Origin of the sequence: Rhizobium sp. YAF28 (assembly GCF_052113285.1) — a bacterium.
Taxonomy (GTDB): Bacteria; Pseudomonadota; Alphaproteobacteria; order Rhizobiales; family Rhizobiaceae; genus Rhizobium.
Window position 1 is genome coordinate 1 of record NZ_JBFRCX010000020.1, and the last position, 104,656, is coordinate 104,656.

General features: G+C 60.2%; 98 protein-coding genes, 2 tRNA genes and 2 pseudogenes. 41 read left to right on the forward strand and 61 right to left on the reverse strand.

What is annotated here, in order from left to right; genetic code table 11:
* The 3 genes from groEL to AB4Z13_RS30710 form a co-directional block, all read left to right on the forward strand.
* A partial coding sequence (gene groEL / locus AB4Z13_RS30700) for a chaperonin GroEL (RefSeq protein ID WP_442207629.1) occupies positions 1 to 819 on the forward strand: 819 nt, incomplete at its 5' end.
* Between the two features lie 752 nt (positions 820 to 1,571).
* Positions 1,572 to 2,018 (forward strand): hypothetical protein, encoded by a 447-nt coding sequence (locus AB4Z13_RS30705; RefSeq protein ID WP_439014180.1) that lies wholly within the window; start codon positions 1,572 to 1,574, stop codon positions 2,016 to 2,018.
* Between the two features lie 60 nt (positions 2,019 to 2,078).
* The gene (locus tag AB4Z13_RS30710; protein WP_439014179.1) at positions 2,079 to 3,086 is read left to right on the forward strand and encodes a serine hydrolase domain-containing protein; all 1,008 of its coding nucleotides are present in this window, start codon (positions 2,079 to 2,081) and stop codon (positions 3,084 to 3,086) included.
* A gap of 47 nt (positions 3,087 to 3,133) precedes the next feature.
* Here the strand turns inward: AB4Z13_RS30710 and AB4Z13_RS30715 are convergent, their stop codons facing one another.
* A complete protein-coding gene (locus tag AB4Z13_RS30715) occupies positions 3,134 to 3,844 on the reverse strand; it encodes a glutathione binding-like protein (protein ID WP_439014178.1) in 711 nt (236 codons plus the stop codon).
* Between the two features lie 204 nt (positions 3,845 to 4,048).
* Between AB4Z13_RS30715 and AB4Z13_RS30720 the strand changes: the two genes are divergently transcribed.
* Positions 4,049 to 4,477: a DoxX family protein gene (locus AB4Z13_RS30720; protein WP_439014177.1), complete on the forward strand. Its 429-nt coding sequence runs from the start codon at positions 4,049 to 4,051 to the stop codon at positions 4,475 to 4,477.
* A gap of 71 nt (positions 4,478 to 4,548) precedes the next feature.
* Here AB4Z13_RS30720 and hisG read toward each other — a convergent pair whose 3' ends face one another.
* The 3 genes from hisG to hisS are packed head-to-tail and all read right to left on the reverse strand — an operon-like array spanning position 4,549 to position 7,878.
* Entirely contained in the window at positions 4,549 to 5,244 is a 696-nt protein-coding gene (hisG, locus tag AB4Z13_RS30725) for an ATP phosphoribosyltransferase (RefSeq protein WP_007814195.1), read from the reverse strand.
* Entirely contained in the window at positions 5,241 to 6,362 is a 1,122-nt protein-coding gene (locus tag AB4Z13_RS30730; protein ID WP_439014176.1) for an ATP phosphoribosyltransferase regulatory subunit, read from the reverse strand. Before AB4Z13_RS30730 ends, hisG begins: the two co-directional genes overlap by 4 nt.
* A 1-nt stretch (position 6,363) precedes the next feature.
* Positions 6,364 to 7,878, reverse strand: a complete 1,515-nt coding sequence (gene hisS / locus AB4Z13_RS30735; protein ID WP_439014175.1) for a histidine--tRNA ligase — start codon at positions 7,876 to 7,878, stop codon at positions 6,364 to 6,366.
* A 135-nt stretch (positions 7,879 to 8,013) separates the two neighbouring features.
* On the opposite strand from hisS, the gene AB4Z13_RS30740 reads away from it, so the two are divergent.
* From AB4Z13_RS30740 to copM, 3 genes are all read left to right on the forward strand, one after another.
* Complete coding sequence (locus AB4Z13_RS30740; protein WP_439014174.1) at positions 8,014 to 8,772, forward strand: hypothetical protein; 759 nt, start codon at positions 8,014 to 8,016, stop codon at positions 8,770 to 8,772.
* A gap of 40 nt (positions 8,773 to 8,812) precedes the next feature.
* Positions 8,813 to 9,178, forward strand: coding sequence for a hypothetical protein (locus AB4Z13_RS30745; RefSeq protein ID WP_439017172.1), 366 nt, complete (start codon positions 8,813 to 8,815; stop codon positions 9,176 to 9,178).
* A gap of 72 nt (positions 9,179 to 9,250) precedes the next feature.
* Positions 9,251 to 9,610: a CopM family metallochaperone gene (gene copM, locus AB4Z13_RS30750; RefSeq protein WP_113323879.1), complete on the forward strand. Its 360-nt coding sequence runs from the start codon at positions 9,251 to 9,253 to the stop codon at positions 9,608 to 9,610.
* 65 nt (positions 9,611 to 9,675) lie between these two features.
* On the opposite strand, the gene AB4Z13_RS30755 is transcribed toward copM, so the two are convergent.
* A complete protein-coding gene (locus tag AB4Z13_RS30755; RefSeq protein WP_439014173.1) occupies positions 9,676 to 10,725 on the reverse strand; it encodes an aldo/keto reductase in 1,050 nt (349 codons plus the stop codon).
* Between the two features lie 246 nt (positions 10,726 to 10,971).
* Between AB4Z13_RS30755 and AB4Z13_RS30760 the strand changes: the two genes are divergently transcribed.
* The gene (locus tag AB4Z13_RS30760; RefSeq protein WP_113323880.1) at positions 10,972 to 11,676 is read left to right on the forward strand and encodes an HAD family hydrolase; all 705 of its coding nucleotides are present in this window, start codon (positions 10,972 to 10,974) and stop codon (positions 11,674 to 11,676) included.
* A gap of 64 nt (positions 11,677 to 11,740) precedes the next feature.
* Here AB4Z13_RS30760 and AB4Z13_RS30765 read toward each other — a convergent pair whose 3' ends face one another.
* Entirely contained in the window at positions 11,741 to 12,223 is a 483-nt protein-coding gene (locus AB4Z13_RS30765) for a hypothetical protein (RefSeq protein WP_439014172.1), read from the reverse strand.
* Complete coding sequence (locus AB4Z13_RS30770; protein WP_310378613.1) at positions 12,220 to 12,849, reverse strand: DNA-3-methyladenine glycosylase I; 630 nt, start codon at positions 12,847 to 12,849, stop codon at positions 12,220 to 12,222. Before AB4Z13_RS30770 ends, AB4Z13_RS30765 begins: the two co-directional genes overlap by 4 nt.
* A 210-nt stretch (positions 12,850 to 13,059) precedes the next feature.
* Here AB4Z13_RS30770 and AB4Z13_RS30775 point away from each other — a divergent pair, with 210 nt between their 5' ends.
* The 3 genes from AB4Z13_RS30775 (at position 13,060) to AB4Z13_RS30785 (ending at position 15,421) form a co-directional block, all read left to right on the forward strand.
* The gene (locus AB4Z13_RS30775; RefSeq protein ID WP_439014171.1) at positions 13,060 to 13,812 is read left to right on the forward strand and encodes a L,D-transpeptidase; all 753 of its coding nucleotides are present in this window, start codon (positions 13,060 to 13,062) and stop codon (positions 13,810 to 13,812) included.
* Positions 13,813 to 13,947: 135 nt separating this feature from the next.
* Positions 13,948 to 14,619: a L,D-transpeptidase gene (locus tag AB4Z13_RS30780; RefSeq protein ID WP_439014170.1), complete on the forward strand. Its 672-nt coding sequence runs from the start codon at positions 13,948 to 13,950 to the stop codon at positions 14,617 to 14,619.
* Between the two features lie 121 nt (positions 14,620 to 14,740).
* A complete protein-coding gene (locus AB4Z13_RS30785) occupies positions 14,741 to 15,421 on the forward strand; it encodes an outer membrane protein (RefSeq protein WP_439014169.1) in 681 nt (226 codons plus the stop codon).
* Between the two features lie 78 nt (positions 15,422 to 15,499).
* Here the strand turns inward: AB4Z13_RS30785 and AB4Z13_RS30790 are convergent, their stop codons facing one another.
* Genes AB4Z13_RS30790 through AB4Z13_RS30805 form a run of 4 tightly spaced genes read right to left on the reverse strand, consistent with a single transcriptional unit; the run spans position 15,500 to position 19,945 of the window.
* Positions 15,500 to 15,940, reverse strand: coding sequence for a hypothetical protein (locus tag AB4Z13_RS30790; RefSeq protein ID WP_439014168.1), 441 nt, complete (start codon positions 15,938 to 15,940; stop codon positions 15,500 to 15,502).
* Positions 15,941 to 15,991: 51 nt separating this feature from the next.
* Positions 15,992 to 17,302 carry a glycolate oxidase subunit GlcF gene (gene glcF, locus AB4Z13_RS30795; protein ID WP_439014167.1) on the reverse strand — a complete coding sequence of 437 codons (1,311 nt, stop codon included), beginning with the start codon at positions 17,300 to 17,302 and terminating at the stop codon, positions 15,992 to 15,994.
* A 1-nt stretch (position 17,303) separates the two neighbouring features.
* Entirely contained in the window at positions 17,304 to 18,509 is a 1,206-nt protein-coding gene (locus AB4Z13_RS30800) for an FAD-binding protein (protein WP_439014165.1), read from the reverse strand.
* Entirely contained in the window at positions 18,506 to 19,945 is a 1,440-nt protein-coding gene (locus AB4Z13_RS30805; RefSeq protein ID WP_442207630.1) for an FAD-linked oxidase C-terminal domain-containing protein, read from the reverse strand. The genes AB4Z13_RS30800 and AB4Z13_RS30805 overlap by 4 nt, the downstream gene beginning before the upstream one ends.
* Positions 19,946 to 20,081: 136 nt before the next feature.
* On the opposite strand from AB4Z13_RS30805, the gene AB4Z13_RS30810 reads away from it, so the two are divergent.
* The gene (locus AB4Z13_RS30810) at positions 20,082 to 20,978 is read left to right on the forward strand and encodes a LysR family transcriptional regulator (protein ID WP_439014163.1); all 897 of its coding nucleotides are present in this window, start codon (positions 20,082 to 20,084) and stop codon (positions 20,976 to 20,978) included.
* Positions 20,979 to 20,996: 18 nt separating this feature from the next.
* On the opposite strand, the gene AB4Z13_RS30815 is transcribed toward AB4Z13_RS30810, so the two are convergent.
* Entirely contained in the window at positions 20,997 to 21,848 is an 852-nt protein-coding gene (locus AB4Z13_RS30815; protein WP_439014162.1) for a LysR family transcriptional regulator, read from the reverse strand.
* 104 nt (positions 21,849 to 21,952) lie between these two features.
* On the opposite strand from AB4Z13_RS30815, the gene AB4Z13_RS30820 reads away from it, so the two are divergent.
* Positions 21,953 to 22,939: a zinc-dependent alcohol dehydrogenase family protein gene (locus AB4Z13_RS30820; RefSeq protein WP_439014161.1), complete on the forward strand. Its 987-nt coding sequence runs from the start codon at positions 21,953 to 21,955 to the stop codon at positions 22,937 to 22,939.
* A gap of 121 nt (positions 22,940 to 23,060) precedes the next feature.
* Here the strand turns inward: AB4Z13_RS30820 and AB4Z13_RS30825 are convergent, their stop codons facing one another.
* Together AB4Z13_RS30825 and AB4Z13_RS30830 are read right to left on the reverse strand one after the other, a co-directional pair.
* Positions 23,061 to 24,218, reverse strand: coding sequence for an adenosylhomocysteinase (locus AB4Z13_RS30825; RefSeq protein WP_439014160.1), 1,158 nt, complete (start codon positions 24,216 to 24,218; stop codon positions 23,061 to 23,063).
* Positions 24,219 to 24,309: 91 nt separating this feature from the next.
* Entirely contained in the window at positions 24,310 to 25,188 is an 879-nt protein-coding gene (locus AB4Z13_RS30830) for a LysR substrate-binding domain-containing protein (protein WP_439014159.1), read from the reverse strand.
* Between the two features lie 269 nt (positions 25,189 to 25,457).
* Between AB4Z13_RS30830 and AB4Z13_RS30835 the strand changes: the two genes are divergently transcribed.
* The 5 genes from AB4Z13_RS30835 (at position 25,458) to AB4Z13_RS30855 (ending at position 30,767) form a co-directional block, all read left to right on the forward strand.
* Positions 25,458 to 25,970 carry an NUDIX hydrolase gene (locus AB4Z13_RS30835; RefSeq protein ID WP_439014158.1) on the forward strand — a complete coding sequence of 171 codons (513 nt, stop codon included), beginning with the start codon at positions 25,458 to 25,460 and terminating at the stop codon, positions 25,968 to 25,970.
* A gap of 62 nt (positions 25,971 to 26,032) precedes the next feature.
* The gene (locus AB4Z13_RS30840; protein WP_439014157.1) at positions 26,033 to 27,529 is read left to right on the forward strand and encodes an inorganic phosphate transporter; all 1,497 of its coding nucleotides are present in this window, start codon (positions 26,033 to 26,035) and stop codon (positions 27,527 to 27,529) included.
* A 14-nt stretch (positions 27,530 to 27,543) separates the two neighbouring features.
* Entirely contained in the window at positions 27,544 to 28,281 is a 738-nt protein-coding gene (locus AB4Z13_RS30845) for a 16S rRNA (uracil(1498)-N(3))-methyltransferase (protein WP_439014156.1), read from the forward strand.
* Between the two features lie 144 nt (positions 28,282 to 28,425).
* A complete protein-coding gene (locus AB4Z13_RS30850; RefSeq protein WP_439014155.1) occupies positions 28,426 to 29,799 on the forward strand; it encodes a glutamate--cysteine ligase in 1,374 nt (457 codons plus the stop codon).
* A gap of 95 nt (positions 29,800 to 29,894) precedes the next feature.
* On the forward strand, positions 29,895 to 30,767 hold the full coding sequence (locus AB4Z13_RS30855) for a DUF937 domain-containing protein (protein WP_439014154.1): 873 nt from the start codon (positions 29,895 to 29,897) through the stop codon (positions 30,765 to 30,767).
* An 86-nt stretch (positions 30,768 to 30,853) separates the two neighbouring features.
* Here AB4Z13_RS30855 and AB4Z13_RS30860 read toward each other — a convergent pair whose 3' ends face one another.
* Complete coding sequence (locus AB4Z13_RS30860; protein WP_439014153.1) at positions 30,854 to 31,153, reverse strand: DUF1127 domain-containing protein; 300 nt, start codon at positions 31,151 to 31,153, stop codon at positions 30,854 to 30,856.
* 207 nt (positions 31,154 to 31,360) lie between these two features.
* On the opposite strand from AB4Z13_RS30860, the gene AB4Z13_RS30865 reads away from it, so the two are divergent.
* Positions 31,361 to 32,320: a LysR substrate-binding domain-containing protein gene (locus AB4Z13_RS30865; RefSeq protein WP_113325684.1), complete on the forward strand. Its 960-nt coding sequence runs from the start codon at positions 31,361 to 31,363 to the stop codon at positions 32,318 to 32,320.
* A gap of 6 nt (positions 32,321 to 32,326) precedes the next feature.
* On the opposite strand, the gene AB4Z13_RS30870 is transcribed toward AB4Z13_RS30865, so the two are convergent.
* From AB4Z13_RS30870 to AB4Z13_RS30885, 4 genes are all read right to left on the reverse strand, one after another.
* Positions 32,327 to 32,968 carry a TetR/AcrR family transcriptional regulator gene (locus AB4Z13_RS30870; RefSeq protein WP_310378648.1) on the reverse strand — a complete coding sequence of 214 codons (642 nt, stop codon included), beginning with the start codon at positions 32,966 to 32,968 and terminating at the stop codon, positions 32,327 to 32,329.
* A gap of 259 nt (positions 32,969 to 33,227) precedes the next feature.
* A complete protein-coding gene (locus AB4Z13_RS30875; protein WP_439014151.1) occupies positions 33,228 to 34,103 on the reverse strand; it encodes a dienelactone hydrolase family protein in 876 nt (291 codons plus the stop codon).
* A gap of 115 nt (positions 34,104 to 34,218) precedes the next feature.
* Positions 34,219 to 34,635 carry an MAPEG family protein gene (locus AB4Z13_RS30880; protein ID WP_439014150.1) on the reverse strand — a complete coding sequence of 139 codons (417 nt, stop codon included), beginning with the start codon at positions 34,633 to 34,635 and terminating at the stop codon, positions 34,219 to 34,221.
* A 100-nt stretch (positions 34,636 to 34,735) separates the two neighbouring features.
* Complete coding sequence (locus tag AB4Z13_RS30885) at positions 34,736 to 35,509, reverse strand: SDR family NAD(P)-dependent oxidoreductase (protein ID WP_439014149.1); 774 nt, start codon at positions 35,507 to 35,509, stop codon at positions 34,736 to 34,738.
* A gap of 97 nt (positions 35,510 to 35,606) precedes the next feature.
* On the opposite strand from AB4Z13_RS30885, the gene AB4Z13_RS30890 reads away from it, so the two are divergent.
* Complete coding sequence (locus tag AB4Z13_RS30890; protein WP_439014148.1) at positions 35,607 to 36,524, forward strand: LysR family transcriptional regulator; 918 nt, start codon at positions 35,607 to 35,609, stop codon at positions 36,522 to 36,524.
* Positions 36,525 to 36,590: 66 nt separating this feature from the next.
* Here AB4Z13_RS30890 and AB4Z13_RS30895 read toward each other — a convergent pair whose 3' ends face one another.
* From AB4Z13_RS30895 to AB4Z13_RS30905, 3 genes are all read right to left on the reverse strand, one after another.
* Positions 36,591 to 37,139 carry a hypothetical protein gene (locus AB4Z13_RS30895; RefSeq protein ID WP_439014147.1) on the reverse strand — a complete coding sequence of 183 codons (549 nt, stop codon included), beginning with the start codon at positions 37,137 to 37,139 and terminating at the stop codon, positions 36,591 to 36,593.
* Positions 37,140 to 37,141: 2 nt separating this feature from the next.
* On the reverse strand, positions 37,142 to 38,626 hold the full coding sequence (gene guaB / locus AB4Z13_RS30900; RefSeq protein ID WP_310378657.1) for an IMP dehydrogenase: 1,485 nt from the start codon (positions 38,624 to 38,626) through the stop codon (positions 37,142 to 37,144).
* A 175-nt stretch (positions 38,627 to 38,801) separates the two neighbouring features.
* On the reverse strand, positions 38,802 to 39,794 hold the full coding sequence (locus AB4Z13_RS30905) for an MBL fold metallo-hydrolase (protein WP_310378659.1): 993 nt from the start codon (positions 39,792 to 39,794) through the stop codon (positions 38,802 to 38,804).
* A gap of 254 nt (positions 39,795 to 40,048) precedes the next feature.
* Between AB4Z13_RS30905 and AB4Z13_RS30910 the strand changes: the two genes are divergently transcribed.
* Positions 40,049 to 41,473: a DHA2 family efflux MFS transporter permease subunit gene (locus tag AB4Z13_RS30910; RefSeq protein WP_439014146.1), complete on the forward strand. Its 1,425-nt coding sequence runs from the start codon at positions 40,049 to 40,051 to the stop codon at positions 41,471 to 41,473.
* 64 nt (positions 41,474 to 41,537) lie between these two features.
* Here the strand turns inward: AB4Z13_RS30910 and AB4Z13_RS30915 are convergent, their stop codons facing one another.
* The 5 genes from AB4Z13_RS30915 to AB4Z13_RS30935 form a co-directional block, all read right to left on the reverse strand.
* Entirely contained in the window at positions 41,538 to 41,870 is a 333-nt protein-coding gene (locus AB4Z13_RS30915) for a hypothetical protein (RefSeq protein ID WP_439014145.1), read from the reverse strand.
* Entirely contained in the window at positions 41,846 to 42,250 is a 405-nt protein-coding gene (locus AB4Z13_RS30920) for a hypothetical protein (RefSeq protein ID WP_439014144.1), read from the reverse strand. Before AB4Z13_RS30920 ends, AB4Z13_RS30915 begins: the two co-directional genes overlap by 25 nt.
* A gap of 550 nt (positions 42,251 to 42,800) precedes the next feature.
* On the reverse strand, positions 42,801 to 43,199 hold the full coding sequence (locus tag AB4Z13_RS30925) for a VOC family protein (protein WP_439014143.1): 399 nt from the start codon (positions 43,197 to 43,199) through the stop codon (positions 42,801 to 42,803).
* Between the two features lie 56 nt (positions 43,200 to 43,255).
* On the reverse strand, positions 43,256 to 43,975 hold the full coding sequence (locus AB4Z13_RS30930; RefSeq protein ID WP_113324850.1) for an RlmE family RNA methyltransferase: 720 nt from the start codon (positions 43,973 to 43,975) through the stop codon (positions 43,256 to 43,258).
* Between the two features lie 2 nt (positions 43,976 to 43,977).
* Positions 43,978 to 45,531 carry a Ppx/GppA phosphatase family protein gene (locus tag AB4Z13_RS30935; RefSeq protein ID WP_439014142.1) on the reverse strand — a complete coding sequence of 518 codons (1,554 nt, stop codon included), beginning with the start codon at positions 45,529 to 45,531 and terminating at the stop codon, positions 43,978 to 43,980.
* 246 nt (positions 45,532 to 45,777) lie between these two features.
* On the opposite strand from AB4Z13_RS30935, the gene AB4Z13_RS30940 reads away from it, so the two are divergent.
* The 3 genes from AB4Z13_RS30940 (at position 45,778) to AB4Z13_RS30950 (ending at position 47,416) form a co-directional block, all read left to right on the forward strand.
* A tRNA-Gln gene (locus tag AB4Z13_RS30940) sits at positions 45,778 to 45,851 on the forward strand.
* A 129-nt stretch (positions 45,852 to 45,980) separates the two neighbouring features.
* A complete protein-coding gene (locus AB4Z13_RS30945) occupies positions 45,981 to 46,523 on the forward strand; it encodes a hypothetical protein (protein ID WP_439014141.1) in 543 nt (180 codons plus the stop codon).
* 242 nt (positions 46,524 to 46,765) lie between these two features.
* Complete coding sequence (locus AB4Z13_RS30950) at positions 46,766 to 47,416, forward strand: hypothetical protein (protein WP_439014140.1); 651 nt, start codon at positions 46,766 to 46,768, stop codon at positions 47,414 to 47,416.
* A 30-nt stretch (positions 47,417 to 47,446) separates the two neighbouring features.
* On the opposite strand, the gene AB4Z13_RS30955 is transcribed toward AB4Z13_RS30950, so the two are convergent.
* The 3 genes from AB4Z13_RS30955 to AB4Z13_RS30965 form a co-directional block, all read right to left on the reverse strand.
* Positions 47,447 to 48,241, reverse strand: a complete 795-nt coding sequence (locus AB4Z13_RS30955; RefSeq protein ID WP_439014139.1) for an anti-sigma factor family protein — start codon at positions 48,239 to 48,241, stop codon at positions 47,447 to 47,449.
* A complete protein-coding gene (locus tag AB4Z13_RS30960) occupies positions 48,238 to 48,843 on the reverse strand; it encodes an RNA polymerase sigma factor (RefSeq protein ID WP_439014138.1) in 606 nt (201 codons plus the stop codon). Before AB4Z13_RS30960 ends, AB4Z13_RS30955 begins: the two co-directional genes overlap by 4 nt.
* A gap of 111 nt (positions 48,844 to 48,954) precedes the next feature.
* Positions 48,955 to 49,491 carry a tetratricopeptide repeat protein gene (locus AB4Z13_RS30965; RefSeq protein ID WP_439014137.1) on the reverse strand — a complete coding sequence of 179 codons (537 nt, stop codon included), beginning with the start codon at positions 49,489 to 49,491 and terminating at the stop codon, positions 48,955 to 48,957.
* Positions 49,492 to 49,664: 173 nt separating this feature from the next.
* On the opposite strand from AB4Z13_RS30965, the gene AB4Z13_RS30970 reads away from it, so the two are divergent.
* The 3 genes from AB4Z13_RS30970 to AB4Z13_RS30980 all read left to right on the forward strand — a co-directional run bounded on the left by AB4Z13_RS30970 (position 49,665) and on the right by AB4Z13_RS30980 (position 52,541).
* Positions 49,665 to 50,717, forward strand: a complete 1,053-nt coding sequence (locus AB4Z13_RS30970; protein ID WP_439014136.1) for a type III polyketide synthase — start codon at positions 49,665 to 49,667, stop codon at positions 50,715 to 50,717.
* Complete coding sequence (locus tag AB4Z13_RS30975; RefSeq protein WP_439014135.1) at positions 50,714 to 51,217, forward strand: isoprenylcysteine carboxyl methyltransferase family protein; 504 nt, start codon at positions 50,714 to 50,716, stop codon at positions 51,215 to 51,217. Before AB4Z13_RS30970 ends, AB4Z13_RS30975 begins: the two co-directional genes overlap by 4 nt.
* Before the next feature lie 76 nt (positions 51,218 to 51,293).
* Positions 51,294 to 52,541 (forward strand): NAD(P)/FAD-dependent oxidoreductase, encoded by a 1,248-nt coding sequence (locus AB4Z13_RS30980; protein ID WP_439014134.1) that lies wholly within the window; start codon positions 51,294 to 51,296, stop codon positions 52,539 to 52,541.
* 251 nt (positions 52,542 to 52,792) lie between these two features.
* Here the strand turns inward: AB4Z13_RS30980 and AB4Z13_RS30985 are convergent, their stop codons facing one another.
* From AB4Z13_RS30985 to AB4Z13_RS31020, 8 genes are all read right to left on the reverse strand, one after another.
* Positions 52,793 to 53,338: a gluconokinase gene (locus AB4Z13_RS30985; RefSeq protein ID WP_439014133.1), complete on the reverse strand. Its 546-nt coding sequence runs from the start codon at positions 53,336 to 53,338 to the stop codon at positions 52,793 to 52,795.
* A 45-nt stretch (positions 53,339 to 53,383) separates the two neighbouring features.
* Entirely contained in the window at positions 53,384 to 54,223 is an 840-nt protein-coding gene (locus AB4Z13_RS30990) for a dipeptide ABC transporter ATP-binding protein (RefSeq protein WP_439014132.1), read from the reverse strand.
* Positions 54,223 to 55,074 carry an ABC transporter ATP-binding protein gene (locus AB4Z13_RS30995; protein ID WP_113324862.1) on the reverse strand — a complete coding sequence of 284 codons (852 nt, stop codon included), beginning with the start codon at positions 55,072 to 55,074 and terminating at the stop codon, positions 54,223 to 54,225. The genes AB4Z13_RS30990 and AB4Z13_RS30995 overlap by 1 nt, the downstream gene beginning before the upstream one ends.
* 1 nt (position 55,075) lies before the next feature.
* The gene (locus AB4Z13_RS31000; protein WP_113324863.1) at positions 55,076 to 55,966 is read right to left on the reverse strand and encodes an ABC transporter permease subunit; all 891 of its coding nucleotides are present in this window, start codon (positions 55,964 to 55,966) and stop codon (positions 55,076 to 55,078) included.
* 9 nt (positions 55,967 to 55,975) lie between these two features.
* Positions 55,976 to 56,980 carry an ABC transporter permease subunit gene (locus AB4Z13_RS31005; protein ID WP_113324864.1) on the reverse strand — a complete coding sequence of 335 codons (1,005 nt, stop codon included), beginning with the start codon at positions 56,978 to 56,980 and terminating at the stop codon, positions 55,976 to 55,978.
* An 88-nt stretch (positions 56,981 to 57,068) separates the two neighbouring features.
* Positions 57,069 to 58,664: an ABC transporter substrate-binding protein gene (locus AB4Z13_RS31010; RefSeq protein ID WP_113324865.1), complete on the reverse strand. Its 1,596-nt coding sequence runs from the start codon at positions 58,662 to 58,664 to the stop codon at positions 57,069 to 57,071.
* A gap of 347 nt (positions 58,665 to 59,011) precedes the next feature.
* Positions 59,012 to 59,491 carry an iron-responsive transcriptional regulator RirA gene (rirA, locus tag AB4Z13_RS31015; protein WP_439014131.1) on the reverse strand — a complete coding sequence of 160 codons (480 nt, stop codon included), beginning with the start codon at positions 59,489 to 59,491 and terminating at the stop codon, positions 59,012 to 59,014.
* Between the two features lie 165 nt (positions 59,492 to 59,656).
* Entirely contained in the window at positions 59,657 to 61,153 is a 1,497-nt protein-coding gene (locus AB4Z13_RS31020) for a CoA-acylating methylmalonate-semialdehyde dehydrogenase (protein WP_439014130.1), read from the reverse strand.
* 170 nt (positions 61,154 to 61,323) lie between these two features.
* Between AB4Z13_RS31020 and AB4Z13_RS31025 the strand changes: the two genes are divergently transcribed.
* Positions 61,324 to 61,638 (forward strand): putative quinol monooxygenase, encoded by a 315-nt coding sequence (locus AB4Z13_RS31025; protein WP_439014129.1) that lies wholly within the window; start codon positions 61,324 to 61,326, stop codon positions 61,636 to 61,638.
* Entirely contained in the window at positions 61,635 to 62,516 is an 882-nt protein-coding gene (locus tag AB4Z13_RS31030; RefSeq protein ID WP_439014128.1) for a LysR family transcriptional regulator, read from the forward strand. The genes AB4Z13_RS31025 and AB4Z13_RS31030 overlap by 4 nt, the downstream gene beginning before the upstream one ends.
* A gap of 59 nt (positions 62,517 to 62,575) precedes the next feature.
* On the opposite strand, the gene AB4Z13_RS31035 is transcribed toward AB4Z13_RS31030, so the two are convergent.
* From AB4Z13_RS31035 to AB4Z13_RS31055, 5 genes are all read right to left on the reverse strand, one after another.
* Positions 62,576 to 62,734, reverse strand: coding sequence for a hypothetical protein (locus AB4Z13_RS31035; protein ID WP_192728093.1), 159 nt, complete (start codon positions 62,732 to 62,734; stop codon positions 62,576 to 62,578).
* A gap of 30 nt (positions 62,735 to 62,764) precedes the next feature.
* Positions 62,765 to 63,202 (reverse strand): DUF4174 domain-containing protein, encoded by a 438-nt coding sequence (locus AB4Z13_RS31040; RefSeq protein ID WP_439014127.1) that lies wholly within the window; start codon positions 63,200 to 63,202, stop codon positions 62,765 to 62,767.
* A 111-nt stretch (positions 63,203 to 63,313) separates the two neighbouring features.
* On the reverse strand, positions 63,314 to 63,553 hold the full coding sequence (locus AB4Z13_RS31045; protein ID WP_113324871.1) for a helix-turn-helix domain-containing protein: 240 nt from the start codon (positions 63,551 to 63,553) through the stop codon (positions 63,314 to 63,316).
* 224 nt (positions 63,554 to 63,777) lie between these two features.
* Positions 63,778 to 63,854 (reverse strand) — tRNA-His (locus AB4Z13_RS31050).
* A 131-nt stretch (positions 63,855 to 63,985) separates the two neighbouring features.
* Positions 63,986 to 64,435 (reverse strand): phasin, encoded by a 450-nt coding sequence (locus AB4Z13_RS31055; protein WP_113324872.1) that lies wholly within the window; start codon positions 64,433 to 64,435, stop codon positions 63,986 to 63,988.
* Positions 64,436 to 64,650: 215 nt separating this feature from the next.
* On the opposite strand from AB4Z13_RS31055, the gene AB4Z13_RS31060 reads away from it, so the two are divergent.
* Positions 64,651 to 68,385, forward strand: coding sequence for an ATP-binding protein (locus AB4Z13_RS31060; RefSeq protein ID WP_442207631.1), 3,735 nt, complete (start codon positions 64,651 to 64,653; stop codon positions 68,383 to 68,385).
* 276 nt (positions 68,386 to 68,661) lie between these two features.
* On the opposite strand, the gene AB4Z13_RS31065 is transcribed toward AB4Z13_RS31060, so the two are convergent.
* Positions 68,662 to 70,614 (reverse strand): acetoacetate--CoA ligase, encoded by a 1,953-nt coding sequence (locus AB4Z13_RS31065; RefSeq protein WP_439014125.1) that lies wholly within the window; start codon positions 70,612 to 70,614, stop codon positions 68,662 to 68,664.
* Positions 70,615 to 70,776: 162 nt separating this feature from the next.
* On the opposite strand from AB4Z13_RS31065, the gene AB4Z13_RS31070 reads away from it, so the two are divergent.
* Complete coding sequence (locus AB4Z13_RS31070; RefSeq protein WP_439014124.1) at positions 70,777 to 72,675, forward strand: AsmA family protein; 1,899 nt, start codon at positions 70,777 to 70,779, stop codon at positions 72,673 to 72,675.
* 60 nt (positions 72,676 to 72,735) lie between these two features.
* On the opposite strand, the gene AB4Z13_RS31075 is transcribed toward AB4Z13_RS31070, so the two are convergent.
* The 5 genes from AB4Z13_RS31075 to AB4Z13_RS31095 all read right to left on the reverse strand — a co-directional run bounded on the left by AB4Z13_RS31075 (position 72,736) and on the right by AB4Z13_RS31095 (position 78,329).
* Positions 72,736 to 73,554, reverse strand: coding sequence for an ABC transporter permease (locus AB4Z13_RS31075; RefSeq protein WP_310378750.1), 819 nt, complete (start codon positions 73,552 to 73,554; stop codon positions 72,736 to 72,738).
* A 3-nt stretch (positions 73,555 to 73,557) separates the two neighbouring features.
* Entirely contained in the window at positions 73,558 to 74,469 is a 912-nt protein-coding gene (locus AB4Z13_RS31080; RefSeq protein WP_007819316.1) for an ABC transporter permease subunit, read from the reverse strand.
* Positions 74,470 to 74,473: 4 nt separating this feature from the next.
* Positions 74,474 to 75,616: an ABC transporter ATP-binding protein gene (locus AB4Z13_RS31085; RefSeq protein WP_439014123.1), complete on the reverse strand. Its 1,143-nt coding sequence runs from the start codon at positions 75,614 to 75,616 to the stop codon at positions 74,474 to 74,476.
* Positions 75,617 to 75,707: 91 nt separating this feature from the next.
* Positions 75,708 to 76,805, reverse strand: a complete 1,098-nt coding sequence (locus AB4Z13_RS31090; protein ID WP_439014122.1) for a polyamine ABC transporter substrate-binding protein — start codon at positions 76,803 to 76,805, stop codon at positions 75,708 to 75,710.
* A 129-nt stretch (positions 76,806 to 76,934) separates the two neighbouring features.
* Positions 76,935 to 78,329, reverse strand: a complete 1,395-nt coding sequence (locus AB4Z13_RS31095) for a helix-turn-helix domain-containing protein (RefSeq protein ID WP_439014121.1) — start codon at positions 78,327 to 78,329, stop codon at positions 76,935 to 76,937.
* Positions 78,330 to 78,509: 180 nt separating this feature from the next.
* Between AB4Z13_RS31095 and aceA the strand changes: the two genes are divergently transcribed.
* The 3 genes from aceA (at position 78,510) to AB4Z13_RS31110 (ending at position 81,255) form a co-directional block, all read left to right on the forward strand.
* Entirely contained in the window at positions 78,510 to 79,799 is a 1,290-nt protein-coding gene (gene aceA / locus AB4Z13_RS31100; RefSeq protein WP_439014120.1) for an isocitrate lyase, read from the forward strand.
* 13 nt (positions 79,800 to 79,812) lie between these two features.
* The gene (locus AB4Z13_RS31105; RefSeq protein WP_113323861.1) at positions 79,813 to 80,049 is read left to right on the forward strand and encodes an SMc00767 family acetate metabolism repressor; all 237 of its coding nucleotides are present in this window, start codon (positions 79,813 to 79,815) and stop codon (positions 80,047 to 80,049) included.
* Positions 80,050 to 80,154: 105 nt separating this feature from the next.
* Positions 80,155 to 81,255: a helix-turn-helix transcriptional regulator gene (locus AB4Z13_RS31110; RefSeq protein WP_442207632.1), complete on the forward strand. Its 1,101-nt coding sequence runs from the start codon at positions 80,155 to 80,157 to the stop codon at positions 81,253 to 81,255.
* A 7-nt stretch (positions 81,256 to 81,262) separates the two neighbouring features.
* Here the strand turns inward: AB4Z13_RS31110 and AB4Z13_RS31115 are convergent, their stop codons facing one another.
* Positions 81,263 to 82,132: a LysR family transcriptional regulator gene (locus AB4Z13_RS31115; RefSeq protein ID WP_113323863.1), complete on the reverse strand. Its 870-nt coding sequence runs from the start codon at positions 82,130 to 82,132 to the stop codon at positions 81,263 to 81,265.
* Positions 82,133 to 82,146: 14 nt separating this feature from the next.
* Between AB4Z13_RS31115 and AB4Z13_RS31120 the strand changes: the two genes are divergently transcribed.
* A complete protein-coding gene (locus AB4Z13_RS31120; protein ID WP_442207633.1) occupies positions 82,147 to 82,464 on the forward strand; it encodes a hypothetical protein in 318 nt (105 codons plus the stop codon).
* On the opposite strand, the gene AB4Z13_RS31125 is transcribed toward AB4Z13_RS31120, so the two are convergent.
* The 4 genes and pseudogenes from AB4Z13_RS31125 to AB4Z13_RS31140 all read right to left on the reverse strand — a co-directional run bounded on the left by AB4Z13_RS31125 (position 82,437) and on the right by AB4Z13_RS31140 (position 88,906).
* Positions 82,437 to 84,281, reverse strand: a complete 1,845-nt coding sequence (locus AB4Z13_RS31125) for a methyl-accepting chemotaxis protein (protein ID WP_439014117.1) — start codon at positions 84,279 to 84,281, stop codon at positions 82,437 to 82,439. The two genes, AB4Z13_RS31120 and AB4Z13_RS31125, sit on opposite strands and share 28 nt — an antisense overlap.
* Positions 84,282 to 84,536: 255 nt before the next feature.
* Positions 84,537 to 87,065 (reverse strand): methyl-accepting chemotaxis protein, encoded by a 2,529-nt coding sequence (locus tag AB4Z13_RS31130; RefSeq protein ID WP_439014116.1) that lies wholly within the window; start codon positions 87,063 to 87,065, stop codon positions 84,537 to 84,539.
* 309 nt (positions 87,066 to 87,374) lie between these two features.
* The gene (locus AB4Z13_RS31135; RefSeq protein ID WP_439014115.1) at positions 87,375 to 87,518 is read right to left on the reverse strand and encodes a hypothetical protein; all 144 of its coding nucleotides are present in this window, start codon (positions 87,516 to 87,518) and stop codon (positions 87,375 to 87,377) included.
* A 166-nt stretch (positions 87,519 to 87,684) separates the two neighbouring features.
* Positions 87,685 to 88,906, reverse strand: a pseudogene (locus tag AB4Z13_RS31140) (NAD(P)/FAD-dependent oxidoreductase).
* A gap of 89 nt (positions 88,907 to 88,995) precedes the next feature.
* On the opposite strand from AB4Z13_RS31140, the gene AB4Z13_RS31145 reads away from it, so the two are divergent.
* From AB4Z13_RS31145 to edd, 5 genes are all read left to right on the forward strand, one after another.
* Positions 88,996 to 90,432, forward strand: a complete 1,437-nt coding sequence (locus tag AB4Z13_RS31145; protein WP_113323867.1) for a glutamine synthetase family protein — start codon at positions 88,996 to 88,998, stop codon at positions 90,430 to 90,432.
* A 9-nt stretch (positions 90,433 to 90,441) separates the two neighbouring features.
* On the forward strand, positions 90,442 to 91,737 hold the full coding sequence (locus AB4Z13_RS31150; RefSeq protein WP_439014114.1) for an NAD(P)/FAD-dependent oxidoreductase: 1,296 nt from the start codon (positions 90,442 to 90,444) through the stop codon (positions 91,735 to 91,737).
* Between the two features lie 135 nt (positions 91,738 to 91,872).
* Positions 91,873 to 93,348 (forward strand): glucose-6-phosphate dehydrogenase, encoded by a 1,476-nt coding sequence (gene zwf, locus AB4Z13_RS31155; RefSeq protein ID WP_007819337.1) that lies wholly within the window; start codon positions 91,873 to 91,875, stop codon positions 93,346 to 93,348.
* 16 nt (positions 93,349 to 93,364) lie between these two features.
* Positions 93,365 to 94,063: a 6-phosphogluconolactonase gene (gene pgl / locus AB4Z13_RS31160; protein WP_310378779.1), complete on the forward strand. Its 699-nt coding sequence runs from the start codon at positions 93,365 to 93,367 to the stop codon at positions 94,061 to 94,063.
* Between the two features lie 68 nt (positions 94,064 to 94,131).
* A complete protein-coding gene (edd, locus tag AB4Z13_RS31165) occupies positions 94,132 to 95,958 on the forward strand; it encodes a phosphogluconate dehydratase (protein WP_439014113.1) in 1,827 nt (608 codons plus the stop codon).
* A gap of 72 nt (positions 95,959 to 96,030) precedes the next feature.
* On the opposite strand, the gene AB4Z13_RS31170 is transcribed toward edd, so the two are convergent.
* The 6 genes from AB4Z13_RS31170 to AB4Z13_RS31195 all read right to left on the reverse strand — a co-directional run bounded on the left by AB4Z13_RS31170 (position 96,031) and on the right by AB4Z13_RS31195 (position 103,071).
* On the reverse strand, positions 96,031 to 96,444 hold the full coding sequence (locus AB4Z13_RS31170; RefSeq protein ID WP_310378783.1) for a hypothetical protein: 414 nt from the start codon (positions 96,442 to 96,444) through the stop codon (positions 96,031 to 96,033).
* 114 nt (positions 96,445 to 96,558) lie between these two features.
* Complete coding sequence (locus AB4Z13_RS31175) at positions 96,559 to 97,650, reverse strand: ABC transporter ATP-binding protein (RefSeq protein WP_439014112.1); 1,092 nt, start codon at positions 97,648 to 97,650, stop codon at positions 96,559 to 96,561.
* Positions 97,651 to 97,671: 21 nt separating this feature from the next.
* Positions 97,672 to 99,324, reverse strand: coding sequence for a beta-galactosidase BglA (gene bglA / locus AB4Z13_RS31180; RefSeq protein WP_439014110.1), 1,653 nt, complete (start codon positions 99,322 to 99,324; stop codon positions 97,672 to 97,674).
* Between the two features lie 35 nt (positions 99,325 to 99,359).
* The gene (locus AB4Z13_RS31185) at positions 99,360 to 100,523 is read right to left on the reverse strand and encodes a carbohydrate ABC transporter permease (protein ID WP_439014109.1); all 1,164 of its coding nucleotides are present in this window, start codon (positions 100,521 to 100,523) and stop codon (positions 99,360 to 99,362) included.
* Position 100,524: 1 nt separating this feature from the next.
* Positions 100,525 to 101,538, reverse strand: a complete 1,014-nt coding sequence (locus AB4Z13_RS31190) for a carbohydrate ABC transporter permease (RefSeq protein WP_310378792.1) — start codon at positions 101,536 to 101,538, stop codon at positions 100,525 to 100,527.
* A 171-nt stretch (positions 101,539 to 101,709) separates the two neighbouring features.
* Positions 101,710 to 103,071, reverse strand: coding sequence for an ABC transporter substrate-binding protein (locus AB4Z13_RS31195; protein ID WP_113324893.1), 1,362 nt, complete (start codon positions 103,069 to 103,071; stop codon positions 101,710 to 101,712).
* 295 nt (positions 103,072 to 103,366) lie between these two features.
* Between AB4Z13_RS31195 and AB4Z13_RS31200 the strand changes: the two genes are divergently transcribed.
* Positions 103,367 to 104,392: a LacI family DNA-binding transcriptional regulator gene (locus AB4Z13_RS31200; RefSeq protein WP_439014108.1), complete on the forward strand. Its 1,026-nt coding sequence runs from the start codon at positions 103,367 to 103,369 to the stop codon at positions 104,390 to 104,392.
* Positions 104,393 to 104,458: 66 nt separating this feature from the next.
* Here the strand turns inward: AB4Z13_RS31200 and AB4Z13_RS31205 are convergent.
* A pseudogene (locus AB4Z13_RS31205) lies at positions 104,459 to 104,656 on the reverse strand (bifunctional methylenetetrahydrofolate dehydrogenase/methenyltetrahydrofolate cyclohydrolase); the annotation flags it as partial.

Sequence of the window (104,656 nt, forward strand, 5' to 3'; positions counted from 1 at the left end):
GCCGCTGTCAAGGCTCCGGGCTTCGGCGATCGCCGCAAGGCCATGCTGGAAGACATCGCTATCCTCACGGGCGGCACTGTCATCTCCGAAGACCTCGGCATCAAGCTCGAGTCCGTCACCCTCGACATGCTCGGCCGCACCAAGAAGGTTTCGATCTCCAAGGAAAACACCACGATCGTCGACGGCGCCGGCGCCAAGTCCGACATCGAAGGCCGTGTTGCCCAGATCAAGGCCCAGATCGAAGAAACCACCTCTGACTACGACCGCGAAAAGCTGCAGGAACGTCTTGCCAAGCTCGCTGGCGGCGTTGCCGTCATCCGCGTCGGCGGTTCGACGGAAATCGAAGTGAAGGAAAAGAAGGACCGCATCGACGACGCTCTCAACGCGACGCGCGCTGCTGTTCAGGAAGGTATCGTCCCGGGCGGCGGTATTGCTCTCCTGCGCTCCTCCACGAAGATCAAGGCCAAGGGTGAAAACCAGGATCAGGAAGCCGGCGTCAACATCGTTCGCCGCGCGCTCCAGTCGCTGGTTCGCCAGATCGCAGAAAACGCTGGTGACGAAGCTTCGATCGTTGTCGGCAAGGTCCTCGACAAGAACGAAGACAACTACGGCTACAACGCCCAGACGTCTGAATATGGCGACATGATCGCCATGGGCATCGTCGACCCGGTCAAGGTTGTCCGTACGGCTCTGCAGAACGCAGCTTCGGTTGCTTCGCTGCTGATCACCACGGAAGCCATGATCGCCGAGCTGCCGAAGAAGGACGCTCCGGCAATGCCAGGCGGCATGGGCGGCATGGGCGGTATGGACATGATGTGATAGGCCAACGGCCTTTCACAGCATCGTCCACGAAACCGCCCATCATCTAAGATGGTTCAGCACCTCGAGCGCGCTGAACTGGCGGTATGGACATGATGTGATGGGCGCAAGCCATCACTGATATCCATTCCGATCTCCGGAATAGAAAGGGCGGTCTTCGGGCCGCCCTTTTTTATTCAGTCGATTCGAAAATAACCGCGGCTTAAGCTGCGACTTAAGGCGCGGTTTTGGGTCCAAAACTTTCGCGAGGCTTGCGTACTTCGCATTTTCCCCTTCAATGAAATTCGGTCTCAGAGCTGTCTAATTTACGAAAACCGCATGCTATGGTGTGTGTGAAACCGTTCCCACAATGCATAAATGAGACTTTTGAACACAAAACTAGCGGATAACGCGCAATCCGGGCAAAATCCAATCATAACGTCAACCTAACGCCCCGGAAAAAGCCGTTGCCGTTTGCGCAAAAGCTCCTATAAATCCGCGCTGCAATTGACGTTCGCCCGGAACAATTCTCGCCACAGACGAGACCGGACACGCCAAAGGCCATGCGTGAACATTCGGGCTTTCGAAGGTCTCCGCGAACATACGAGATTAAATCTTGCGGGAGACATTCGAGCGGCGACCATCAAAGGCGCAGCCGAACAGCTGTTCCCGCAAGGTGAAAGCACAGGCATGATGCCTGGCGCTACGTGATCCTGTTTCTTTGTGTTTGCCGAGCGTGTGGCAGGGGAGCCGCACCCAAACTGGGGAACGCCTTGTTTAAGATCGCCAAAGCCAATGCTGCCGCACCCTTGATGCCCGGCTCGCTGGACTACAACAATCATAATCACGACATGTTGGCGCAGTTTTCCGTCTCCGAAAGCTGGATCGGAGACTTTTCGACTGGAGTCATCAGGCTCGGCGAATGGAGCGCGATGCTGCACGGTCTCTCGGCGCAGGAATGCGGCCTATTGAGCCTGGTGCGCTGTTACGATCCCAAGGACCGCAACCACGTTCTGCAGCTCTTCGAGCAGGCTGCGACGCTTTCCTCATCCTTCTGCTTTTTGACGACCATCATCATGCCGAACGGCTTTCGCCAGCCGCTCTTCTGCATGGGCGAATCCAACGGGCTGGAAGAAAAGTACAGCGGCAGCATGGTCGGCGTTTTCGTCTTCCCGCGCTTCAAGCTGGAAGGCGCCAGCCAGATCGCCAGCCGGCAGTAAGCGCGCTTTAAACGTGGGCTTGCTCCTCGTGCTGCCGACAGGATCAATCCGGAGAGCCTCATGGGCAGGGAAAGCACATCTCCGACCGATGCGGGTCACATCTTTCCCGGGATACGATGGGAGGATGCCGCCGGCGAAAGTTCCGGCTGGTCGCCGACTGGCCTTGCCGCACTTTCCCTTAGATTGAGTGAGGGCGAATCCTCCGCATTCATGATCGTTCAGGCAGGACGGCTGATCTATCAGTGGGGCGACCTTACTCTCAAATCCAGCGTCGCCTCGGTGCGGAAAAGCCTGATCAACGTGTTATACGGCATCTTCATCGCCGAGGGCCGGATCAACGCGAATGCGACGCTCGCGGATCTTGATATTGACGACACCGAGCCCCTGACGCCGGCAGAGCGGCAGGCAACCGTCATGAACCTGCTGATGGCCCGATCCGGTGTCTATCTGCCTTCGGTCTACGACACGGAGAAGGGACGCCCGGCGAGAGGAAGCCATCCGCCGGGAACGCACTGGTTCTACAATAACTGGGATTTCAACGTCCTCGGCACGATCATCCAGCGCGCGACAGACCAAAATCTGTTTGACGCCTTCGTGTCGCGGCTCGTCCTTCCGCTCCAGATGGAAGATTATGCGCCGGGAGACGGCTGGTTCCAGCATGGTCCTCAATCATTGCACCCGGTCTATAAGATCAGTATGTCGGCCCGCGATCTTGCGCGGGTTGGGCTGCTTTATCTGCGTTCCGGCTGTTGGGGAGACAAGCAGATCGTTCTCGAAAGCTGGGTCAGCGACAGCACCGCCATTCATTCGGAAGTCGGCGCCGGACATGGTTATGGCTATCTCTGGTGGGCCACAGAAGCGCACGCCGGGGGCGATAGCATGGCGACACATGTGCCGATGTTCTACGCCAGTGGATGGGGTGGCCAGTATCTGATCGTGCTGCCGACGCTCGATCTTGTCATCGTTCACAGATCCGCCTCGTCCAAAAGGAGCGGCAGCGGTGCCAGCCATGTCCAGATGGGCGCAATATTGCGCCTCGCGCTAGCTGCGATGAATGGGCAAGGTTAGACCGACCCAAGACCGGCCTAACGTTCAATCCAAACTCAGGCCAAAACTCAGGCCGGCTTGACCGGAATGTTGAGGCCCTTCTCGCTCGCCGGGCGGGCGATGCAGCGCTGCAGCCAGTCCATGACGGCCGGGAATTTCGCATAGTCCAGCACTTCGCGGCCGCCATAGAAGATATCGGCGCCACGGATCCACGGGAAGGTGGTGATGTCGGCGATGGTGTATTGGTCGCCCATGATCCACTGGCGGCCCTGCAGGCGGCTTTCCAGCACGCTCAATAGGCGCTTCGCCTCGTCGCGGTAGCGCTCCACGGGGTAGGAATTGTTGGCGACCTTATCGGCGGCGAATTTGTAGAAATGGCCAAACTGGCCGAACATCGGGCCAATGCCCGCCATCTGGAAAAAGACCCATTGGATGGTTTCATAGCGGCCTGCAGCATCAGCCGGGATCAGCTTGCCGGTCTTTTCCGCCAGATAGAGCAGGATGGCGCCGGATTCGAAGAGCCCTATCGGCTTTCCGTCCGGGCCATTGGGATCTACGATTGCGGGGATACGGCCATTTGGGTTCAGCGATACGAATTCCGCCGTCTTCTGATCCGTCGTCGCGAAGGACACATAGTGGGGCTCATAGGGCAGAGCGAGCTCCTCCAGCGCCACTGAAATCTTCACGCCATTCGGCGTCTGAAGCGAATAAAGCTGGATAATGTCGGAGTTTTTCGCCGGCCAGCGGCTGGTGATCGGAAATGCGGAAAGATCTGCCATCGGTTTCTCCTTGGGTGAGGCGGCGACCATAAAAGACAGCCGCCATGCAAGGCAAGCCAACCGATCGTTTCATATTAGTGAACAAACTGTCCGCTGACGTTTATCTTTCCCCAACGTCAAAAAAAGGCGAAATAGAGGGCATCCGAGGTTCAACACGGTGCCGGGGCATCAAGACCTCAAAAGCCATTCAACGGAGCAACGTCCATGTCGAATACGAACAACGTCCTCATCCTTCTCGCCCGCATCCTTCTGTCCTTCATGTTCATCCTTGCCGGCTTCGGCAAGGTAACCGATGCTGCCGGTACTGCGGGCATGATCGCCGGTGCCGGCCTGCCGGCAGCAACCCTCCTGGCCTATGTCGCAGGCCTCTTCGAACTGCTGGCCGGCCTTGCGGTTCTCACGGGCTTCCAGGTCCGCATTGTCGGCTGGCTGCTCGCCGGCTTCTGTGTCTTCACGGCCGTTGTCTTCCACCTGCCCTACGCAAGTGGCGCGGAACTCGTGAATATCCTCAACCAGATCATGGTCATGAAGAACATCACACTGGCCGGCGCGTACATCCTGCTTGCCACCGTCGGTGCCGGTGCCTATTCGATCGACGCACGCCGCGGCCTGCAGGCCATCGCCGCCCGCTAATTCCATTTCCTCCCAAACACGAAAGCCCGCCGTCTCTCCTGACGGCGGGTTTTGCATGTTCAATAACGTGATCAGAGAACCGAGCGGACAGCCTCGACGATCGCCGTCACCGTGGGCGTATCGGCATGGGCATCCTTGCGGGCACGCACCAGGCAGGCTTCCGAGCGCAGGATGACGCCATCGGAGAGCACCTTGAGGTGATTGGCGCGCAGCGTCGAGCCGGTGGAGGTGATATCGACGATGATATCGGCCGAGCCCGAAGCGGGTGCGCCTTCCGTGGCGCCGAGGCTCTCGACGATGCGGTAAAGCTGGATGCCATGCTGGCTGGAGAAGAACTGCTGGGTCAGGCGCCAGTATTTCGTGGCGATCGCCAGACGCCGGCCATGACGGGCGCGGAAATCGGCGGCGACGTCAACGAGGTCGGCCATAGTATCGACATCCAGCCAGATTTCCGGCACGGCGACAACGACATCGGCATGGCCGAAGCCAAGCCGGGCGCAGAATTCCACCCGCTTGTCGGCTTCCGCCAGTCCCTCGCGCACGAGGTCCTCGCCGGTAACGCCGAAATCGATCGAGCCGTTGCCGAGCTCGCGGGAAATTTCCGAGGCCGAGAGGAAGGCGATTTCCACATCGTCCCAGCCTTCGACGCGGCCGCGATAGGAGCGGTCATTGCCGACGGCATAAATTTTCAGGCCAGCGCGCTCGAAGATATCAGAGCAGTCGTCCTTCATGCGGCCCTTGGAGGGAAGCGCAATGGTGATCGTCATGCGGCTGCCCTTTCGGTTTCGATACGGTCGAGCCAGAGGGAGAAGCCGACGGCGGGAATACGATCCTTGGCACCGAGGAAGGTCATCAGCCTGTCGAAACGACCGCCACCGGCCAGAACCGCCGACGAGCCCTCGACCATCGTCTCGAAGACGAGGCCGGTATAATAATCAAGCGGGCGGCCGAAAGCGGCGCGGTATTCGATGAGCGAGAGATCGACGCCGGCGTTGGAGAGTGCAGCGACACGGCCATCGAAGCGGGCCAACGCATTGCCGAGCTTCAGCCCCGCCGCGTCGGCGAAATGCGAGAGTGCTGCCGAAGCATTGACCAGCGGTACGTTGAGCGACAGGAACTTTTCCAGCACCTGGAAGGCCGCATCATCGAGACGGGTCTCGGAGAGGACGAGCTTTTCCTTGAGCCGCCGGGCGATCTCCTGCGGCGAGCGGCTGGCATTGGTGGAATAGCCGGTCGCCTGCATCGTCTCGTCGATATAGGAAATCAGCGCCGTTTCATCCTCGAGGCCGACAAGGCCTGCGACATGATCGTCGAGGCCGGTGACGAATTGCGGGCTCACGAGACCCGCCAGCAGGCTCTCAAGCTGGATCATATTGCCGAAGGCATGGATCAGCCGCTTCTGCCAACCGAGCGGCAGGCCAAGAGCCTGCACGACGGCCTCGAATACGGCCTGATCGCCGATCGTGACGGCGAGCTGCCGGCCTGGTAGCAGGCGAGAGAGAATGCCGACGGCATCGCCGATTGCGCGGGCATCGGCGCTGGCGAGATTGATATCGCCGAGATCTTCGATGCCGGCCTGATAGAACTCGTTGCTGCCGTCGCGGCGCTGGCGGAAGACTTCGCCGAGATAGGAATAGCGCTTCGGCGTGCCCGTTGCACTCTCGATATGGCGCAGACAGACGGGGATGGTGAATTCCGGGCGCAGGCAGAGGCTGGCGCCGGTTTCGCTTTCCGTCATGAAGATACGCCGGCGAAGATCTTCGCCGGCGATATCGAGAAAGGGTTCGGCCGGCTGGATGACCGGTGTGTCGATACGCTCCGCCTTGCGGGCGGAAAATTCGTCCAGAAGCTCGCCGGAGAAATCAGGAAGGTTGATCAGGGCCATATCAGCCCGCCCTCTTCCGGTCCTCCGCCTGGGCGGCGAGGATTTCTTTCACCTTGGCGATCAGATCGGCTTCCGGCACGGTCTCCTGTGCCACACGCGCTTCGCGCCAGGTGGTGTTGTCCTCGATCTCACCGGAGAGGCGCTTGCCTTCGATCAGATCCTTGATCTGCACGACGCCCTGCGCACGCTCGTCGCCGCCCTGGATGATGGCGATCGGGCAGCCGCGGCGGTCGGCATATTTCAGCTGATTGCCGAATTTCTTCCAGTTGCCCTGGAACATCTCGGCGCGGATGCCGGCGGCACGAAGCTCCTGCGTGAAGCGCTGGTAGCGGCCCATCGCCCCGACATCGCCGTCCATGACGGTGACCAGCACCGGCTGGATAATATCCTGCTGGCCGAGCTTGCCGAGGTTCTTCAGCGCCGTCATCAGGCGCGAGACGCCGATCGAGAAGCCAGTGGCCGGCACCGGCTGGCCCATGAAGCGGGAGACGAGACCGTCATAGCGGCCGCCGCCGCCGACGGAGCCGAAGACAACCTTTTCGCCCTTTTCGTTGGTGACGTCGAAGAGCAGTTCAGCCTCATAGACCGGGCCGGTATAATATTCGAGGCCGCGGACAACAGAGGGATCGATCTTGATGCGGTCGGACTGATAGCCGGCGCTGGTGACGAGCGCGCCGATGAAATTCAGCTCCTCGACGCCTTCGACGCCCTTCCCGGTGCCGGCGACTAGCTCTGCCAGCTGGGCGGCACTTTCAGCATAATCCTTGATGCCGACGAAGAAGAGAACCTTCTCGATCTGGCTCTGGTCAAGGCCGGCACCCTTGGTGAAGTCGCCGGATTCATCCTTTCGGCCGGGGCCGAGCAGCAGGGCCACACCTTCCGGGCCGAACTTATCGAGCTTGTCGATCGCGCGCAGCACATTGAGGCGCTGGCCGGCCTTGTCGTCGCCGCCGAGGCCGATCGCTTCCAGCACGCCGTCCAGAACCTTGCGGTTGTTGACGCGGATGACATAGTCGCCGCGCTTGATGCCGAGAGCTTCCAGCGTATCGGACATCATCATGCACATTTCGGCATCGGCCTGAACGCCCGGTGCGCCGACAGTATCGGCATCGAACTGCATAAACTGGCGGAAGCGGCCCGGACCCGGCTTCTCGTTGCGGAAAACGTAGCCGGCGCGATAGGTTCGGTAGGGAAGCTGGATCTCGTTGAAATTCTCGGCGACATGACGGGCGAGCGGCGCCGTCAGGTCGTAACGCAGCGACATCCACTGCTCGTCATCGTCCTGCAGCGAGAAGACGCCCTCGTTCGGGCGGTCGCTGTCCGGCAGGAACTTGCCGAGCGCATCGGTATATTCAAGCAGCGGCGTTTCGACCGGATCGAAACCATAATGCTCGTAGACCTCGCGGATCTTCGCGGTCATTTCGTTGACGGCGCGGAGATCGGCTGCTGAGCGGTCGACGAAGCCGCGCGGAAGGCGGGCCTTGAGCTTTTGCGGTTTCTTCTGCTTGTCGTTCATTTCGGGGAAATTCCACATATGTGACAGTGGCGGTTTCCTAGCGGATTGGGCGGGTAGCGGCAAGGGCAAGGGCCTTGATATGGCGACCAGAATCGATGGAACGATGCGGAAAGAACCTGTTATCAGGATATAGCCATGATCGCGGAAGCGCTTCAGTATCTCGCGACAGCAGCGCTTACGGGCAGCGCGCACCGCCGCTTCGTGCGCTATTCGGTCAATCTGTGGTCGCGCGCCGGCCGCTGCAGCCGCGATTGGGCGGCCCATGAGGCCAACAGCAAGAAGGCCATTTCCGCCGCGATATCAGGCCTGTCGCAGCGGCGGACCGCTGTCGTGCTCGGCTCCGGATTGCTCCGGGACGTGCCGATCGAGGATCTGGCTGAGAGCTTCGATACGGTGGTGCTCGTCGATCTCGTACATCTGGCATCGGTGCGCCTGCGGCTGAGGGGCAAGCGCTATCGGAACGTGCGGCTGATCGAACGCGATCTCTCGGGCTATGGCGATCTCAAGGCAGGACAAGATCCCGAGCCGCTCAGCTTCCTGCGCAGCGTGCCCTATCTCGACTTCGTCGTTTCCGCCAACCTGCTCTCGCAGATCGGCCGGGGCGTCAAACGACAATATGAGGCGGAAGCTCCATCCGGGATGCCTGACGATACCGTTGAGAGGCTGATAGCGGCGCATATCGAGGGACTTGCGGCGCAGCCCTGCCGCACCTGCCTGGTGACCGATATCTCCTACATGGTCATCGACCGGACTGGCAAAGTACATGAGGAAGCCGACCTGCTGCATGGCGTGGCGCCACCCGAGGCGAAGGCCGGCTGGGACTGGCCCGTCGCACCACTCGGCGAAGAAAGCCGTGACTACCAGATCGTTCACAAGGTTATTGCTGCCTGGTGAGCGGCTTGGCTTTTCGCCTGGGCTTGCCTATGTTTCTCGCATGCGCGCATTGGCTCTCATGACGATGTTTTTCGGCTGGCTGGTCTACAGCACCCTGTCGGCATGGGCTGGCTGCCCGACCTGCGCATCGATGAGCACTGCGGTTCAGACCGAAGCCAGCATGACGCATCATCACATGGAGGGCATGGCCATGCCCGACATGGCGGCTAAGGCCGATTCTGCGAAAGACCCTTGCTCCACAGGCGTTGCCCATATGCCGCTTTGCGCCGCCTGCATGGTGCTGCCGCCGGTCGATCTGCTTGCCGATGGCGGCAAGCATGTTTTCGCCTATCCGTCTCCTGCGCTCGACCGGGCGCTCAGGGACAACAGGCCCACACCACAGGCACCGCCTCCCCGCTTCGTCTGACGATCCCTTTTTGCAGAACGGCAGCGATGCGCTGCCATCAGACCCTATTGTCAGACAGAGGAAGGAATACTCATGTCTCTGAAAATCATCGCCCTTTCCGCCAGCATCGCCTTTGCTGCGCCGGCCTTTGCCGAGGATATGCCGACCATGGACATGTCCAAGCACATGGGCGGCCACGGCCCATCCAGCCAGGCTTTCACGGAGGCCAATGACAGGATGCACAAGGATATGATGATCAAACTGAGCGGCGATACCGATGTGGATTTCGTCCGCAGCATGATCCCTCACCATCAGGGAGCGATCGACATGGCAAAGATCGAGCTGCAGTACGGAAAGGATCCGGAAATCCGCAAACTTGCCGAGAGTGTCATCAAGGCGCAGGAGGCTGAAATCGCCGAGATGAATGCCTGGCTGAAGGCGCACGGCAAGTAAGTCGGCAGCAAAGAATAAGGGCCGCCGTCGGAACGGCGGCCCTCTTCAATCAGTCCTTTGCTTGATCAGGCTTTGGGCTCGAAATCGACCGGGCGGCGGCCGGCGGCCTGGCGAGAAAGCATCCAGCCCGGATATTCCGGAGCAAGAGCGCTGACCTCATCGAGTTTTTTGATCTCCTCGGCATCGAGCTTCAGGTTGACGGCAGCAAGGTTCTGGTCGAGCTGGTCGACACGCTTGGCGCCGATGATGACGGTCGTGACGAAGGGCTTGGCGAGGATATAGGCAAGCGCCACCGTGGCGACGCTGACGCCATGCTTTTCGGCGATTTCGCGCATGACGGCGACACAAGCCCAGGCCCGATCCTTATCGACGGGCGGGAAGTCGAAATTGGCGCGGCGGCCTTCACCATTGCCTGGTGCGCCCGGACCATACTTGCCCGAGAGCAGGCCGCCAGCGAGCGGCGACCAGACCATCAGGCCGAGCTTTTCTTCCTGCAGCAGCGGCACGATATCGCGTTCGAGGTCACGTCCGGCAATCGAATAATAGGCCTGCACGGTCTCAAAACGGGCATAGTCCTTACGCTCGGAAATGCCGAGCGCCTTGGCGATGCGCCAAGCCTGCCAGTTGGACACGCCGACGTAACGCACGAGCCCACGGGAAACGAGATCGTCGAGCGCACGCAACGTCTCGTCGATCGGGGTGACCGGATCGGTGGCATGGATCTGGTAGAGATCGATATGGTCCGTCTGCAGGCGCTTGAGGCTTGCCTCGACGGAATCCATGATATGGCCGCGCGAGGCGCCGCGGTCGTTCGGCTTGTCGCCCATAACGCCATAGACCTTGGTGGCGATGACGACATCCTTGCGCGGCACGCCAAGGTTCTTCAGTGCCTGGCCGAGCAGCCGCTCGGATTCACCAAACGAATAGACGTCTGCGGTATCGATGAAATTGACGCCGGCATCCAGTGAACGCTGGACGATCTCATCGGCCGCCTTCTGGTCGACATCGGCAATGGCGCCCCAGGGGGTGCCTTGCTTGGCCTCCCCGAATGTCATGGTTCCAAGGCAGATTTCAGATACGAAAAGTCCGGTATTTCCGAGTTGATTGTAACGCATGTCGAGAAATTCCCTTGTGTCTGCCGCAATAGGGGCTTGCGGACTGCTGAACTCTATTTTTTGATTATTGGCCTGCGCGTAACAGGCACAGCCGGGGCTGGCTGCAAGGTGAGGCACTTTTCATGTAGGTCGCCGGCCCGCGTTTTTCAACGGAACACGGCCCCGTGGAGACGCCCTTGTCTCGACACAGGCTGGGAATAGATTGCCCGCCTTATATCGACAGGGCGTATTTCTAGAGGTGCGTATATGACCGCCCGACCATTGACGACGATCGGTTTCGATGCCGATGACACACTCTGGCAGAACGAACACTATTACAGACTGACAGAAGAGCATTTTACCCGGCTTCTCGCCGATTTCGCCGAGGGCGCGAAGATTTCCGAGCGGCTTCTCGAAGCCGAAAAACGCAACCTCGCCCATTACGGTTTCGGCATCAAAGGCTTCACGCTGTCGATGATCGAAACGGCGATCGAAATCACCGAGGGCAAGGTGCCGGCGAGTGTAATCGCCAAGATCCTCGATACCGGACGCGACCTTCTGTCCCATCCGGTCGAAACCCTGCCGCATGTGCGCGATACACTGGAAACGCTTGCGGGAAAATATCTGCTGGTGGTGATCACCAAGGGTGATCTCTTCGATCAGGAGCGCAAGCTCGCCCAGTCTGGACTTGGCGACTATTTCGATGCTGTCGAGATCGTCTCCGACAAGACTGCGGTCACCTATCGGCGCATCTTCTCCAAGGTCGGCGACGGGCCGGAGCGGGCGATGATGGTCGGCAATTCGCTGAAGTCCGATATCGTGCCGGCCATTGCCGCCGGCAGCTACGGTGTCTTTGTGCCCCACGAGCTCACCTGGGTCCTGGAGCGGGTCGAGGAGCCGAAAGACGCGCCGCGCTTCCGCAGGATTGTCCATCTCGGCGAATTGCGCGGGCTGATCGACGGGCTTGGCTAAAGCATCCTTACGCAATTCCGGACGCAAAACCGCTGCACAGTTTTGCTAAAATTGCTCTCGGTTATTACCGCTTCGGAAAAAGCGACGGCCGCTCCTCCTGTTGAGGCGCCGGCTTCACCGGCTGAGGAGCCGCGGCAAGCGGTTCGATCAGGATGCTGTAGGGCGCGCCCAGCCCGCGGCGCGGCGAGACCTTGGAATAGTAAGGGCGCAGCAGCCAGGTAGCGTTTTCCTCCACGGTCGTCTCGTAGCTGGTGCCGTCCTCGTCCGTCCCGAAAAAGGCTTCGTCATCGGGTTTCGACAGATCGAAGATCGCGAGATAGGCGAATTTGCTCTTTGTCTCGAAGCTGATCTTCACATGCTGGCCGACGCGCACGGGCAGCGTATAGACGTGGCTGTTGCCGAACTTGGTCCAACCCTTCAATTGCATGGTCACGGCGGGGAACTGCAGCTTTTCGATTTTCTCGCCCGGGTCGAGTTGCGGCGTCTGCGCAATGGCTGCGGAGGCGGAGAGGAAAAGTGCTGTGGCAAACACAAGAAGCGGCTTCATGGGCGCGCCAATGCTGCGCGCATCGCCTCCACTTCAGCGCGACAGAAGCAGCCTTCGAGATGATCGTTGACGAGACCCATAGCCTGCATGAAGGCATAAACTGTGGTCGGTCCGACAAAGGTCCAGCCGCGCTTCTTCAAATCCTTGGAAATCCTGACTGACGTGGCGGTGGTCGGATTGGCGACGATATGCTGGCGGTCGACGACGGCAGGCCGATCTTCCTGGCGCGGCTCATAGTTCCAGAAGTAGCGGGCGAGAGTGCCGAATTCGCTCCTGAGATCGATTGCGCGACGCGCATTGTTGATCGTCGATACGATCTTGCCGCGATGGCGGATGATGCCGGCGTCAGCAAGGCAGCGAGCGATATCCTCGTCGCCGAAGCGCGCCACCTTCTCGAAATCGAAGCCGGCGAAAGCGGCGCGGAAATTCTCGCGTTTGCGCAGGATCGTCAGCCAGGAAAGACCGGACTGGAAACCTTCGAGGCAGATCTTCTCGAAGAGCCTGATGTCATCGGTGACAGGCCTGCCCCACTCCTCATCGTGGTAGCGCAGGTAATCGGGCAGATTCGCATGCCAGTGGCAGCGGCTCTTGCCATCCTCGCCGATGATGATGCCGGTTTCGCTCATATTTTCTTCTCGTTTTGCGGCTGTGAATCCGGCTTTACCATTTGCAAACCTTCTTTCCAAACCGAACGGTAACCCTGACGAAAAGTTTATTCCGTCCGTCGCCTTTTAATGAATCCGCATTTACCATTCGCTGGCGAACGCGGTGGCAGCATGGCCGCAGGCGGACAATTCCGCCAGCGCATTTTCGGTCATTTGTAGAGAGTTCGTCCGATGATGAAACCCCTTGTCCTTGCCGCAGCCATGCTCGGCATTCTGTCCACGGCCGCCCTTGCAGACGACCGCTACGCCTCCCGTCCGCCCGTGGTGTTGAGCCCCGATCTCACCGCCCCCTGGATCAACCAGCTCGGCGGCGGTTCGGTTCGTCCCGTCGTCTACCAGCGGCCGGTCGTCGTACAGCAGCGCGGCCTTTTCCAGCAGCGCCGGACGTATATCCAGCGCGCGCCGCAGCCGGCACCGCAGACCGTGTCTGCCATCCGCCCCGGCGTTCCCGTCATCCGTGGGCAGGTCGAGCCGCAGTTCCTGCCACAGATCGTCGATTACGATACGAAGGAAAGGCCCGGCACGCTTATCATCGACACCAACAACCGCTTCCTCTACCTCGTCATGGATGGCGGCAAGGCCCGCCGCTACGGCGTCGGCGTCGGCAAGCCCGGCTTCGAATGGGCAGGCGCCCACAAGATCACCCGCAAGGCGGAGTGGCCGGATTGGACGCCGCCCTCGGAAATGGTGAGCCGCGAAGCCGCCAAGGGCCATTATCTTCCCGCCCGCATGGATGGCGGCCCGGAAAATCCGCTCGGCGCCCGTGCCATGTATCTCGGTTCCACGCTCTACCGCATTCACGGCACCAATGCGCCCTGGACGATCGGCAGCGCCGTCTCCTCCGGCTGTATCCGCATGCGCAACGAGGACGTGGTCGACCTTTATGATCGCGTCAATATCGGCACCCGCGTCATCGTGATGTAAAGGCCAAATAACGCCAGCGGACGGCAAGAACAGCCGCCCGCTGGACAACAAAAAACCGTGTCCCTCACCTCTCCGACTTGAAATTCAAACCGATTTGACTAGCCTCTACGCGGTCTGAAGGAGAGGGTATCGAAAATGAAGCAGTTTTTTAGGCTCGCGGCGGCGGCTGCCGTCGCGCTGTCCTGTACAGTTGTGACCGTCAGCGCGGAACCGGTCATGACGGCTACGGACGCCGTGCGCGGCGTCAAGCAGACCCGTGAGATCAAGCCACAGTTCCGCAAGCGTGTCGTCCGTCTTGCCACCAGCGAAAAGCCCGGCACCATTATCGTCGACACCAACAACAAGTTTCTCTACCTCGTCGAAGGCAATAACCGCGCCACGCGCTACGGCATCGGCGTCGGCCGCGACGGTTTCGGCTGGTCGGGTGTCGTGACGGTCGGTCGCATGGCCGAATGGCCGAACTGGACGCCGCCGGCTGAGATGCGCGCCCGCGAGGCCCGCGAGGGTCACAATCTTCCCGCCGTTCAGCCCGGCGGCCCTGATAATCCGCTCGGTGCGCGCGCCATGTATCTCTACAAGGGCGGCCGCGACACGATCTTCCGCATTCACGGCACCAACCAGCCCTGGACGATCGGCCTCAACATGTCCTCAGGCTGCATCCGCATGATGAACAATGATGTGTCGCATCTTTACAGCCGCGTCTCCGTCGGCACCAAGGTCATCGTCGTCGGTCCCGGCAACAAGCAGGGCAATGTCGCCTTCCAAGACAAGGGCATCGATATCCTGCGCACCATGTTTGGCGGTTGAGCCACACTTTCAACAAAAAAATAAAGGCGCACATCGTGCGCCTTTTTGTTTGTTAAGATTGTGACACAGAACTCTGCCACAAAATCGACCTGATCACCTTTCGGTACTTCGGGGACATTCAATGGCATATGCATTGCGTCTTTCCGCCATGCTTCTGGCAGGCATTGCGTTTTCCGCACTTGCATCGATGGCTGGCACGGCTTCGGCCGAAGATCTGGAATTTTCCATCTATGGCGGCTACCAGACGGCGCCGCATAGCCACGTCGATGTTTCCGACGGCACCTCCTTCAGCGCCGGCTGGGAGGGCAAGTCGTTCGGCAGCCCGCCCTATTACGGCGGCCGCGTCACCTGGTGGCTGGGCGACTTCAACCTGCCGAACTGGGGCGTGTCGCTCGACTATACCCATGACAAGGTCTATGCCGATGACGAGACGATGGCACGTTCACCGGGCTGGACGCATTTCGAATTCACCGACGGCCTGAACCTCCTGACCGTCAACGGCCTCTACCGCTTCAAGGACCCGGCTCGTCGATGGACCCCCTATCTCGGCGCCGGTGTCGGGGTAAACATTCCGCACGTTGAAGTCACCCGTCCGCAGGGCACGACCTTCGACTATGAATTCGGCGGCGTGACCTTCCAGGCGCAGGCGGGCGTCGACTTCCGCGTCACCGACAACTGGTCGACCTTCGTGGAATACAAGGGCACCTATTCGCGCGTCGACGTTCCGATCGACAGCGGCGACCGCCTGAAGACGAACATCGTCACCAACGCCGTCAATGTCGGTATTTCCTACCACTGGTAATCTGGAGCAATTCCAGCAAAAGCGTACAGCGGTCTTGCGTCCGGAATTATGTAAAAACAAAGAGATAGAGCTGCGGGACTATTTGGTGCCGCAGCTCACCTTGCCTTCGACGACGAAGAAGCTTGTGCTGCCTTCGATGCGCAAAGCATAAGTGCCGCTGAAATTCGGCGAAGCCTTGCCGTGCTCGCCGGCGAGAACCGCGAGATCCAGAGACTCGCTTTCAGCGTCAGTACCTTCCGTCGTGAAGACTTCCAGGCGCAAATCGCCATCGCGCGACCAGCGGTTTGTCAAATCCCTCGATTCGAGGATCCGCTTGCCGAAGTTTTTGGATTTATTGGCGTCCTTGAGCATCAGCGCGCCACGGAAATGGATCAGCTTGTGACCGCCTCCATCTTCAAAAGCGCTTTCGAGCGTGAAGCGCACGCCCTTGTCGTCTGCAGAACAGAAATAGCGACTGTCGGCGTGCGCCGCACCAGCCGCGCCGAGCAATACGGCAAGCACCGTCAATCCACGCCACATAGCCAGAACTCCTGAGATCGGCCCTTGAGATCGGCCAATGAATCGATGCTCTCAGGCTAGCGGCAAATCCCTTAATTTTTCAGGCACAGCACCGCCATAAGCCCAGTCCAGAAGCTCGACGGTGTGCAGGATTGGCGTTGATGTGCCTGACCCGATCTGGGTGATGCAGCCGATATTGCCTGTCGCGATGATATCGGCCTTGGTCGCCTCGATATTCTTGACCTTGCGGGCCTTGAGGGTAGCGGAAATATCCGGCTGCAGGACGTTGTAGGTGCCGGCCGAGCCGCAGCAGAGATGGCCCTCGGCCGGATCGCGAACGGTAAAACCTGCCGCCTTGAGCAGATGCCTTGGCGCCATGGTGATCTTCTGCCCATGCTGCATGGAACAGGCTGAGTGATAGGCAACGGTGATGCCTTTCGGCATGTGGGCGGGCAGATCGAGGCCGGCCAGATATTCTGTGACGTCCTTGGCAAGGGCAGAAACCTGCGCCGCCTTGCCGGCATAGGCCGGGTCAAGGCGCAGCATGTGGCCATAGTCCTTGATCGTCGTGCCGCAGCCGGAGGCGGTGATGATGATCGCGTCGAGGCCGCCAGCCTCGATCTCGCGGGTCCAGACATCGACATTGACACGGGCCGAGGCGAGAGCCTGCTCTTCGCGCCCCATATGGTGGACGAGAGCGCCGCAGCAGGCCTCGCCCTCGGGGACGACCACCTCCACGCCCAATCGTGTCAGCAGCCGGATGGTCGCCTCATTGATGGCGGGATCGAGAACGGGCTGCGCGCAGCCGGTGAGGATCGCGACGCGGCCGCGGCGCTCGGCCTGTGGCTCATGCCGGCCAGGCCGAGCAAAAGGCGACGGCGCCGGAATGCTGTGCGGCGCAAGCGCCAGCATGGCTGCAAACGGCTGCAGTGCCGCCCCGCGCATCAGGCCGGCAAAGGGACGACCGATGCGGGCAACCGCAAGTGCTGCACGAAAACGGCCGGGATAGGGCAGCACCGCCGCCAGAATGGCGCGCGTCAGCCGGTTCATGAACGGCCGCTTATAGGTCTTTTCGATGTGAACCCGGGCATGGTCCACGAGATGCATATAGTCGACGCCGGAAGGACAGGTCGTGGTGCAGGCAAGGCAGGAAAGACAGCGGTCGATATGGGTGACGACTTGCGTATCCGCCGCGCGACCGTTTTCCAGCATGTCCTTGATGAGATAGATGCGACCGCGCGGGCTGTCGAGTTCGTTGCCGAGCGTGACATAGGTCGGACAGGTGGCGGTGCAGAAGCCGCAGTGGACGCATTTGCGCAGGATCTGCTCGGATTCGGCGACATGCGGATCGGCAAGCTGGGCAAGGTTGAAGTTGGTCTGCATTTCAGTGTCCCGCCATCTTCCCCGGGTTGAAGATCCCCGACGGATCGAACTTTTCTTTCACGCGGCGCGAAAGCAGTGCCACTGCCTCTTCCTCGGGATGGAAGGCTGACGTCGCCGCTCTTGCCTGAGCCGAGGCGCGGATGAGCGTCGCATGGCCGCCACCGAGCGCCTTGATGAAGCGGCGGACCAGATCAGCTTCCGGATCGGCTTCCATGCGCATCCAGACTAGACCACCCTGCCAATCGTAGAAAGCATCGACACCGGCTTCCAGCCGCAGGGCCGCAACAAGCTGATGGCCAATGCCCGGTGCGACGGAAGCACGCCAGACATGTCGGGCGGTGCCATCGGCATAGGGCGCCACATCGCGGACTTCCTGCCAGAGCTGGCGGCTGGAGGCCCGATCCAGGCTCGCGACCTGCCCGAAGGGCGCCATCGCCGACAGAAGCTTTGCCACGCGCGATTCCACCGAGCCGGGTAGGCCTTCGATGCGCAGCACCGTCGCCTCGCCCTCGGGCAGGTTGCCGCCGAGAAATTTCCAGGTCACCGTCAAAGGCAGGTGAGCAGCACCCGAGGCCTCCACCGGCAAAGCCATGGCCGCTGCCATAGCATTTGCGGCCTCGGCATCGTTGAGACCGGAGATGACGACAGTCTCCTCCGTCTTCGCACGCGGCGGCACACGGAAAGTCACCTCGGTCAGGAAGCCGAGCGTGCCATGCGAGCCGGCGAGCAGCTTGACCAGATCGAGGCCCGTGACATTCTTCATCACGCGGCCACCTGCCTTGATGATCTCGCCTTTGCCGTTGACGAAGCGGATGCCGAGCAGGCTGTCACGAGCAGCCCCCGCCACGAAGCGGCGCGGGCCGGAGACATTGGCGGCAAAGACGCCGCCGATCGTCGGTTCGCCCGAGGTGCCCATCACGGCGCGATGATCCATGGGTTCGAAAGCCAGCATCTGGTTGTTTTCGGCAAGGGCCGCCTCGACTTCGGCGATTGGTGTACCCGCCTTTGCTGTCATCACCATCTCACCGGGATTGTAGGAGACGATGCCGGACAGGCCAGTCGAGCGCAGGCGATCCTCCGCGTCGACCGCATTACCGAAACCAGAACGCGTATCGCCGCCGCTGATGGCGAGCGCACGACCCTCTTGCGCATGCGCGCGGATGATCGCTGCGGCTTCTTCTTCGCTTACAGGCACCAGATCGATCATGCGGCAGGACGCCCCTCGAGCGGGAAGACCTTGGAAGGGTTCAGCAGCCATTGCGGATCGAAGGCGGCGCGCGCCGCCATCTGCTGGGCAAGATCGGCCTCGGAATATTGATGACGCATCAGATCGCGTTTCTCGATGCCGACGCCGTGCTCGCCGGTCAGGCAGCCGCCGGAATCGACGCAGAGCTTCAGGATATCGTTGCCGGCCGCTTCCGCCTTGGCGGCATCCTCGGGGTCATTGGCATTGAAGAGAATCAACGGGTGCATGTTGCCGTCGCCGGCATGGAAGACATTGGCGACGCGCAGGCCGTAACCGGCGACGATCTCGGACGTCCGCTGCAGCACATGCGAAAGCTGGCTCAGCGGCACGGTACCATCCATGCAGATGTAATCGGCAATGCGGCCGGTGGCGCCGAAGGCGGACTTGCGCCCTTTCCAGATCAGCGCCGCCTCGGTTGCCGACTGGCATTCGCGCACCGTCTTGACGCCATGTTTGCGGGCGATGTCGACGATGCTTTTCAGCATGTCGTCCATTTCCGCTTCCGATCCCTCGACCTCGACGATCAGGAGCGCGCCGACATCAAGCGGGTAGCCGGCATGGGCGAAGGCCTCGCAAATCTCGATCGCCGGCTTGTCCATGAATTCGATGGCAACGGGAATGATGCCGGCGGCGATGACGTCGGCGACACAGCGGCCTGCCTCCTCGGAGCTTTCGAAGCCGAAAAGCACCGGCCGGGCGCCTTCCGGCTTGGCGATCAGGCGTACCGTCGCTTCGGTGACGATACCGAGCTGGCCCTCATGACCGCAGACGAGGCCGAGCAGATCGTAGCCCGCCGCATCCAGAGCCTTGCCGCCGAGCTCGATCACCGTGCCGTCGGTCAACACCATCTTGACGCCGAGCAGGTTGTTGGTCGTGACACCATATTTCAGACAGTGCGCACCACCGGAATTCATGCCGATATTGCCGCCGATTGTGCAGGCCAGCTGCGAGCTCGGGTCGGGCGCATAGAAGAAACCGTCCGCCGAGACGGCTTCGGAAATGTTGAGATTGGTGACCCCGGCCTGAACCACGGCGCAGCGATTGGCGAAGTCGATCTCCAGGATGCGGTTCATCTTCGACAGGCCGAGCACGACGGCATCTTCCTGCGGGATGGCGCCGCCCGAAAGCGAGGTGCCGGCCCCACGAGGGACGACCGGAATGCCGTAGCGATGACAGTATTTCATGATGGCTGCCACCTCCGCGGTCGAGCGCGGCAAGGCAACGGCGAGCGGCAGGCGGCGGTAGGAGACGAATGCATCAGTCTCGAAGGGCACGAGTTCGCGCGCTTCGTGGATCAGGCATTCCGGCGGCAGGAGATCGACGAGATCGGCAACGATTTCCTTGCGGCGCGCAAGAACGTCGGAGCGCGGAGCGAGGAACGAAATGGCGTCGGACATGGCGTTCTCCCTCGGCCAACATGACGGAAACCGGTGACAAATCCTCCTTGTAACCGGTTCTTTCGGCTTAGCACTTTCCCGAAACCGGCGCAAATGTTAAGCACTTATGCCAAAAGGGAAAAAGTTATAAAAGCTTATGACCAATCTGGGTGATCTCGAAATCTTTGCCAAGGTCGTTTCAACCGGCAGCATGTCGCTCGCCGGCCGCGCGCTCGGCTTTTCCCCTGCCGTCGTCTCCAAGCGCATCAAGCGGCTGGAGGACCGGCTCGGCACGCGGCTCCTGCAGCGCACGACAAGGCAGATTTCGCTCACCGAATCCGGCCAGGGTTTTTACGATCGCGTTCTCGGCATCCTGGCAGGGCTCGAGGAGGCGGAATTCTATATTTCCGGGCGTTCGGCGCAGATGCACGGCACGCTGAAGATCTCGGCGCCTACCTCCTTCGGCCGCATGCATATCGCCCCGCATCTCAAGGCTTTCATGGAGGCGCATCCGGAGCTGGCGATCAATCTGGTGCTGACCGACGAGTTCAGCGATATCGTCGGCGGCGGCTTCGATCTCGCCATCCGGATCGCGGAACTCACCGATTCCAGCCTTGTCGCCCGCCGGCTGGCGCCTGTGCGTCGGTTGCTCTGCGCCTCGCCCGATTATGTTGCTGCCAATGGCATGCCCAAATATATCGAAGAGTTGAAGCAGCACCGCTGTCTGCCGGCCCATAACAATGATGTCTGGCGGCTGGACGGGCCGGATGGGGCCTTCAGCCTGCGGCCCGAAGGCATGCTGATCACCAATTCCAGTGAGGTGATCCGCGAAACAGTCATTGCCGGCCTCGGCATTGCGCTGCGTTCCACCTGGGACATCGGCGAAGAGCTGAAGAACGGCAAGCTCGTGCAGGTGCTGCCGGCCTACGAGGGTTCGCACAACGTTACGCTCTCGGCGGTCTACCCAAGCCGGCAGTTTCTGCCGGCCAAGGTTCGGTTGTTCATCGATTTTCTGGCCGAGCTCTACGGCCCTGTTCCCTACTGGGAGCGCTGAGCTCGGGCGAGCAGGCGACTAATCCGCCAGCTGCTCGATGACGAGATCGAGCAGCGCCCGAAGCCGCGCCAGCCGTTTCATATCGCGGTGATAGCCGACCCAGGTATCGCGGCCGGGCGGCGCTTCGCCGAGATCGACGGGCTCGATGGCTGGAATGGCATCGCCGAGCGGGCACGGCAGGACGGCAAGGCCGGCGCCGTTGGCGCAGAGGGTCGCCTGCACATCTCTGTTATTGCTGCGCATGGCGATATCAGCCTTCGGCAGCAGACGCTTCAGCCAGCCGACATCGGGCATGCCGCCGAAGGCCTCATCCATGGTGACGAGACGGGCGCCGGCCCCATCACCGGCCTCGGGATGTGGCAGGCCGCGGCGGATATAGAGGCGGTAATCGATATGCAGCAGCTTGCGGGATATGACCTCCGTCTCGGTGAATGGGGCGATGCGGAAGACGATATCGGCCTCGCGGCGCGCGAGGCTCATGAGGCGGCTGTCGGTCAGGAGTTCGATGACGACTTTCGGATAGGCGGCCGAGAACTCCGCCAAGACCGGTGAAAGCACATGCGCGCCGAACCAGTCGGACGAGGACAGGCGCAGCAGGCCGTCGAGCTGCTTGTTCTGGCCGGCAAGCTCGCGCTCCAGGCCGAGCGCTTCCTCTTCGATACGTTCTGCATGGGCAAAGACGGTCGTACCCTCATCCGTCAGGATGAAGCCATCGGCGGTACGCTGAAAGAGCGTCTGGCCGAACGAGACTTCGAGTGCACGCAGCCGCCGGCCCATGGTCGGCTGCGTCAGGCCGAGGCTGCGGGCGGCAGCACCCAGCGTTCCGAGCCGCGCGATGGCGAGAAAGAGTTTGAGATCGCTCCATTCCAAGGGTTTAGCCTCAAACAAAAATGCATGACCTACATGCGTTATCTTTGATTTTCATTCAGAATTCAACGCGGCATTCTGCGTCCAACAGATCAAGGAGAAGTTCCATGAGCAGCATGAAAGCAGCGCTTGTCGAAGCGCAGAATGCCGAATTCACCATTGCCGATATTGCAAAGCCCGTCGCGGAAGGCGGTCAGATTCTCGTGCGCATCAAGGCCACTGCGCTCAATCCGCTGGATACGAAGATCCGGGCCGGCGAGGCCGCCCATGCACGCCATCCCCTGCCCGCCATTCTCGGCATCGACATGGCAGGGATCGTCGAGGCGGTTGGCCCTGGCGTGACCAGTTTTCGCGTCGGTGACGAAATCTATGGCATGACGGGTGGCGTCGGCGGGTTGCAGGGATCGCTGGCGGAATTTGCCGCCGTCGATGCCGATCTCATTGCGCTGAAGCCGCGCAATCTCACCCTGCGCCAGGCGGCCGCCCTGCCGTTGATCGCCATCACCGCCTGGGAAGGTCTGGAAGAACGCACTCAGGTGAAGGCCGGGCAGAAGGTGCTGGTCATCGGTGGTGGTGGCGGCGTCGGCCATATCGCTGTGCAGATGGCAGTCGCTGCCGGTGCCGAGGTCTATGCCGTCGATAGCAGTTCGAAGGCCGCATACATCCTCAGTATTGGTGCAACGCCGATCGACTATACGAAGGAGACGACCGAAGATTTTGTCGCCCGATATACCGACGGGAAAGGATTCGACATCGTCTACGATACGATCGGCGGAAGGGGCCTCGATGATGCCTTCCAGGCCGTCGCCAAGTTCGGCCATGTTGTCAGCAGCCTCGGCTGGGGCACGCATTCGCTGGCGCCGCTTTCCTTCAAGGGCGCCAGCTATTCCGGCGTCTTCACGCTGGCACCGCTGCTGACCGGCGAAGACCGCGCCCACCATGGCGAAATCCTCAAGCAGGTCGCACAGCGTGTCGAAGCCGGAATGCTGATGCCAAATCTCGATCCGCGGCAGTTTTCGCTCGCAGACGTGGGAGAAGCCTATCGGCTGCTCGAAAGCCGTCAGGCCGAAGGCAAGGTCGTCGTGGAAATCTGACGCTCTGTCTGTTCGTTTCCCGCAATTGCGGACGCAAAACCGCTACGCACTTTCACTGGAATTGCTTTCTTGCTTACGCAATTCCACACGCAAAACCGCTACACACTTTTGCTGAACTGCTTTAGCGCGCCAGATCAAGATAGGCGCTCGCGACCATTGCGTCGATATCCGCGGGCACCGGCACGATGCAGGATTCGGCGCCGACACTGCGCTTTGCGACCCGCTCCAGGCAGCGGGCCTGCAGGGTGAAGCCGAGGTCCATGGATTCGACAGAGTTGCCGAGCGGGCGTGGGCCGGCGAGATTGGCCATATGACCGCCGCCGAGCACGTGGAAGGACCGACCGTCCTTCAGGTGGAAGGTCTCGATAAAATCGGCCTCGTACCGATCGATATCAACGACATCGGGATGGCTGCGGAAGGCTGCGACATCGATCTCATGCGGGAAATGCCCCCCGTTCATGAGGATCGCACCGTCCTTGATCAGCGGCAGATCGGTGACAGTGACAATGCCGGGAAAACCCGTGACAGTGGCGATCACGTCCGCCGAGCGGATCGCCTGTTCGCGGAGCGGCGTGATGAAGCCGTCGAGATGCGCCTCCAGGCTGGTAACAGGATCGATATCGACGACGCTTACCGTCGAGAAGGCGTTGCGGAAGGCGGCGGCCGTGCCCTTGCCACAGGCGCCGTAACCGAAGACGGTCACACGCTTGCCATTGGTGGAGCGGTTGGTGAAGCGCATGTAGCTTTCGAACAGGCTCTGGCCGACGGCATGCCTGTTTTCGGCAAACTGCTTGATCGGGCTGTCATTGATGACGAGGATCGGCATTGCCAGCTTGTCGCGCATCGGCAGCAGGCGGGTCCGGCCGGAGGTCGTTTCTTCCGTGCCGCCGAGCAGATTGGCATAGGGCTTGTCGGCTGCGATCGCGAAGAGATCACCACCATTGTCCAGCAAGAGATCGGGCTTTTCAGCAACGACGGCTTCAAGGTTCCGGTGATGGGCGACGGGATCAGTCGTCTGGGTTGCGAAGACAGTGATGCCCCGCGCGCGCAGGAATTCCACGGTTGCCGGCTGTGTACTGTTCAGGTTGCCGGTGCAGATCAGGCGTGCTCCACCGGCCCGCAGAGTCATCAGCAGAGCGACCGTCTTCGGTTCCAGATGGATGCCGGTGCCGATCGAAAGACCGGCAAACGGGCGCGTCTTTTCGAATTCCGCAGCCGTTGCCTTCAGCAGGCGGCAGCTATTGCCGATCCAGTCTATGCGTGTCGCAGGTTTTTCCATCTCATGCCCTTTCGTTCCCCTCTGTTCTAGCGAGGCAAAGATAGGGCGGGCATGGAGATATTTCTGATGAAAGGGCAGAAAAACTGCCCTTTCAGGACGCGCCGCCCGAGCGCAGCAGCCAGTTGCGGAGCGCCGCGAAGGCTGGCCGTTTCGCATCTGATGTCCGGCAGCAGAGGCTGTAGCCAGCCGGCCGGCGGATGAAGCCATAAGGGGCGGCCAGAATGCCGCGGGCGAGATCGTCCTCGATCGAAGCCTTCGGCGCCAGCGCAATGCCGAGGCCCGCGCGGGCAGCGCCCACTGCCAGAAGAAGATCCTCAAATTCCCGAAGACGGGAAAAGGAAACAGGGGGCGTACCGCTTTCTGCAAACCATTCTGTCCAGAGTTTTGGCGCGCTGCGACTGACAAGGATGTTTACTTCCGCCAAGGCCGCGGTATCGCCTGCAAGTCTGCCGGCTATTGCGGGCGCTGCAACCGGGCCGAATTCATCCTCCATGAAGCGTGTCTCGGTGATACCGGCAGAAGATCTGATCTCGCCGCCCATGATCACGGCATCGAAATCCGGATGTTGTGACAAGGGCTCGACTACCGTCATCGGCACGATATCGACCTCGATATCGCCAAGGCTTGCCTGCATGTCGGCCGCTCGCGGCATCAGCCACCAGATGGCGAAAGCCGACGGCACGCCAAGGCGGATGCGCTGCCTGGCCGCCTCTTCGAATTCATCGGCGGCGCGTTTCAATATGGTCAGGGCAGCACCGGCGGCCTCGGCAAAGGCGCTTGCCTTCTCGGTCGGAACCAACTTGCGGCCGTCACGCACGAAGAGCTTGCTGCCGAGGTGATCTTCGAGCGTCGATATCTGCTGGCGCACGGCGCCGCGCACCACGCCCAGCTCTTCGGCCGCCTTCAAAATGCTGCCGTGACGACAGACAGCTTCAAAGGCGCGGATCGCGTTGAGGGGTGGGAGTCGCATGGTTACCACACTGCAGAAAATCACGGTGGATCAGAAGATCTCGCCATTGAATGAAAAACAAGGTCGGGCCATATTGTACAGCTGTGCAAGACGACGCATTCGAGACAGGAAATGGCGGAATTTCCGAACCTGCCTGGCCTCGATTTTTCCTATGTACAGTGGATAAAATAGTTTTTCGGTCCGTTTTGCACGTATGGATCGCGCAAGCTTTTCATATCATACTAATATAACAACGACTCAGCTTAACGATCGTAAAGGTGACCCGACAATTGACCCTTCTTGCCCGCCTGGCTTCTGATGTGCAACTCATGTTTCGGCGTCCGCCGCGACAGCAGTATGCTGCGCTCTGTTATCGGGTCAAAAAGAAGACGGGTGAGCTTGAGGTTCTGCTGATGACCAGCCGCGATACCGGGCGGTGGGTGATCCCCAAGGGCTGGCCGATGAACCGCAAATGTGCCTATGAAGTTGCGGCGCAGGAAGCCCTGGAAGAGGCTGGCGTACGCGGCACGGTGGAAACCGAAACGCTCGGCGACTATACCTACGCCAAGGTTTTGCGCGACGGCATGAAGGTGACCTGCAAGGTTCAGGTCTATGCCCTCGAAGTAACTGGTGTGGCGAAGAATTTCAAAGAAAAGGGCGAGCGAACCGTCGAGTGGGTTTCCTGCGACGAAGCGGTCAAGCGCGTCCAGGAAGCCGAACTGCGTAACCTGTTCCTCGCCTTTAAACGGCGCATGGCTGAAAAGCTTTCCAGCGGCATTCCGAAGCAAATTCCGGCTGAATAAGTCTTGCCATCTTGTGCCGCTAGAAAAGGCGGCGCAAAAGCAGGATTTAGCCAGGAAACAGAATGCCGCAACGCAACACCATCCTTACGAAACGCACGCTTGATAAGGATCTCGACAAGGTCACCCATGTCGAGGATGCGGCCAAATATGTCTCGCGACGGCTGGTGGCGCCCGGGCTTGGCTTGATCTTTCTCGGCCTGGCGATGCTTTTTGCCGGCGTCTATGTGTTCGACAGGCCCGGCGCGGTGCTGGTGATTGCGGCTGCAGCACTTGCCGCCTACATGGCGATGAATATCGGCGCCAACGACGTGACCAACAATGTGGGCGCAGCGGTTGGTGCACGCGCCATCACCATGAAACAGGCACTCATCATCGCCGCGATCTTCGAGGTGCTGGGCGCGACGATTGCCGGTGGCGAGGTCGTCAAGACGATTTCGTCCAGTATCGTCGATACGGTTCAGGTCCCGCCGGCAACACTCGGCTGGATCATGATGGCGGCGCTCACGGCTGCCGCACTCTGGATCAACCTCGCCACCTGGATGAATGCGCCGGTTTCGACGACGCATGCGATCGTCGGCGCTGTGATCGGTGCCGGCGTGGGAGCGGTCGGATTCGAGCCGGTCAATTGGCGGGTCATGCTGGAAATCACCGCGAGCTGGATAACCTCGCCGTTGATCGGCGGGCTGGTCGCCGCGGGGCTCCTCTATCTGGTCAAGACCCTCATCGTCTATCGCGAGGACAAGATCGCCGCCGCCAGGCAATGGGTTCCCATCATGATCGCCGTGATGGCCGGCGGTTTCATGGCCTATATGGTGCTGCAGCTCGCACCGCGGGGTCGGTACTCATCGCTGACGATCCTCCTGATCGGCATCGGGATCGGTCTCGTCAGCTGGCTCGTGGTGCGGCCGGTCATCCTGCGGCAGGCAGAGAACCTCGAAAACCGCAACAGCTCGCTTCGCACACTGTTCCACTTTCCGCTGATCGGCTCGGCCGCCCTGCTCTCTTTCGCACATGGCGCAAACGATGTCTCCAATGCGGTCGGTCCGCTTTCGGCGATCGTTCACTCTGCCGGTATTGCCGACAACGGCATGATCGGCCACCCGCCGCTCTGGGTGATGCTGATCGGCGCCTTTGGAATCTCGGTCGGCCTTCTGCTTTTCGGGCCGCGCCTTATCCGGCTCGTCGGTGAGGAGATCACCAAGCTCAATCCGACCCGCGCCTATTGTGTAGCGCTCTCGACCGCCTTCACGGTCATCGTCGCCTCCTGGCTCGGCCTGCCGGTCAGCACCACCCATATCGCCGTCGGCTCGGTGTTCGGCGTCGGCTTTTTCCGCGAGTGGTACACGCGCAATTCGAAGCGCCGTATCGAATTCATACGCCGCAAGACTGAAAGCTTCGAGATCGACGAGCCGGAGCCGAACGTTCATGAAGCCCGACGGCGTTATCTGGTTCGCCGGTCGCATTTCATGACGATCGTCGGGGCGTGGGTCATTACAGTGCCGGTCTCGGCCGCGCTTGCGGCGGTGATTTATTGGGCTATGTTCGCGCTCTTCATGTGAGTCAGGGTCTTAAGATGCGCGCCAATTTCCGCATGCAGCGGCTTTTCATCAATGCTCCCTTGTCAACAGGTGCCGCCGTCGAGGCCAATTCGGAGCAGTTCAACTATCTCGCCAATGTCCTGCGTATGGACGAGGGTGCGGAAATTCTGCTCTTCAACGGCCGCGACGGCGAATGGAAGGCGAGCCTCACCTTCCCCACCCGCAAGCGCATCCTGCTCACGGCGACGGAAGAGACGAGGCCGCAGCCTGCCCCATCCGACCTGCACTATCTCTTTGCGCCGCTGAAGGTCGGCCGCATGGATTATCTGGTGCAGAAGGCGGTGGAAATGGGCGCCGGCTTTTTGCAGCCGGTCATGACTCAGCATGTGCAAGGCAAGATCACCAATCTCGACAAGATCCGCGCCAATGTCATCGAAGCGGCGGAACAGTGCGGCATCCTCGGCATTCCCGATGTGGCCGAGCCCGTGCGGCTTGCCGATCTGCTCGACCGCTGGCCTGCGGACCGGCGCATCATCTATTGCGATGAGGGCGACGCGGGGCAGAACCCGCTGCCGCTGCTTTCCAAAGTGACCGAACGGAAGATTGCGCTGCTGGTCGGCCCTGAAGGCGGCTTTTCGGAGGAGGAACGAACGCGCCTGCACAGCCTCGATTTCGTGACCGCTATCCCCCTCGGGCCGCGCATCCTGCGCGCCGACACGGCAGCGGTCGCAGCTATGGCCGTGATACAGGCTGCCATCGGCGACTGGAATTAACTGCCGAAGGCCGATTGAAAGGAAAGTGCTGCTATTTTTTTGATGACCTGTTGAAACAATTTCACTTGCAACTTAGCTGGCTTGGGCACTAATCACCCTTCCAATTGCCCCGGCCCCGGCGCCTTCCCGAATACAGGTACTTTCATGGCTCGCGACACCACCGACCAGACGCCGATCTCTTCGGTTCAGGAGCTGACCGACTATCTTGCCGCCGGCAATAAGCCGAAGGACCGGTTCCGCATCGGCACGGAACATGAGAAGTTCGTGTTCTTCCGCAAAGACAACAGCCCGGTTCCCTATTTCGGCGAAGCCAGCATTTCGGCGCTGCTGAAGGGCCTGCAGGCCAAGAGCGGCTGGGAGCCGATCACGGACGGCGACAATATCATCGGTCTTGGCGAGCAGAGCGGCATGGGTGCCATCTCGATCGAGCCCGGCGGCCAGTTCGAGCTCTCGGGCGCACCGCTTGAAAACATTCACCAGACCTGCAAGGAATCCAACCAGCATCTGGCGCAAGTGCGCGAGATCGCAGAGCCCATGGGCATCGGTTTCCTCGGCATCGGCGGCAGCCCGAAATGGACCTATGCGGAAACCCCGCATATGCCGAAGTCGCGCTACGAAATCATGACCAGCTACATGCCTGAGGTCGGCACCCGTGGTCTCGACATGATGTATCGCACCTGTACGATCCAGGTGAACCTCGATTTCTCCTCGGAAGACGATATGCGCCGCAAGATGCGCGTCTCGATGAAGCTGCAGTCGCTGGCGACCGCGCTCTTCGCCTCCTCTCCTTTCACCGAAGGCAAGCCGAACGGCATGCTCTCCTGGCGCGGCGATGTCTGGCGCGACGTCGACAACAGGCGCAGCGGGCTCCTGGACTTCACCTTCCGCGACGATTTCGGCTTCAAGGACTATGCCGAATGGGCGCTCGACGTACCCATGTATTTCGTCATGCGCGACGGGCACTATCACAGGGCGACCCACGTCACATTCCGCCAGTTCATGAACGGCGCGCTGAAAGGCGAGATCGCCGCCTATGAGCCGACGATGGGCGACTGGACGAATCATCTTTCGACGCTCTTCCCAGATGTGCGCCTGAAGCGCTTCCTGGAAATGCGCGGCGCGGATGGCGGGCCGTGGCGGCGCATCTGTGCCCTGCCGGCCTTCTGGGTCGGCCTGCTCTATGATGACGCCGCTCTCCAAGCCGCCGACGAACTGACCAAGGACTGGGGTTTTGCAGAAGTGAATACGCTGCGCAACGCGGTGCCGGAAGAAGGTCTCAAGGCCGAGTTCCGCGGACATGCGCTGATCGACACGGCGCGCGAGGTCGTCAATATTTCCCGCGCCGGCCTGAAAGCACGCAACAGGCTGAATGGCGACGGCGTCGACGAGAGCATCTTCCTGGCACCACTCGACGAGGTTCTGGCCAAGAAGGCGACGCTCGCAGAGGATCTGCTGGCGCTCTATCACGGCCGCTGGAACGGCTCGGTCGAGCCGGTCTTCCAGGAATATCAATACTAAGAGGCAAGCCGCCCCTTCCAAAAAGCCGTTTGCGCAATCCCATTTCGAGCTATAGTGGCGCGAATATGCGCCGCTATTCCGGGAAAGGGACTTTCATGCTGCCACTCTTCGACATGATGATGCAGGCGCAGAACGGGGCGGCGATGGACGCCGTTGCCAAGCAGTTCAACCTCGCGCAGGAACAGGCAACAAAGGCGATGGCCGCACTGACGCCGGCCTTTTCCGCCGGCCTCAAGCGCAGCACCAGCAACCCTTATGATTTCGTCGGCCTTATGCAGGCCGTGGCGTCGGGCAATTATGCCAAATATTTCGAGGACATGAACAGGGCCTTTACCCCTGAAGGCATTTCCGACGGCAACAATATCCTCGCCCAGCTTTTCGGCTCCAAAGAGGTCTCGCGCGCCATTGCCGCGCAGGCGGCGCAGATGACCGGCATCGGCCAGGAAATCTACAAGCAGATGCTGCCGGTCATGGCGGGCACGCTGATGGGCGGGTTGTTTAAGCAATCGATGGGGCAGATGGCGACACCGGTCAATCCCTTCGTCAATACCGCCATGGGCGAGACGATCCAGCAATGGCTTGAGAGCACCGGTTTTGCGCCGAAGCCGAAGGCAGCACCCGAGCCCAGCATTTTCGATAATCCGTTCACACAGGCCATGCAGCTGATGTTCAGCGTGCCGAAACCGGAAGCGGCGCCGCAGCCTGCCAATCCTTTCCTCGACAACCCCTTTGCCAAGGCATTCCAGGAAATGATGGCCGGTTTCCAGCAACCGACAGCGAAGGCTCCGGAGCCGCCGAAGGAAGAACCGAAAGCCGGCGACAGCTATACTGAGATGCTGAACGCCATGTTCGACAGCGGTCTCGAAGTGCAGAAAAGCTATCAGAAGAACCTTGAAGCCATCTTCGAGGCCTATCGGCCCAAATCCGCGCCCTCCCCCGAAGATCCCGCTCCCACCGCCAAGAAATAAAAAAACCCGGAGATGGCTTGGGAAAGCCGATCACCGGGTTAAGCAGCAGGGCTATTGGCTATCACCCTGCGGGGAAACGCGTGCGTTCAGTCCCTGTAGGGGCGCATGACCGCAATACGCCAGCGGCGCTTGGCCGCCTGCGTCAGATGCTCCGACGGATCTTCAAAGAAGGTCGAAGCGAGGAAAGCGGAGGTGACATCTGCCCGCGTCAGGCCGATATCCCGCAACTGGTTATCATCGAGATCGTGCAGCCCATTCACCTGCGAGCGATTGCGCACAATGCGAAGGGCGGTTGCCAGCGGCGCAAGGCCAGCCATAAGACGCTGCATGAACGTCGGGGCGAGCTTGCCGCAGTCGAGTTCTAGTGTCTGTTCATGAGTGCGCATCGAACTCTCCTTTCTTCGGGGCGCAGAACAGCCCACCCCGCCTGCGAGGTCGTGCAGGAAGGGCAAAGCTGGTCACAGGTTGGACAGGCAGGGTGTCTGTCCTTCACTTTGCTTGATTTGCATCCCGAAGATGCCAAAGACCTATTGATCAGTCCAACGAATGTTTCTAATGATTAGCATCAGAGATCTTTATGGATGGATGAGATCATGTCGGCGCCTCTTGATATCGACCAGTTGCAGACCTTCATCGCAATTGTGGACTCCGGCAGTTTCACCAAGGCGGCCGACAAGGTCTACAAGACACAGTCCGCCGTTTCCATGCAGATGCGGCGCCTGGAAGAACGCATCGGCAAGCAGCTCTTCATCAAGGACGGTCGCGGCAACCGGCTGACGGTCGAGGGCGAAAAGCTGCTCAATTATGCGCGCCGCATCATACGCCTGAACAATGAGGCAATCGCCGCCTTCGACGACAACAGGCTGGAAGGCACGCTGCGTATCGGCACGCCTGATGATTATGCAGACCGCTACATGCCGGAGATTATTGGCCGCTTTGCCAAGACACATCCGAATGTCGAGCTCTATATCGTCTGCGAACCTTCGGTCGACCTTGCCGAACGCATGCACAAGGGCGAGCTCGATATCGCGCTTGTCACCCACAATCCGCGCGAGCGCATTTCGGATGTGGTGCGGACGGAACCGCTCTGCTGGGTGAGCTCGGCCAACCATCCGATCCGCGACGATGCGCCGGTCCCGCTTGCCGTCGGCCGGCGCGACTGCCAGTGGCGCCAGCTCGCCTGCTCGGCGCTCGATGCCGTCGGGCGTGAATATCAGGTTCTGTTCACCAGCTGGTCCTGCACCGTGGTCGCCTCCGCAGTGCTCGCCGGCATGGCAGTCTCGGTCATGCCGGAATCAGCACTCCGGACAGGCATGAAGGTCTTGAGCCAGGCAGACGGCTTCCCGGCACTGCCGCCGGTGCAGATCGGCATCATGAAGCGGCCCGGCGTTTCGCTGTCGCTGATGAACGCGATTACGGCACATATTACCGCCTGCCTCGACAATATCACGCCGACCGTCATCGAAGATGGGCTGGAGCAGGATGGGAAGACAGGCTACGCCCGTCACTATCCGCGGCTCAAGGCGGCGGCGAGCATGATGCCGAGCTGGTAGGTCGTCTCAAGCTGCCGAAGCGGACGTCGGAGCAAATAGGGAAGCGCGGACCACGCGCTTCCACTCATCGAGAATGCGCTCGCCAAAGCCATCCTCGCTCAAGACCGCAAGGCGGATCGCCGCGCCGATCAGGTGGCTGAAAAGGTAAGTGCGCGCTTTCATCTGCTCATCGCAGAATTCCGGCGCCAGACGGCGCACGGCCTCCTGGAAGATCTCGGCGACCTGGCCGCTATGCTCGATGTTCAGGCGCAGGAGATCCTGATCCGTCTCCGTACCCATCCAGACGCCGAGATAGGCGGCATCGTTGCGGTATTCGGCATAATACCAGTCGATCATCGCCGAGATCAGGTCGAGCGCTTCATCGAGGGATCGAACATCCGCGAACATCTCCGCCGTCTTCTGCTGGATCGCCTGCGCATGGCGGTCGAACAGCGCTTTGACGATCGCCGCCTTTTCCGGGAAATACTGATAGACCGAACCGATCGGAACTTTTGCGGCGACGGCAAGTTCGGTCATCCGCATGGCGCTGACGCCCTTTTCGGCGATGATGGTGGCTGCGGCGTTGAGGATGAGATCCAGCCGCTGGATGCTTCGCTCCTGTTTCGGCTTCCTGCGAAGAGCAATACGATCCGAAATGTCCGCGCCCATGTGGTTCCCATCTGTCTCGTTATTGAGCGGCGGAAATGATGTGTCATACCGGCGCGTCGGGCGGATATGACATGCAGGTATTCATCCGTCGTAAAGGGAAATGGTCGGATTTTAAGCAATGGCAAGAGCGCAGGGGCAAAGGGGCGTTACGCCCCGTTTTGGCCTGTGCAAAAGTCAGTCTTAACACTTCATTCAGCAAGGCAGGCTGAGCACTTGTCACCCTGCCTTTTTCGTCTTGCGGCACACTCTCCAGGCCTGGTCAGGCGAGGTTCTGCTTCAGAAATTCGACCGTGCGGCTCCAGGCGAGATCGGCTGCCGCCTTGTCATAGCGGGCAGCGGACGTGTCGTTGTTGAAGGCGTGGTTGACCCCCTCATAGACGTAGATCTCAAATTTTTTACCATTCTCCTCTAGCGCCTTCTTGTAAGCGTCGATGCCGGCATTGATGCGATCGTCGAGGCCGGCATAGTGGAGCAGCAGCGCCGCCTTGATTTTGGGAACGTCAGAGGCCGGCGGCTGCGCACCATAATAGGCCACGCCTGCCTTCAGCTCGGGTGACTTGACCGCGAGGTTGTTGACCGCGCCGCCGCCCCAGCAAAAGCCGATCGCGCCGACATTGCCGTTCGCAGCCTCGAGCTTGGAGAGGTAGACGACAGTCGCCTCGCCGTTCGCGACGGTCGTGGCCGCATCGAGTTTGCTAAACATGTCACGCGCCTGATCCTCATTCTGAGTCGTGCCACCCTGCGGCGAAAGGAAATCGGGCGCGAGCGCTACGAAACCTTCGAGCGCCATGCGGCGGGCGACATCGCGAATATGCGGGTTGAGGCCGCGGTTCTCATGGATGACGATGACGGCGCCGAGCTTGCCGGACGCATTCTTCGGCTGCACCAGATAACCCTTCATGTCACCGCCGCTGCCGGGATAGGTAATATCCTGGGCGGTCAGGCGATCGTCGTTTTCGGCGACGACCTCGGCGGCTGCCTTGTTGGCCGCCAACAGCGGCGCGATTGCCGCGGCCGCGGTTGCCGAGCCGGCAAGCTTCGTGAGCTTGTCCATGAAGCTGCGGCGATCCAGCGTCAGGTGCGTATATTCATCATAGGCATTGATCATTGCCTGCGTAATGACGGGCTTTTCCATGACAGTCCTCCTCTATTCCCACCCCGTGCCCAATCGGTAAGGGGGAACTTAGGTCAGCAGCCGGTAACGCAGGAACAAAACTGTGTTACCAGCTTATCTGAGGAAATCGCCCGGATCAGGAGAACAGCATCCAGCCGGCAAGCCAGGCCCACATGGCTCCCAGCACGACAAAACCGGCGGCAAAAAGCGGGCTGCGATAGCGCAGATCGTTGCTGGTGATATGCACATAGGCATGGACATACCGCAGGGCGACGAAAAGCCAGGCAAGCCCGACGGCCACCAGATTATCCGCCTCGGTGATATAAAGAAGAATGCTGCAGGCATAGAAGAGCACCGGCAGCTCGAACTGGTTGGCGAGGTTGTTCTTGACGAAAAGGCATTCGGGCGGTTCGTCACGGTTCTCGCGATAGCCGGATTTCTTCATCCGCCCCTCACGAACCGCCTTGCCACGGCGCAGACCAAGCACTCCGTAAAGGATGTAGACCAACAGGACGTGGGCAAGCAGAGGCCAGAACATCTCAAAGCCGGTCATCATCATTCCTCTCACTTCGGCGACGGCGGGAGCAGTAGCGGAAAGACCGGACAGATACCAGAGCCATGACGGCCCGCCGTGGAGCGGGCCGTCTTCAGGGTCAGACCTGGGCGATACCGCCATCGACGAAGATCTCGGCGCCGGTGATGAAGCTCGAATCCTCTGTCGCGAGGAAGAGGGCCGTTGCGGCGATTTCTTCCGGGCGGCCGACGCGACCCATCGGAACCTGTGATGCCATATAGTCCAGCAGGCCCTGCTGCTGTGCCTTGTCCTGGCCCGCGAGCTCAACGAGGCCTGTCGTTTCGGTCGGACCAGGGCTCAGCGTGTTGATGCGGATGCCGCGGTCCTTCAGGTCGAGGATCCAGTTACGGGAGAAGTTGCGGATCGCTGCCTTGGAGGCGGCATAGACGCTGAAGGCCGGCGTGCCCGATACCCCCGCCGTGGAGCCGGTCAGGATGACAGAGGAACCCTGCCCGAGCAGCGGCAGCGCCTTCTGCACCGTAAAGAGCACGCCCTTCACATTGCGCCCAAAGGTATCGTCATACTGTTCTTCGGTGATTGCGCCGAGCGGCGCAAACGAGCCGCCACCGGCATTGACGAAGAGCACGTCAATGCGGCCGGCCTCCGCCTTCACCTGCTCATAGAGGCGATCGAGATCGGCAAGCTTTGCCGAGTCCGCCTGGATGCCGGTGACATTGCCGCCGATCTCGGCGACAGCCGCATCAAGAACCTCCTTGCGGCGGCCGGTGATGAAGAGGCGTGCGCCTTCGGCTGCGAAGCGCTTTGCGGTGGCAAGGCCGATGCCCGACGTGGCGCCGGTGATGACCGCGATCTTTCCGTTCAGTCTCCGTGTCCCATTCAGTGTCTGGTTCATTGTCGTCGTCTCCTGTTCTGTTCGACTGAACTGAAGATGTGGACGGGTCTTTCGTTTCTGAATAGAAAGAAATGAAAGATATCATTGCAGGAATGAAATGATGGGTTTTCCGGATTTCGAGGGCCTCGCCATGTTCGCCAAAGTGGCGGAGGAGCGCTCCTTCGCCCGCGCGGCCAAGACGCTCGGCGTTTCCGTACCGACGGTGTCGCGGGCGGTCAGCCGGCTGGAGGACCGGCTCGGTGCGCGGCTCTTCAACCGCACTTCCCGGCAGCTGGCACTCACCGATTTCGGGCTGCGGCTCGTCGACCGCGCCCAACGCATCTATGCTGAGGCGGAGGCGGCCGAGAATGCGGCGCGCGAACTTTCCAGCCAGCCACGCGGGCTGATCCGTCTCGCCGTACCGATGGTCTTCGGGCGGCAATGGCTGGCGCCGATCCTGCCCGATTTCTTCGAGCTCTATCCCGATATCTCCATCGACATGCATATGAGTGATGCGGTGGTCGATCTCGTGGGCGAAGGCTTCGATGCGGCATTGCGCATCGCGGTGCTGCCCGATTCCTCCCTCGTGGCGAAACGGCTGACACCTGTCGCGCCCTTCATTCTCGCAGCCCCCTCCTATCTCGAAAGATACGGCTGTCCACGGCACCCGCGAGACCTCGCGGCCCATCATTGCCTCGGTTACGCCTACCGGCCGCGGCAGGATGTCTGGCGCTTCAGCAACAAGGCGAGCGAAGAGGAGATCGTGGTGCCGACAGGACCGCTGAGGGCAACCAATTCGGAAGCACTGATCCCGATGGCGTTGCGCGGCCTCGGCATCGTCGAACTGCCGGAATTCATGGCTTACGAATACCTGAGCGACGGACGCCTGAAGGCGATCCTGACGGACTGGACCTTGCCAAAGGGCGCCCTTTATTTCGTTACGCCCTCAGCGCGTGCCCGGCCGGCGAAAGTGGAAGCGCTGGGAGATTTCCTCGCGGCAAAGCTTTCACAGCCGGTGTGGCGCTGGCCGCTATAAGCAATTCCAGCAAAATGTGCAGCGGTTTTGCGTCCGGAATTGCGCAAAAGGAAGTGCTGCAAGCATTCAGTTTTCGCGCGTTTGGTGGAGAATTGCGCTTCTCACGATCAGAATGGCGCAGATGGCAAGGCTTGCGAATTTCAGCTTCGTCATCCACGGCAGGATCTGCGCGGCAAAGCCTGCCGCAACACTGTCGCTGAAGGCAACAAGGCTTGAGATGTTTTCTGCGTAATCGGCGAAGCCGTAAATGAAGGGCAGGACGTAAGTAATCCGGCCGAGCAGGTGGGGCGCCTGCCGGCCGCGCCATGTCTCTATCGGGCCGAGCCGCAGGAAAATCACGAACAGAAGGGCTGTCAGCAGAGCCGGAAAGATGAGCTCCGGGCCGAAATACATGGCCCGGAGAATGCCGCTTGCCGTCTCGTTCTGATCGAGCAGCGTCTGCATATGGAAGACCGCGGACTCGTCATAGCCTACAAAATAGGTATCGAGCACCGCCTGCCCCGTCTCATGCTGGAAGGGCACGGTGTAGCCGAAGGTAGTCCAGCCGAGGACGATGAGGCAGAGGGCCGCGAGCAGCGCGATGATCCAGAGCGGAACCCGGCTGCCCGTTTCCATGATTAGACGCCGACGCCCGGATAGTTCGGGCTTTCGCGGGTGATCGTCACATCATGCGGATGACTTTCACGCAGGCCGGCGCTGGAGATGCGCACGAAGGTGGCGCGCTCCTGGAACTCCTTGATGTCCTTGCCGCCGACATAGCCCATGGCAGCCTTGAGGCCGCCCGCGAGCTGATGCAGGACGCCGGAGACCGGGCCCTTGTACGGCACCTGTCCCTCGATGCCCTCAGGCACGAGCTTCAGCGTGTCGCGCACTTCCGCCTGGAAGTAACGGTCTGCCGAACCACGCGCCATAGCACCGACGGAGCCCATGCCGCGATAGGCTTTGAAGGAGCGGCCCTGGTAGAGATAGACTTCGCCGGGGCTTTCATCGGTACCGGCAAGCAGCGAGCCGATCATGACGGCAGAAGCGCCCGAAGCGATGGCCTTTGCCACGTCGCCCGAGAACTTGATGCCGCCATCGGCGATGACCGGAATGCCCTGCGCATTCGCCGCCTCGACCGCCGACATGATCGCAGCAAGCTGCGGAACACCGACGCCGGCGACGACACGCGTCGTGCAGATCGAGCCCGGGCCGATACCGACCTTGACGGCGTCAGCGCCGGAATCGATCAGCGCCTTGGTGCCGTCATAGGTCGCGACATTGCCGGCCATGATGCGCACCGAATTGGAGAGCTTCTTGACGCGGGCAACGGCTTCCAGAACGCGAGCCGAATGACCATGGGCCGTATCGACGACGAGCAGGTCGACGCCGGCATCGATCAGCCGTTCGGCACGCTCGAAACCATCGTCACCGACGCCGACGGCAGCGGCAGCACGCAGGCGGCCCTGCGCATCCTTGGAGGCGTTCGGGTTCAGTTGTGCCTTTTCGATATCCTTGACGGTGATCAGGCCGACGCAACGGCCCTCACCATCGACGACCAGCAGCTTCTCGATGCGGTGAGAGTGCAGCAGCCGCTTGGCCTCCTGCTGATCGACGTTTTCCTTGACCGTCACCAGATTCTGATGGGTCATGAGTTCGTAGATCTTCTGGGTCGGGTCGGATGCAAAGCGGACGTCGCGGTTGGTGACGATGCCAACGAGGCGGCCGGATTTCTCGACAACCGGGATGCCGGAGATGCCGTGCATCTTCATCAGCGCCAGGGCATCGGCGAGCGTAGCATCCGGGCCGATGGTCACGGGATTGACGACCATGCCGCTTTCGAACTTCTTGACCTGACGAACCTGCTCAGCCTGCTCGACGGGGGTAAGGTTCTTGTGAATAACGCCAAGGCCGCCGGCCTGCGCCATCGCAATCGCCAGACGGCCTTCAGTGACGGTGTCCATCGCTGCTGATATGATCGGGATATTCAGCTCGAAGTCGGGTGCGAGGCGCGTTGCGACACTCGTCTGACCCGGCAGGACTTCGGAATGACCGGGTTGCAGCAGCACGTCATCGAAGGTGAGTGCGTCGAGTCCGGTTGGCGTTTCAATGATGCGAGCCATGGCCAAATTCCTTCAAGAAAGAAAAATGCGTTCCACCCGGTACGAATCGTCCGCACCGGCGGTGTGCATGAGTTTATGGAAGTTGGCGAGGGCTGGTAACACGTCTATGACAGGAAGGAAATAGCAAAAAAGCCCGGCACGTGGCCGGGCTTGGTATGGCAGCCATGCGTCTCGTTCAAATGTCGAACTGATAGGTCTTCGGCACGAAGCGGTAACCGGTCTCCTGCTTTTCGACAAAACCGACTGACGGGAACGGCATGTGGTAGCCAAGGAAGGCGATCTTCTCGGTGGCGATCATGTCGAACACCTTCTTGCGGGTTGCGGCTGCCTGCGCCTTGTCCATGTCGAAACGCACCTCCCAGTCCGGACGCTGCAGCGACAGGATGTAATGGTTTGCCGTATCACCCGTCATGACCAGCCGCTTGCCCTCGGATTCGACATGAAAGACCATGTGGCCGGGCGTGTGGCCGGTTGCGAGCATCGCGGTCAGACCGGGCGCAATCGTATCACCTTCCTTGACGAAGGTCGCCTTTTCGGCGAGCGGCACGACATTGGCGAGCACCGCCTTGTGGCCGCCTTCGGCAGGCGTGCCTTCCCGCGCCTTATCCGACCAGAAATCGTATTCGGCCTGGCCGATGACATAGCGGGCATTCTTGAAGGCCGGAGCACCACCTTCCATCAGACCGCCAATATGGTCCCCGTGCAGGTGCGTCAGGGCCACGACGGTGACGTCGTCAGGTGAATAACCTGCCGCCTTCAGCCCGGCGGTGAAATGGCCCAAGCCGCGTTCGCGGCCGGCCGCACCGAAGCCGGTATCGACGACGATGACGTCGGAACCCGTATCGACTACCGCGGGTGCATAGCTGTTTGCGAACTTGTCGGTCGGCAGGAAATTGGCGGCGAGAAGCGCCTGGACGGTTTGCGGGTCCTGGTTGGAACCGAAGGTCTCATAGGGCTTTTCGAGCACGTTGAAACCGTCGCGGACGGCAGTGAACTTGAAGGAGCCGAGCTTGAACTGATTGATCTGCGGCTGCGGGGTAACTTCCATATTGCCTGTTTCTCCAGTTGCGGCCGCATAGGCCGTTCCTCTCAGGATGACCGGCGCGGCGAGCAGACCGAGGCCTGCGGCAAAAAGCGCGCGTCGCTTTATTCCATGAAAAATCGTCATATATCCATCCTCGACACTGTGCGGTGCGTCGCCGCACGACCCCCGATATTCCAGCCGGATTGATACAGGATTTCTGGCCCCGGCCGGGTAAGCATATGTCAATCTTGAGAGGCGAAAGTGTCGGGCAAGTCGTCTCACGCAGTCGTGATCCAAACGTGTAATGGAAACCGATTGAGGGATTGGCACAGCCCGTAACTGGGACTACACAGCACGGGCTTCCCAAGCCCCATCCGCATCCATCAAGGCATTCGCCTATGAACCGCATTGTCCCGCTGATCCTTGCCGTTGCTCTCTTCATGGAACAGATGGACTCGACTGTAATCGCGACGGCCCTGCCGGCGATTGCGGCCGATCTGCATGTCGGACCGATCACGCTGAAACTGGCGCTGACCTCTTATATGGTGGCGCTTGCGGTGTTCATTCCGATCAGCGGCTGGATGGCGGACCGGTTCGGTGCGAAGAATATCTTCCGGCTGGCGATCTGTGTTTTCGTCGTCGGCTCCATCTTCTGCGCCTTCTCCTCCAATCTCATCGAATTCGTCTTTGCACGCTTCCTGCAGGGCATGGGCGGCGCGATGATGACGCCTGTCGGGCGTCTGGTGCTGGTGCGGACGACGCAGAAGAGCGAACTGGTCTCCGCCATGGCGCTGCTGACGATCCCGGCTCTTGTCGGCCCGCTTGCTGGCCCGCCACTCGGCGGCTTCATCACCACCTATTTCAGCTGGCACTGGATCTTCCTGATCAACGTACCTGTCGGCATCATCGGCGTGTGGCTTGCGACAATCTACCTGCCGGAGATAGAGGCGACGGCTCCGCCGAAGCTCGATTTCAGCGGTTTTATCCTGACCAGCCTTGCGGCTGCAGGCGTCGTCTTCGGCCTCTCGGTCGTCAGCCTTCCGGCCCTGCCGCCGATCATCGGTATTACGGCCACCGCCATCGGCATCATCTGCGGCGTGCTCTATGTGCGCCACGCCAGGCGCTACCCGACGCCGATCCTCGATCTCAACCTGTTCAAGAATTCGACCTTCCGCGCTTCGACGAGCGGCGGCACGCTGTTCCGCATCTGTGTCGGCGCCATGCCGTTTCTGACGCCGCTGATGCTGCAGCTCGGATTTGGCCTTACGCCCTTTCAGTCAGGCCTCATTACGTTTGCCGGCGCGATCGGGGCAATCACCACGAAGTTCATCGCACGGCGCGTCTATAAGGCGATCGGCTTCCGCACCACGCTTCTTTGCGCCGGTGCGGTGACGACGGTCGTGACGGCTGTGACCGGCCTCTTCACGCCGGAGACGCCGCACCTTGTCATCATCGGTGTGTTGCTGCTTGGCGGCTTCTCCCGGTCCTTCATGTTCACTGGCGTCAATGCGCTGGCCTTTGCAGATATCGACGATGCGCAGGCAAGCCAGGCGACATCCATGGCCTCGGTGATGCAGCAGATCAGCCTGGCGCTCGGTGTTGCCCTTGCCGCCTCGATCCTGGAAACCTCCATCTATTTCCGGGGAGCCGAGCTGCAGGTCATCGATTTCCACATCGCTTTCTTCCTGATTGCCGGCCTGACGGTGCTTGCCACCATCCCCTTTGCCCGCATGGCCAAGGATGCCGGCGCCTCCGTCTCCGGCCACCGCGCCAAGCGCCTGGCACCCGCGACGATCGCAGCCGAGCAGCAGCCGGTCAAATAAGGCAAAAGGCCCAGATCCACGTTTGATCCGGGCCTCCTCGGTGATATCTGGACGGTGATCGGCCTCAAAAGCCAAACGCATTCCGCCACTTGTCGATCCAAGCCCCCAAGTCGTTCGAGGCCTTGCCAAAATTGCTGTTGTTCAGCATCGCGGATGCCATTTTCAGCTCATCCGTATTGCTACCATCCGACCTGCTGATGATCATCCCAGCATCGATTAGTGCGGATTGGGCCGTCTTCAATCCGGTCGCAAGGGTCTTACTGGTGCTATTTCCATTCTTGTCTTCGATGTTGGAGATGATCGCGCCACCGCTTCCAAGCTTGAAGCCGATCACGAATTCGCCGTCACCGAATTTGGACCTGTTGTCACGGATCAGCCGCTGAATGGCGTTGGCCATCGCGTTGTCATCGCTGATGCTGGATTCTTCGCCTTTTCGGCTTTGACCAGCGAGGCAAATTTGTCCCCATCGTCGTTGATGAGTTCCTTGATGACGTCGGTAATGCCGGCATCACTGGTTTTGAAGTTGTCCGAATCCAGGAAATTGATCGCGCTTGAGACGATTCCGTCGTTGCTCTCTTTGACGTCGAGCAGCGCGCTGTTGATTGTCGATGAGGCCTGGGTCTTTGCGGCGCTTGTTTGACTGGAAACGCCGTTGGCGATGGCTGCAATTGTATCGGCAGCCGATTTCCCGGCTTGCTGCTTATTAGAAAGCAACGATGCGTTCGTCTGCTGCAGGATGAGCAGTGCCGCACTGTTGGCTGGTGAGATCGCGGTCATTATCGTTCCTCTGGTGCCGGAACTTCCTCCATCGGAATTCTCAACACGGAAGGGCTTGCGGCATCATGCGTGAGCGACTGAAATGCAAAATACTCAATAACACAACTTTGGATTTTACGAATTAACAAAAAACTAACCTCGCGTGCAAGATCTTGAAGCCAGTAGTGGTAACCGGACGATACAATCTCGGGCATGTTTCAACCTTAAATTCTCATAGCGCACATTAGGATTGGCTATTTAGCGCCAGACCGGCAGTTATGATCCCGCCGTCGCTTATTCATAATCAATGACTTAGGGCATATTTTGCCACATGGTTGCGTCACTGGATTTCCTCTTTTCTTGATGTGAGAAGAGAAAAAGAGAGTTAGGACCTCCAGAACTGGCGGGTAGCAAGAGAGAGCACCTCGTCCAAGCCATTGAAAATGAATAAGTTTTTTCGAAGCATCTGATAACGTCAGGAACGATGCGCCAGACGCATGTTTGCCGGCACACGGTCTCACCAAACTTTCTTATTCACAATCAATAACTTAGCGAAAAAGAAACTAGCCGCTCAGTCAAAGGGCGGTTCTTCCGCCTTCTCGCAGACGGCGCATAGCTTGTTGCCGTCGAGATCCCTGACATAGGCTGCGTAGAAATGCGCGTGATAGGAGCGCAGTCCCGGTTCGCCTTCATCGATAGCGCCGGCAGCAATTGCTGCCGCATGGAAGGCATCGACCGCCGCCCGCGTTTCCGCCTCGAAGGCGACCATGGAGCCGTTGCCATTCGTGGCCCGGCGCCTGTTAAAGGGGGTTACGACCCAGAAGCGGCAGCGAGTGTCGCCATCGGCGGCATAGCCGATCTCCTCCTCCGAATAGCGCTGGCGCCGGTAGCCGAGCACCGGCAGAACGGCATCATAGAAATGCCGGGCGCGATAGAGATCGTTGGTTCCGAGTGTAACGTAAAGAAGCATGGGATCGGTGGGTATCCAGTCCTGGGAAATCATCATCCGCAGGACTGGCGCAAAGATCAAGCGTCCTCTGGCTCCGCCTCGACCTTGCGGCCTTTGAAACCCTTCGCCAGCAGGAACATCTCCACCGATTCGGCGCGCGATGAGGCGGGTTTGACGTGCACAACCTGACGGAAATGCTGCTTCAGCATGGCAAGCAGATCCCGCTCGGTGCCGCCCTGGAAGGTCTTGGCGAGGAAGTGCCCACCCTCGCCCAGCACTTCGATCGCGAAGTGGGCTGCGACCTCACAAAGGTGCATGGTGCGCAGGTGATCGGTGCGGTGATGACCGGTCGTCGGTGCCGCCATGTCCGAGAGCACCAGGTCCGGCGTGCCGCCGACGGCCTCCATCAGCTTTTCCGGGGCTGTGGGATCAAGAAAATCGAGCTGCAGTACCGTGACGCCGGGTAGCTGCGTCATTTCCAGAAAGTCGATTGCTGCAACGCGGACATCCTCGTCCGTCGACCCCGTCACCTTCGCGGCGATCTGTGACCAGCTTCCGGGAGCGGCCCCGAGGTCAATGATGCGCCTAGCGCCCTTCAGGATGTGGTGCTTCTCATCGATCTCCAGCAGCTTGAAAGCCGCGCGGGCTCGATAGCCCTCGAGCTGGGCACGCTGCACATAGGGATCGTTGATATGGCGCTCCAGCCACTGGCGCGAAGAGGCCTTCATCTTCTTTTTCTTGACGCGCTGGCCGAGCTTGCGGCCGGTGCGGTTTCCCGCAATCGTTGGTTTGGTCATGCCTACCCCTTGTTTCCCCGCTGGCCGCGGCGGTTGCGATGACGCCGCCAGACGCCGTCATCGGCCATCATGTCGGTGAGCAGGCCTTCCCTCAAGCCACGATCGGCAACACGCATGCGCGGGCTCGGCCAGCGGCGGCGGATCGCCTCCAGAATGGCGCAGCCGGCCAACACCAGATCGGCGCGATCCGGCCCGATGCAGGGATTGGCAGCGCGGCTTTCGAAATTCCAGGAAAGTAGCTTTGCCTGCATGGCGGAGACTTCGTCATCGGACAGCCATATGCCATCGACCTTGCGGCGGTCATAACGCGGCAAGTCGAGATGCACGCCGGCAAGCGTCGTCACCGTGCCCGAGGTGCCGATCAGATGGAAATCGCCATCCTCGGCAATCTCGATCTCCGGGCAATCGAAACTCGACAGCATGCCCGCAACCTCGCTCACCATGCCCTCGAAAACATCAGGCGTCACATCGCGGCCGCCATGGCGCTCCGAGAGGGTGACGACGCCGACGGGCAGCGAGGTCCAGTGGGTGATGTGATTGGCAAGGCGGGCGAAGCGGTTATCACCGATGCGGATGACGGCAATTTCCGAGGACCCGCCGCCGATGTCGAAGAGCACGACGGAGCGCGCCTCGCGCCCGACCAGCGAGGAGCAACCGGAAACGGCAAGCCGTGCCTCGGTTTCCCGATCGATGATTTCGAGCTCCAGCCCGGTCTCAAGCACGACCCGCTGCAGGAATTCCTCGCCATTGGCCGCCTGACGGCAGGCCTCGGTCGCAATCAGCCGCATGCGGCGGATCTCGCGGTTCCGGAGCTTGGAGGCGCAGATTCTGAGCGCATCGACCGCCCTCTCCATCGCCTCGTCGGACAACCTGCCGCTAGCGGCAAGCCCTTCGCCGAGGCGCACGATACGGGAAAAGGCATCGACGACGCGGAACTGGCCGGGGCGTGTGGGCTGGGCGATCAGCAGGCGGCAATTGTTGGTGCCGAGATCGAGCGCGGCATAGAGTTCGTCCGGCCAGGGATGTTCGCCCCCTGCCCGTTCGTCTTCATGACCTGGCTGACGGCTCCTGCGATTTGCCGATTCGGCATCCTGCACCTCGCGCAGCACAGGGCGCGACTGCGCTTCAGCGCGATGTTCGGGCCTTGCGGACGGCGGCGCTTGCACAGGAGCCAGCGGCCTGCCTTGCAGACCCCGCTTGCTGCGATGCTTGCGTCGGTTACGTCGGCTGGAGGGCGAATCACCATTGGGGCGCGGGCCATGGCTTTGAGCGACGGCCTGAACCACAGGCAATGACTGGACGACCGTATCGGGCTGAGATGCGCCACGCCCACCACGACGGCGGCGTTTCCGCTTGCGGGCCGGGCTTTCCGTGTCTTCCTTCGGGCGCGCTGCCTCCCCGGCATGGCCGGAGAGATCATGCGAAGCGGGATGAGCGGCGCCGCGGGATTGCCCGCCACGCTTGCCCTTGCGACGCCTGGACTTCTTGCCGTCCTTGCGCCCTACCGCCGACGCCCCGTCAAATTGCGGCCTTGCGCCGCCTTCGGGGTCTTCCACGTTCGTTTTCCATCGCGCCGCGCAAGTCCAGAAAGGTATGCAGCAGGCGCTCATTCGATTTTTGCGTTGGCGCGAAGATATCAGCGACCGACGAAATCACCAAATTCTTTTTGATTCCAGATTTTAGCCACCCGATTTTCACGCCGCGTGGAGGGATCGAATTTTTTCAAAACGGGTATTTGCAATCCGCCCGGTTTTGGTTATAAGCGCCGCACAGCAGCCAAGCCACGCTTCGGCAGCGCCTGCTGGGGAATAGTTCAATGGTAGAACGACGGACTCTGACTCCGTTAATCTTGGTTCGAGTCCAGGTTCCCCAGCCAAATTTCTCCTCCTAAATTCCACTGTCTTGAATTGAGAGTCTTCTGCGCCCGTTTTCGCGCAACCGCAGTAGCAAAACCTCAACCTTCCGCCGCTAGAATCACCCCCACGACTTGGAGACGGTTCGAGCCATGAAGACCTTTTCTGCGATATTGCTGGCAGCACTCCTCATTCCGGCCGCGGCCCGGAGCGACACAGAATGGATGGGCGATGCGCGGCAGTGGTCGGTTGGGTTCGTCGGTGAGAAGCCGTCCTATTGCCGGCTGGTGTGGAATAATGAGCTCGGAAAAACGGTCGAATTCCGCCAGAGCCTCGACAGCGTCATGTGGCTCGTTTCGAAGGATGGCTGGGATATTCCCGAGGGCACCACGACCAAGGTAACGCTTGTCGGGTATTCCGGCACCAAGGCTGTTCCGGCCGAGGCCTTCGACAGCAAGACGCTTCGCATCCTGCCGGCCTCTGAGAAGACGGGCGTCGCGCAGATCAAGAAGATGCTCAAGAATTCCTTTATCGGCACGCCGGATATGGAACTGGATTTTGCCGGAAATGAAGAGCCTTGGGTGGTGCCGCTGTCGCGGCTGCAACAGATGTATACGACCTACGTCAATTGCTTGAACCGGCTCGTCCCCGCCAATCAGGCCAGCCAGGTTTCGGACAAGACTCAGCCGTTCTAGCGCGTGTTGCGATCCTTCCGATTCGCTCGCAGCGCTTAACCTCCTCATTTTACGCATGTCGTGATCGCAAAACCGCTGAATACTTTTGCGCGACATGCTTTCGGCTCCCGCTTTCTGCGTCGCCACGCCGCAGCGCTGCGCCACAAATTTGGCCTGCGCCGCAATGATCATCCTAGTCGTGCCAGCTGCACTTCATTCGCGCGGGCAATTGGATTGGTGTTCTTCCCGTTCAGGAGGCCATTGTGCAAAGGCTTCGTATCGCATTTCTCATGAGCGCCGTGGCAATCGCCGCCGTCGAGCTTGTCAGCCCAGCGGAGGCTCAGACCGTCGCCCACAAATCAGCAGATACCCATGTGCTTGTCGTGCGACTGCCGGATGGTTCGCTCGAGCGCATTCGTTACGCCGGCGACCGACCGCCGCAAATCCGGTTCGACAGTCAGCCGGATTCCGGCCTTTTCGATCCGTTCTGGCCTTCCGCTCCCTTTGCCGATCTGGACCTGATATCCGCGGCGATGGACCGTGAGGCTGCTGCGATGATGCAACAGGCCGACAGCATGATGCAGGCATCGCCGGGAAATCCGACTGATGTCGGCCTCAACAGGCTGCCGGCCGCCGTGCAGGGCTATTCGATGGTTTCGACCATGTCCGGCAACGGCGTCTGCACCCGCAGCGTCCGTTACTTCAGCAGCGCTGACGGCAGGCCGCAAGTCGAGAGCAGCACGTCAGGGAATTGCTCGCCCGGCAAGGCGGCAGGCGCGCCGTTGCCCATCAAGGCGCCACGGCCGGCCCTGAAGTCTAAAACATCTGGTTTCATCGAGGTCAACGCCCGGCCGCCGGCAACAGATGGCGGCGTATCACAGGCAAATCTTCGGCTTGCGAGCGCGGTGAACTGATGGATTACGGCCCAGTATCGTTAGTTACAGTCAGACGGAAATCTTGCTCCGTACCGCATCGGCGATCTCAGTCATGCGGTCGACCGGGGCGTGGCCGATGAGCATGAAGGCGTGGGTGGCGTTCGCCCAATAGACGACATTCATGCCCTTGCGGCCTTCGATATCGGGGGCCTTGGGGCCGCCACCGGAGGCGACGATGCAGAGCGCCATGGGGCCGGTTTCGGGATCCAGATAGGCGATCTGGGCGAGCGGCTTGCCATCATATTGCAGGATCTGGGCGCGCTTGAAATCGATATCCGGCAGGGCGACTTGCTCTGGCGAGAGCTGGAGGCGGAGGTCGCCGTCCAGACTGGCGAGCTGCGCTGCCTGCACATCTCTGGGCGGGACGGGACCGGCGAGCGTCTCCGGCGTGTAGAGCGAGATATATTCGGCAACGACGGCGCGCCATTCGCTGTTTTCGTCCTTGCCCGAGAGCCCCGTGCCGAGACCGATCACGGCGCGGTCGACGGCGATGCCGGCAACCACCGAAGCAGCAAGCGCGCCGAGAAAGCCTCGACGGCTCATGAAGGCAGCCGGTCTTGCAGGCCGGGCGGCGGGAATGGCCGACAGCATGGCTTCGAGCTTTGCCCGCGGAGCGGCATCGAGCAACGGCGCAAAGGCTTGCTTGTAAGGCAGGCCTGCACGCGCCAGGAATTCCAGCCGTTCGGCGACAGCCTGGTCGGCCTCGACCATAGCCTCGATGCGGGCAGCCTCTTCGGGCCCAAGCTCACCATCGATGAAGGCGGTCAATTCCTCGTTGGAGGGCATTATGTGCTTCGTGCTCATTCAACTCCCCCTGCCGATACGGTTTCGGAGAGCTTCGCGCGGGCGGCTGCCAGCCGACTCATCACGGTGCCGATCGGAACATCAAGTATGGCGGCGACCTCGCGATAGGAAAGCCCTTCCACATAGGCGAGGAAAACCGCCGATCGCTGCGCGTCGGGCAGCGCATTCACCTGTTTCAAAACCTGGTTCGCCATGACATGCGTTTCGGTGTCATGGGCGCCATCGAAACTCAGCGTCTCGTCGGCATCGACGAATCCCTGCCCCTGGCGGACGCGGCGGGCACGGATCTCATTCAGCCAGATCGAATGCAGGATCGAAAACAGCCAGCGGTCGAGCCGCGTGCCTGCGACAAACTGATCGGCCCGTTCCAGCGCGCGAACGCAGGTCGCCTGCACGAGATCATCGGCCACATCACGCTGATGCGAAAGAACGAGGCCATAGCGCCACAGACGGGCGAGATGTTCCGTCAGGCCGCTCCTGATATCCGCTTCGCTCGCGATGGTCGCCTCCGCGCGTATTGGCTGTTTCGGAATCGCCGGCCGGGCCGGCGATTCCGTTCTGGCGCGACTATAGGCAGGAAATGTGGTGTGCGCGACCGACATCCGGAAATACCCTTCAATCAACCTTATCTCTCTTCTGCCTCACGCAAGTGTACAGCTTTGTTTCGCGCAATTCCGGACGCAAAACCGCTGCACACTTTTGCTGGAATTGCTTTAGATCTTCGACGGATCGAGGATGGCGGCGTTGAGGTCCTGATATTCCTCGCAGCCGGTGCCGCAGATCGCCTTGATGGTGGTCAGCTGCTCCTTGGCGAGATCGAGCTGGCCCTTGATGACATAGGCTTCGCCGAGATATTCGCGGACCTTGGCATATTGTGGATCGAGCTTCACCGACTGCAGATAGTAGGAGATACCCTCATCCGTGCGGCCGAGCTTGCGCGTGGCGTAACCGCGATAGTTCAGCCATTCGGCATTGTTCTGATCCTTGACGGTGTCGAGCATGGCGAGCGCTTCTTCATAGCGGCCGGCCTTGGCGAGCGAGTAGGCGTAATCGGTACGGTTTTCGTCCGTCACGTTGGCGCTCTGCTGTTTGACGCACTTCTTTGCCTTCTTGTCATAGATCTCGCCCTTCTTGCAGACCGGCATGGTGCTGCTATCGTCGCCAATGGCGAAGACGGGACCGGAAAGGACAGATGCGGCAATGCAGCTGCCGAGCACGAGAGAAGCGATGCGAACAGTCTTGGTCGTCATGGGATAACTCCTCGAAAAATGACGTTGCGAGGAGTGAACACCGCTGTTGGCAGGTTTATTCGGCCGGCTTTCGCGTTTTTTCGATCACTGCTTCGTGAAGAGTAGCGTACTGAATAAACCTTCGCGCCCGCGTGTTTTCCGCTCGTTCCGCCGGGAACGACAAGGAGCATACCGTGACTCAATCCGTCAGACTTTTAAGTCTCGCCACCGCAGTGCCTGACCATATCATCACCCAGAGCCAAGCCGCCGAGGCCTCCGCGCGCCTCTTTGCGGATCGCTTCAAGGAATTCCGCCACCTCGCGCGCGTGTTTGACAATGCCGGTATCGGAAAGCGGCACGCCGCCCGTCCCCTCTCCTGGTTTGAAGAGACGCATGGCTGGCAAGACAGGATGGAGGCCTATGAGGAGGTCGCCGGTTCGCTGTTCGTCGCGACGGCAACGCGCGCGCTTGGTCAGGCAGGGCTGACAGCCGATCAGGTCGATTGCGTGGTAACGGTTTCCTCCACCGGAATCACCACGCCGAGCCTCGATGCGCGGCTCGCCGGCCGGCTTGGCTTTCGCGCGGATATCGAGCGTGTACCCGTCTTTGGGCTTGGCTGCGCTGCCGGCGTTTCCGGCTTTGGCATCGCTTCGCGGCTGGCGCGCAGCCGCCCGGGTGCCGTGGTGCTCTTCGTCGCCATAGAGCTCTGCACGCTGGCCTTCCGTCTGGATGAGCTGACGAAACCGAACATCATCGCCACCGCCCTCTTCGGTGACGGGGCTGCAGCCTGCGTGCTACGATCAGGCGAAGGCGGTATGGCGGAAGTGGAATCGGCGGGCGATCACCTGTTTCCCGATACGCTCGACATCATGGGCTGGAAGATCGACGATACCGGGCTCGGCATCCTGCTGGCGCAATCGCTGCCGCCCTTTGCGGAAAAGGAGCTCGGCCCGGCGATCGACGGCATCTTGGCGCGCAGCGGGCTCAAGCGCGATGATATCGACCGTTTCATCTGTCATCCCGGCGGTACGAAGGTGCTGGCGGCAATGGAGAGCACGCTTTCCATGGTGCCGGATACGCTCGACATCGAGCGGTCGGTGCTTGCAGATTACGGCAATATGTCCTCGCCGACAGTGCTCTTCGTTCTGGAGCGCGCTATCAGCAGAGGTCTGCCGGACCGGGCGGCGATGATCGCCATGGGGCCGGGCTTTACGGCAAGCTGCGTGACCTTGCGGAGGGTTGCATGATGTGGCCTTCCATCGCATTGCTGACCTTCGTGACCGCCCAGCGGCTTTCGGAACTGGTTATCGCGCGCCGCAATACGACGGCGCTCTTCGCAAGGGGAGCGCGCGAGATCGCGCCCGATCATTACCCCTACATGGTGGCGCTCCATACGGGCTGGCTCGTCGGGCTATGGATGCTGGCGACGGGACAGCCGGTCCAGCTCTTCTGGTTTGGTCTTTTCATGCTGCTGCAGGTGCTGCGACTGTGGGTGCTGACCACACTTGGGGAGCGCTGGACGACGCGTATCATCATCCTGCCCGGTGCGCCGCTCGTCGAGGGCGGCCCCTACCGCTTCTTCAAACATCCGAACTACATGATCGTCATCGGTGAGATCGCCGCCCTGCCGCTTGCCTTCGGCATGCCGCTTTATGCGCTCGTCTTTTCGCTCCTCAATGCCGCCGTCCTGACTGTTCGCATCAGGGCCGAAAATGCCGCACTCAAAAGCGCAATGATTTTGAAATGAAATGCGATTTTTCGTTTGCGCCGCAGCATTGAGATGGGCATTTTAGGGCCTAAAATATAGCGGAATGCAGGGGAAAATGACGAAAAACGCAATCGTGCTCGGCGCCGGTATCGTCGGGGTTTCGACGGCCATTCATCTTCAACGCCGCGGCTGGCAAGTGACACTCATCGACCGCAAGGAGCCGGGTAACGAAACCTCCTTCGGCAATGCCGGCCTGATCCAGCGCGAAGGCGTCATGCCCTACGGTTTTCCCCAGCAGCTCGGCCTGCTGCTGCGCTATGCGCTGAACAATCGCATCGATGCGCATTATCACCTGAAGGCGCTGCCGAGCCAGCTCGCCTTCCTCGCCCGCTACTGGTGGAACTCCAATCCGAAGCGGCACGAGATGATCACCAAGGCCTATGCGCCGCTGATCGAGAATTCGATCACCGAGCACAAGGACCTGATCGAGGCATCACATGCCGAAGCGCTGATCCGCAGGGATGGCTGGATGAAGATCTTCCGCACCGAGGCCAAGCGTGATGAAGCCTTTGTGGAAGCTGCCCTCTGGAAGGATCAGTTCGGTGTCAGCTACGAGAGCCTGAATTCGGCCGATATCGCTCGATTGGAGCCTAATATTACCGGGGATTTCGTCGGTGGCCTGCGCTGGGTCGATCCCTGGTCGGTTCTCGATCCGCATGCATTGACGCGTGCCTATCGCAGCTATTTCGAAAGCCTCGGTGGGCGGTTCGTGACCGGCGATGCGGCGTCGCTCGGGCCGGCCGGATCGGGCTGGAAGATCATGACGTCGGAGGGGTCGCTGGAGGCCGATGATGTCGTGCTGGCACTCGGCCCCTGGGCGGCGGTCGCGACGCGCCGCCTCGGCTATTCCTTTCCGCTCGGCGTCAAGCGCGGCTACCACATGCATTACGGCGTGCAGGGCAATGCTGTGCTCAACAACTGGACTCTCGATTCCGAGCGCGGCTATTTCCTGGCGCCGATGAACAAGGGCGTGCGCCTGACAACGGGGGCGGAATTCGCAACGCTCGATGCGCCGAAGACGCCGGTGCAGCTCGACCGGGCCGAAGCCGTGGCGCGCACGATATTCCCGCTGGGTGAGAGATTGGATCCGGAACCGTGGATGGGCGCGCGACCCTGCACGCCCGACATGATGCCGATCATAGGCAAGGCGCCGCGGCATCAGGGCCTGTGGTTTGCCTTCGGCCATGCCCATCACGGGCTGACGCTCGGGCCGGTGACCGGACGAGTGCTTGCGGAACTGATGACCGGCGAAGCGCCATTCATCGATATTTCGGCTTATTCGCCCAGCCGCTTCAACCCTTAGAGCCTTTCCTGGCTAGATTGCAGCATTCTGCCGGAGCAGGTTTTCGTAAGGGCAACGGCGATTGGCGAAGGGCATACCTCCAGGTACGTCCGAGCCGATCGCCTTTGATCCTGGCGGAAAGATGCCCGGCCCTTCGGGTTGGCTGAAACGGGCCGGCTGATCGACCGGCCGGCTTGGCCGTAGATCTGGGCTACGACGCGCGCCGGCCGGTCGACCATCCGACTCCGTTTGAGCCAACAAAATGCTGCAATCTAGCCAGGAAAGGCTCTAACACCGAGAGCGGCGAGAGCCTTCAGGGCTTCTGCCGCGATATCGTCGATTGTGTCGTCGATATCGACGGTGACGACACCGGGCTCGCCGGTCGGCACTTCCAGCGTCTGCAGCTGGCTTTCCAGGAGCGAGGTCGGCATGAAATGGCCCTTGCGGTGACCCATGCGCTCGGTCAGCAGTTCTTTCGAACCTTCGAGATAGACGAAATAGAGGTTGCCGCCAGCAGCGGCTCGCAGGCGGTCGCGGTAGCTGCGCTTCAGCGCCGAGCAGGAGACGATGATGCCCTTGCCCTTGGTAAGCGACGCCTTCATCTCCTTGCCGATCCGGTCGAGCCAGGGCATCCGGTCCTCGTCGGAGAGCGGAATGCCCTTCGACATTTTCTCGACATTGGCAGCGGGATGCAGCGCATCGCCTTCGACAAACGGCAGGCCAAGGCCTGCCGCTATCTTTTCGCCGATCGAAGATTTACCGGAACCGCTGACGCCCATGACGATGATTGCATGGAGAGTTCCGTTATTCTCGGTCATCGCTCATCTCGGTCATCGTTGCAGTGTGAGATATCTGCGGCCTTACTACGCCGCAGAGACGGCAGCGGCCTTGCGTGCAAGACGTGCCTTGATCGTATCGACATCCGCCCGCGGGGTCGCCGCAAACAGGGTCTTGGTATAGTTGTGCTGCGGATCGCTGAAAACCTGCTCCCGCGTGCCGTATTCGACTGCCTCCCCGAAATACATCACCATAACCTCGTCTGCCATATAGCGAACAACCGAGAGGTCGTGGCTGATGAAGACATAGGTCAGGTTCAACTCGTCCTGCAGGTCGGCGAGAAGGTTGAGCACCTGCGCCTGCACCGACAGATCGAGTGCGGAGACCGGTTCATCGAGAACCAGGAGCCGCGGGTTCAGCATCAGCGCGCGGGCAATGGCGATACGCTGGCGCTGGCCGCCCGAGAACATGTGCGGATAGCGGTTGAAGTGGACGTCCTGCAGTCCGACCTTCTTCAGCATCGCCATCGCCAGGTCGCGCCGCTCGGAAGCCGGCGTATTGGTGTTAATGATCAGCGGCTCCATCAGGATGTCGCCGATCTTCTTGCGCGGGTTCAGCGATCCGTAAGGATTCTGGAAGACGATCTGGACCTTCCGGCGGATTTCCGGCGTCAGATCGCCCTGGAAGATATCGACCTTCTTGCCGTCGATGAAGAGTTCGCCCGACGTGGCCGGGTCGATCATCGTCACGATGCGGGCGAGCGTCGACTTGCCGCAGCCGCTTTCGCCGACGATCGCCAGCGTCTTGCCTTGCTCCACGCTGAAGCTCACGCCCTTGACAGCATGGACCGTTCGCGCCTTCTTGAACATGCCGCCCGGTAGGTAATAGTCGCGGACGATGTTCTTTCCTTCGAGAACTGGCGTCATCAGGCCGCTCCCTCCACAGTCTTGTTCGGATTGAAAAGTTCGCCGATGGTCGGCAGCCGGTCGCCGGTCGCATTATCAGGAAGGGCGGCGAGCAGTGCGCGCGTGTAATCGCTCTTCGGCGCTTCGAAGAGCGAGAGCACGTCGGCCTCTTCCATCTTGCGGCCCTTGTACTGGACGATCACCCGGTCTGCCGTCTCGGCAACCACGCCCATATTGTGGGTGATCATGATCAGACCCATACGATGCTCCGTCTGCAGGCGCATCAGAAGATCGAGGATCTGCTTCTGGATGGTCACGTCGAGTGCCGTGGTCGGCTCATCGGCGATCAGGAGCTTCGGATTGCAGGCAATCGCGATGGCAATCATGACGCGCTGGCACTGGCCGCCCGACATCTGATGCGGGAAATGGCCAAGCCGCTCGGCGGGATCTGGAATGCCGACCGCCTGGAAAAGCTCGATTGCGCGCTTGCGCCGCGCCGCCTTGTCGAGACCGAGGTGAATTCTCAGCACCTCTTCGATCTGGAAGCCCACGGTGAAGCAGGGATTGAGGCTCGCGATCGGCTCCTGGAAGATCATCGACATATCCTTGCCGATGATTTCGCGCCGCTTGGCGCCGGACATGCCGAGCAGGTTCTGGCCGTCAAAAACCATCTTGTCGGCCGTCACCTTTGCCGTCCAAGGCAGAAGGCCCATGGCAGCGAGCATCGATACCGACTTGCCGGAGCCGGATTCGCCGACGATCGCCAGAATCTCACCCGCGTCGACCTTCAGCGAGACGCCGTCGACGGCGCGGAAAGGACCGGTCGACGTCTGGAATTCGACGACGAGATTTTCAATTTCGAGAAGCGCCATCTCAGGACCTCTTCATCTTGGGGTCGAGCGCATCACGCAGGCCGTCGCCCATCAGGTTGATAGCGAGAACGGTGATGAGAATCGCAAGACCCGGAAATGTAACAACCCACCAGGCGCGCGATATGAACTCGCGGGATTCGGCAAGCATCGTGCCCCATTCAGGTGTCGGCGGCTGAGCGCCCATTCCGAGGAAGCCGAGGGCGGCTGCATCAAGGATCGCGGCGGAGAAGGCAAGCGTTGCCTGGACGATCAGCGGTCCGAGGCAATTCGGCAGGATCGTCTTGAACATCAGCCGGAAGGTGCCGGCACCGGCGACGCGGGAGGCCACCACATATTCCTTTTCACGCTCGCCCATCACGGCGGCGCGTGTCAGGCGCACGAAATGCGGCTGGTTGACGATCGAGATCGCGATCATGGCATTGAGCAGGCCGGGACCCAGCACCGCGACGAGCACGAGGGCCAGAAGCAGTGACGGGAAAGCCAGGATGATATCCATGAGGCGCATGATGACGATATCGACGCGGCCGCGGAAATAACCGGCAACGAGGCCGATCAAGACGCCCGCAAGCACCGACAGCGTGACGACCACGACACCGATGAACAGCGAGAACCGTGCGCCGAAAATCAGGCGTGAAAGGATATCGCGACCGACGGCATCGGTTCCGAGCGGATAGGAGAAGCTGCCGCCATCCATCCAGAAGGGGACAGACAGGAGAAGCTGGCGGTTCTGCTCGGTCGGCGCATGCGGCGAGACGAGCGGTGCGAAGATCGCCATCAGAAGGATGACGAGGAAAACGAAGAGACCGATGACGGCGCCCTTGTTTCGCGAGAAATAGTACCAGAATTCCGTAAGGGCGGAGGGCTGGTCGGATTTTGCAGTAACCGTGCTCATGGACCGCTCCTAGTGCCTGATACGCGGATTGATGAAGCCGTAGGTCAGGTCGACGATCAGGTTCACCAGCATGATGATGCCGGCGATCAAGAGAAGACCGCCCTGGACGACTGCATAGTCGCGCTTGAAGACAGCATCGACCATCCACTTGCCGATGCCCGGCCAGGAGAAGATCGTTTCGGTAAGAATGGCGCCTGCGAGCAGTACGCCGACCTGCAGGCCGATCGTGGTGATGACCGGGATCATAGCGTTTCTGAGCGCATGAATACCGACGACACGCAGCGGCGCCAGACCCTTGGAGCGGGCCGTGCGCACGTAATCCTCGCCCAGCACTTCGAGCATCGCCGAGCGGGTCTGGCGGGCGATAACCGCAAGCGGAATGGTGGCAAGCACCACGGTCGGCAGAATGAGATAGCTGACGGCCGAGGCGAAGGCGCCCTTCTGGCCGGAGAGCAAACTGTCGATCAGCATGAAGCCGGTGACAGGTTTGAAGAAATACATCAGCGAGATGCGGCCGGAGACAGGCGTCCAGCCGAGATAGCCGGAGAAGAAGATGATGAGCAGCAGGCCCCACCAGAAGATCGGCATCGAATAGCCGATAAGGGCAACGCCCATCACGCTCTGATCGAACCATGTTCCGCGCTTGACGGCCGCGAAGACGCCGGCCGGCACGCCGAGAAGGATTGCCACCAGGATGGCGCAGAGCGAAAGCTCAAGCGTTGCCGGGAAGAGCGTAAAGAATTCGCCGAGAACCGCACGTTTGGTAACGATCGAGGTACCGAGATCGCCGTGCAGCACTTTTCCGAGATAATCGAAGTATTGCACGTACATGGGCCGGTCGAAACCGAGATCGTGCATGATCTGGGCGTGACGTTCGGGTGCCATGGTTCGTTCGCCCGACAACAGCATGACGGGATCGCCAGGAAGCAGGCGGATGAACGAGAAGGCAATGAGCGAAACGCCGAGGAAGGTCGGTATCAGGACTGCGAGGCGCCCGATGAGAAATCGCAACATAGCAAGGTTGTCCAATAGTTTCCGGCGGTCAGGTGGAGACCTGACCGCCGGTCGAGCCCGGTTTCAGCCGGGCAGTTTATCATTTTTCTTATTCGGCGATATCAACGCCGTCGAAGCGGTGGATGCCGAGCGGATCCATATGGAAGCCCGATACCTTCTTGCTGACCGGGACGAAGACCAGCGAGTGGTCGAGCGGAGCCCAGGGAGCTTCCTTCTTGAAGATTTCCTGTGCTTCTTCGTAGAACTTCGTGCGGGCAGCAACGTCAGCCGTTTCCTTGGCCTTCGTCATCAGAGCGTCATAGTCCTTGTTGCACCACTGAGCGCGGTTGTTGCCGCCCACAGCGTCGCAGCCGAGCAGCGTGTCCATGAAGTTGTCCGGGTCGCCGTTGTCGCCGGTCCAGCCGATGATGACAGCGCCATCGCGCTTCACGTCGGAGGAGAGCTTCAGGTATTCGGCCCATTCATGGGTGACGATCTCGACCTTGACGCCGACCTTGGCAAAGTCTGCCTGCATCAGTTCGGCGGCGCGGCGAGCGTTCAACATGTACGGACGCGAAACCGGCATTGCCCAGATCTTCATCGACAGATCCTTGACGCCAGCGGCTGCGAGAGCCTTCTTGGCGCCTTCCGGATCGTACTTGTCGTCCTGGATCTTGTCGTTATAGGACCACATTGTCGGCGGGATCGGGTTCTTGGCAACCTGGGCAGCGCCCTGGAAGACGGCGTCGATGATCGCCTGCTTGTTGATCGCCATGTTCAGCGCGCGGCGGACTTCCGGCTTGTCGAACGGAGCCTGCTGGGTGTTGTAGGCGAGGAAGCCGACGTTCAGGCCAGCCTGTTCCATGACCGTGAGGTTCGGATCCTTCTTGAGCTCGGCAACGTCAGCAGCATTCGGATACGGGACGAGGTGGCACTCGCCGGCCTTCAGCTTCTGGGCGCGGACAGCGGCGTCCGGGGTGATCGCGAAGACGAGATCGTCGATCTTTTCCTTGCCCTTGAAGTAGGTTTCGTTGGCCTTGTAGCGGATGACGGCATCCGTCTGATAGGCAACGAAGGTGTACGGGCCGGTGCCGAGCGGCTGCTGGTTCAGCTGGGCCATCTTGCCGTCAGCGGCGAGCTTGTCGGCATATTCCTTGGAAACGACGGATGCGAAGTCCATCGCGAGGTCGGCCAGGAACGGAGCTTCCGGATGGTTCAGCGTGAACTTGACGGTCAGATCGTCAACCTTCTCGACCGACTTGATGAGGTCAGGGAAGCCCATGCCGGCGGCATATTCGTAAGAACCGCCTTCGACATACTTGTTCCACGGATTGTCCGACTTGATCTGGCGCTCGAACGAGAAAACCACGTCGTCGGCGGTGAGATCACGCGAGGGGGTGAAGAAATCGGTGGTCTGGAACTTCACGCCGGGATGCAGCTTGAAGGTATATTCCTTGCCATCGGGGGAAACCGTCCAGCTGTCGGCAACACCCGGCTCGATCTCCGTACCGCCATGCTTGAATTCAACGAGGCGGCTGTAGACCGTACGTGAAGACGCGTCGAAGGTCGTGCCTGACGTGTAGAGGCTCGGATCGAAGCCTTCCGGCGATCCTTCGGCGCAATAGACAAGCGTCTTGGAATACGCGGCGGTGGCCATGACCGAAGCCAGGGCTGTCGCTGCGAGCAGGACAGAGAACTTTTTCATGATATCGTTTCCCAGGTTTGTTCTTTTTTGATCTTTAGAGATCGGGCGCTCATTACCCCGATCAGCGGGCCGATGGAACGATATTTATTTGCTGAACGCAACGGCATCCGCAGAAAATTTTTCCAGAAAAGCAATTTTAGAAATTTTCGGTCAAAAATAGGCCAAAATTTGCAAGATTGAGGCACGTTCAACCGCATTTCTGTCGCTTTTGGTACAATTTGGCGTCGCGGAAGGCGTTGAGAACGGTTTCAACGGGCTCTGATATATCAACAATCCGTGAGTGCAAATGAAAAACCACGGCTATCGAAAACAGCCGTGGTTCATGACGATATCAGAATATTCAAGTATCAGGCGGCCGGTGCCGGAACGACGGGCTTGCGATAGTGCTGTTCGCCGGTGAGGCCCAGCAGAAAGTTGATCTGCGGCCGCGCCTTTACCAGATCATCGATCGAATATTCGGTCAGCACGTCGAAGAAGGCATTCAGTGCCTTGCGCAGCGCCGAATTCAGGCCGCAGCTATCAACCAGCGGGCACTCGACCACACCATCTTCAAAGCATTCCGCCATGGCGAAGCTGTCTTCGGTGACCCTTACCACGTCGAAAAGGCTGATATCGGCCGCCGGCTTGCCAAGGCGCACACCGCCGTTGCGGCCGCGCACCGTCTCGACAAGGCCTGCCTTGTTGAGCGGCTGCAGAATCTTGAAAAGGAAGAGCTCGGAAACACCGTATGCTCTGGCAATCTCCGGAATCCGGCTCAAATGTCCTTCATTGGCTGCACAATACATCAACATGCGAACCGCATAGTTGGTCTGCTTCGTCAACCGCATGCCAATCTCCTAAATCATTTGTGAACCGTATATAATGGCTTTCACAGTTTTGAACAATTCCAAAATATGAAATTCACATTCACGTTTCCCGCGACTGCTCGCCGCAGCGTTTGAAACGAAAACGGGCCCTTCCCGGGCCCGTTTCCAAATGCGATGGCTTTCGCGTCACTTCATCGTCGGCATGACGAATTCGGCGCCGCCCTTGATGCCGGATGGCCAGCGGGCGGTAACGGTCTTGGTCCGGGTCCAGAACTTGATCGAATCCGTGCCATGCTGGTTGAGGTCGCCGAAGCTCGAAGCCTTCCAGCCGCCGAAGGAGTGGTAGGCGAGCGGCACTGGGATCGGAACATTGATGCCGATCATGCCGATGTTGATGCGGGAGGCGAAGTCGCGGGCAGCGTCGCCGTCGCGGGTGTAGATCGCGACGCCGTTGCCGTATTCATGCTTCATCGGCAGGGAGAGCGCTTCTTCATAGTTGTGGGCGCGAACGACGGACAGAACCGGCCCGAAGATCTCGGTCTTGTAGATTTCCATCTCGGGCGTGACGTTGTCGAACAGGCAGCCGCCGACGAAATAGCCGTCCTCATAACCTTGCAGCTTGAAATCGCGGCCATCGACGACAAGCTTTGCGCCCTCTTCGATACCCTTGTTGATCAGATCCTGGATGCGGTTATAGGCATCCTTGGTGACAACAGGGCCCATGTCTGCTTTATCGTCGGTGTAAGGACCGATGCGCAGGGATTCGATCTTCGGGATCAGCTTCTCGACGAGGCGGTTCGCTGTTTCCTCGCCGACCGGCACGGCAACCGAGACGGCCATGCAGCGCTCGCCAGCCGAACCGTAGCCGGCGCCCATCAGGGCGTTGACGGCCTGGTCCATATCGGCATCCGGCATGATGATCATGTGGTTCTTGGCGCCGCCGAAGCATTGAGCGCGCTTGCCGTTCATCGCAGCCGTTCCATAGACGTAACGGGCAATCGGCGTGGAGCCGACGAAGGAGACGGCGCCAATATCGGGATCGGTGAGGATCGCATCGACGGCCGTCTTGTCGCCGTTGACGACGTTCAGGATGCCGGCCGGCAGACCGGCCTCGATCATCAGTTCGGCAAGGCGGATCGGAAGGGACGGATCGCGCTCGGAGGGCTTCAGGATGAAGGCGTTGCCGCAGGCGATTGCCGGGGCAAACATCCACATCGGGATCATGCCCGGAAAGTTGAAAGGCGTGATGCCGGCGCCGATGCCGACGGGCTGGCGGATCGAATACATGTCGATCGCCGGGCCGGCGCCTTCCGTGAATTCACCCTTGGCAAGATGCGGGATGCCGCAGACGAATTCGCAGACTTCGAGGCCGCGGATGACATCGCCCTTGGAATCCTCGACCGTCTTGCCGTGCTCGCTGGAGAGCAGCGTCGCAAGCTCATCCATGTGCTGGTTCAGGAGATCGACGAACTTGAAGAAAACGCGGGCGCGGCGCTGCGGGTTCGTCGCGGCCCATTTCGGCTGCGCAGCCTTGGCGTTTTCGACAGCGGCGCGCAGTTCCTCGACGCTTGCGAGCGCGACCTTTGCCTGTACTTCGCCGGTCGCGGGGTTGAAGACGTCGCTGGTGCGGCCGCTGGTGCCGGCGACCTTCTTGCCGCCGATGAAATGACCAATCTCACGCATGGGTGTTCCTCCTGATCTCTTGATGGCGCAACAATCGCACTTCAATTTGCACAAATCAATGCGCTATAATAAGCAACCGTTGTGCGTATATTATAGCTCGATCGCTGTGACCGGTGCTCCTGCTTCAAAACTGGCACGGCACGCGGACAAGTCAAAGGGAGGCCGAACCGATGAGCGGGAAACCTGTCGTCAGGATGGCGGAACTGGAGATCGATCCAGGCACGCTCGAAGCCTATCGTGCGCTGCTGACCGAGGAAATCGAAGCATCCGTCGCGCTGGAAGACGGTGTCCTTTCCCTGAATGCCGTTTCCATCAGAGATCATCCGAACAAGATCCGTATCCTCGAGGTCTATGCCAACAGGGAAGCATACGAGGCTCATCTGCAGACGCCGCATTTCCTGAAATACAAAACCGAAACGGCCGGCATGGTGACAGCGCTGACGCTTATCGACGTCGAACCCATCATCATGCGTTCAAAGCCATGAACTGGGATGACGTTCGCATTTTCCTGGCCGTCGCCCGCACAGGGCAGATCCTCGCTGCGTCGAAGAGGCTGGGGCTCAATCACGCCACGCTCTCGCGCAGGTTGACCTCACTCGAAGAGGCGCTGAAAACACGGCTTTTCATACGCCGGACGAATGGCTGCGAGCTGACCGCTGAAGGCGCAGTCTTTCTTGCCTCGGCTGAGCGGATGGAAACGGAGATGCTTGCCGCGCAGGCCAATCTCGGCCACACCGACACGGCCATTGCCGGAACGGTGCGCGTCGGCGCGCCCGATGGGTTTGGTGTTTCCTTTCTTGCGCCGCGAATGGGCCGGCTGATCGAACGATATCCGGAGCTGAAGATCCAGCTCGTGCCGGTGCCGCGTTCCTTCTCGCTGTCGCAGCGTGAAGCGGATATCGCCATCACGCTGGAGCGTCCGGAACAGGGGCGGCTCGTCTCGTCCAAGCTAACCGACTATACGCTCGGTCTCTACGCGTCGCGGGATTATCTGGCGCAGCGTGGAAAGCCCGAAGATGTCGATGCCTTGAAGGCCCATCCGCGCATCGGCTACGTCGAAGACCTGATCTTCACTGCCTCCCTGAATTTCTCTGGCGAGGTGATGCGCAGCTGGGATGCGGGGTTCGAGATCTCGACGGCGATCGGCCAGACCGAGGCCGTACGTTCCGGCGCCGGCATCGGCATCCTGCACGATTATATCGCCCGGCAATACCAGGAACTGGTGCGCATCCTGCCGGAGGTTTCCATCCGCCGCGCCTACTGGACGACCTACCACGAAAGTGCGCGCGATCTGGTGCGCGTGCGCAGCGTCATCGATTTCCTGCAGGAACTCGTCGACGAGGAAAGGCAGATCTTCTTGTAATACATATGTTTTACGCAATTCCGGACACAAAACCGCTGCACACTTTTGCTGGAATTGCTCTAGAGATGCTTTGCCGGTTCCTCGTTCTCATCAGGGTTGGGAAGCGGCGTTTCATCCGGCAGGCGATCCGGTTCCGGTTCCTTGACCGGCGGCTCCGGCTTCCAGCCCGGTGAAGGCATTGGCGGCTGGTCGGGAATAGGTTCGTTCGGAACGGACATGGCCGGCTCCTTTACGATTGCGATATTGGATTATTTGTCGTGCCTGACGGTTTCGGCAGCGCGCACCGGCATGCTGTCGATGATGGCGAAGAGTTCGCCTGACGTGATCGGCTCACTGGCCTTCAGCTTCACGGTGCCATCCTTGCCAAGCAGGAAGGCGGCAAATTCGCCTGTGTCAGGCATGTCCAGTTCCTGGCGGAGCGCCTCGCCGTCCAGCCCGTCGCCGCTTCCGAAGAGCGGCTTTATGCTTGATCCGACAAGCTTGAGAATGACCATATCCCGCTCCTCAAGAGCGGCGCGATCGGCAAGCAACTGGTTTTCCTGGCGGGCTGCGCGGGAATTGTCCTGGTCGGCAATCACAATGAAGACGCGGTTTTTCCACTGAAACTGTTCGAGACTGGCGACAGCGGCGTAAGCTGCATTTGTCTCATCGATCTTCGTTGCGCCGTAAAGAAGGGTCTTGGACATACACATACTCCCGTCGACCGTTGAACGGCGCGGGAGCGCAAGAGTTCCAATCATGTCCCTTAAAAGGGGACGACGGCCGATCAGAAAATGCTGATCGGCCTTGTCGCCTCATCAGATATGCAAAAAGGCAGAAACTGGAACCTGCAGTGCTGCAGCAATACGCCTCAGCTTTGCCGGATCGGCGCTTTCACCATTTTCGATTTCGAGGATTTCCCCATTGGCCAGACCGCAGGTGACTGCGAGGTCTTCAATGCTGTAGCCAACCGCACTGCGTGCGTCCTTAACCGCAGCTGCCACGTCAATCGGGGAAACAGCGGTCGATTCCTCTATATTCTGAACAGAAATGGACATCAAATTCTCCTTAATGCCTCGGTGGACTGTCCCTACCCCCAAGCGGCAAGCCGCCAGCATTTCGCAACGCAACGAAGACATTGGGCAATTGCTGCATCGCACCGCACATAAATAGGTAAACTAATGTTAACGGCAATAGCAAAATGCGAGCAGGCATCATTTTGACATCAAAAAGCGCTGATGCCGTGCATTGCCGAACGGGAAAACCAACTTATGGGAGAGAATGGTACGGTTGGGGGGTCTCGAACCTCCGACCTCAGGTGCCACAAACCTGCGCTCTAACCAACTGAGCTACAACCGCACAATGTCACGCACGGCGCGACGGGGGTCACATACGAGGACTTGAACTTTTATTCAAGCCCCGATTTGCGCTCAATATACAAAAAGGCTGAACATGCGGTCCAGCCTTTATTATCTATCGAGCCTGGTAGATCAGGCAACCTTGAAGGATGCCATGGCCTTTTCAGCGGCTTCCTTGGAAGGCTTTGCAACCTTTTCGGCAACCTGCTTGGTGGTTTCCTGCAGCGACTTCGCCTGCTCGACGGTCAGTTCAGCCTGCTTGCGGAAGAAGGAGGTCTGCAGCTCGAAGAATTCGGCGACGGACTTGACGCCGAGAAGCGCTTCCATGTGCGAGAGCGAGCTTTCAGCATTGACGCGGAGCGCGTCGATCGCCTTAAGGCCGATTTCAACGCTGCCAGCCTGTGCGGTCTGGACCGTTGCTTCCAGCGTCTTGCCGGCTTCTTCGCCTGCGGACTTCAGCTTGGCATAGGCTTCCTTGGACTGCTGAGCACCCTTTTCGGCGAAGTCACGGAAAGACTCGGCCAGCTTGCTCGGGTCGAAAGAGGCAATTGAAAAAACGTCGTCGGTCTTTATGGTAGCCATCGGATCGTGTTCCTCTAAGATGGGCAGATCTTGTGCCCGCGATAAATCGGATAATTCTTATATAGGGCATTTTATTGTGCATTGCAACATCATTGTGCGCCGCACAATGCGTTAACCTTGCCGCCCGAAAGCTCCCGGCTCTTCTGGACCGACCGCAGACCTGCAGTTATTAATAAGCAGTTAATTTGAAGAGGCCGAAAGCGACAGGTTCGATCATGCCCGCAGTCCAGTATCCGTTCATCGACATTGCCGTTCATGCGCGGGTTCGTGAACGATTTTCGCGTGGCGAGGCCATGGTTCTGTTCTCGGGCGACCTTTCCCACTTGCTGTGGGCAAACGGTGCCGGCGCCGAGCTGTTTGGCCATGCTGCGGTCTATGACCTGCTTGATCAGGGCGTCAGCCACGCCGACATCACCTTCCGCCAGCTCGAGGCGACTGCCCGCCAGCTTGGCGAAGTCGGTGACCAGAAGACTTTTATTATCCGCATCGCTAAGTGTTTCCAGCGCGTTCAGGCTCCGGCTTCGTCGGAGCTCATCCGTCTCGCTTCTGGCGAGAAAGCCATCCTGTTTTCCGTTCCGGTCTCCACACGTCCGCTGACGGCTGGCGCAAGTGCTGCGCAGATGCTGCAGGGCCTCGATGACCCAGATACGCATATGGCAGTGATCGGGGCCGAGGGCGAAGTCATTGCCGCATCGCCAGGTTTCGCCTTGCTCGGCATCACGCAGCAAGCGGCAAGGACGCTCATCACGCTTGCCGGCGCCCATCCAGACCGGCTGGTGAAGCGCCCGGTTGCGACCGGCCGCGGCCACTTGCCGGCTGCCGTCGGCAAACTCAACGACGAGCCCGCACTCCACCTTCTCTTCGCCGTCGAAACGTCGATCGGTCATCTCGATCCCATCGAGCCCTCCGCCAAGGTGGAAGAGCCTGCGCCGCAGGAAATTGCACCTGCAGAAGCCGCAACGGATGAAATTGCTGATGTTGCCGCGCCTGTGGCTGGCTTTACAGAAGCCGAAGCGATCGACGCCGTTTCCGGCATCGAAGAAGTCGAGGAAACTCTGGAGGAAATCATCGGCGAGGCCGAGGAGCCGGTTGAAGTCAGCGAACCGACCGAGGCCGAAGCCCGTTTCGAGCCGTCGGCAGATGAGAGCATTTCCGAGCCCGAAGCAGCCGTCGTCGAAGACTCCGGCGAGCAGCAGGTGGATCAGCCGAGCGAAACTTTTGCCTCAGCGGAAGAAACCGTTGAGACAAGCGCAGAAGCTCCGGTTGTGGAGCAGGTTGAGCCGGCCGCTTCCGTCGCGGAAAACTTCGCGGCAACACCGGTGGTCCCGGTGGAGCCTGAAAGCGCACCGAATAGCAGCTTCGTCTTCAAGCCGAACAGCCGTGCCACCCGATTCGTTTGGAAGATCGATGCGGAAGGCCGCTTCAGCGAAGTTTCGCATGAATTCGCCGAGGCTGTCGGCCCGCATGCGAGCAACATCATCGGCAGCGCTTTCTCCGACGTTGCCGCCTTGTTCAACCTCGACCCTGAATCAAGGCTCTCCGAGGCCTTAGCGCGACGCGATACCTGGTCCGGCAAGACGATCTACTGGCCGATCGAGGGCACGAGCCTCGTCGTGCCTGTCGATCTCGCCGCTCTGCCGACCTATACGCGCAACCGCGACTTTGATGGTTTCCGCGGCTTTGGCGTGGTGCGCCTGTCGGACGCGCAGGAAGATCCTCTAGCGCTCGGACTGACGCTCGGGCCTGACGGCATCGGTCATGATGCCTCCTATCTTGGCCCGGTCAATGAAACCGCACCGGAAGAGACGGCACCGGCAGAAGCTGAACTGCCGCAAGAGCAATCTGAAGAAATTGCCGAAGCTGCGCCGCAGGCCGAAGATGCAGTGAATCCAGAGCCCGATGTCGAAGAAGACACCGGACCGGAAGTGGAAACGGCGACAGACGTAACCACTTCGGAAGAGACGGCAGCTGCGGAACCTGTCGCCGAGGAGCAATCCGCCGCTGAGCCTGATGTTGCCGAGCAGCGGGAAGAGCCGCCAGCGCTACGCCTTTCCGAAACGCCGAGCCGCCGCTTCACCGACAAGATCGTGCAGTTGCACAGCGCCAGCAGCGGTCTGACGGCTGCCGAGCAGGCGAATTTCCGCGAGATCGCCAAGCGCCTCGAAGCCTTCGGCGCGCGCAACGAAGAGCCGGTCGCCGCCCCACAGCCGGAACCTGATGTCGAACAGGCATCGGTAGTCGAAGACGTTGTTGCCGAAACTTCTGTCGTCGAGCAGGCAGCACCGCAGGAAGCGATCTACGAAGCCGCAGCAGAACCGCTGCCGGAAGAGGCTTCCCCGCAAGCCGAAGAAACATCCGCAGCCGAAGCGGAAGACGACGTGACCGAAGGTCTGCAGGAGACGGTCAGCCAGATCGAGGTTCTGACCAGCTTCATTCCGCCGCGCGTGAAGATGACGGACGGGCTCTCGGCGGCGACCGTCGATCTGCTGCCCGTTGCCGTGCTGATCCATGCTGGCGACCAGCTGATCCACGGCAATCCGGAATTCCTGCGGCTGACGGGCTACGGTTCCGTCGAAGCCCTCTCCGAAGTGGGCGGCATCGATGCATTGCTGCAGCGCCATGACCTCGAAAACGGTTCGGGCACGATGATGCTCGTCAAAGCCGACGACAGGCTGGTGCCGGTCACGGCCCGTCTGCAATCGGTTCGCTGGGAAGATTCCAACGCCCTGATGCTGGCGCTGATGCCCGTCGAAAACCGGGAGGAAGGCAGGGGCGAGGTTATCAGGCTCGACCAGCGTTCCGACCGGATGGTCGAGAAGGTCGCCAAGCTGCAGGTCGAGGTGGAGGAGTTGCGCTCGATCCTGGAGACGGCAACCGACGGCGTCGTCGTCATCGGCACGGAAGGCGATATCCGCTCGATGAACCGCTCGGCAAGCGCCCTCTTCAACTACGACGAACAGGAAACACGCGGCAAACCCTTCATTATGCTGTTCGCGCATGAGAGCCAGAGGGCCGTTCTCGACTATCTGCATGGGCTTTCCGGCCATGGTGTGGCAAGCGTGCTGAACGACGGACGCGAGGTGATCGGCCGTGAGGCCGCCGGCGGCTTCGTGCCGCTGTTCATGACCATGGGCCGCCTGACCTCATCCAACGGCTATTGCGCCGTCATCCGCGATATCACCCAGTGGAAGCGTACCGAAGACGAGTTGCGCAATGCCAAGGGTGCGGCCGAAACCGCCAACGCCCACAAGACAGATTTCCTGGCGCGCGTCAGCCATGAGATTCGCACGCCGCTCAACGCCATCATCGGCTTTTCCGACATGATGGCGAGCGAGCGCTTCGGGCCGATCGGCCATCCGCGCTACATCGAATATGCCAACGATATCGGCCGTTCCGGCCGGCATGTCCTCGACATCGTCAACGACCTGCTCGATATTTCCAAGATTGAAGCGGGCGAGATGGATCTCGATTTCGCCTCCGTCGGCCTTAACGAAGCGATCTCGGAAGCAGTGGCATTGGTGCAGCCGCAGGCAAACAGCCAGCGGGTCATCATCCGCACCGCCCTTTCGCAATCGGTGCCCGATGTCGTGGCCGACCTGCGCTCGATCAAGCAGATCGCGCTGAACATCCTGTCGAATGCTATCCGCTTTACGCCATCAGGCGGGCAGATCGTCGTTTCCACTTCCTATGAGGCGAACGGCAGCGTCGCGATGCGGGTGCGCGATACCGGCATTGGCATGACGCGCAGCGAGCTCGACCAGGCGATGAAACCATTCCGCCAGGTGTCGTCCACGCAGTCACGCCATCGCGGCGACGGCACCGGTCTCGGCCTGCCGCTGACCAAGGCAATGGTCGATGCCAACAGGGCGATTTTCTCGATCAATTCTGCGCCGAACGAAGGCACGCTGGTGGAAATCACCTTCCCGTCGCAACGCGTGCTGGCGGGCTAAGCACTTATTTTTGCGCAATTCCGGACGCAAAACCACTGGACACTTTTGCTGGAATTACTCGCCAAAGAAAAGGCAGCCAATGGCTGCCTTCGAGAGTTGGTGCTGGTAAAACAAGAGCTTAGTCGATCAACGTCATGTTTCGGGAACCGCAGTTCCAGACCATCTCTTCATGTATGGTCTCCAAGTTGGTTTCACCTTTGACAAACCTTTCTTAACGAAAGGTTTCCAAAACGCGGAATTGATCAACGGCAAAAGCTTGTAGTTTAGCAGCCGCTATCAGACCTTTAGCTCTTCCAGTCCGGCAAAAAGCTTGAGTGCCTCGGGGTTGGCGAGCGCCTCCTGATTTTTCACCGGCCGGCCGTGGACGACCTCGCGCACGGCAAGTTCGACGATCTTGCCAGACTTGGTGCGCGGGATATCGGCGACCGCGATGATCTTGGCCGGCACATGGCGGGGAGAAGCGCCGACACGGATGCGGGTCTTGATCGCCTTGATCAGATCCTCGCTCAAGGTGACGCCGGGCGCCAGGCGGACGAAGAGCACGACGCGCACGTCGTCATCCCAGTCCTGGCCGATGCAGAGCGCTTCGGCGACTTCGTCCATCTGCTCGACCTGATTGTAGATTTCCGCCGTGCCGATGCGCACGCCGCCAGGATTGAGCGTCGCATCCGAACGGCCGTGAATGATCAGGCCGCCATGTTCGGTCCATTCGGCAAAATCGCCGTGGCACCAGACATTGTCGAAGCGCTCGAAATAGGCGGCGCGGTACTTGGCGCCATCAGGATCGTTCCAGAACATGACCGGCATTGATGGGAAGGCCTTGGTGCAGACCAGCTCACCCTTTTCCTGACGAACCGGCTTGCCTTCGTCATTCCAGACGTCGACGGCAAGGCCGAGGCCAGCTCCCTGGATCTCACCGCGCCAGACGGGCTGCAGCGGATTGCCGAGCACGAAGCAGGACACGATATCCGTGCCACCGGAAATCGAGGCAAGCTGGACGTCTTCCTTGATACCTTCATAGACGAAGGCGAAACCTTCAGGCGACAGCGGCGAACCGGTGGAGGTGATCAGCCGCAAGCTCGACAGATCATGGCTCGTGCGCGGCGTCAGCCCACTCTTGCGCACTGCGTCGATATATTTGGCCGAGGTCCCGAAGATCGCGAATTTCTCCTCGGCCGCATAGTCGAAGAGCACATTGCCATCAGGCGCGAAAGGCGATCCGTCGAAAAGGCAGAGCGTGGCACCGGAGGCAAGGCCGCTCGCCAGCCAGTTCCACATCATCCAGCCGCAGGTGGTGAAGTAGAAAAGCTTGTCCCCCGGCTGCACTCCGCAATGCAGGCGATGCTCTTTCAGATGCTGAAGCAGCGTGCCGCCGGCAGAATGCACGATGCATTTCGGTATGCCTGTTGTGCCCGAGGAAAACAGAATATAGGCCGGATGGGCGAAAGGCAGCTGCACGAACTCGATCGGCCTCGGCGCATAGGGAGCAACGAATTCTGAAAGCGTCTTGCCGCCGGCGATTTCGCGCGCGACCTCTTCGGCGTTGCCGGCATAATGGACCACCAGCGTCGGCACACCGAGGCTCTTGGCGACGTTCGCCACCTTCGACTGCACGTCCTGCAGCTTGCCATTATACCAATAGGCGTCGCAGGCGATGAAAAGCTTCGGCGCGATCTGCCCGAAACGATCGAGCACGCCTTGCTCGCCAAAGTCCGGAGAACAGGACGACCAGATGGCGCCGATCGACGTTGCCGCCAGCATGGCAGCTATCGTTTCCGGCATGTTGGGCATCATGGCCGCGACACGGTCGCCCTCGCCGATGCCGAGCGCGCGAAAGCCCTGCTGCAGCTGTGATACAAGCGCGCGCAGGCGATCCCACGACCAGCGGTCTTCGACCTTGTCCTCACCGCGGAAAATGATGGCATCGCCCCGCCCGCTTCCGCTCAGCAGGTTTTCAGCGAAGTTCAGGCGCGCCTCAGGAAAGAAGCGTGCTTCCAGCATGCGGTCGCCGTTAACGAGAATATCCGCGCCGCGCTCTCCCTTCACGCCGCAGAAATCCCACAAGGCCGACCAGAAGCTCTCCCGATCGGCGATCGACCAGGCATGCAGATCCTCAAAACCTTTCAAGGCGAGACCGAAGTCTCCATTGCAGCGCTGCAAAAAGGCATGGATCGGGCTAATTTCGATCCCATCTTCCGTGGGCTTCCAAAGCGGCTGATTTTCCTGCATTCAATCCTCCTCCCCAATGCGGAACTTATAGCATGCTGCATTGCATTATAAAGTGTGCAGCGACGCGATCCGCCGCGCGTGGGATTTGCATATGCCCGGTATTTCATATATCCGGCAAAATCAGAAAATAACGGGTAACCGGCTGAAGTTCCGGCGGAGCTCATGGGTACGTCAAGACAAGGCAGATGGCGAAAAAGGATCGGCCCCGTCTCGCGCTGGCTGCCGGCATTTGCCCGTGTCTCCACCATCCTATTGTTAATCGGGCTTGCCTTCTTCCTCGCGCTCAGGATCGCCGCTCCCTATCTTATTTCCACCGGCTTCGTGCGCTCCGGCATCGAGGATGCCCTGTCGAAATGGACGGGCTATCACGCCGAGATCAAGGGCAACCCCGTCCTCGAATTCTGGCCGACGCCACGCATTACGCTAAACGACGTCACCATCCGCCAACCGCGCGAAAGCGGCGACAAACTGCTCGGCCGCATCGAGAGCCTTTCAGCCGATTTCAGCCTGATCGATGCGCTGCGCGGCCGCACTCGCTTCCACGAATTTCACCTGCTGCGGCCCAGCCTCGCGCTGACGCGCGATGAGAATGGCCTGATCGACTGGAGCTATACCGGCCTTCTGGCACGAGCCATCGTTGGCGTACGGGATGACAACGGCGCCGAGGTTCTCGATCCGAAGCTCGACGCCGACATCGGTGCCGTGACGGTGGAGGATGGCACGCTGACCCTGACCGATACGCAGACAGGCAATGTCTACCACTTCGACAGCGTCGCAGCCGATATCGCCTGGCCGAAGCTGTCGAGGGCCATTTCAGCCGTCCTCATTGCCCGGTTCAACGGCGAGGACCTGAAGGTCGATTTTGCCTCTGCCGCGCCGCTGCTGGTCTTCGGCGGCAAGAATGCCGAGATGAAGGCCTCGATCGCTTCCAACCTGATGACCGCGCGTTTCCAGGGTGTCGGCAGCATGGTGAGCCTCTCCTCGGTCTCAGGCAATATCAACGCCAGCTTTCCTGATGTGCAGGCCCTCCTGAAATGGTCCGGCAGATCTATCCCGGGGATCGAGTCGCTGAAGAGCGCGTCGATGACCTCGGATGTGACGTCGGTATCCAACGGTTTCCGCTTCAACAATGTCAGTATGGCGCTGAACGATGCGAGCGCCACCGGTGTGATGGATTTCACCGTCGCACCCGGCAAGCGACCGAAGATCGGCGGGACACTTGCCTTCGACCAGATGAACCTCAAGCCGTTCCTCGATGCCTTCGCGCTCAGACTTGCCGCCGGCGGCCTTGGCGACTTGCTGCTACCGAGCCCTCTTGGACCGCTGCAACTTCTTGATCTCGATGTGCGGCTTTCCGCGCGACAGGCGCAGATGGGTATCTTTTCGCTTGCGGATGTCGGCGCCAGCGTGATCGTCGCCGGCGAGGAAGCGAAGTTCGATATTGGCGACAGCCAGTTCGAGGGCGGCGAAATGACTGCCCATCTGGAGGCGACCCGCCGCGATTTCGATGGTGGCGGCAAGCTGCAGCTTTCGATCCGCGATGCGGATTTCAATGCACTTGCCGAAAAATTGCAGCTCAAGGGGCCGCTGCCGCATGCGACAGGCTCCCTCGATCTTTCGCTGGAGACGCCGAAGGCGATCTGGACGACGGGACTTGCCGATGTGACCGGCAGGCTCAGATTCTGGACGGCTGCGGGCTCCATTCCCGGCGTCGATGTCTATGCACTTCGCACGCAGGCAGCGCAGAAGCCGTTCTTCGCGCTGAGCTCCACTGGAAACGGATCCTTCGCCTTCAGCAAGCTCGATCTTCAGGCCGACTTTGCCAATGGCACCGCAGAAATCCACGATGCGCGATTTGCCGGCTCCGATCAGATGCTGACGCTATCAGGCGTCATTACTTATGAGTCGAACGGGCTTGCGCTCTCCGGCGCGCTGGAAGCGATCGATCCGGCAAAAGCGGCCGATCTGCCGCGCCTGCCCTTCTTCATCGGCGGCTCGTGGCCGAACCCGGTCATTTCGCCGGTGCCGCTGTTCAACGTACCGACGAAAACCCAGCCTTAGCGCCTTTCCTGGTCAGTTCTAAAGCATTTCCGGACGCAAAGGCTTTCGCTGGAATTGCTCTTAAGCTGTCGCCGCCGCGGCCCTCTCATCGCGCTCGCGCTGCACTTCGCGGCGCTTGGTGACGACAGATGCACAGATGACGCCTATCGCCACGATGGCGATCAGAATGGTGCAGACCGCATTGATTTCCGGAGTCACGCCGAGACGCACCTGGCTGTAGATCTTCATCGGCAGCGTGGTTGCGCCCGGTCCTGACGTGAAGCTCGCAATCACGAGGTCGTCGAGCGACAGGGTGAAAGCCAGGACCCAGCCGGAAAAGACGGCTGGCGAGATGATTGGCAGCGTCACCTCGAAGAAGGTCCTGACCGGCGGGGCGCCAAGATCCTGGGCGGCTTCCTCGATCGACTGGTCGAAACTCAGAAGCCGTGACTGCACGACGACGGCGACGAAGCACATGGTCAGCGTCGTATGCGCCAGTGTGATGGTCCAGAAGCCGCGGTCAAGGCCGATTGCCACGAAGAGGAGCAACAGCGACAGGCCGGTGATGACTTCGGGCATGACGAGCGGCGCGTAGACCAGTCCTGAAAAGAGGATGCGGCCGCGGAAGCGCGTGAAGCGCACCAGGGTGATCGCCGCCATGGTGCCGAGGATCGTCGCGAATGTCGCCGACAGCAGGCCGACGCGGATCGTCACCCAGGCCGCATCGAGCAGGGCCTGATTGGAGAGCAGCGAGACATACCATTTGGTCGAAAAACCGCCCCAGACGGTGACGAGCTTCGATTCATTGAAGGAGAAGATCACCAGAAGCACGATCGGCAGATAGAGAAAGGCGAAGCCGAGCACGACGGAGGTGATGTTAAAGCGGGTCCATCTGAACATGGCTTATTTCCCTGCCTCGTCGGCTTTTGCCTGAACATTCTGGAAGAAGACGATCGGGATCACGAGGATGAGAAGCAGGATCGTCGCCACCGCCGAAGAAACGGGCCAGTCGCGATTGGAATTGAATTCGTTCCAGATCGTCTTGCCGATCATCAGCGTCTGCGAGCCGCCAAGCAGGTCGGGGATAACGAATTCTCCGACGGCCGGGATGAAGACCAGCATGCAGCCGGCGATGACGCCCGGGATCGACAGCGGGAAGGTGACGCGCCAGAAAGCCTGGATCGGCGTGCAGCCGAGATCCTGCGCCGCCTCGATCAGCGTGCCGTCCATCTTCTCCAACGCCGAGTAGAGCGGCAGCACCATGAAGGGCAGATAGGAATAGACGATGCCGATATAGACGGCTGTATTGGTATTGAGGATGATCAGCGGATTGTCGATGAGGTGCAGCGACGTCAGGAACTGGTTCAAGAGCCCTTCCGGCTTCAGGATGGCAATCCAGGCATAGACGCGGATCAGAAAGCTTGTCCAGAAGGGCAGGATCACCAGCATCAGGAGCGTCGGGCGAATGCTGCGGGGCGCCTGCGCCATGCCATAGGCAACCGGATAGGCGATCAAAAGCGTCAGGAAAGTGGAGATCCCGGCGATCACCACACTCGAAATATAGGCATTGAAATAGAGCGGGTCGTCGGTCAGGTAGCCGTAATTGTCGAGGGAGAAGCTCGAGACCTTGTCCCAGAAACCGCCCCAGCCATCAGCGAGAGCGAAGACCGGCTCATAGGGCGGCATGGCGATCGCCGTTGCCGACAGCGAGATGCGGAAGACGATGAAGAACGGCGCCAGGAAGAAGAGCAGCAGCCAAGCATAGGGAATGATAATGACAAGGCGGTTGTAGAAGCGTGAAGTGAAGGTCCCCATGGTCTCAATCCTTCAGCAGCACGCCGCTGTCCTCATCGAAGGAGACCCAGACTTCCTGATCGTAGGTGAAGGGGTCATCGACGGCGCGCTGTGCGTTGAGGGAAGAAGCCTTGACGACATTGCCGTTCGGCAGTCTGACGTGGAAGACCGTCATGTCGCCGAGATAACCGATGTCCCAGAGCTCACCCTTGGCGGCATTGGTCGAGGCATTCCCGGGTGCCGCGCGGGTGACGCGGAGCTTTTCCGGGCGGATGGCGAAACCGAGCGTGCTACCAACAGCCGGCGCGTCTGTCGAGGCCGTGCGGACCGTGAAGCCGCTGTCGACGGCGATTTCGACCGCGCCATTTGAGGCCGTTGTCACCTTGCCGTCGAAAATGTTCACGTCGCCGATGAAATCAGCAACGAAGCGGCAATTCGGCGCTTCGTAGATTTCGGCCGGCGTGGCGACCTGCACCACCTTGCCGTGGCTCATGACTGCAATGCGGTCGGCCATTGTCATGGCTTCTTCCTGGTCGTGTGTGACGACGACGAAGGTGAGGCCGAGGCTCTGCTGCAGGTCCATCAATTCGAACTGGGTTTCCTCGCGCAGCTTCTTGTCGAGCGCGCCGAGCGGCTCGTCGAGCAGCAGCACCTTGGGGCGCTTGGCGAGAGAACGGGCAAGCGCCACGCGCTGGCGCTGCCCGCCGGAAAGCTGGTTGGGCTTGCGGGAAGCGAACTGCTCGAGCTTCACGAGCTTCAGCATCTGCGAGACACGCTCGACCATCTCGTCCTTCGGCATGCCATCCTGCTTGAGGCCGAAGGCAATATTCTTCTCGACCGTCATGTGCGGGAAAAGAGCGTAGGACTGGAACATCATGTTGACCGGCCGCTTGTAGGGCGGCGTGCCCGAAAGATCGGTGCCATCGAGAATAATTTCGCCCGATGTCGGCTGTTCGAAACCGGCCAGCATGCGCAGCAGCGTGGACTTGCCGCAGCCGGATGCGCCGAGCAGCGCAAAGAACTCGCGGTGATAGATATTCAGCGACAGATCGTTGACGGCGGTAAAATCGCCGAAGCGCTTGGTGACATTCTTGAAGGCAATGAAGGGTTTTGCGGATGGATCGGTCCAAGGTGCGAATGCGCGGCGGATATTGCCAAGAGATTTCATATTATTCCCCGAAAATACAAGGTTTCAGCCGGCCTCCACCCGGGCCGGGAATGGAAAGGCCCGGACGTTTCCGTCCGGGCCGAAATCTCGGTTATTGGCCGGTGACGACCTTGGTCCAGATTCGCGTCACGACGCGCTGCGTCTTCGGATCGAGCGGCGGCACCGTGAAGAGCTTGGCCATGATCTCCGGCGTCGGATAGATCGCCGTGTCGTCGATCACGTCCTTGTCGAGAAACTGCTGCGAGGCTTTGTTGCCGTTGGCGTAGAAGACGAAGTTGGATGCTTTGGCGGCGACTTCAGGCTTCATCATGTAGTTGATGAATTCATGCGCCTCTTCGACATGCGGCGCATCCTTTGGAATGCCGAAGACATCGAAGAAGATCTGCGCACCCTGGCTCGGAACAGAATAGTCGACATTTACGCCGGCCTTTGCCTCGGCCGCGCGATCCCGCGCCTGGAAGACGTCGCCCGAAAAGCCGAGCGCGATGCAAATATCGCCGTTGGCGAGCGCGCTGATATATTCAGAGGAGTGGAACTTGCGAACGAAGGGACGAACGGCAAGCAGGACTTCCTGCGCCTTGTTCAGGTCTTCCGGCTTCTTGCTGTTCGGATCGAGGCCGAGATAGGCAAGAACGGACGGAATGACGTCTGTCGGCGAATCCAGCATATAGATGCCGCAATCCTTAAGCTTTGCAGCCTTGGCCGGATCGAAAAGCGCATCCCAGTTCGGCTTTTCATCCGTGCCGAGTGCAGCCTTCACTTTGTCGACGTTAAAGCCGATGCCGGTCGTGCCCCACATATAGTCGACGGAGTATTCGTTGCCCGGATCGAAGGTGGCGACGCCCTTCGTCACGACGTCCCACATGTTCGACAGGTTCGGCAGCTTGGACTTGTCGAGCTTCTGGTAAACGCCTGCAGCGATCTGACGCTGCATGAAGGAAACGGTCGGAACGACGACGTCATAACCGGTGCCGCCGGCCAACAGCTTGGTTTCCAGCGTCTCGTTGGAATCAAAGGTGTCGTAGACGACCTTGATACCGGTTTCCTTGGTGAAGTCCTCGAGGATCGAGCTGTCGATATAATCGGACCAGTTGTAGACGTTGACCACACGCTCCTGGCCGAAGGCAGGCGCGGCGGCAAGGAGAGCGACAACGGCAACTGCCGTCAGGCTGGCGATTCTTGACCTCATGATATCTCCTGTTTTTTTAAAGGTATCGCGCCCCCGGACACCTCTTATTTCCCTCTGGTTTTGCTGCAGACTAGAAAGGATTTCCGGAGCCTACAAGCGCAAAATCCTGCGGCGTCAATGATTTCACAATCACTGAAAATCGAAGCTTCCAAGGCCAGCAGAGGTCTCGTCCAGAGCAAGTGGACGCGTCAGCGGCGGCTCGGCCCGGGAAAGGCATCCGCGCCTTTCACAAAGGCGGCAGGCGGGGCCGACCGCAACCGGCAAGGCATCGCTTCGGCCGTAGACCAGACTGTCGTGCAGGGCGGCATCGCAGCCGATCAGCAGAGCCGTGCGCCGCACCCGCTCGCCGAACTCCACCACCGGCCCTTCGAGCGTGCGTGCGATCGTCAGGAAAGCCGAACCGTCAGGCATGGCGACCGTCTCCACCAACACCCTGCCCGGCTCAAGAAAGGCAGCGTGGACGTTGAGCTTCGGACAGTTGCCGCCAAAGCGCGCCTGCGGAAAGCCCTGGGCACCTGTCCGGCGAATGACATGGCCTGCAGCATCACTCTCCATCAGGAAGAAGGGAATGCCGGCAGCGCCGGGACGCTGCAGCACGACGAGGCGCGACGCGGCCTGGCCGAAGGAGACAGCGAAACGGGCGCGGATGAGATCGATGTCGTATCGGGTATTCTGTGCGGCAAGAAGAAAGGCCCCATAAGGCATCAGCAAGGCGAGCGCCGCACTGCGCGTCAGCTCGAAGCGGGCGATGCGCCGCGCCTCGTCGGATGACAGCGGCAGTTCCTCAAGCGCGGCCTCGATCTCGGGCCGCAGGGCGAGCCTTGCCACTTCGATGGCAATTTCCTGCGCTTGATCGGCCCCTGAAAGGCGCTCGGACAGGAAAAGGCGCATCGAGTGACGGTCGAAGCGGCGACGCAGATCAGGCATGACATGAACGGGCAGGATTCGGGTGGCGATGCCGCGCTCGTTCTTCAGCCAGTCCTTCAGGTTGCCGCCGGCAGTAAGTCCGTTGGCGAAACTTTCAGCCGCCGCCTCGATGTCAGCGAAATAGGCGGGGCGGCGTTCCAGCGCCTCCCTCACCTCGTCCAGAGGCAGGCGGCCGGAAGCGACCGGCGCGCGGCCCTCGCCCGCCATCAGGGCCGTCAGGTCGGAAAGGCGGGCGGCCTGCTCGCGATAGGCGCGGTAGAGCTTGATCATACCGCTTGCCGCATTGGGCGCGGCATCGGCCACTTCGACAAGCTCCTGATCCCCCGGCAGCTCACCCGACAGCAACGGATCGGCGAACACCTCCTTCAACTGGCCAAGGCCACCGGCGGTTTCGCCCTGCAGTTCCTCAAGATCTATGCGGTATACGGAAGAGAGCTTGAGCAACAGTTGCACCGTCAATGGGCGCTGATTGCGTTCGATCAGATTCAGGTAGGAGGGGGAGATTTCCAGCGCCTCGGCCATGGCAGTCTGCGTCAACGCCAGCGCATTGCGGATGCGCCTGACTTTCGGCCCCGCAAATATCTTCCGTTCCGCCATGTCACATCCTTTACACTTTAGGATTTACAAGTTTTTACAAAATTACAAAACCACCCTGTAAATCCTCCTCATCCTAACCTCTTTCTTCGCCTGAAATCAAAGGTTTTTCTGGATAATTTACTCGTTCTTGTAAATTCTGTCATCAGCGCTCAAGCGTTGGAAATCAAAGAGGAGATTGGCATGACAGATTTTTACAAACTCATTCGCAATGCGCCTGATGGCCGTTTCGACGGTATCGAGCGGCCCTATTCCGTCGCCGATGTCGAGCGTCTGCGTGGCTCCGTCGCGCTCCGCTACACGCTGGCCGAAATGGGGGCTCAGCGCCTCTGGCAGCTTCTGCACGAGGAGAATTTCGTCAATGCGCTCGGCGCGCTCTCCGGCAACCAGGCCATGCAGATGGTACGCGCCGGGCTGAAGGCGATCTATCTTTCCGGCTGGCAGGTCGCCGCCGACGCCAACACGGCATCGGCCATGTATCCGGATCAATCGCTCTATCCCGCCAATGCCGGACCGGAGCTTGCCAAACGCATCAACCGCACGCTGCAGCGTGCCGATCAGATCGAGACGGCAGAAGGCGGGGAACTTTCGGTCGAGACCTGGTTTGCGCCCATCGTCGCCGACGCCGAGGCCGGTTTCGGTGGGCCGCTCAATGCCTTCGAGATCATGAAAGCCTATATCGAGGCGGGATCGGCCGGCGTTCACTTCGAGGATCAGCTGGCCTCGGAGAAGAAATGCGGCCATCTCGGCGGAAAGGTTCTGATCCCGACGGCGGCCCATATCCGCAATCTCGATGCGGCGCGACTTGCCGCCGATGTCATGGGAGTGCCGACGCTCGTCATCGCCCGCACGGATGCTGAAGCGGCCAAGCTTCTGACCTCTGACATAGACGAACGCGACCAGCCTTTCGTCGATTATGATGCCGGACGCACGGTCGAGGGCTTCTATCAGGTGCGCAACGGGCTGGAACCCTGCATTGCGCGGGCCGTCGCCTATGCATCGCATTGCGACCTCATCTGGTGCGAAACGTCGAAGCCGGATCTCGAGCAGGCGCGCCGCTTTGCCGAAGGCGTCCACAAGGCGCATCCCGGCAAGCTGCTTGCCTATAATTGCTCGCCGTCCTTCAACTGGAAGAAAAACCTCGACGATGCGACGATCGCCAGGTTCCAGCGCGAACTCGGCGCCATGGGCTACAAGTTCCAGTTCATCACACTCGCCGGGTTCCACCAGCTGAACTACGGCATGTATGAGCTCGCCAGCGGCTATCGCGAGCGGCAGATGGAGGCCTATTGCGAGCTTCAGCGGGCGGAATTCGCTGCCGAGGCACGCGGCTATACTGCCACCAAACATCAGCGTGAAGTCGGCACCGGCTATTTCGACGCCGTGTCACTGGCGATATCAGGCGGCCGCGCCTCCACGACGGCCATGGGGGAATCGACCGAACACGCCCAATTCAAACCGGCTGCCGAGTAGAGGAGGAAACGACATGGCATCCATTGCGCGCGTCCGCGAACGGACGGAAGAGCAGGCAAGCAGCATGACTGATGATCAGCAGACGGTGATCCGTATGCTTGCCAATGATCTGCACAGGCTGAACCAGTCGGTGATGAAGGCGGTCGAGGCCGGTGTTTCGGTGGAGCTGGTACGCTCCGCCCGGCATCATGGCGGTGACGGCAACTGGGGAGATCTGCTGATCCCCGTCATCGTCGCAAACAGAAATTAAGGGTAGGGTCCGGTGGTAAAGACCGCCGGACCTACGCTATTTGACGCAATTGTCAGCACGGCGGAGTCGCGGCATAATTGAGCATATCTTCGAACGGAACTGCATATGCCCGGTTCGCCGCACGCAAAACTCGAAGTTCTGACCGATCTGATCTATGGCGCGCTCTTCGGCGAGACGTCGTGGCAAGCCTTTCTCGATGCGCTGACCGCGACGATGCCGGATGCCAAGTCGACGCTGTTTTTCCACGATGCCGTCGCGCGCACCGGTGGCCTCTCCCTCTCTTCTGGTCTCGCGGAAAAGGAAACCGAGGCCTATAACCGCTATTATGCGGCCATCAATCCGTGGATGCCGCGCGCCGCCACCCGGCCGATCGGCCTTGGCGTGATCGCCGATCAGATGCTGCCGCGCGATCAGCTTCTGAAGACGGAATTCTACAGCGATTACCTTCGCTGGATCGGCTGCGAAAGCAGCGTCGGCGTAACGATCATGCGGGAACGCGGACGCTCCTTCAATCTTTCGACGCTGACCTCGTCTTCCGATCCGGATTTCAATCGCACGAATGCCGAGCTGCTCAGCGACCTGGCACCGCATCTGCGCCGCGCCTTCGATTTCATTCGCCGCGAGCACAGCGATCCCCATAACAACGAAAACGGATTGGCGCTCTTCGACTCGATCGGCGTCGGTATCGTCTATATCGGCGAGGATCAGAATATCCGCTCGATCAACAGCGCGGCGGAGCGGATGATTGCCGAGGGCGAAGCGATCGGCGTCACCTCGACCGGGCGGATCATGATCAATGACAGCGAGCTTGCCTCCCGCCTATCGGCTCTGTTGCGCCACCGCTTGCAGGCATTCTCGCCGGCAAGCACGCTAATCAGGATGAAGAACACCGGCTTCAAATGCACGTTGGTGAAGATGCAGTCGGATTTCATCACCGAATTTCTCGAGGGACCGACGGTGGCGATGATCATCGAGCGGACGAGCCTGCCATTGCGCCCCGATCTCAATGACGCGCTGCTCCGTATCGACCAACTGACGGCGGCAGAAATGCGGATTGCGGCCGGCATCACCGCGGGCCTGTCGCTGCGCGAAGTCGCGCGGACGAACGATGTCAGCTACGAGACCGCACGCTCGCATCTGAAGAACATCTATTCGAAGCTCGGGGTGAACAGCCAGGTGGGGCTCGTGCGCCGGCTGATGCCGTAGAGGCAGATTATCCGCGGCTGGCGCGCTTGCCGGCGAAGAGGTCGGTATAGCTTTTCAAAAGCTTCGTCATCCGGTCGGCGACCGTACGAATTTCTGGGCGGTAGCGATCCTCGGCATTCATGACGATCCACTGGCGGTGACGCAGCTCCGGCAGCTCGCCACCGCACCGTTCGAGTTCGGGATCGAGATCGCCGACGAAACAGGGCAGCACCGTCTTTCCCGCGCCCGCACGCACCAGATCCGGCAGGGAGCGCGGGCGGTTGACGGTCGCGACGATGGCGGATGCAGCATTCTGATAGGGCCAGCGCAGATAGGCCGAGATCGCATCCTCTGCGCCGACAGCGATCCATCTGGTGTCGTCCTGGCTGGCATTGCGTCTGATGTAGATGGCATAGGCGACTTCGCCGAGCAGACGGGCCGCGAGATTGCTTTCCTCCGGTTCGAAGGCGCGGATGCCGATATCGCTTTCCCGGTAATTCAGGTTCGCGCGGGCCTCGCCGATCGTCAAGGAAATGCCGAACGTGTCCCCGGGCATACGGATCGCCGAAAAATTCTCCGTCAGCAGCCAGGAGATCCATGTGCCGGCAGCGATCCTGACGGTGGCGCCACCTTCGGACGATTGCCGCCATGCTTCGACCTTGCGGGCGGCCGCCTCCATCTCCTGCAGATGATCGACGAGGGTCTGCCCATCAGCGGTCAGGCGGTAGCCTGTCTGGCTGCGGTGAAAGAGTGTGCGGCCGAGTTCCTGCTCCAGATCGAGCATGCGCCGGCCGATTGTTGCTGGGCTCAAAGCAGTGGCAGTGCTGGCGCCCGTCAGGCCGCCGGTGCGGGCGACCTGCAGGAAAAGCTGATAGGAGTCCCAATTGCTGTTTTTCATGAGTGAAAAACATAATGGGATTTCGCTCGTTCAAAAAGCGAATTTTGATGTGTAGATCAATTGATGTCCAGAAACGAGAGGACATCATGATGATCGATAATTTCATAATCGCAGACATTGCCGGCCGAATGCAGCGAGCAAGCTTGCTGCAGCGAACAAGACGCGACCGGATAAAGGAAGAGGATGCCTTCTATAACAACGCAGGAAGCAGCTTCCTGGTGCGATTTGCAGCCTGGCTGACGCTGCCGGCAGATGAGGCCGCCGGTCGCACGAAGGTGCGGCCCGACGAAGACGAATTCGGATGTCAGGCCGCCTGTCTCACGCGGCCATGACCGGCAGCGCCTTCGGCGAGGCGGAACTGCTCTATGAGCGCCATCAGCATGTCGGCCTCTTCCGCCAGCTGACGGCTTGCCTGCGTGGCTTCGGCAACCATGGAGGCATTCTTCTGCGTCATCTGGTCCATGGCATTGACGGAGCTGTTGACGTCCTGAAGGGCGGCCGACTGGTCACGGCTTGCCGTGGCGATGGTCTCGACGTGGCCGCTGATTGCGATGATCTCGTGGCTGATCGAGGCGAGCACGCTGCCGGTCTTCTGCACGAGTTCGGAACCGGCATTCACCTCGCGGGTCGACTGTTCGATCAGCGCCTTGATCTCCTTGGCGGCATTGGCCGAGCGCTGGGCAAGCTCGCGCACTTCCTGAGCCACGACGGCAAAGCCCTTGCCGGCTTCACCGGCACGTGCCGCCTCGACACCGGCATTCAGCGCCAGCAGGTTGGTCTGGAAGGCGATGTCGTCGATGACGACGATGATCTGTTCGATGCGCTGCGAGGCGTCTTCGATGCGACCCATGGCGGCGACTGCATCACCGACAACGGTGCCGGAACTGTCGGCCGTCCGTTTGGTCGCGGCAACGACATTGTTTGCCTCATGGGCGCGTTCGGCCGACGAGCGGACCGTAACGGTGATTTCTTCGACGGCAGCGGCCGTTTCCTCAAGGCTGGCAGCCTGGGATTCCGTGCGCCTGGAGAGTTCGTCAGCCGAGGCCGAAACCGAACCGCTGTTGCGCTGGATGGAAGCGGCACTCGCCCGAATGCGCGTCAACGTATCCTGAAGGCGTTCGAGCGAAGTGTTGAAATCCATGCGGAGCTGTTCGAGCCGACCGACAAAGGGTGTTTCGATGGTCTGCGAAACATCGCCCTGTGACAGGCGTCCGAGACCAGCGGCAAGCTGATTGACGGCAAAATCGATCTGGCCATCGAGTGTACGCTTCTCCGCATCGTTGCGGCTGCGCTCGGCATCGTTCAGCGCGCGCTGTTCGGCGGCCTGAGTCTCCAACTCCTGGCGCGCGACTGCGCTGTCGCGGAAGAGAGCGAGCGCACGACCGATGTCGCCGAATTCGTTCTTCTTTTCGATGCAGGGGACGGCGCTGACGAGGTCGCCCGACGAAATGGCGCGCACGCTCGATGTCAGTGCCTGCATCGGCTTTACCGAACGGCGGATCGCATAGAAAGCGAGCACGCCGACGAGTAACATCACCACGGCGCCGACGCTAAGAACCAGCGTCTGCAATTCGTTCATCCGCTGGTAATAGACTTCCATGGGTATGCCGATGAAGAGGATGCCGATCGTGGCACCCGAGGGATTCTTGACCGGGAAATAACCCGTCATGAATTTGCGGCTGAAGAGGTCTGCCGGACCGTAATAGGCATTACCCTGTGCGAGCACAGGCTGGGCGGGATGATCCGCGGCAAGCTTGGTGCCGACGGCACGGTCGCCATTTTCTTTCTTCACATTGGTGGAGACGCGGACGTAATCGCCTCCCTGCTTTTCGAAGATGGTGGCAACGCCGGCAATCGACTGCGCCGTGCGGTCGACCAGCGAATAATCTGCAAAAGCAGGGATCTTGTCTTCGGTCACGCCTGACAGCGCGTTGTCCTTCACATCGATGCGGACATCAGCATCGCTTGCGCCGTAGAGAACCGCCATCGAGCGGCTTGCATCCTTCGCGTCGGATACTGCGCTGTCCATGACATAGCTGCCGAGATTGTAATAGGTCACGCCGACAATCGCTGCGGTGCTGCCGGCAAGCAGAAGCAGCGTGATCGCAACGATCTGGCGCACGATGGATGTCGAAAAGAAACGCGGCATCTGGAACCTCTGGCGAACACCTTTATGGTTTTCATAAGAATGCGTTAGGGAAAATTTTCTCTTAACGCAGGGTTCTCGCTGAGCCTTTTACTTGTCTTTTTTCAAATCTAGTATGATTTCATGAATGCATCATCTGCAAGAAGGGCAGGAATTTTTCAATCCATCCGTCTCTTCACAACCTTGGCGTGACTTATTTTCCGCATAAAAATGGCCCCGGAGACGGGGCCATTTGCGTTGCGGATGGGAAGGCTGAAATCAGGCGGCGCGGTACATGTGCATGTCGCTGTCGCCGTCGATCTTGAACTGCTGCACGAGATGCAGCAGCGCATCCGCCTCGTTTGCGAGTTCGCGGCTCGCGGCGGTGGTCTCTTCTACCATTGCCGCGTTCTGCTGGGTCATCTGATCCATCTGGTTGACCGTGGAGTTGACCTCCTGCAGCGCGCTCGACTGGTCGTGGCTTGCGCGGGCGATCATTTCGACATGCTGGCTGATCGTGACGATCTGGGCGCTGATCTTGGCGAGAACCGTGCCGGTTTCCTGGACGAACTGCGAACCGGAATTGACCTCGTTCGTCGACTTGTTGATGAGGCCCTTGATCTCTTGTGCGGCAGCGGCAGAGCGCTGGGCAAGTTCACGGACTTCCATGGCGACGACTGCGAAGCCCTTGCCGGCTTCACCGGCGCGGGCGGCTTCGATACCAGCATTCAGAGCGAGCAGGTTGGTCTGGAAGGCGATTTCGTCGATGACGCCGATGATCTGCTCGATCTGGCGCGAGGCATCCTCGATACGGCCCATGGCGTCGATCGCATTGTTGACGACGACGGCGGAGTCGTCGGCGCTGCGCTTGGCCTGGCGGACGATCTGATCGGCATCCTTGGCGCGCTCGGCGGACGAGCGGACAGTGACGGTGATCTGGTCGACGGCGGCGGCGGTTTCTTCCAGCGATGCAGCCTGCTGCTCGGTACGCTTGGCGAGATCCTCGGAGGACTGGGCCATCTGGTTGCCGTTGCCCTGGATCATCTGAACGTTGTCGCGGATCTGGCTCATCGTGGCCTGCAGGCGCATCATCGAACCGTTGAAATCCTGACGGAGCTGTTCGAGACGGCCGATGAAGGGTGTATCGATCGTCGTCGAGATATCGCCCTGCGACATACGCTCGAGACCGGCAGCGAGCTCATTGACGGCATATTCGATCTGGCGGTCCATCTCGCGCTTTTCGGCATCGTTGCGCTGGCGCTCATGCTCGGCGGCCTGACGCTCTTCGTCGCTTTGCTCCTCGATGCGGATCTTGGAGATGGCATTTTCCTTGAAGATGCCAAGTGCGCGAGCCATGTCGCCGATTTCGTCGGAACGCTTCTCGCCGGAAATGTTCGTGTCGAGCGCACCTTCGGCGATGCGGCGCATGGCGGCAGTGATCTGGGCAATCGGCCGCTGCAGTGTCAGCACCAGCGCGATGCCGCCGACGATGGAGACCAGGATGCCGAGTCCGGTCGTGCCGACGGAGATGCTGTTGGCCTGGTCGCGTTCCGTGCCGGCAGTCTGCTTCTGCTCTTCTGCGAAGCTGGTCAGCTGGCCCCATACGCCGTCGAGCTGCTGTCGCGCTGCGGCATAATCGGTCGTACGCTGGTTGATCACATCGACGAGGCTCTGCGCACCCTTATCCATCGAAGCGAGAGCGGGCGTAATCGCGTCGACAATGTCGCCGGCGAAATTCATGCCTTTGGCGCTTGCCTGAAGGGTGTTCAGCATGGTGTTGAGCGTGGCGATTTCCTGGTTCAGGCGAACGCGATTTTCCTTGCTCGGCTTGGCGTTGAAATCGGCGAGCACGAGCTGCAGCGAATAGATGGAGCTTTCAAGGCGCCGTGTATCCTCCAGCACGGAGTTGGTCTGGGCGATGCGGCTGTCGAGCTCCACGAAAGTCGTCGTTGCCTCGCGCATCATCTGCGTGGCGGTGAGCTGCGTGTATGTCGACATCTGGCGGAAGCGGGAAACGAGACGACCAAGGTTGGCAACGCCATCATCCGTGCCGGCCTCCGGCGCCGTCGCCTGAGCCTTCAGGTCGCTGACGGTCTGCGCCATCGACTGTGTCATGCTCTTCTGGTTCTGCGGCACGGAGATTTCAATCATGCGCTGCGCCTTGGCGATCGCAGGCAGCGCATCGGTCACGACCTTCAGCTTGTCAGTAGACGTCTGCGCCTTGTTGAAATCGTTCATGACGGTTGCCAGCGTATCGCCGCCCTTAAGCAGACGGTCGGCTGCGCGCAGCGTCGACGTTGCATTGCCTTCATCAGTGCGGATGTTTTCTTCCAGCTGCTTGGCGTCGTAGCTGACGTTGAAGCGGTTGGTAATCATCACCTTCTGCGCATCGTCGATCTGCTTGCGAAGGGCAACTTCCTGCTCGTGCAGGGTCCAGAGCTTGCCGACGGTATCCGAAATGCCGTTCGTGCCCTCGATGGCAGCCTGCAGGTTTTCATGACCGGCATTGTCGCCGATCTGCGCCATGGTGGCGTCAAGCGTCTGCCCCTGGGTTTTGATATCTGTATGGAGTTTGTCGCGCGCCTGCTCGTTGGTTGTCTGCAGGAAGTCGTCCATCGAGGCGTAGAGATCCTTGAACCCGCTCAGCGACTGGAGAACGCTGTTGGAAATCTCCATCCGGCCCTGCAGCAGACCGGAGGCATAAAGACCGGTCAGACCGACGGCGGAAATGGTGATGACGAATGGCAGTACAAAAATCAGAACCTTGGTCTGAATCTTGAAACGAGAAAGAATCTTGTCAATGAACATGGCGCGCCGTGCCTTTCATACACCACTCCTCCCGCCGGCAGCCTTCTGGCGCCAGCCGGGTGCATATCGAGCTGATCTACTAACAGTTGGGAAAACCCTGGAACGGGCGGCAATCATTGCCAGTTCATTTCCGGCGAGGCCGGAAACACCCAAATATTCGTCTACAATGTGTCAGATTATATATTAATTTTCGGATAAGCGGTGAGAGGGCGTTAGCCGTGATCGCACAATAGTTGCAAATTGCACGCCGCGGATTCGCGATATATCAAGTCGCGAGACCGAAAACTTCCATTTCAAGCTGCGAAAAGATCAGATGAAGTGGGAAAGAAGAACAGCAATGCTGGCGGCGGTTGCGCCGGCTGCGAGCATCAGATAGCGCAGAGTTACGAGCTTCGTATCAGGCTTTACCTGGGCAATTGCGATGGCGCGGGCGCGTCGAGTGTTTCTGTTCATTGCGAAACCTCACTTCTATCTAAGCATAACAATCCAACAAAACGGCTTGCCGGTAAAGCTTAATTTAGGAACGGCTTTGCCAACCTGCCATTGAGACAGGATGGCGCAGCCCATCTTAAGAAGTCTTGAATCGGCTAGAAGGTTTTACGTCTACAAATATTAGCGTTTACAATGCCTCACCGGCGGCAAAACCGGAGGCCCAGGCCCACTGGAAATTATAGCCGCCGAGCCAGCCGGTCACATCCACACATTCACCGATGAAATAGAGACCGGGAACGGCCTTGGCCTGCAGGCTGCGGGAATCGAGCGCCGTCGTATCGATGCCGCCGAGCGTGACTTCCGCCGTACGATAACCTTCCGAGCCGGAGGGCCTGAGAGACCAGTTCTGCGCCGCCTCGGCAAGCCTGGTCAGCAGCTTGTCGGAGAGGTCGGCCATGTTGCCGCTGATCGCTTCGCGTTCGACGATATATTGCGCCAAGCGCTTCGGCAGGATTTCACCAAGCGCCGTCTGTGCGGACTGGCGCCCGTTTACCTGTTTCGCTTTCTTCAGATGCGCGGCGATATCGACATCCGGCTCGATGTCGATGGTGATGGCATCACCTTCCCGCCAGTAGGAGGAAATCTGCAGGATGGCGGGGCCGCTGAGACCACGGTGGGTGAAGAGCAACGCTTCGCGAAAGGCAGTCTTGCCGTGACGGATCTCTGCGGGCGCAGAGATGCCTGACAGAGGCGCGATGCTTTCGAGCAAGATCGGATCGAGCGTCAGAGGCACAAGGCCGGCGCGCGTTTCGGTAACGGCCAAGCCGAACTGCTCGGCAATGCGATAGGCAAAGCCGGTTGCTCCCATCTTCGGAATGGACTTTCCCCCCGTTGCGATGACCAGGGAAGCGGCTTCGAAGACCCCTTCGGAGGTCGAGACACGGAAGCCGCTTTCGGTCTTTTCAACTCCTGATATTTCGACACCGAGATGCCAGGCAGCACCTGCCGCACGCATCTCGTCGAGCAGCATGAAGATAATGTCCTTGGCGCTGTTGTCGCAGAAAAGCTGGCCAAGCGTCTTCTCATGCCAGGCGATCCCGTGACGTTCGACCATGGCGATGAAATCGGCCGGCGTGAAACGGGCAAGCGCCGACTTGCAGAAATGCGGATTGGCGGAGAGGAAGTTCTTCGGGCCGGCATTGATATTGGTGAAGTTGCAGCGGCCGCCGCCGGAGATGCGGATCTTCTCCCCCGGTGCGCGGGCGTGGTCCAGTACAGTGACGGAACGGCCGCGCTGCCCGGCACGGATAGCACACATCATGCCCGCGGCACCCGCCCCGATGACGATCACATCGCTCTTGTGCCGCAAAATCCATTTTCCCTGCTGAAATCGCGTCTTCTTTTTCCATCAGAGGGCGAAAGTCAACGCCTTCCACCCCCTCGCCAATTGCCAAACTCCGGTTATGATGGCGTTACGATCAACGCAAACCGGTGTGTCATGTCCCCAAAAAAGACGACGCTGAAGCCTGCCAGAAACGTACCCGCCTCGAAGAAATCCCCTCCTGATCCCGGATCTCTGCGCGGTGTTGCGAACTGGAAGGAAGCAGCGCAGTGGCTGAGGGCACGCGGTATCGAAGACATCGAATGCATCACGCCGGACCTTGCCGGCGTGCCGCGCGGCAAGATGATGCCGTCCTCCAAATTCACCTCCAACACATCGCTTGCACTGCCTTCGGCGATCTACCGCCACACGATATCAGGCGAATATCCCGAGGAGACCGAAAGCTTCCGCTACGAGCCGCGCGATAGCGACCTGAAGCTCGTGCCCGACCTTTCCACCCTGTCCGTCGTGCCCTGGGAAACCGATCCGACCGCGCAGGTCATCTGCGACATTGTCAATTCCGACGGACAGGAAGTTCCCTACACGCCGCGCAACGTATTGAAGCGCATTCTCAGCCTCTATGCCGAGCGCGGCTGGAAGCCGATCGTGGCGCCGGAAATCGAATTCTATCTCGTCGCCACGAATGACGACCCGGACTATCCGCTGCATCCGCCCAAGGGACGTTCGGGTCGTTCGATTCTCGGCGGCCAGGGCTATTCGATCGCCGGCATCAACGAGTTCGACGAGTTGATCGACGACATCTACCACTTCTCGGAAAAGCAGGGCCTCGAGATTGATACGCTGATCCACGAGGAAGGACCGGCGCAGCTCGAAATCAACCTCCGTCACGGCAATCCGATCGAGCTTGCCGACCAGGTGTTTCTCTTCAAGCGTACGATCCGCGAGGCGGCGCTGAAGCACGATATCTACGCCACCTTCATGGCAAAGCCGATGCAGGGCCAGCCGGGTTCGGCAATGCATATCCACCAGTCCGTGGTGGACATCAACACCGGCAAGAACGTCTTCTCGAACAATGATGGTTCGGCCTCGAAGGAATTCTTCCACTTCATCGGCGGTATGCAGAAATACGTGCCGAGCGCGCTTGCCATGCTGGCGCCCTACGTGAATTCCTACCGCCGCCTGCAGCCGGATATGTCCTGCCCGGTCAACAATGCCTGGGGTTACGACAACCGCACGACGGCCTTCCGCGTGCCGGTCTCCGATCCGCAGGCGCGGCGCGTGGAAAACCGCCTGCCGAGCTCGGATGCCAATCCCTATCTGGCGCTCGCCGCTTCGCTTGCCTCCGGTCTGCTCGGCATCACTAAGGAAATCGAGCCGACGGCGCCGACCGAGGATTCGGCCAATGAGGGCTCGATCGACCTGCCGCGCGGCCTTCTGGAAGCCGTGGCACTGCTTGAAGACGAACCGGCATTCGAGGAAGTCTTCGGCAAGGAGTTCATCGGGCTCTATGCCGGCGTGAAGCGGGGCGAGTTCGAAACTTTCATGCAGGTGATCAGCCCCTGGGAGCGGGAATTCCTCCTTCTGAACGTGTGAGGGTTCGCCATGACGAAAGAGACATGGCAGAGCCCCATCGCGCCTGGCCTGTCCTGGTATCAGGCGACAGTCGGCGACCGGCCGGATTATCCGGCGCTCGACGGCTCGAGGCAGTGTGACGTCGCCATTATCGGCGGCGGCTATACGGGCCTTCAGGCCGCCTATAATCTCGCCAGGGCCGGCGTCTCGGTGACGCTCATCGAGGGCAGCAGGCTCGGCGACGGCGCCTCCGGGCGCAATGGCGGCCAGCTCGGCACTGGCCAGCGCTGGTGGCCGGAAGAGATGGAGGAGAAGATCGGCTATGAGCGCTCCAAGGCGCTCTTCGACCTTGCCGAAGATGCCAAGCGGCACCTCATGGATTTTGCGACCGAGCACCAGATCGATATGGATTATGTGCCCGGTCAGCTCAGCGTCGCCCACAAGGAAAGCTACAAGCGGTACTACTACGAGAATGCGGAAATCGCGGCCTTCCGTTACGACTATCCGCATCTGCGTTTCATGGACCGCGAGGAGACGCAGGAGCGGCTTGGCTCCAAACGCTTCTATTGCGGGGTACGCGACGTCGGCACTGGCCATATCCATCCGCTGAAGCTGCTGATCGGCCTTGGCAGGGTGGCAGCCAATGCCGGGGCCGATATTTTCGAAATGACCAGGGCAAAGTCGATCGAAGAGCGCAGCGGCAAGGTCGTTATCGAAACCGAACGCGGCACGATCACTGCCAACAGGGCGCTGATCGCCTGCAATGGACATATCGGCAATCTGGAGCCAATCACGGCAAGCCATGTGATGCCGATCCGTTCCTTCATCGGCGCTACGGTGCCTCTCGACCAGTTTCCCAATGTCATCCCCGGCGGCGAAGCGGTGGCGGATTCGCGTTTCGTCGTGCGCTATTTCCGCAAAATGAAGGACGGACGGCTGCTCTTCGGCGGACGCGAGGCCTATACGGCGGACAATCCGCATGACATTTCGCAGCATATCCGCCGGCAGATCGCCGAAATCTATCCCGCATTGAAAGATATCGAGATCACTCACGCCTGGGGCGGCTCGGTCGGCATCACCATGCCCCGCCAGCCATTCGTGCGCGAGGTCATGCCCGGCGTGACCTCGATCGGCGGTTATTCCGGCCACGGCGTCATGCTGTCAAATTACTGTGGCAAGCTTTACGCAGAAATGGTGCTGGGAAAATCGGCCGATCTCGATCTCTTCAAGGCGCTCGATATCCCTGCCTTTCCGGGCGGCGCGCGCATGCGGGCGCCGCTGCTTTTCCTTGCCTTGTCGTGGTTCGCCCTCCGCGACAAGTTTTAGTTCGATTGCGGATTTCCTCTGCGGGTAATTCGCTTTAAAACCGATGACGGACAGATTCATTGCACCGCACACTGGCTTTTTTAAATCGATTAGATTAAAACGGCCACCAACCAAGCCTGATTGAGAGACAAGCTCATGAGCAGCCAAATCATTCCCGTTGAGCCTTTTGATTATGTCGTCTTTGGCGGCAGCGGCGACCTTGCCGAACGCAAGCTTCTGCCCGCGCTGTATCATCGCCAGATCGAGGGCCAGTTCTCGGAACCGACCCGTGTCATCGGCGCTTCGCGCAGCCCGCTTTCGCATGAGGAATACCGCAAGTTCGCCAAGGACGCGCTCAAGGAACACCTGAAGAAGGGCGAATATGACGAGGCGGAAGTCGAAAAGTTCTGCTCCCGTCTCTTCTATGTTTCCGTCGATGCCCGCACGGACAGCGGCTGGGATCAGCTGAAGAAGCTGCTCGACGAGGGCAAGGACCGGGTTCGCGCCTTTTACCTCGCCGTCGCTCCAGGCATCTTCGGCGACATCTCGCAGAAGATCCACGACCACAAGCTGATCACCAAATCGACCCGCATCGTCGTCGAAAAGCCGATCGGCCGTGACCTCGCCTCGGCCTTGCAGCTCAACGACAGTATCGGCCGCGCCTTCAAGGAAGAGCAGATCTTCCGCATCGACCACTATCTCGGCAAGGAGACGGTGCAGAACCTGATGGCGCTGCGCTTTGCCAACGCGCTCTATGAGCCGCTGTGGAACGCCAACTATATCGACCACATCCAGATCACCGTTGCCGAAGCCGTCGGCCTCGAAGGCCGCGCCGGTTACTACGACACAGCCGGCGCACTGCGCGACATGGTGCAGAACCACATCCTGCAGCTCCTCTGCCTGACCGCGATGGAAGTTCCTTCCTCGATGGATTCGGAAGCTGTTCGCGACGAAAAGCTTAAAGTTCTGCGCGCGCTGAAGCCAATCAACGCCTCCAACGTCGAGCAGGCCACGGTTCGCGGCCAGTACCGCGCCGGCGCTTCCGGCAGCGGCCCGGTCAAGGGCTATCTCGAAGAGCTGGAAGGCGGGGTTTCCAACACGGAAACCTTCGTCGCCATCAAGGCCGAGATCAACAATTGGCGCTGGGCAGGCGTTCCCTTCTACATCCGTACCGGCAAGCGTCTTGCCGGGCGCATGTCGGAAATCGTCATCACCTTCAAGCCGATCCCGCATGCGATCTTCGATCAGGCCGCCGGCCGTATCAGCCAGAACCAGCTGATCATCCGCCTGCAGCCGGATGAAGGTGTCAAGCAGTCGCTGATGATCAAGGATCCTGGTCCGGGCGGCATGCGTCTGCGCAATGTCTCGCTCGACATGAGCTTCGCCCAAGCCTTCAACGTCCGCAATCCTGACGCCTACGAGCGTCTGCTGATGGACGTCATCCGTTCCAACCAGACGCTGTTCATGCGCCGCGACGAAGTCGAAGCCGCATGGCAGTGGGTCGATCCGATCCTCAAGGGTTGGGAATCGACCGGTCAGCAGGTGCAGGGCTACACGGCCGGCACCTGGGGCCCGAGCCAGGCCATCGCGCTCATCGAACGCGACGGCCGCACCTGGCACGACGACATCTAGTCTGAGGTCTGAAGATATGGCATCGACACTGCATTCCTTCGCAAACGCCGCCGAACTCGCCACCAACCTTGCAGACAAGGTTTCCAGAGCGCTTACGGCAGCCATTGCAGCCCGCGGAGAAGCGAGCATCGCCGTTTCCGGCGGTTCCACGCCGAAAGCCTTCTTCCAGGCGCTTTCGGCGCGCGATATCGACTGGGCCAAGGTGACGATCACACTCGTCGACGAACGCTTCGTGCCCTCCGACAATCCGCGCTCGAACCATCTGTTGGTCGATGCCAATCTTCTGCAGAACAAGGCTAAAGCGGCGCGTTTCGTGCCGCTTTACCAGCCGGCCGCCTCCGTCGAGGAGGCCGCAAAGCTTGCAACGGCAAAGAGCGCCGAGATCGGCATCCCTTTCGATGTCGTCATTCTCGGCATGGGCGGCGACGGCCATACGGCCTCGTTCTTCCCGGGCGGCAACAATCTGAGCCTCGCGCTCGACGCAAAGACGCCACGCGGCATCATCACCATGGATGCAGAAGGGGCAGGCGAACCGCGCCTGACTTTCACCTTCTCCGCTCTTGAGGATGCCAAACTGCTCATTCTCCACATTGAGGGCGAAGGCAAAAAAGACGTTCTCGCCAAGGCGGAAGGCAACGGCGAAGAGGCAGAAATGCCGATCCGCGCCATTCTGCGCCGGGCCACTTCCCCGGTCGAGATCTACTGGGCTCCCTGATACGGCCTGAAGGGCCGCCGGAGCCGGCGAGCAGATAGAAACGAACCAGAACAAGGCAGGGATTTTCCATGTCCGCTCACGCACGCATTGCTGCGATCACGAATCGCATTGTCGAACGCTCGCAGCCGACCCGCGAGCGCTATCTGGAACGCCTGCGCGCTGCCGCCTCAAAGGGCGTCAACCGTTCCGTTCTCGGCTGCGCCAACCTCGCCCACGGCTTCGCCGTCTGTTCCCCCGCCGAGAAGGATGCACTTGCGGGTGACCGCGTGCCCAATCTCGGCATCATCACCGCCTATAACGATATGCTCTCGGCCCACCAGCCGTTCGAGACCTATCCGGCGATCATCCGCGAGGCGGCAGCGCAAGCCGGTGGTATCGCACAGGTCGCCGGCGGTGTACCGGCCATGTGCGACGGCGTCACCCAGGGCCAGCCGGGCATGGAGCTTTCGCTCTTTTCGCGCGACCTGATCGCCATGGCAGCGGGTGTGGGCCTGTCGCACAATATGTTCGATGCCGCCCTCTTCCTCGGTGTCTGCGACAAGATCGTGCCGGGTCTCATGATCGCCGCCCTCTCCTTCGGTCACCTGCCGTCGATCTTCATTCCCGCCGGGCCGATGACCACGGGCTTGGCGAACGACGAGAAATCGCGCGTGCGCCAGCTCTTTGCCGAGGGCAAGGTCGGCCGCGCGGAACTCTTGGAAGCCGAATCCAAGTCCTATCACGGCCCCGGCACCTGCACCTTCTACGGCACGGCGAACTCCAACCAGATGCTGATGGAGATCATGGGCTTCCATATGCCCGGCTCCTCCTTCATCAACCCTGGCACGCCATTGCGCGAAGCGCTGACGCGCGAAGCCGCCAAGCGGGCGCTCGCCATTACCGCTCTCGGCAACGAGTTCACGCCAGCCGGCGAGATGATCGACGAACGCTCGATCGTCAACGGCGTCGTCGGCCTGCATGCGACGGGCGGCTCGACGAACCACACAATGCATCTTGTCGCCATGGCGCGCGCCGGCGGTATCGTGCTGACCTGGCAGGATATTGCCGAGCTTTCGGAACTGGTGCCGCTGCTTGCCCGCGTCTATCCGAACGGGCTTGCCGACGTGAACCATTTCCAGGCGGCCGGCGGCATGGGCTTCCTCATCAAGGAGCTCCTGAAGCAGGGCCTCGTGCATGACGATGTGCGCACCGTCTTCGGTCACGGGCTGCAGGCCTATACGGTCGATGCCCAGCTTGGCGACAATGGCGCCGTCGTGCGCCAGCCTTCGCCGGAAAAGAGCCATGATCCGAAGGTGCTTGCCAGCATCGAGACGCCCTTCCAGGCGAATGGCGGGTTGAAGATGCTGCGCGGCAATCTCGGCAAGGCGGTCATCAAGATTTCCGCCGTCAAGCCTGAGCGCCACATTATCGAAGCGCCGGCAGTCATCTTCCACAGCCAGCAGGAGCTGCAGGACGCTTTCAAGGAAGGCAAGCTCAACCGCGACTTCATTGCCGTTGTGCGCTTCCAGGGCCCGAAGGCCAATGGCATGCCGGAGTTGCACAAGCTGACCCCACCACTCGGCGTGCTGCAGGATCGCGGCTTCCGCGTGGCGCTCTTGACCGACGGGCGCATGTCCGGCGCATCCGGCAAGGTGCCGGCGGCAATCCACGTCACGCCGGAAGCGGTCGACGGCGGCCCGATCGCCCGCATCAAGGATGGCGACATCATCCGTCTCGACGCAATCAGGGGCACGCTGGAGGTTCTGGTCGACGCTGCCGACATGGCCGAGCGCGAACCTGTAACCATCGATCTCTCGGATAATGAATTCGGCATGGGCCGCGAGCTCTTCGCGCCGTTCCGCCACGCGGTCGGCCCGTCCGACCAGGGTGCCAGCGTGCTTTTCCACGCCCACTGACATCGTCATCGATATAAGAAAAACCCGCGGCCGGAACCGCGGGTTTTTCATATCCAGCGAGACGCGAAACTGTTACGCGCGGATATCGAGGACGTAATCCTTGTGAGCCGGGTGCGTGCTGTAGACGAAGATCTTGTTCAGCTCCTTCTGCGTCAGCAGTCGCAGGAAGCGAACTTCAATCGTGTTGTTGGGGAAGGTCTTCATCAGCAGGCAGCCCACCTTGGTGATGCGGGCGTCCGGAATATCCAGATAGAATTGCTTCGGCAGGGTATACTGCGTGAGGATCGCGAGGATCGCGCTGCTCATCGAGATACGGACGATATCGCAGCGGCGCGAGGCGGCATGCATGACGCCCTTTTCCGTATATTCGATGCGCGCGGCGTTCATCGTGTCTTCCATCTTGAACCGCGCTTCGCGGTCGTACATGAAAGATTCTTCCTTCGCCAGGAAGTGCGATTTCGGAGGTGTTGGATTCGATGCGGCCATAGCCTTGGTTCCCTCAGTCGTAATGGGAAAAGGCTAGCACCGCATATTTAACAGAAAGTAAGAATCCTTCCCCTGCACAGCCTCAAGAAGAAGGATTCCACCAAAAATGGATGGTCATTTCCTATAGGTGTGGCCCGACGCATCGAAGAGGTGCAGCTTCTGCCAATCGGCGACGAAATGCATCTTCTGACCCCTCTTCACATTATAGATGCCGGGCAGCTTGACGATGATCGGCTCACCCTGAACCAGGCCCTCGATATAGAGCAGCGTCACTTCACCGAGCTGCTCGACAATCGAAACCTCGCCCTCGAAGAGATAGTCCTCATCGGGGCTTGCAATGCGCAGATCTTCGGGGCGAACGCCGAAGCTTGCCTGCTTGCCCTTCTCGGATGCGGCCGTTGCGATATTGAGTGTCACCGATTTGCCGCCCGTCAGCGTCACCGTCGTGTTTTCGCCGGCGTCGGTGATCGTTGCAGGAATGATGTTCATGGCCGGAGAGCCGATGAACTTGGCAACGAAAAGGTTTGCCGGGCGCTCGTAGAGCTCCAGCGGCGCACCGACCTGCTCGATATTGCCGGCAGAGAGGACGACGATGCGGTCTGCCAGCGTCATCGCCTCGACCTGGTCGTGTGTGACATAGATCATCGTCGTATCGGCCATCTGCTCGTTCAGGCGGGCGATCTCGATGCGGGTTGCGACGCGCAGTGCAGCGTCGAGGTTCGATAGCGGCTCGTCAAAGAGGAAGACCTTCGGATTGCGGCAGATGGCGCGGCCGATCGCCACGCGCTGGCGCTGGCCGCCCGAGAGCGCCTTGGGGAGGCGGTCGAGATATTTTGTGAGCTGCAGACTTTCGGCCGCAGCCCGCACGCGGCGGTCGATCTCCTGCTTGCTCTCGCCGGCGATCTTCATGCCGAAGGCCATGTTGTCGAAAACAGTCATGTGCGGATAGAGCGCGTAGGACTGGAACACCATGGCGATGCCGCGCTTGGAGGGCGGCACGTCATTGACGAGCATGCCGTCGATGTACATCTCCCCGCCGGTGATGTTTTCCAGCCCGGCGATCATGCGCAGAAGCGTGGACTTGCCGCAGCCGGAGGGGCCGACGAAAACGATGAATTCGCCCTGGTTGATCTCCAGGTCGATACCGTGGAGCACGTCCACGGAGCCATAGGATTTGCGGATATCCTTAAGCGTCAGTCCAGTCATTTTCCTCTCCCCTCCTGATCCTTAAGCGAGGCGGGCGAAATACGCCCCCCAGGCCGGAATATCGATCTTGTCGCCGTAATTGTTGCTGGTAAAGCCGTGGCCCGCCAGAGCCTGCCATTCGCCCGCCGGCAGGGTCACGTTGGTTTCCGCCGGTCCCATGTTGAAGATGCAGAGCAGCGTCTCGTTGCCGAATTCACGGGTGAAGACCAGCGCGTCGCCCTGCGGATCCTCGAACTCGATCTCGCCCTTGGCGAAAGCCGGGTACTGCTTGCGGAAGGCGATGAAGCGGCGGTAGTGCTCCAGCACGGAGTTCTCGTCACCCTGCTGCACGCTGACGGCACGCAAGATGTGCTCGACCGGCACAGGCAGCCAGGGCTTGACCGTCGAGAAACCACCCTGGGCAACCTGGCTGTCCCATACCATCGGCGTGCGGCAGCCGTCACGGCCCTTGAATTCCGGCCAGAACTGGATGCCGTAGGGATCCTGCAGATCCTGATAGGCGAGATCGGCTTCGGTGAGGGCAAGCTCCTCGCCCTGATAGAGGCAGACAGAACCGCGCAGCGTCATAAGCAACGAGGCATAGAGCTTGGCAAAGGCATCGTGATCGGCAACCAACGCACCCCAGCGGCTGACATGGCGCATCACGTCATGGTTTGAGAAGGCCCAGCAGGCCCAGCCATCGGGAGCAGCCGCACCAAAATCCTTCATGACTTCCTCAACACGCTCGGGCGAAAGCGGATCGGGCGCCAGGAATTCGAAGGCGTAGCACATGTGCATCTTGTCATTGCCGGACGTATATTCGCCGACGATTTCGAGACCGCGCTGGCTGTCGCCGACCTCACCGACAGCGGCGATTGCCGGGAACTCTTCCAGCACCGCACGGAAGCGCTTCAGGAATTCGAGATTTTCCGGGCGGTTCTTGTCGTAAAGATGCTCCTGGAAATTATAGGGGTTCACGGCCGGAGCAGTCGACGCATTGCGGCGTTCGGGAGCAAGCGCCGGGTTGTCGCGCAACAGCTTGTCGTGGAAGTAGAAGTTGATCGTGTCGAGGCGGAAGCCGTCGACGCCGCGCTTCAGCCAGAAACGGACGACATCGAGCAGGCGGTCCTGCACCTCCGGATTGTGCAGGTTCATGTCCGGCTGCGAGGTCAGGAAGTTGTGCATGTAATATTGCATGCGCGTCGGATCCCACGCCCATGCGGAGCCGCCGAAGATCGACAGCCAGTTGTTCGGCGGCGTGCCATCCGGCTTGGCATCAGCCCACACATACCAATCGGCCTTGGCATTGGTCTTGCTCGAGCGGCTTTCGACGAACCAGGGATGCTGGTCGGAAGAGTGCGAGATGACGAGGTCGATCATCACCTTGATGCCGAGACGGTGGGCTTCCGCAATCAGCGTATCGAAATCGATCAGCGTACCGAAGATCGCATCGACGTTTTCGTAGTCCGAAACGTCGTAGCCAAAATCGCGCATCGGCGAGGTGAAGAAGGGCGAAATCCAGATCGCGTCGGCACCGAGGCTTGCGATATGCGGCAGGCGGGCGGTGATGCCCTTCAGGTCGCCGATGCCGTCGCCGTTCGAATCCTGGTAGGAGCGCGGATAGATCTGATAGATCACCGCGCCGCGCCACCAGTCCTTGTCGGCGGTCAGAATGGATTGGGAAGCCACACTCATGGAATATCCTGTTTGAAATTACGTCTTGGGATGGATCAGCCTCCCTTGACCGACCCCGCCAGCAGGCCGCGCACCAGATAGCGCTGCAGCGAGAAGAAGACGAGCAGCGGTATGATGATGGTGACGAATGCGGACGCCGTCAGGATTTCCCAGTTGCCGCCGCGCGAGCCGAGCAGCGCGTTCAGCGCTCCTGTCAGCACGAGGTGGTCTTTGTCGGTGCCGAGGAAGACCATGGCAACGAGCAGGTCGTTCCACACCCACAGGAACTGGAAGATCGCGAACGACGCGAGCGCGGGGAAGGACAGAGGCAAAACGATACGGGTGAAGATCTCGAAGTCGCTCGCGCCATCGACGCGGGCGGATTCGATGATCTCCTTGGGCAGGCCGGAAATATAGGCGCGCAAGAGATAGATGGCGAGCGGCATGCCGAAGGCCGTGTGAGCCAGCCAGATGCCGGGATAGGTCTTCGACGGCTGGCCGATCAGAGTGCCGATCTCATTGTAGAGACGCAGCAGCGGGATGAGCGACATCTGCAGCGGCACGACGATGAGGCCAACGACGAGCGCAATCAGCAGCGCACGGCCGGGGAATTCCATCCAGCTCAGCGCGTAGGCGGCGAAGGCGGCAATCAGGATCGGGATGATGGTCGCCGGAATGGTCACCGTCAGCGAGTTGATGAAGGACTGGCCGATGCCCTCGCTGGCCAGAACGGTCTGATAGTTCTGAAGGGTGAATTCGGGGGGAGCCGACGCTGCGAGATAGATGCGACGCGGACGTTCATCCGGCGCGAAGGCGACATTCTTCATGTAGCGGTAGCTGCCATCGCTGTTGATGAGCAGGCTTTCGCCGTCACCGAGATCGGCGGTCTGACCAGCCTCGAAGGCCGCAGGCTGCTGCACACGTATGCCGAAGGCCTTGACCGAGCGGCCCGGCTGGTCGGCCAGCACATTGCCCGTGATGACGTAGATATCGCCTTCCTGCTTCTGCTGGTCGGGCGAGCCGAGGCGTGCGGCCACCGTCTGCGTGGAGCCGGCAAAGGCGGTCCACCAGCCGGAAACGGTGATCTGGTCCCTGTCGCGGAGCGCGCTGACGAAGATGCCGAGTGTGGGCACGAGCCAGACAATGACAATGACGAGAACACAGAAATGGACGAAAAGACGGGCGGGGCCGATCTTGAAGTAGCTTGCAGCTGTGGTCATCTCAGCGTCCCTTCAATTCGGCGTTGGCGCGGCGCACGTTCCACACCATGATCGGCGTGACGGCGAGCATGATGATGATGGCGATGACGGCACTTCGGCCTGAATCGCCGCCGCCGCGGAACAACCAGTTGAACATCAGGTTCGCCAGCACCATGGTCTGCCATTGGCCGTTGGTCATGGTGAGCACGATATCGAAGACCTTGAGGACAAGGATAGTGATTGTCGTCCAGACGACGGCGATCGTTCCCCAGATCTGCGGCACCATGATGCGCCAGAAGATCTGCCAGCCGTTGGCACCGTCGATGACAGCAGCCTCGATCGTCTCTTCCGGGATGCCGCGCAGTGCGGCCGAGAGGATGACCATGGCAAAGCCGGTCTGGATCCAGATCAGGATCACCATCAGGAAGAAGTTGTTCCAGAAGGGAACGGAGATCCAGACCTGCGGCGTGCCGCCGAATGTCTGCACGATGGCGTTCAGGAGGCCGATCTGCACATCGTTGCCGCCGCGATACTCATAGATGAACTTCCAGATGACGGAAGCGCCGACGAAGGAGATCGCCATCGGCATGAAGACGATGCTCTTGGCGATATTGCCCCACCAGATGCGGTCGGTCATGACGGCGATGACGAGGCCGAAGAAGGTGCAGGCAGCGGGCACGACGGCGAGCCAGAGGATGTTGTTGAAGATCGACTGACGGAATTCGCGGTCGTTCAAGGCCCACAAGTAATTCGTCGCGCCGACGAACTCGTTGCCCGACCGGTCGTAGAAGGACAGGATGAAAGTCGCGACGACAGGATAGACGAGATAGACGATCAGCAGGAAAAGTGCCGGAAAAAGAAACAGCCAGGGGCGGATCATCGCGCGCCGATTCAGATTGCGCGAGGCCTGACGGATATCACCGTCCCGCACCGGCAAGGCGAGATCGAGGATCTTGTTCGAGAAAAAGAAATAGGCCGAGCATGCGAAAACGGCGACGACCACGACGCCCAAAGCGGACACTATCTGCGACAGCATTTCGTCCCTCCCCTGCTTCCCTGTCTTATTCTGAAGGGTTAACGCCGGATATCGTCAATAGAGCTGATGTGTTTGACCACAGGATCCGGCTCGACCGGGCTCCCCCTCTGGAACCCGGCCGCTCATTCCGGTGATGCCGCCGGTTACCCGGCGGCATGAATTGTCAGGAGATTACTTGATGCCGTCCCAGGCGCTCTGGATTTCGGCTGCGGCGTCCTGAGCGGACTTGCCGCCGACGAAGTCGACCATGCCGGTCCAGAAGGCGCCGGCGCCAATCTTGCCGGGCATCAGGTCCGAACCGTCAAACCTGAAGGTGGTGGCCGAAGTCAGGATCTCGCCTTCCTTCTTCATCTGTTCGTTGGCGTAAGCATCAACGTTGACGCCCTTATAGGGGGTCAGGAAGCTCGACTGCGCCATCCAGAGCTCATGAGCAACCGGCGTCTTGAGGAAGTCGACGAAGGCGCGGGCCGTCGGAGAATCCTTGGCGATGGTAACGAGCGTGCCTGCACCGAGAACCGGCTTGCCGAGATCGGCATGTGCGGCATAGGTCGGCATGTAGAAGAAGTCTGCATCAGTGCCGAGCTTCGTGCCTTCAGGGAAGAAGGACGGGATGAACGAAGCCTGGTGGTGCAGGTAGCACTTCGGCGGAACGGCGAAGAGGCCCTTCGGGCTGTCGCGGAAGTCGGTCGAAGCAACGGCTGCAACACCGCCATCGACATACTTTTCGTTCTTGGCGAACTTGCCGAATTCATCGATCGCAGCAACGACGGCCGGATCGGTGAACTTCACTTCATTGGTGGTCCACTTGTCGTAGACGTCAGGCTTCTGCGTGCGCAGCATGATATCCTCGACCCAGTCGGTCGCCGGCCAGCCGGTCGCGCCGCCAGAACCCAGACCAATGCACCAGGGAACGCCGCCATCCTTGACGATCTGGTCGGTCAGAGCATGCAGCTCTTCCATCGTTGTCGGGACCTTGTAGCCGGCTTCCTGGAAGTTTTCCGGCACGTACCAGACCAGCGACTTCACGTCGGCCTTGTAGGGGAATGCATAGAAGGCTTCCTTGCCATCCTTGCCCTTGTAGGTGCCGTAGCCGACCCAGCTGTCGCCGGCGCCGTAATTGTCCTTGACCCACTTGGACGTGTCGTCACCGAGCGGCGTCAGATAGCCCTTGCCGGCGAGATCGGCCAGCAGGCCCGGCTGCGGCAGGATGGCGATATTCGGCGGGGAGCCTGCCTGTGTATCGATGACGATCTGCTGTTCGTAGTTTTCAGAGGAGGAATACTTGGCGTCGATGCCGGTGGCCTCGACAAAGTAGGCGAGAATGCTCTGGAAGAAGGCTTCGTCTTCACCGCGCCAGGGGCCGAAGATCGTCAGCTGCTGACCCTTCAGGTCGGCATGGGCAGCCTTGAAGTCATCGTAGCTCTTCCAGTTGAACTTGGAATCCTGGCCGGGCGGGAATTTCAGATCCGCGGCCGACGCAGCGCCGGCAAAAAGCGCCGCAACTGCAACACCCATCAAGAATGACTTTTTCATGTGATCAACCTCCCATCACAATCCGATAGCGCAGAATTTCATTCAAAGGAAATCTCAAAGCGCTTTGACAACGCAACTCATTCACTTTCAGCAGAATGAAGTCAAGCCATTTCGCGAAAACAGCGGGAATAGCGCCGCTTTATCGCGTTGCTGCAAGGCTTAATGGGGAATATGGAGCGATTTTTCTTGAGTCAAGCGCAGCAGATGCTACATATTTGAAAGCGCTTTGGAAGCCATTGGGAGGCGGCGGCCACTATTTGACGGCCACAGGGCAGGCCGGGAGGAAGCATAGCAGGTGAATCTCAAACAGCTATCGGAATTGCTGGGGCTTTCGCAGACAACTGTGAGCCGCGCGCTTAACGGCTATCCCGAGGTCAACGAGGATACCCGGGAACGCGTACTCCGGGCAGTCAAGGAAACCGGATACCGGCCGAACAAGGCGGCCCAGCGGCTTGCGACCGGCAAGGCCGGTTCGATTGGCCTCGTCATGCCGACGGCACCCGGCCATCAGTCGGATGTGCATTTCGGCGAATTCCTGACCGGCCTCGGCGAGGAAGCGGTGCGCCACGACTTTCACTTCGTCATCATGCCGGCGGACCCGGATGATGAGGTCGCAGCGCTGCGGCGTCTCGCGATCAGCGGCAATGTGGATGCGCTCTTCGTGGCCTATATGCGCGGCCACGACCCGCGGCTCGCCATGCTGAAATCGCTTTCCATGCCCTTCGTGGTGCATGGGCGCTCCTTTGGTTCAGAGCCGGACTATCCCTATCTCGACATCGACAACGAGGCGGCTTTTTACGATGCGGCGAGGCTTCTCCTGCAGCTCGGCCATACGCGCTTTGCACTGATGAACGGACCGGCGCATCTCGACTTCGCCATTCGCCGCAGGAACGGCCTCATTGCAGCGCTTGGCGAACGCGGGCTGGAGCTTGCGGAGGACTGCACGAGCCATACGGTCATGACGGATGAGGAAGGACTGATCGCCATGGAGCGCTTCCTGCAGCTTCCGGATCGACCAACCGCTATTTTATGCTCCAGCACGGTGCTTGCACTCGGCGCGATCCGGGCCGTCAATCAAGCTGGGCTGAAACTCGGCGAGGAAATATCGCTGATCGCCCATGACGATGTGCTGCCGCTCTTGAAGCCGGAGAATTTCTCCGTGCCGCTGACGACTACACGCTCGTCGCTGAGGGCCGCCGGCGTGCGCATCGCACAGCGGCTCATCGGTACCGTCAAGCAGGCGGGTCCCTTCCCCGATCAGGAACTCTGGAAGACCGAGCTGATCGTCAGGGCCTCGACAGGCCCTGTCCCGCAAATCTGATCAGCCGCTTATTTTAGCGCAATTCCGGGCGCAAAACCGCTGCACACTTTTCTGGAATTGCTCTCGTTAGAATATCGGCGGTGTCAGCCCTGCCGAGCGATGGGCGGCAATCACGGTATTGGCCATCAGCATGGCGATCGTCATCGGGCCGACGCCACCCGGCACCGGGGTGATGACGGCGGCAACCGGAGAAACCTCCGCAAAGGCGACATCGCCGACGAGGCGGGTCTTGCCCTCGCCGCGCTCGGGTGCCGCGATGCGGTT

Excerpts from the sequence above, each read along its gene's own strand:
- rirA (WP_439014131.1), bottom strand. The coding sequence starts at position 59,491 with ATGCGGTTGACGAAGCAGACCAACTATGCGGTTCGCATGTTGATGTAT.
- AB4Z13_RS30715 (WP_439014178.1), bottom strand. The coding sequence starts at position 3,844 with ATGGCAGATCTTTCCGCATTTCCGATCACCAGCCGCTGGCCGGCGAAA.
- AB4Z13_RS30925 (WP_439014143.1), bottom strand. The coding sequence starts at position 43,199 with ATGCTTCTTTACGTTACACTCGGAACCAACGATCTCTATCGCGCCCGG.
- pgl (WP_310378779.1), top strand. The coding sequence starts at position 93,365 with ATGGCATCGACACTGCATTCCTTCGCAAACGCCGCCGAACTCGCCACC.
- AB4Z13_RS30780 (WP_439014170.1), top strand. The coding sequence starts at position 13,948 with ATGAAGCAGTTTTTTAGGCTCGCGGCGGCGGCTGCCGTCGCGCTGTCC.
- AB4Z13_RS30960 (WP_439014138.1), bottom strand. The coding sequence starts at position 48,843 with ATGTCGGTCGCGCACACCACATTTCCTGCCTATAGTCGCGCCAGAACG.
- AB4Z13_RS31115 (WP_113323863.1), bottom strand. The coding sequence starts at position 82,132 with ATGAAAAACAGCAATTGGGACTCCTATCAGCTTTTCCTGCAGGTCGCC.
- AB4Z13_RS30855 (WP_439014154.1), top strand. The coding sequence starts at position 29,895 with ATGCTGCCACTCTTCGACATGATGATGCAGGCGCAGAACGGGGCGGCG.
- AB4Z13_RS30910 (WP_439014146.1), top strand. The coding sequence starts at position 40,049 with ATGAACCGCATTGTCCCGCTGATCCTTGCCGTTGCTCTCTTCATGGAA.
- AB4Z13_RS31150 (WP_439014114.1), top strand. The coding sequence starts at position 90,442 with ATGACGAAAGAGACATGGCAGAGCCCCATCGCGCCTGGCCTGTCCTGG.
- AB4Z13_RS30860 (WP_439014153.1), bottom strand. The coding sequence starts at position 31,153 with ATGCGCACTCATGAACAGACACTAGAACTCGACTGCGGCAAGCTCGCC.
- AB4Z13_RS31095 (WP_439014121.1), bottom strand. The coding sequence starts at position 78,329 with ATGGCGGAACGGAAGATATTTGCGGGGCCGAAAGTCAGGCGCATCCGC.
- AB4Z13_RS31045 (WP_113324871.1), bottom strand. The coding sequence starts at position 63,553 with ATGTCCATTTCTGTTCAGAATATAGAGGAATCGACCGCTGTTTCCCCG.
- AB4Z13_RS30825 (WP_439014160.1), bottom strand. The coding sequence starts at position 24,218 with ATGGAAAAACCTGCGACACGCATAGACTGGATCGGCAATAGCTGCCGC.
- AB4Z13_RS31120 (WP_442207633.1), top strand. The coding sequence starts at position 82,147 with ATGGGATTTCGCTCGTTCAAAAAGCGAATTTTGATGTGTAGATCAATT.
- bglA (WP_439014110.1), bottom strand. The coding sequence starts at position 99,324 with ATGAGTGTGGCTTCCCAATCCATTCTGACCGCCGACAAGGACTGGTGG.
- AB4Z13_RS30880 (WP_439014150.1), bottom strand. The coding sequence starts at position 34,635 with ATGACCGGCTTTGAGATGTTCTGGCCTCTGCTTGCCCACGTCCTGTTG.
- AB4Z13_RS30980 (WP_439014134.1), top strand. The coding sequence starts at position 51,294 with ATGACGAAAAACGCAATCGTGCTCGGCGCCGGTATCGTCGGGGTTTCG.
- AB4Z13_RS30820 (WP_439014161.1), top strand. The coding sequence starts at position 21,953 with ATGAGCAGCATGAAAGCAGCGCTTGTCGAAGCGCAGAATGCCGAATTC.
- AB4Z13_RS31065 (WP_439014125.1), bottom strand. The coding sequence starts at position 70,614 with ATGCAGGAAAATCAGCCGCTTTGGAAGCCCACGGAAGATGGGATCGAA.
- AB4Z13_RS30955 (WP_439014139.1), bottom strand. The coding sequence starts at position 48,241 with ATGAGCACGAAGCACATAATGCCCTCCAACGAGGAATTGACCGCCTTC.
- AB4Z13_RS31030 (WP_439014128.1), top strand. The coding sequence starts at position 61,635 with ATGAACTGGGATGACGTTCGCATTTTCCTGGCCGTCGCCCGCACAGGG.
- AB4Z13_RS31125 (WP_439014117.1), bottom strand. The coding sequence starts at position 84,281 with ATGCCGCGTTTCTTTTCGACATCCATCGTGCGCCAGATCGTTGCGATC.
- AB4Z13_RS30930 (WP_113324850.1), bottom strand. The coding sequence starts at position 43,975 with ATGACCAAACCAACGATTGCGGGAAACCGCACCGGCCGCAAGCTCGGC.
- AB4Z13_RS30875 (WP_439014151.1), bottom strand. The coding sequence starts at position 34,103 with ATGGAAAAGCCCGTCATTACGCAGGCAATGATCAATGCCTATGATGAA.
- glcF (WP_439014167.1), bottom strand. The coding sequence starts at position 17,302 with ATGCAGACCAACTTCAACCTTGCCCAGCTTGCCGATCCGCATGTCGCC.
- AB4Z13_RS30865 (WP_113325684.1), top strand. The coding sequence starts at position 31,361 with ATGTCGGCGCCTCTTGATATCGACCAGTTGCAGACCTTCATCGCAATT.
- AB4Z13_RS31020 (WP_439014130.1), bottom strand. The coding sequence starts at position 61,153 with ATGCGTGAGATTGGTCATTTCATCGGCGGCAAGAAGGTCGCCGGCACC.
- AB4Z13_RS30760 (WP_113323880.1), top strand. The coding sequence starts at position 10,972 with ATGACCGCCCGACCATTGACGACGATCGGTTTCGATGCCGATGACACA.
- AB4Z13_RS30710 (WP_439014179.1), top strand. The coding sequence starts at position 2,079 with ATGGGCAGGGAAAGCACATCTCCGACCGATGCGGGTCACATCTTTCCC.
- AB4Z13_RS31055 (WP_113324872.1), bottom strand. The coding sequence starts at position 64,435 with ATGGCTACCATAAAGACCGACGACGTTTTTTCAATTGCCTCTTTCGAC.
- AB4Z13_RS31195 (WP_113324893.1), bottom strand. The coding sequence starts at position 103,071 with ATGAAAAAGTCATTCTTGATGGGTGTTGCAGTTGCGGCGCTTTTTGCC.
- AB4Z13_RS31040 (WP_439014127.1), bottom strand. The coding sequence starts at position 63,202 with ATGTCCAAGACCCTTCTTTACGGCGCAACGAAGATCGATGAGACAAAT.
- AB4Z13_RS30745 (WP_439017172.1), top strand. The coding sequence starts at position 8,813 with ATGCGCGCATTGGCTCTCATGACGATGTTTTTCGGCTGGCTGGTCTAC.
- AB4Z13_RS30915 (WP_439014145.1), bottom strand. The coding sequence starts at position 41,870 with ATGGCCAACGCCATTCAGCGGCTGATCCGTGACAACAGGTCCAAATTC.
- AB4Z13_RS30800 (WP_439014165.1), bottom strand. The coding sequence starts at position 18,509 with ATGATCGATCTGGTGCCTGTAAGCGAAGAAGAAGCCGCAGCGATCATC.
- hisG (WP_007814195.1), bottom strand. The coding sequence starts at position 5,244 with ATGACGATCACCATTGCGCTTCCCTCCAAGGGCCGCATGAAGGACGAC.
- AB4Z13_RS30840 (WP_439014157.1), top strand. The coding sequence starts at position 26,033 with ATGCCGCAACGCAACACCATCCTTACGAAACGCACGCTTGATAAGGAT.
- AB4Z13_RS30730 (WP_439014176.1), bottom strand. The coding sequence starts at position 6,362 with ATGGCCCTGATCAACCTTCCTGATTTCTCCGGCGAGCTTCTGGACGAA.
- aceA (WP_439014120.1), top strand. The coding sequence starts at position 78,510 with ATGACAGATTTTTACAAACTCATTCGCAATGCGCCTGATGGCCGTTTC.
- AB4Z13_RS30810 (WP_439014163.1), top strand. The coding sequence starts at position 20,082 with ATGACCAATCTGGGTGATCTCGAAATCTTTGCCAAGGTCGTTTCAACC.
- AB4Z13_RS30845 (WP_439014156.1), top strand. The coding sequence starts at position 27,544 with ATGCGCGCCAATTTCCGCATGCAGCGGCTTTTCATCAATGCTCCCTTG.
- AB4Z13_RS30765 (WP_439014172.1), bottom strand. The coding sequence starts at position 12,223 with ATGAAGCCGCTTCTTGTGTTTGCCACAGCACTTTTCCTCTCCGCCTCC.
- AB4Z13_RS30905 (WP_310378659.1), bottom strand. The coding sequence starts at position 39,794 with ATGACGATTTTTCATGGAATAAAGCGACGCGCGCTTTTTGCCGCAGGC.
- AB4Z13_RS30830 (WP_439014159.1), bottom strand. The coding sequence starts at position 25,188 with ATGCGACTCCCACCCCTCAACGCGATCCGCGCCTTTGAAGCTGTCTGT.
- AB4Z13_RS30720 (WP_439014177.1), top strand. The coding sequence starts at position 4,049 with ATGTCGAATACGAACAACGTCCTCATCCTTCTCGCCCGCATCCTTCTG.
- edd (WP_439014113.1), top strand. The coding sequence starts at position 94,132 with ATGTCCGCTCACGCACGCATTGCTGCGATCACGAATCGCATTGTCGAA.
- AB4Z13_RS30790 (WP_439014168.1), bottom strand. The coding sequence starts at position 15,940 with ATGTGGCGTGGATTGACGGTGCTTGCCGTATTGCTCGGCGCGGCTGGT.
- AB4Z13_RS31170 (WP_310378783.1), bottom strand. The coding sequence starts at position 96,444 with ATGGCCGCATCGAATCCAACACCTCCGAAATCGCACTTCCTGGCGAAG.
- zwf (WP_007819337.1), top strand. The coding sequence starts at position 91,873 with ATGAGCAGCCAAATCATTCCCGTTGAGCCTTTTGATTATGTCGTCTTT.
- copM (WP_113323879.1), top strand. The coding sequence starts at position 9,251 with ATGTCTCTGAAAATCATCGCCCTTTCCGCCAGCATCGCCTTTGCTGCG.
- AB4Z13_RS31000 (WP_113324863.1), bottom strand. The coding sequence starts at position 55,966 with ATGAGCACGGTTACTGCAAAATCCGACCAGCCCTCCGCCCTTACGGAA.
- AB4Z13_RS30805 (WP_442207630.1), bottom strand. The coding sequence starts at position 19,945 with ATGTCCGACGCCATTTCGTTCCTCGCTCCGCGCTCCGACGTTCTTGCG.
- AB4Z13_RS30990 (WP_439014132.1), bottom strand. The coding sequence starts at position 54,223 with ATGACGCCAGTTCTCGAAGGAAAGAACATCGTCCGCGACTATTACCTA.
- AB4Z13_RS31105 (WP_113323861.1), top strand. The coding sequence starts at position 79,813 with ATGGCATCCATTGCGCGCGTCCGCGAACGGACGGAAGAGCAGGCAAGC.
- AB4Z13_RS30850 (WP_439014155.1), top strand. The coding sequence starts at position 28,426 with ATGGCTCGCGACACCACCGACCAGACGCCGATCTCTTCGGTTCAGGAG.
- AB4Z13_RS31035 (WP_192728093.1), bottom strand. The coding sequence starts at position 62,734 with ATGTCCGTTCCGAACGAACCTATTCCCGACCAGCCGCCAATGCCTTCA.
- AB4Z13_RS31005 (WP_113324864.1), bottom strand. The coding sequence starts at position 56,980 with ATGTTGCGATTTCTCATCGGGCGCCTCGCAGTCCTGATACCGACCTTC.
- AB4Z13_RS30775 (WP_439014171.1), top strand. The coding sequence starts at position 13,060 with ATGATGAAACCCCTTGTCCTTGCCGCAGCCATGCTCGGCATTCTGTCC.
- AB4Z13_RS30755 (WP_439014173.1), bottom strand. The coding sequence starts at position 10,725 with ATGCGTTACAATCAACTCGGAAATACCGGACTTTTCGTATCTGAAATC.
- AB4Z13_RS31075 (WP_310378750.1), bottom strand. The coding sequence starts at position 73,554 with ATGTTCAGATGGACCCGCTTTAACATCACCTCCGTCGTGCTCGGCTTC.
- AB4Z13_RS30740 (WP_439014174.1), top strand. The coding sequence starts at position 8,014 with ATGATCGCGGAAGCGCTTCAGTATCTCGCGACAGCAGCGCTTACGGGC.
- AB4Z13_RS30895 (WP_439014147.1), bottom strand. The coding sequence starts at position 37,139 with ATGGAAACGGGCAGCCGGGTTCCGCTCTGGATCATCGCGCTGCTCGCG.
- AB4Z13_RS31130 (WP_439014116.1), bottom strand. The coding sequence starts at position 87,065 with ATGTTCATTGACAAGATTCTTTCTCGTTTCAAGATTCAGACCAAGGTT.
- AB4Z13_RS30785 (WP_439014169.1), top strand. The coding sequence starts at position 14,741 with ATGGCATATGCATTGCGTCTTTCCGCCATGCTTCTGGCAGGCATTGCG.
- AB4Z13_RS31185 (WP_439014109.1), bottom strand. The coding sequence starts at position 100,523 with ATGACCACAGCTGCAAGCTACTTCAAGATCGGCCCCGCCCGTCTTTTC.
- AB4Z13_RS31010 (WP_113324865.1), bottom strand. The coding sequence starts at position 58,664 with ATGAAAAAGTTCTCTGTCCTGCTCGCAGCGACAGCCCTGGCTTCGGTC.
- AB4Z13_RS30965 (WP_439014137.1), bottom strand. The coding sequence starts at position 49,491 with ATGACGACCAAGACTGTTCGCATCGCTTCTCTCGTGCTCGGCAGCTGC.
- AB4Z13_RS31080 (WP_007819316.1), bottom strand. The coding sequence starts at position 74,469 with ATGGGGACCTTCACTTCACGCTTCTACAACCGCCTTGTCATTATCATT.
- AB4Z13_RS30945 (WP_439014141.1), top strand. The coding sequence starts at position 45,981 with ATGAAGACCTTTTCTGCGATATTGCTGGCAGCACTCCTCATTCCGGCC.
- AB4Z13_RS31145 (WP_113323867.1), top strand. The coding sequence starts at position 88,996 with ATGTCCCCAAAAAAGACGACGCTGAAGCCTGCCAGAAACGTACCCGCC.
- AB4Z13_RS31090 (WP_439014122.1), bottom strand. The coding sequence starts at position 76,805 with ATGAGGTCAAGAATCGCCAGCCTGACGGCAGTTGCCGTTGTCGCTCTC.
- AB4Z13_RS31060 (WP_442207631.1), top strand. The coding sequence starts at position 64,651 with ATGCCCGCAGTCCAGTATCCGTTCATCGACATTGCCGTTCATGCGCGG.
- AB4Z13_RS30770 (WP_310378613.1), bottom strand. The coding sequence starts at position 12,849 with ATGAGCGAAACCGGCATCATCATCGGCGAGGATGGCAAGAGCCGCTGC.
- AB4Z13_RS31190 (WP_310378792.1), bottom strand. The coding sequence starts at position 101,538 with ATGCTGTCGCAGATAGTGTCCGCTTTGGGCGTCGTGGTCGTCGCCGTT.
- AB4Z13_RS31085 (WP_439014123.1), bottom strand. The coding sequence starts at position 75,616 with ATGAAATCTCTTGGCAATATCCGCCGCGCATTCGCACCTTGGACCGAT.
- AB4Z13_RS30995 (WP_113324862.1), bottom strand. The coding sequence starts at position 55,074 with ATGGCGCTTCTCGAAATTGAAAATCTCGTCGTCGAATTCCAGACGTCG.
- AB4Z13_RS30885 (WP_439014149.1), bottom strand. The coding sequence starts at position 35,509 with ATGAACCAGACACTGAATGGGACACGGAGACTGAACGGAAAGATCGCG.
- AB4Z13_RS30870 (WP_310378648.1), bottom strand. The coding sequence starts at position 32,968 with ATGGGCGCGGACATTTCGGATCGTATTGCTCTTCGCAGGAAGCCGAAA.
- AB4Z13_RS30920 (WP_439014144.1), bottom strand. The coding sequence starts at position 42,250 with ATGACCGCGATCTCACCAGCCAACAGTGCGGCACTGCTCATCCTGCAG.
- hisS (WP_439014175.1), bottom strand. The coding sequence starts at position 7,878 with ATGAACGACAAGCAGAAGAAACCGCAAAAGCTCAAGGCCCGCCTTCCG.
- AB4Z13_RS30985 (WP_439014133.1), bottom strand. The coding sequence starts at position 53,338 with ATGACCGAGAATAACGGAACTCTCCATGCAATCATCGTCATGGGCGTC.
- AB4Z13_RS30975 (WP_439014135.1), top strand. The coding sequence starts at position 50,714 with ATGATGTGGCCTTCCATCGCATTGCTGACCTTCGTGACCGCCCAGCGG.
- guaB (WP_310378657.1), bottom strand. The coding sequence starts at position 38,626 with ATGGCTCGCATCATTGAAACGCCAACCGGACTCGACGCACTCACCTTC.
- AB4Z13_RS31025 (WP_439014129.1), top strand. The coding sequence starts at position 61,324 with ATGAGCGGGAAACCTGTCGTCAGGATGGCGGAACTGGAGATCGATCCA.
- AB4Z13_RS31175 (WP_439014112.1), bottom strand. The coding sequence starts at position 97,650 with ATGACTGGACTGACGCTTAAGGATATCCGCAAATCCTATGGCTCCGTG.
- AB4Z13_RS31110 (WP_442207632.1), top strand. The coding sequence starts at position 80,155 with ATGCCCGGTTCGCCGCACGCAAAACTCGAAGTTCTGACCGATCTGATC.
- AB4Z13_RS30890 (WP_439014148.1), top strand. The coding sequence starts at position 35,607 with ATGATGGGTTTTCCGGATTTCGAGGGCCTCGCCATGTTCGCCAAAGTG.
- AB4Z13_RS31070 (WP_439014124.1), top strand. The coding sequence starts at position 70,777 with ATGGGTACGTCAAGACAAGGCAGATGGCGAAAAAGGATCGGCCCCGTC.
- AB4Z13_RS31135 (WP_439014115.1), bottom strand. The coding sequence starts at position 87,518 with ATGAACAGAAACACTCGACGCGCCCGCGCCATCGCAATTGCCCAGGTA.